109 protein-coding genes and 4 pseudogenes (2 of these 113 only partly in view) are annotated in these 113,746 nt (G+C 60.2%); 71 read left to right on the plus strand and 42 right to left on the minus strand.

Annotated elements, in window-relative coordinates; translation table 11 throughout:
- The 10 genes from ACK3EW_RS06220 to ACK3EW_RS06265 all read right to left on the minus strand — a co-directional run.
- On the minus strand, positions 1-2,212 hold the 5' portion of the coding sequence (locus tag ACK3EW_RS06220) for a type I restriction endonuclease subunit R (RefSeq protein ID WP_493808890.1). Its footprint begins 1,055 nt before the window's first position; 2,212 of the gene's 3,267 nt are visible here — the first part of the coding sequence; it begins with the start codon at positions 2,210-2,212; the stop codon falls past the left edge of the window.
- A 15-nt stretch (positions 2,213-2,227) separates the two neighbouring features.
- Positions 2,228-3,508 (minus strand): restriction endonuclease subunit S, encoded by a 1,281-nt coding sequence (locus ACK3EW_RS06225; protein WP_493808891.1) that lies wholly within the window; start codon positions 3,506-3,508, stop codon positions 2,228-2,230.
- Positions 3,501-5,966 (minus strand): type I restriction-modification system subunit M, encoded by a 2,466-nt coding sequence (locus ACK3EW_RS06230; protein ID WP_493808892.1) that lies wholly within the window; start codon positions 5,964-5,966, stop codon positions 3,501-3,503. Before ACK3EW_RS06230 ends, ACK3EW_RS06225 begins: the two co-directional genes overlap by 8 nt.
- Before the next feature lie 103 nt (positions 5,967-6,069).
- Entirely contained in the window at positions 6,070-6,258 is a 189-nt protein-coding gene (locus ACK3EW_RS06235) for a hypothetical protein (protein ID WP_493808893.1), read from the minus strand.
- Complete coding sequence (locus tag ACK3EW_RS06240; protein WP_493808894.1) at positions 6,251-6,436, minus strand: hypothetical protein; 186 nt, start codon at positions 6,434-6,436, stop codon at positions 6,251-6,253. Before ACK3EW_RS06240 ends, ACK3EW_RS06235 begins: the two co-directional genes overlap by 8 nt.
- Before the next feature lie 178 nt (positions 6,437-6,614).
- On the minus strand, positions 6,615-7,844 hold the full coding sequence (locus tag ACK3EW_RS06245; protein WP_493808895.1) for a hypothetical protein: 1,230 nt from the start codon (positions 7,842-7,844) through the stop codon (positions 6,615-6,617).
- Positions 7,844-8,137 (minus strand): type II toxin-antitoxin system HigB family toxin, encoded by a 294-nt coding sequence (locus ACK3EW_RS06250; protein WP_493808896.1) that lies wholly within the window; start codon positions 8,135-8,137, stop codon positions 7,844-7,846. Before ACK3EW_RS06250 ends, ACK3EW_RS06245 begins: the two co-directional genes overlap by 1 nt.
- Before the next feature lie 128 nt (positions 8,138-8,265).
- Positions 8,266-8,709 (minus strand): hypothetical protein, encoded by a 444-nt coding sequence (locus ACK3EW_RS06255; RefSeq protein ID WP_493808897.1) that lies wholly within the window; start codon positions 8,707-8,709, stop codon positions 8,266-8,268.
- Positions 8,706-10,028, minus strand: coding sequence for a recombinase family protein (locus ACK3EW_RS06260; RefSeq protein WP_493808898.1), 1,323 nt, complete (start codon positions 10,026-10,028; stop codon positions 8,706-8,708). The genes ACK3EW_RS06255 and ACK3EW_RS06260 overlap by 4 nt, the downstream gene beginning before the upstream one ends.
- Positions 10,025-10,477, minus strand: coding sequence for a DUF2924 domain-containing protein (locus ACK3EW_RS06265; protein ID WP_493808899.1), 453 nt, complete (start codon positions 10,475-10,477; stop codon positions 10,025-10,027). The genes ACK3EW_RS06260 and ACK3EW_RS06265 overlap by 4 nt, the downstream gene beginning before the upstream one ends.
- Before the next feature lie 334 nt (positions 10,478-10,811).
- Between ACK3EW_RS06265 and ACK3EW_RS06270 the strand changes: the two genes are divergently transcribed.
- The 3 genes and pseudogenes from ACK3EW_RS06270 to ACK3EW_RS06280 all read left to right on the plus strand — a co-directional run.
- Positions 10,812-12,047: a hypothetical protein gene (locus ACK3EW_RS06270; RefSeq protein WP_493808900.1), complete on the plus strand. Its 1,236-nt coding sequence runs from the start codon at positions 10,812-10,814 to the stop codon at positions 12,045-12,047.
- Positions 12,013-12,954 (plus strand): hypothetical protein, encoded by a 942-nt coding sequence (locus ACK3EW_RS06275; protein ID WP_493808901.1) that lies wholly within the window; start codon positions 12,013-12,015, stop codon positions 12,952-12,954. The genes ACK3EW_RS06270 and ACK3EW_RS06275 overlap by 35 nt, the downstream gene beginning before the upstream one ends.
- Before the next feature lie 98 nt (positions 12,955-13,052).
- Positions 13,053-13,235 (plus strand): annotated as a pseudogene (locus ACK3EW_RS06280) (sigma factor); the annotation flags it as partial.
- A gap of 237 nt (positions 13,236-13,472) precedes the next feature.
- On the opposite strand, the gene ACK3EW_RS06285 reads toward ACK3EW_RS06280, so the two are convergent.
- A complete protein-coding gene (locus ACK3EW_RS06285; protein ID WP_493809792.1) occupies positions 13,473-13,691 on the minus strand; it encodes a hypothetical protein in 219 nt (72 codons plus the stop codon).
- Between ACK3EW_RS06285 and ACK3EW_RS06290 the strand changes: the two genes are divergently transcribed.
- The 13 genes from ACK3EW_RS06290 to ACK3EW_RS06350 all read left to right on the plus strand — a co-directional run bounded on the left by ACK3EW_RS06290 (position 13,675) and on the right by ACK3EW_RS06350 (position 23,748).
- Positions 13,675-14,010, plus strand: coding sequence for a hypothetical protein (locus tag ACK3EW_RS06290; protein ID WP_493808902.1), 336 nt, complete (start codon positions 13,675-13,677; stop codon positions 14,008-14,010). The genes ACK3EW_RS06285 and ACK3EW_RS06290 overlap by 17 nt on opposite strands.
- A gap of 25 nt (positions 14,011-14,035) precedes the next feature.
- Positions 14,036-14,524 carry a hypothetical protein gene (locus ACK3EW_RS06295; protein ID WP_493808903.1) on the plus strand — a complete coding sequence of 163 codons (489 nt, stop codon included), beginning with the start codon at positions 14,036-14,038 and terminating at the stop codon, positions 14,522-14,524.
- Positions 14,521-14,961 (plus strand): hypothetical protein, encoded by a 441-nt coding sequence (locus tag ACK3EW_RS06300; RefSeq protein WP_493808904.1) that lies wholly within the window; start codon positions 14,521-14,523, stop codon positions 14,959-14,961. Before ACK3EW_RS06295 ends, ACK3EW_RS06300 begins: the two co-directional genes overlap by 4 nt.
- Positions 14,958-15,851: an ATP-binding protein gene (locus ACK3EW_RS06305; RefSeq protein WP_493808905.1), complete on the plus strand. Its 894-nt coding sequence runs from the start codon at positions 14,958-14,960 to the stop codon at positions 15,849-15,851. The genes ACK3EW_RS06300 and ACK3EW_RS06305 overlap by 4 nt, the downstream gene beginning before the upstream one ends.
- Before the next feature lie 13 nt (positions 15,852-15,864).
- Entirely contained in the window at positions 15,865-16,581 is a 717-nt protein-coding gene (locus ACK3EW_RS06310) for a hypothetical protein (protein WP_493808906.1), read from the plus strand.
- Positions 16,582-16,591: 10 nt separating this feature from the next.
- On the plus strand, positions 16,592-18,286 hold the full coding sequence (locus tag ACK3EW_RS06315; protein ID WP_493808907.1) for a DEAD/DEAH box helicase: 1,695 nt from the start codon (positions 16,592-16,594) through the stop codon (positions 18,284-18,286).
- A 224-nt stretch (positions 18,287-18,510) separates the two neighbouring features.
- The gene (locus tag ACK3EW_RS06320; protein ID WP_493808908.1) at positions 18,511-18,717 is read left to right on the plus strand and encodes a DUF6511 domain-containing protein; all 207 of its coding nucleotides are present in this window, start codon (positions 18,511-18,513) and stop codon (positions 18,715-18,717) included.
- Positions 18,714-19,484, plus strand: coding sequence for a hypothetical protein (locus ACK3EW_RS06325; protein WP_493808909.1), 771 nt, complete (start codon positions 18,714-18,716; stop codon positions 19,482-19,484). Before ACK3EW_RS06320 ends, ACK3EW_RS06325 begins: the two co-directional genes overlap by 4 nt.
- Complete coding sequence (locus ACK3EW_RS06330; RefSeq protein ID WP_493808910.1) at positions 19,481-21,877, plus strand: AAA family ATPase; 2,397 nt, start codon at positions 19,481-19,483, stop codon at positions 21,875-21,877. The genes ACK3EW_RS06325 and ACK3EW_RS06330 overlap by 4 nt, the downstream gene beginning before the upstream one ends.
- A 355-nt stretch (positions 21,878-22,232) precedes the next feature.
- Positions 22,233-22,772: a crossover junction endodeoxyribonuclease RuvC gene (locus ACK3EW_RS06335; RefSeq protein WP_493808911.1), complete on the plus strand. Its 540-nt coding sequence runs from the start codon at positions 22,233-22,235 to the stop codon at positions 22,770-22,772.
- On the plus strand, positions 22,772-22,981 hold the full coding sequence (locus tag ACK3EW_RS06340; RefSeq protein ID WP_493809697.1) for a hypothetical protein: 210 nt from the start codon (positions 22,772-22,774) through the stop codon (positions 22,979-22,981). The genes ACK3EW_RS06335 and ACK3EW_RS06340 overlap by 1 nt, the downstream gene beginning before the upstream one ends.
- Positions 22,971-23,396 (plus strand): DUF6362 family protein, encoded by a 426-nt coding sequence (locus ACK3EW_RS06345; RefSeq protein ID WP_493808912.1) that lies wholly within the window; start codon positions 22,971-22,973, stop codon positions 23,394-23,396. The genes ACK3EW_RS06340 and ACK3EW_RS06345 overlap by 11 nt, the downstream gene beginning before the upstream one ends.
- 61 nt (positions 23,397-23,457) lie before the next feature.
- Complete coding sequence (locus ACK3EW_RS06350) at positions 23,458-23,748, plus strand: HU family DNA-binding protein (protein WP_493808913.1); 291 nt, start codon at positions 23,458-23,460, stop codon at positions 23,746-23,748.
- A gap of 125 nt (positions 23,749-23,873) precedes the next feature.
- On the opposite strand, the gene ACK3EW_RS06355 is transcribed toward ACK3EW_RS06350, so the two are convergent.
- Complete coding sequence (locus ACK3EW_RS06355; protein ID WP_493808914.1) at positions 23,874-24,686, minus strand: HEAT repeat domain-containing protein; 813 nt, start codon at positions 24,684-24,686, stop codon at positions 23,874-23,876.
- A 154-nt stretch (positions 24,687-24,840) separates the two neighbouring features.
- On the opposite strand from ACK3EW_RS06355, the gene ACK3EW_RS06360 reads away from it, so the two are divergent.
- The 4 genes from ACK3EW_RS06360 (at position 24,841) to ACK3EW_RS06375 (ending at position 28,066) form a co-directional block, all read left to right on the plus strand.
- Entirely contained in the window at positions 24,841-25,374 is a 534-nt protein-coding gene (locus tag ACK3EW_RS06360; RefSeq protein ID WP_493808915.1) for a hypothetical protein, read from the plus strand.
- A 102-nt stretch (positions 25,375-25,476) separates the two neighbouring features.
- Positions 25,477-25,695 (plus strand): WGR domain-containing protein, encoded by a 219-nt coding sequence (locus tag ACK3EW_RS06365; protein ID WP_493808916.1) that lies wholly within the window; start codon positions 25,477-25,479, stop codon positions 25,693-25,695.
- A 647-nt stretch (positions 25,696-26,342) separates the two neighbouring features.
- Positions 26,343-27,629 carry a site-specific DNA-methyltransferase gene (locus ACK3EW_RS06370; protein WP_493808917.1) on the plus strand — a complete coding sequence of 429 codons (1,287 nt, stop codon included), beginning with the start codon at positions 26,343-26,345 and terminating at the stop codon, positions 27,627-27,629.
- A gap of 38 nt (positions 27,630-27,667) precedes the next feature.
- The gene (locus tag ACK3EW_RS06375) at positions 27,668-28,066 is read left to right on the plus strand and encodes a hypothetical protein (protein ID WP_493808918.1); all 399 of its coding nucleotides are present in this window, start codon (positions 27,668-27,670) and stop codon (positions 28,064-28,066) included.
- 208 nt (positions 28,067-28,274) lie between these two features.
- On the opposite strand, the gene ACK3EW_RS06380 is transcribed toward ACK3EW_RS06375, so the two are convergent.
- The 6 genes from ACK3EW_RS06380 to ACK3EW_RS06405 all read right to left on the minus strand — a co-directional run bounded on the left by ACK3EW_RS06380 (position 28,275) and on the right by ACK3EW_RS06405 (position 30,649).
- Positions 28,275-28,850, minus strand: a complete 576-nt coding sequence (locus tag ACK3EW_RS06380) for a DUF3489 domain-containing protein (RefSeq protein WP_493808919.1) — start codon at positions 28,848-28,850, stop codon at positions 28,275-28,277.
- A gap of 95 nt (positions 28,851-28,945) precedes the next feature.
- Entirely contained in the window at positions 28,946-29,347 is a 402-nt protein-coding gene (locus tag ACK3EW_RS06385; RefSeq protein ID WP_493808920.1) for a hypothetical protein, read from the minus strand.
- A gap of 92 nt (positions 29,348-29,439) precedes the next feature.
- Positions 29,440-29,661, minus strand: a complete 222-nt coding sequence (locus ACK3EW_RS06390; protein ID WP_493808921.1) for a hypothetical protein — start codon at positions 29,659-29,661, stop codon at positions 29,440-29,442.
- A gap of 83 nt (positions 29,662-29,744) precedes the next feature.
- Positions 29,745-29,945, minus strand: coding sequence for a hypothetical protein (locus ACK3EW_RS06395; protein WP_493808922.1), 201 nt, complete (start codon positions 29,943-29,945; stop codon positions 29,745-29,747).
- A gap of 137 nt (positions 29,946-30,082) precedes the next feature.
- Positions 30,083-30,283, minus strand: a complete 201-nt coding sequence (locus ACK3EW_RS06400; protein ID WP_493808923.1) for a hypothetical protein — start codon at positions 30,281-30,283, stop codon at positions 30,083-30,085.
- 93 nt (positions 30,284-30,376) lie between these two features.
- Positions 30,377-30,649, minus strand: coding sequence for a hypothetical protein (locus ACK3EW_RS06405; protein WP_300583510.1), 273 nt, complete (start codon positions 30,647-30,649; stop codon positions 30,377-30,379).
- A gap of 98 nt (positions 30,650-30,747) precedes the next feature.
- On the opposite strand from ACK3EW_RS06405, the gene ACK3EW_RS06410 reads away from it, so the two are divergent.
- From ACK3EW_RS06410 to ACK3EW_RS06440, 7 genes are all read left to right on the plus strand, one after another.
- A complete protein-coding gene (locus ACK3EW_RS06410) occupies positions 30,748-30,966 on the plus strand; it encodes a DUF7220 family protein (RefSeq protein ID WP_493808924.1) in 219 nt (72 codons plus the stop codon).
- A 3-nt stretch (positions 30,967-30,969) separates the two neighbouring features.
- Positions 30,970-31,470 (plus strand): hypothetical protein, encoded by a 501-nt coding sequence (locus ACK3EW_RS06415; RefSeq protein WP_493808925.1) that lies wholly within the window; start codon positions 30,970-30,972, stop codon positions 31,468-31,470.
- Complete coding sequence (locus ACK3EW_RS06420) at positions 31,376-33,430, plus strand: terminase gpA endonuclease subunit (protein ID WP_493808926.1); 2,055 nt, start codon at positions 31,376-31,378, stop codon at positions 33,428-33,430. The genes ACK3EW_RS06415 and ACK3EW_RS06420 overlap by 95 nt, the downstream gene beginning before the upstream one ends.
- A gap of 873 nt (positions 33,431-34,303) precedes the next feature.
- On the plus strand, positions 34,304-35,812 hold the full coding sequence (locus tag ACK3EW_RS06425) for a phage portal protein (RefSeq protein WP_493808927.1): 1,509 nt from the start codon (positions 34,304-34,306) through the stop codon (positions 35,810-35,812).
- Positions 35,809-36,069 carry a hypothetical protein gene (locus ACK3EW_RS06430; protein ID WP_493808928.1) on the plus strand — a complete coding sequence of 87 codons (261 nt, stop codon included), beginning with the start codon at positions 35,809-35,811 and terminating at the stop codon, positions 36,067-36,069. Before ACK3EW_RS06425 ends, ACK3EW_RS06430 begins: the two co-directional genes overlap by 4 nt.
- Complete coding sequence (locus ACK3EW_RS06435) at positions 36,066-37,442, plus strand: S49 family peptidase (RefSeq protein ID WP_493808929.1); 1,377 nt, start codon at positions 36,066-36,068, stop codon at positions 37,440-37,442. The genes ACK3EW_RS06430 and ACK3EW_RS06435 overlap by 4 nt, the downstream gene beginning before the upstream one ends.
- A 16-nt stretch (positions 37,443-37,458) precedes the next feature.
- Positions 37,459-37,830 carry a head decoration protein gene (locus ACK3EW_RS06440; RefSeq protein WP_493808930.1) on the plus strand — a complete coding sequence of 124 codons (372 nt, stop codon included), beginning with the start codon at positions 37,459-37,461 and terminating at the stop codon, positions 37,828-37,830.
- Here ACK3EW_RS06440 and ACK3EW_RS06445 read toward each other — a convergent pair whose 3' ends face one another.
- Positions 37,831-38,163, minus strand: a complete 333-nt coding sequence (locus ACK3EW_RS06445; protein WP_493808931.1) for a type II toxin-antitoxin system HicB family antitoxin — start codon at positions 38,161-38,163, stop codon at positions 37,831-37,833.
- Positions 38,160-38,414 carry a type II toxin-antitoxin system HicA family toxin gene (locus tag ACK3EW_RS06450; RefSeq protein ID WP_493808932.1) on the minus strand — a complete coding sequence of 85 codons (255 nt, stop codon included), beginning with the start codon at positions 38,412-38,414 and terminating at the stop codon, positions 38,160-38,162. Before ACK3EW_RS06450 ends, ACK3EW_RS06445 begins: the two co-directional genes overlap by 4 nt.
- A gap of 87 nt (positions 38,415-38,501) precedes the next feature.
- Here ACK3EW_RS06450 and ACK3EW_RS06455 point away from each other — a divergent pair, with 87 nt between their 5' ends.
- From ACK3EW_RS06455 to ACK3EW_RS06585, 27 genes and pseudogenes are all read left to right on the plus strand, one after another.
- The gene (locus ACK3EW_RS06455) at positions 38,502-39,533 is read left to right on the plus strand and encodes a major capsid protein (RefSeq protein ID WP_229747937.1); all 1,032 of its coding nucleotides are present in this window, start codon (positions 38,502-38,504) and stop codon (positions 39,531-39,533) included.
- 27 nt (positions 39,534-39,560) lie between these two features.
- On the plus strand, positions 39,561-39,977 hold the full coding sequence (locus ACK3EW_RS06460) for a hypothetical protein (protein WP_493808933.1): 417 nt from the start codon (positions 39,561-39,563) through the stop codon (positions 39,975-39,977).
- Positions 39,974-40,768 carry a hypothetical protein gene (locus ACK3EW_RS06465; protein WP_493808934.1) on the plus strand — a complete coding sequence of 265 codons (795 nt, stop codon included), beginning with the start codon at positions 39,974-39,976 and terminating at the stop codon, positions 40,766-40,768. The genes ACK3EW_RS06460 and ACK3EW_RS06465 overlap by 4 nt, the downstream gene beginning before the upstream one ends.
- Positions 40,769-40,773: 5 nt before the next feature.
- A complete protein-coding gene (locus tag ACK3EW_RS06470; protein ID WP_493808935.1) occupies positions 40,774-41,280 on the plus strand; it encodes a phage baseplate assembly protein V in 507 nt (168 codons plus the stop codon).
- A gap of 11 nt (positions 41,281-41,291) precedes the next feature.
- Positions 41,292-41,591 (plus strand): PAAR domain-containing protein, encoded by a 300-nt coding sequence (locus ACK3EW_RS06475; protein WP_493808936.1) that lies wholly within the window; start codon positions 41,292-41,294, stop codon positions 41,589-41,591.
- 90 nt (positions 41,592-41,681) lie between these two features.
- On the plus strand, positions 41,682-41,930 hold the full coding sequence (locus ACK3EW_RS06480; protein WP_493808937.1) for a hypothetical protein: 249 nt from the start codon (positions 41,682-41,684) through the stop codon (positions 41,928-41,930).
- Between the two features lie 14 nt (positions 41,931-41,944).
- Entirely contained in the window at positions 41,945-42,367 is a 423-nt protein-coding gene (locus tag ACK3EW_RS06485) for a GPW/gp25 family protein (protein ID WP_493807966.1), read from the plus strand.
- Positions 42,364-43,218, plus strand: coding sequence for a baseplate assembly protein (locus ACK3EW_RS06490; RefSeq protein ID WP_493808938.1), 855 nt, complete (start codon positions 42,364-42,366; stop codon positions 43,216-43,218). Before ACK3EW_RS06485 ends, ACK3EW_RS06490 begins: the two co-directional genes overlap by 4 nt.
- Positions 43,215-44,684 carry a phage tail protein gene (locus ACK3EW_RS06495; RefSeq protein WP_493808939.1) on the plus strand — a complete coding sequence of 490 codons (1,470 nt, stop codon included), beginning with the start codon at positions 43,215-43,217 and terminating at the stop codon, positions 44,682-44,684. The genes ACK3EW_RS06490 and ACK3EW_RS06495 overlap by 4 nt, the downstream gene beginning before the upstream one ends.
- Before the next feature lie 12 nt (positions 44,685-44,696).
- Entirely contained in the window at positions 44,697-45,392 is a 696-nt protein-coding gene (locus ACK3EW_RS06500; RefSeq protein ID WP_493808940.1) for a BW3TFN family phage tail fiber component, read from the plus strand.
- A gap of 15 nt (positions 45,393-45,407) precedes the next feature.
- Positions 45,408-48,611 carry a DUF4815 domain-containing protein gene (locus ACK3EW_RS06505; protein WP_493808941.1) on the plus strand — a complete coding sequence of 1,068 codons (3,204 nt, stop codon included), beginning with the start codon at positions 45,408-45,410 and terminating at the stop codon, positions 48,609-48,611.
- Positions 48,612-48,622: 11 nt separating this feature from the next.
- Entirely contained in the window at positions 48,623-48,829 is a 207-nt protein-coding gene (locus tag ACK3EW_RS06510) for a hypothetical protein (RefSeq protein WP_493808942.1), read from the plus strand.
- A gap of 104 nt (positions 48,830-48,933) precedes the next feature.
- Complete coding sequence (locus tag ACK3EW_RS06515; protein ID WP_292270881.1) at positions 48,934-49,422, plus strand: hypothetical protein; 489 nt, start codon at positions 48,934-48,936, stop codon at positions 49,420-49,422.
- Positions 49,423-49,433: 11 nt separating this feature from the next.
- A complete protein-coding gene (locus tag ACK3EW_RS06520) occupies positions 49,434-50,198 on the plus strand; it encodes a hypothetical protein (protein WP_493808943.1) in 765 nt (254 codons plus the stop codon).
- A gap of 23 nt (positions 50,199-50,221) precedes the next feature.
- Positions 50,222-51,346, plus strand: coding sequence for a hypothetical protein (locus ACK3EW_RS06525; RefSeq protein WP_493808944.1), 1,125 nt, complete (start codon positions 50,222-50,224; stop codon positions 51,344-51,346).
- 11 nt (positions 51,347-51,357) lie between these two features.
- A complete protein-coding gene (locus ACK3EW_RS06530) occupies positions 51,358-51,780 on the plus strand; it encodes a hypothetical protein (RefSeq protein ID WP_493808945.1) in 423 nt (140 codons plus the stop codon).
- A gap of 210 nt (positions 51,781-51,990) precedes the next feature.
- Positions 51,991-53,247, plus strand: a complete 1,257-nt coding sequence (locus tag ACK3EW_RS06535) for a phage tail sheath family protein (protein WP_493808946.1) — start codon at positions 51,991-51,993, stop codon at positions 53,245-53,247.
- A 188-nt stretch (positions 53,248-53,435) separates the two neighbouring features.
- Positions 53,436-53,972, plus strand: coding sequence for a phage major tail tube protein (locus tag ACK3EW_RS06540; RefSeq protein WP_493807700.1), 537 nt, complete (start codon positions 53,436-53,438; stop codon positions 53,970-53,972).
- Between the two features lie 135 nt (positions 53,973-54,107).
- Positions 54,108-54,425, plus strand: coding sequence for a phage tail assembly protein (locus ACK3EW_RS06545; protein WP_493808947.1), 318 nt, complete (start codon positions 54,108-54,110; stop codon positions 54,423-54,425).
- A 98-nt stretch (positions 54,426-54,523) separates the two neighbouring features.
- On the plus strand, positions 54,524-58,021 hold the full coding sequence (locus ACK3EW_RS06550; RefSeq protein ID WP_493808948.1) for a phage tail tape measure protein: 3,498 nt from the start codon (positions 54,524-54,526) through the stop codon (positions 58,019-58,021).
- Complete coding sequence (locus ACK3EW_RS06555; RefSeq protein ID WP_493808949.1) at positions 58,021-58,455, plus strand: phage tail protein; 435 nt, start codon at positions 58,021-58,023, stop codon at positions 58,453-58,455. The genes ACK3EW_RS06550 and ACK3EW_RS06555 overlap by 1 nt, the downstream gene beginning before the upstream one ends.
- Positions 58,452-58,691, plus strand: a complete 240-nt coding sequence (locus ACK3EW_RS06560; RefSeq protein WP_493808950.1) for a tail protein X — start codon at positions 58,452-58,454, stop codon at positions 58,689-58,691. The genes ACK3EW_RS06555 and ACK3EW_RS06560 overlap by 4 nt, the downstream gene beginning before the upstream one ends.
- Before the next feature lie 14 nt (positions 58,692-58,705).
- Entirely contained in the window at positions 58,706-59,794 is a 1,089-nt protein-coding gene (locus ACK3EW_RS06565; protein WP_493808951.1) for a phage late control D family protein, read from the plus strand.
- Positions 59,795-59,810: 16 nt separating this feature from the next.
- Positions 59,811-60,134, plus strand: a complete 324-nt coding sequence (locus ACK3EW_RS06570; protein ID WP_493808952.1) for a hypothetical protein — start codon at positions 59,811-59,813, stop codon at positions 60,132-60,134.
- Between the two features lie 80 nt (positions 60,135-60,214).
- The gene (locus tag ACK3EW_RS06575) at positions 60,215-61,150 is read left to right on the plus strand and encodes a C40 family peptidase (RefSeq protein WP_493808953.1); all 936 of its coding nucleotides are present in this window, start codon (positions 60,215-60,217) and stop codon (positions 61,148-61,150) included.
- Positions 61,151-61,342: 192 nt separating this feature from the next.
- Entirely contained in the window at positions 61,343-61,561 is a 219-nt protein-coding gene (locus ACK3EW_RS06580; RefSeq protein WP_493808954.1) for a hypothetical protein, read from the plus strand.
- A gap of 57 nt (positions 61,562-61,618) precedes the next feature.
- Positions 61,619-61,897, plus strand: a pseudogene (locus ACK3EW_RS06585) (transposase); the annotation flags it as partial.
- A gap of 64 nt (positions 61,898-61,961) precedes the next feature.
- Here ACK3EW_RS06585 and ACK3EW_RS06590 read toward each other — a convergent pair.
- Complete coding sequence (locus ACK3EW_RS06590) at positions 61,962-62,147, minus strand: hypothetical protein (RefSeq protein WP_493808955.1); 186 nt, start codon at positions 62,145-62,147, stop codon at positions 61,962-61,964.
- Positions 62,148-62,573: 426 nt separating this feature from the next.
- Here ACK3EW_RS06590 and ACK3EW_RS06595 point away from each other — a divergent pair, with 426 nt between their 5' ends.
- A complete protein-coding gene (locus ACK3EW_RS06595) occupies positions 62,574-72,182 on the plus strand; it encodes a VCBS domain-containing protein (protein WP_493808956.1) in 9,609 nt (3,202 codons plus the stop codon).
- Positions 72,183-72,188: 6 nt separating this feature from the next.
- On the opposite strand, the gene ACK3EW_RS06600 is transcribed toward ACK3EW_RS06595, so the two are convergent.
- On the minus strand, positions 72,189-73,217 hold the full coding sequence (locus ACK3EW_RS06600) for a helix-turn-helix domain-containing protein (protein ID WP_493808957.1): 1,029 nt from the start codon (positions 73,215-73,217) through the stop codon (positions 72,189-72,191).
- 165 nt (positions 73,218-73,382) lie between these two features.
- Between ACK3EW_RS06600 and tnpA (ACK3EW_RS06605) the strand changes: the two genes are divergently transcribed.
- The 3 genes from tnpA (ACK3EW_RS06605) to tnpC (ACK3EW_RS06615) are packed head-to-tail and all read left to right on the plus strand — an operon-like array spanning position 73,383 to position 75,761.
- Positions 73,383-73,787: an IS66-like element accessory protein TnpA gene (gene tnpA / locus ACK3EW_RS06605; protein ID WP_301070753.1), complete on the plus strand. Its 405-nt coding sequence runs from the start codon at positions 73,383-73,385 to the stop codon at positions 73,785-73,787.
- Complete coding sequence (tnpB, locus tag ACK3EW_RS06610) at positions 73,784-74,137, plus strand: IS66 family insertion sequence element accessory protein TnpB (protein ID WP_301070749.1); 354 nt, start codon at positions 73,784-73,786, stop codon at positions 74,135-74,137. The genes tnpA (ACK3EW_RS06605) and tnpB (ACK3EW_RS06610) overlap by 4 nt, the downstream gene beginning before the upstream one ends.
- Before the next feature lie 55 nt (positions 74,138-74,192).
- Positions 74,193-75,761 (plus strand): IS66 family transposase, encoded by a 1,569-nt coding sequence (tnpC, locus tag ACK3EW_RS06615; RefSeq protein ID WP_301070747.1) that lies wholly within the window; start codon positions 74,193-74,195, stop codon positions 75,759-75,761.
- A gap of 231 nt (positions 75,762-75,992) precedes the next feature.
- On the opposite strand, the pseudogene ACK3EW_RS06620 reads toward tnpC (ACK3EW_RS06615), so the two are convergent.
- The 20 genes and pseudogenes from ACK3EW_RS06620 to ACK3EW_RS06715 all read right to left on the minus strand — a co-directional run.
- Positions 75,993-76,154, minus strand: a pseudogene (locus tag ACK3EW_RS06620) (IS3 family transposase); the annotation flags it as partial.
- Between the two features lie 253 nt (positions 76,155-76,407).
- Positions 76,408-77,430, minus strand: a complete 1,023-nt coding sequence (locus tag ACK3EW_RS06625; protein WP_493808958.1) for a TRAP transporter substrate-binding protein — start codon at positions 77,428-77,430, stop codon at positions 76,408-76,410.
- 25 nt (positions 77,431-77,455) lie between these two features.
- On the minus strand, positions 77,456-78,775 hold the full coding sequence (locus ACK3EW_RS06630; RefSeq protein WP_493808959.1) for a TRAP transporter large permease: 1,320 nt from the start codon (positions 78,773-78,775) through the stop codon (positions 77,456-77,458).
- Entirely contained in the window at positions 78,772-79,317 is a 546-nt protein-coding gene (locus ACK3EW_RS06635; protein ID WP_493808960.1) for a TRAP transporter small permease subunit, read from the minus strand. Before ACK3EW_RS06635 ends, ACK3EW_RS06630 begins: the two co-directional genes overlap by 4 nt.
- Positions 79,318-80,009: 692 nt before the next feature.
- On the minus strand, positions 80,010-81,077 hold the full coding sequence (locus ACK3EW_RS06640; RefSeq protein ID WP_493808961.1) for an integrase core domain-containing protein: 1,068 nt from the start codon (positions 81,075-81,077) through the stop codon (positions 80,010-80,012).
- A 396-nt stretch (positions 81,078-81,473) separates the two neighbouring features.
- On the minus strand, positions 81,474-85,016 hold the full coding sequence (locus tag ACK3EW_RS06645; RefSeq protein ID WP_493809698.1) for a S8 family serine peptidase: 3,543 nt from the start codon (positions 85,014-85,016) through the stop codon (positions 81,474-81,476).
- A gap of 21 nt (positions 85,017-85,037) precedes the next feature.
- Positions 85,038-85,325, minus strand: a pseudogene (locus tag ACK3EW_RS06650) (DUF4214 domain-containing protein); the annotation flags it as partial.
- Between the two features lie 275 nt (positions 85,326-85,600).
- Positions 85,601-88,162, minus strand: coding sequence for a trypsin-like peptidase domain-containing protein (locus ACK3EW_RS06655; RefSeq protein WP_493808962.1), 2,562 nt, complete (start codon positions 88,160-88,162; stop codon positions 85,601-85,603).
- A gap of 691 nt (positions 88,163-88,853) precedes the next feature.
- The gene (locus ACK3EW_RS06660) at positions 88,854-91,889 is read right to left on the minus strand and encodes a type I restriction endonuclease subunit R (protein WP_493808963.1); all 3,036 of its coding nucleotides are present in this window, start codon (positions 91,887-91,889) and stop codon (positions 88,854-88,856) included.
- Positions 91,890-91,899: 10 nt separating this feature from the next.
- Complete coding sequence (locus tag ACK3EW_RS06665) at positions 91,900-92,286, minus strand: restriction endonuclease subunit S (RefSeq protein ID WP_493808964.1); 387 nt, start codon at positions 92,284-92,286, stop codon at positions 91,900-91,902.
- Between the two features lie 45 nt (positions 92,287-92,331).
- Complete coding sequence (tnpC, locus tag ACK3EW_RS06670) at positions 92,332-93,900, minus strand: IS66 family transposase (protein WP_301070747.1); 1,569 nt, start codon at positions 93,898-93,900, stop codon at positions 92,332-92,334.
- A gap of 55 nt (positions 93,901-93,955) precedes the next feature.
- A complete protein-coding gene (gene tnpB, locus ACK3EW_RS06675) occupies positions 93,956-94,309 on the minus strand; it encodes an IS66 family insertion sequence element accessory protein TnpB (protein ID WP_301070749.1) in 354 nt (117 codons plus the stop codon).
- Positions 94,306-94,710: an IS66-like element accessory protein TnpA gene (tnpA, locus tag ACK3EW_RS06680; RefSeq protein ID WP_301070753.1), complete on the minus strand. Its 405-nt coding sequence runs from the start codon at positions 94,708-94,710 to the stop codon at positions 94,306-94,308. Before tnpA (ACK3EW_RS06680) ends, tnpB (ACK3EW_RS06675) begins: the two co-directional genes overlap by 4 nt.
- A gap of 53 nt (positions 94,711-94,763) precedes the next feature.
- Positions 94,764-95,681 (minus strand): restriction endonuclease subunit S domain-containing protein, encoded by a 918-nt coding sequence (locus ACK3EW_RS06685; RefSeq protein ID WP_493808965.1) that lies wholly within the window; start codon positions 95,679-95,681, stop codon positions 94,764-94,766.
- On the minus strand, positions 95,678-98,071 hold the full coding sequence (locus tag ACK3EW_RS06690; RefSeq protein WP_300581080.1) for a type I restriction-modification system subunit M: 2,394 nt from the start codon (positions 98,069-98,071) through the stop codon (positions 95,678-95,680). The genes ACK3EW_RS06685 and ACK3EW_RS06690 overlap by 4 nt, the downstream gene beginning before the upstream one ends.
- 146 nt (positions 98,072-98,217) lie before the next feature.
- Positions 98,218-99,942, minus strand: coding sequence for a type I restriction-modification system subunit M/S (locus tag ACK3EW_RS06695; protein ID WP_300581077.1), 1,725 nt, complete (start codon positions 99,940-99,942; stop codon positions 98,218-98,220).
- Positions 99,943-100,227, minus strand: coding sequence for a hypothetical protein (locus tag ACK3EW_RS06700; RefSeq protein WP_493808966.1), 285 nt, complete (start codon positions 100,225-100,227; stop codon positions 99,943-99,945).
- 56 nt (positions 100,228-100,283) lie between these two features.
- Positions 100,284-100,709: a hypothetical protein gene (locus ACK3EW_RS06705; RefSeq protein WP_300581072.1), complete on the minus strand. Its 426-nt coding sequence runs from the start codon at positions 100,707-100,709 to the stop codon at positions 100,284-100,286.
- Positions 100,706-102,016, minus strand: a complete 1,311-nt coding sequence (locus tag ACK3EW_RS06710; protein WP_300581069.1) for a recombinase family protein — start codon at positions 102,014-102,016, stop codon at positions 100,706-100,708. The genes ACK3EW_RS06705 and ACK3EW_RS06710 overlap by 4 nt, the downstream gene beginning before the upstream one ends.
- Entirely contained in the window at positions 102,013-102,462 is a 450-nt protein-coding gene (locus ACK3EW_RS06715; protein ID WP_493808967.1) for a DUF2924 domain-containing protein, read from the minus strand. The genes ACK3EW_RS06710 and ACK3EW_RS06715 overlap by 4 nt, the downstream gene beginning before the upstream one ends.
- A gap of 378 nt (positions 102,463-102,840) precedes the next feature.
- Between ACK3EW_RS06715 and ACK3EW_RS06720 the strand changes: the two genes are divergently transcribed.
- The 13 genes from ACK3EW_RS06720 to ACK3EW_RS06780 all read left to right on the plus strand — a co-directional run.
- Complete coding sequence (locus tag ACK3EW_RS06720) at positions 102,841-105,087, plus strand: hypothetical protein (protein ID WP_493808968.1); 2,247 nt, start codon at positions 102,841-102,843, stop codon at positions 105,085-105,087.
- A gap of 81 nt (positions 105,088-105,168) precedes the next feature.
- Positions 105,169-105,414, plus strand: a complete 246-nt coding sequence (locus ACK3EW_RS06725; protein WP_493808969.1) for a hypothetical protein — start codon at positions 105,169-105,171, stop codon at positions 105,412-105,414.
- A 99-nt stretch (positions 105,415-105,513) separates the two neighbouring features.
- Complete coding sequence (locus ACK3EW_RS06730; protein ID WP_493808970.1) at positions 105,514-106,227, plus strand: RNA polymerase sigma factor; 714 nt, start codon at positions 105,514-105,516, stop codon at positions 106,225-106,227.
- A gap of 85 nt (positions 106,228-106,312) precedes the next feature.
- The gene (locus tag ACK3EW_RS06735; protein WP_493808655.1) at positions 106,313-106,567 is read left to right on the plus strand and encodes a hypothetical protein; all 255 of its coding nucleotides are present in this window, start codon (positions 106,313-106,315) and stop codon (positions 106,565-106,567) included.
- Positions 106,568-106,582: 15 nt separating this feature from the next.
- Positions 106,583-106,924 (plus strand): hypothetical protein, encoded by a 342-nt coding sequence (locus tag ACK3EW_RS06740; RefSeq protein ID WP_493808971.1) that lies wholly within the window; start codon positions 106,583-106,585, stop codon positions 106,922-106,924.
- A 26-nt stretch (positions 106,925-106,950) separates the two neighbouring features.
- Positions 106,951-107,439, plus strand: coding sequence for a hypothetical protein (locus ACK3EW_RS06745; protein WP_493808972.1), 489 nt, complete (start codon positions 106,951-106,953; stop codon positions 107,437-107,439).
- On the plus strand, positions 107,436-107,774 hold the full coding sequence (locus tag ACK3EW_RS06750; protein WP_493808658.1) for a hypothetical protein: 339 nt from the start codon (positions 107,436-107,438) through the stop codon (positions 107,772-107,774). The genes ACK3EW_RS06745 and ACK3EW_RS06750 overlap by 4 nt, the downstream gene beginning before the upstream one ends.
- Positions 107,771-108,664, plus strand: a complete 894-nt coding sequence (locus ACK3EW_RS06755; RefSeq protein ID WP_493808973.1) for an ATP-binding protein — start codon at positions 107,771-107,773, stop codon at positions 108,662-108,664. The genes ACK3EW_RS06750 and ACK3EW_RS06755 overlap by 4 nt, the downstream gene beginning before the upstream one ends.
- A gap of 13 nt (positions 108,665-108,677) precedes the next feature.
- Positions 108,678-109,394, plus strand: a complete 717-nt coding sequence (locus ACK3EW_RS06760; RefSeq protein ID WP_493808974.1) for a hypothetical protein — start codon at positions 108,678-108,680, stop codon at positions 109,392-109,394.
- 10 nt (positions 109,395-109,404) lie between these two features.
- The gene (locus ACK3EW_RS06765) at positions 109,405-111,099 is read left to right on the plus strand and encodes a DEAD/DEAH box helicase (RefSeq protein WP_493808975.1); all 1,695 of its coding nucleotides are present in this window, start codon (positions 109,405-109,407) and stop codon (positions 111,097-111,099) included.
- Between the two features lie 224 nt (positions 111,100-111,323).
- Entirely contained in the window at positions 111,324-111,530 is a 207-nt protein-coding gene (locus tag ACK3EW_RS06770) for a DUF6511 domain-containing protein (RefSeq protein WP_493808908.1), read from the plus strand.
- Positions 111,527-112,297: a hypothetical protein gene (locus ACK3EW_RS06775; protein ID WP_493808976.1), complete on the plus strand. Its 771-nt coding sequence runs from the start codon at positions 111,527-111,529 to the stop codon at positions 112,295-112,297. The genes ACK3EW_RS06770 and ACK3EW_RS06775 overlap by 4 nt, the downstream gene beginning before the upstream one ends.
- Positions 112,294-113,746 carry the 5' portion of an AAA family ATPase gene (locus ACK3EW_RS06780; protein ID WP_493808977.1) on the plus strand. It continues 956 nt past the right edge of the window, so 1,453 of the gene's 2,409 nt are visible here — the first part of the coding sequence; the start codon lies at positions 112,294-112,296; its stop codon lies beyond the right edge, outside the window. Before ACK3EW_RS06775 ends, ACK3EW_RS06780 begins: the two co-directional genes overlap by 4 nt.

Here is a 113,746-nt window from a genome sequence, read left to right on the forward strand (position 1 = left end):
CGGTACGGTTCACACGTGCAATCGCCTGCAGAAGCTCGGCTTCGCGGATGGATCGATCCAGATACATAACGCCCTCAATCGGGGCGTCGAAGCCAGTCAGGAGCATCGATTTGACAATCAAGAAGGCCAGCGGATCGGCCTTGGTAGGGTCTTTATGAAATAGTGGTTTCTTGAACCGCTTGATCCGCATTTCCTGTGCGGAGCCTTCGGTCCATTGCTTCCAGCTAGCATCGTCGTTGTTGCTGCTGGACATGACTGCGGCAAATTCGATCTTTTCCAGAGTTTCGCGATAGCGCCAAGCTTGCACCAATGCCTGCAATCTTGCGGGCTTCGTGCAGAGCAACTCGTCATCCATCGCCTTGTCATGATCCGAGAGTCCGGCGGCCTGGGCCATAAGCTCGTCGCGTGCCGCGAGAAAGGCTGCATGGTACCGGACCACCGCGGTGCGGCTGTAGCAAACCACTTGGGCTTTGTAGCCGTTGGGCAGGAGGTTGGTTACGTAGTGCCTCAGCATGTCGCGGGCTTTTTCTGCGATCAGCGCAGGCGCTTCCAGAATGTTGCCCTTGGTCGCGTATTTCTTGCGGATCGCCTCCAGCTCCTCGTCGGTGCGCCCGCGGAACATGTCCTCGAACAGCCCGTCCAAGGTTGTGCCATCCTTCACCGCGCCCTCGGCCGTGCGGCCTTCATAGAGTACCGGCACCGTGGCGCCATCCGCCTCGGATTCCTTGATCGTGTACTTGTCGATGAACTCGCCGAAGATCTGCGTTGTCCGCTTCCTCTCGCCCATGATGATCGGCGTGCCGGTAAAGCCTATACGTGCGCAGTTCGGCAGTGCGGCCAGCAGGTTCGCATGCAGATCGCCAGCCTGAGTTCGGTGCGCCTCGTCTACCACCACGACGATCGTCTCGTCCTCGTTCAGCACCTCGAAGGCCGGCCCCTTCGTGACCTCTGCCACATCCTCGTCGGTGCGGTATTTCTGGATCGTAGCGAAGACCAGGCCTGGCCCCTTGCGCCTGGCCAGCTTTTTTAGCGATCCGTTGCTCGTCGCCAATTCCACAACGTCGCCCGACATGGTTGCTGTCTCGGAAAGCTGCCGCTGCAGGTCGCGCCGGTCGGTCACCATGATGACTTTGAACTTACGCAAGCCCATATCCGTCCGCATCTTGCGGATCATGAACACCATGGTGAGGCTCTTGCCCGAGCCCTGCGTGTGCCAGACGATGCCGCCCCGCCGGTCGTACTCGCCATCCTGAACTCGCGTCTTTCCAGTCCGCAGGCGTTCCAGGGCGCGGTTCACCGCACGGTATTGCTGATATCGGCAGACAATCTTGATGGACTGGCCGCCCACATTCATGAACAGCAGGAAGTGTCGCAGGATGTCCAGCAGATGCGCAGGGCGCAGCATTCCGGCGACAAGGCGCTCCTGTTCGGACAGCCCCTTCTTGCCCAGAGCCTTCGCAACATCATCCTCGGAGCCGGTTCCATCGGGCCCGGCCACCGTCTTCCACTGACCATAATGCTCCAGCCCCGCACCTATGCAGCCGACGCGGGCCTGATCGAAGCTTGTGGCGATCAGCAACTGGACCGAGGCAAAGAGCGCGGGTGTGCCCTCGTTCTCTTCGACCTCAAGTGCTGCCTTGCGGGCGTTGTGATAGCGGCGGAGCTGCTTGACCGCCTCGGCCAGCGGCTCGGGGATGCCGGGGCTTTTCGCCTCGACCACCACCATGGGGATGCCGTTCACCAGCATCACGATGTCGGGGATGATGAAGCCCTTGCCCACGTCATGACCGGGCGGGCAGTCGATGCGGAACTGGTTCGCGACGGTGAAGCTGTTGGCACCCACTTCGTCCCAGGCGATGTAGCGGATGGTCTGGCCGCGCCCGCCGTCCCAACTGGGCAGGCCCTCGACCGTCAGGCCCTTGAGCAGCAGTTCGGTGACCGCCTGGTTCGCCTCCATCAGCCCGCGCTGGCCGTGACGGGTCAGGGCACTGACGGCCTCGGACAGGCGCGCATCGTCGAGCCAGGGCTCGCCATCGGGCCCGGGGTTGATGGCGCGCAGACGCTCGCGCAGCGTCGCCTCACTGATGACCTGTTTGAAGCTGTCGCGCCCTGTCTGGGCGGGGTCATCCATGTTGCCCGTCTGCGCCTGCCAGCCCATGGCGACGCATTGGTCGATGAAGGGCTTTTCGACATCGGTATATTCGTGACCCATGACCGGCCCCTTCGGCTACAACAGCGGCGTGACGGGAACTCGACCGGTGAGCAGGTCGTCCATCAGGCCGGATTTTTGGAGGCGGAGCTTTTCGAGCATGGCGATGTTCTTTCCAATTTCAGCGTCGACGGCTTTGGTACGCTCCAGAATAGAAAACTGCTCGTCAAGAAGAGGAAGCGCGATCTTCAATTCGCGAACATCTCTCAATGTAACTTTCGGCCGGGTTACGCCTGCCGTGATTTGATCCACCTGCCGCTGAACGCGGGGTGAATTCATCGAAATAGAAAGCCATTCTGGCCGCACCACGTTGAGGTTTGGACGAATACACACAACGTCGGCCGTGATGATGCCATCGGGCAAACCATCAGCATAGACCGCAGCAATACAAGGAGGAAACCCCATTTTCGTGGCGACAACATCACCCGATGTAACCTTGTGTGCAGCAAGAGACTGCGCTTTTCGCTCATCAAGAAATACGTTGCTTTTCCAGAAAAATGCATCTGGCTTGATGTCTCGAACGAAGACGACAGGAATCCCTTCTGCGCGATAGTCCGAGGCAACAAGGTCACTTCCAAAGGGTCCAATCGCGGATGACCGAGCGAGATCCTTGATCGTCACGATATCCCACTCCTTCGGCAGCCAGCCGAGCGGGGTTTGTTTGTAGAGGTGGGGGGCCTCGGGGTGTGGGGGGCGGAGGTCTCCGTTCGCGTCGATGCCGCGGGTGAGCAGGTCATGCAGCAGCCCCTGCTTCATCGCCCGCAACTTCGCCACCACCGCCTCGGTCCCCCGTATCGCCGCGTCCAGCGTATCGAGGATCTCGGCGATTTTGGATTGATGATCTGGGGGAGCCAACGGGACTTCGATATTCAGATAGTCCGCAACTTTGATGCCCTTAACCGTTGAACCGACAGAAACCGCCTCTGCCTTTGGCTTGGCGTAATCGGCAAGGCGCAACAGGTATCGAGTCTCAACGCTTCGTGCAGGGAAGATTGCCTTGAGGTCTTGGTTGATCGCGACTTCCATAGGGGCGACAGCTACTCGGCCAACTGCCATACGTGTGCAAACGATCGGGGTGTTCGCGGGTATCAGGTGCGTAGCACTGGCTTGCAGACCTTGAACCGAAATCTGCTCTTCGGTCGAAAGCAGTTCAATCTGACCTTCCGCGAAGTCCTTGACCGAAGCCCAAGGGATCGGACCCGTCCAATACATAGGGTTTTGTCGCGATGGCGTGCCCCCGCCTGTCTGGCTGGCTATCAGAGTGCCAATCGGTCCGTTGGGGAAACCGTTCTCAGACATAACCCAACCCCTTCAGGAACCCGGCCAGGTTTTCGGTCACCTCGGCCCTCGCGCCCTCGATCTCGGTCAGGGTCACGCGATACTTGTCCCACCAATTTTCAAATGCCGCCACGATCTGCCCGCGCTGCGCCGCGATGTAGCGGGTCAGGATCTTTTCCATATCGTCATGCAGGATCTTCAGCAGCAGATCGGCGGCCTCGTCGGGCGACAGTCCGTCGACGCCCCTGTTGATCTCGTCGGTGAACTGCGCCTGCTTGGCTTTCAGGGTTTTCTTGACCTCGGTCAGTTCCTTCTTCCAGCGCTTGATCTGCGCCTCGTCCACCGGCTCGGCGTCATCCTCTTCTTCCTCGCCGTCCTCGGATGTGGCGGTCGCGGCCTTGATCTGGGCATCAAGCTCGGCCTTGCGCGCCTCCAGCTCGGCAATCTCGCGCACGAAATCGCCCATCAGGAAGGCGACGAGCTTGTGATCCAGTGGGTTTTCCTTGTTCCCCTTGTCCTCGAGCGCCGTGACGATGGAGGTGCGCCAGGCATCGACCACGCCCCTCGTGTCGCGCGCCATGAGGGTGAGAAAATCGAAGCGCGACTGGTTCCAGAACTGAGCAATGATCCCGCGCACGGTGAACGGATCCAGCACGGCCAGGCTTTCGAGCGTATCGGAGAAGCTGGAGAGCAGTTCATCGCGCAAGGCAATGAGGGCGGCTGGGTCCTCATGCCCGGCAAGCGCGGTGATGTTGTCGGTGTGAGATTCCCACCAGGCGTTGAAATTGTCCCAGATCTCGGCCTCGCGCGCCACGAGGCGCGCGTTGGTCTCAATGGCAGGCTTGATGTCGGCTTTGGTGGTCACCTGGGCGATGAAATCCAGATAGCCGCCATCGCGCGGGGTAAGCAGGTCCATCGGGTCCAATCCGTGGGACTGGAATAGCTCGGATTTCGTCGCGACCTCGGCCTTGGGGATACCGCCGACAAGGTGCGCGCGCACGTCATGCGGCTCGGGCGGCGGAGCGTTGTCGGCATAGCGACGGATGTTCAGGTTCCAGTCGTTCTCCCTTAGCGTGTCGATATCGACAATGGCCGAGAAGCCGAGGATCTCGCGGTATTCCTCGAAGGTGGTGACGATCTTCTCGATATGCTCAGGCAGCAGGTGGTTCTGCGCCCGGCCTTCGAAATACTCGCGGTCGGCGTTGATGAAGAGCACCTTCCCCTGGCGCTCCTTCGGCTTGCCAGAAACAAGGTTCGCGCCGTGATGGACGCGCTGGCGCAGGACGATAATGCAAGCTGGAATGCCGGTACCGTAGAAGAGCTGCGGCCCGAGGCCGATCACCGCCTCGATCTGGTCGCTTTCGATAATCTTCTGGCGAATTTTGCCTTCGTCCCCGCCGCGGAAGAGGACGCCATGAGGCATGACGGTCGCGATCATGCCGCCGTCACGGGTGACATGCAGCATGTGCTGAAGGAACATGAGGTCGGCCTTTTTCGAGCCGAGCGGTACCTCATGGAAGAAGCGCTCGCGGAACTTCGGCTGCCATGCGTATTCGCCAGACCGGTCCTTGTCCTTCGAACCCCAGTTGATCGAAAAAGGCGGATTGGTGAGGATCCGGTCGAAGCGACGAAGCTCACCGTTTTCGACGTGCTGAGGCTCCCCCAGTGTGTCGTCGTTACGAAGATCGGCACTACTTATGCCGTGGAGCAGCATGTTCATCTTGGCGATGGACCAGACGGTGCCTGAGTTCTCCTGCCCGAACAGGTTGGCCTTGCGTCCATCCTTACCATGCTCATCGATGTATTCTTTGGCTGCGATCAGCATGCCGCCAGAACCACAGCACGGGTCATAGATGTCGTGTTCGAGTGTCGGTTTCAGCAGACGGACCATCATTCGGACGACAGAACGGGGTGTGTAGAATTCCCCGCCCTTCTTGCCTGCCGAATCCGCGAATTCCCCGATCAGGTATTCATAAGCGGCACCTAGAAGGTCTGGAAATTCGAAATCCGCATTTCGAAGGCGGATTTCACCAAAATGATTGATTAGTTGGCGCAACTTCTGGTCGCTGATCTTGCTCTGACCGACCTTCCGCGTGAAATCGATGTGGTCCAGGACACCTTCAAGGGCGATATTTTCCGATTCCAAGCCCCCGAGCGCTTTGTTGAGCTTGTCCCCAATATTCTCATGGGCTTCATCAACGAGAAACGTGAACCGGGACTGAGGTGGAACCCAGAAAGTACCGCTGCGACCGTACCAGATCTTGTTCTCAGCCTCCTCGGCAGCTTGCTGTGGCGAGGCGCCGGACTCTACACGTTTCTCAATAACTGCCAGACGGGCCTGCTCGAAGACATCGGAACACCGTTTCAGGAACAGCATCCCAAAGATGTATTCTTTAAATTCTGAGGCATCCATTTTGCCACGAAGAATGTCGGCAGCGCTGAATAGGTGGCGCTCGAGTTGGGCCAGAGTCAAAGGCATTCTTATTGCTCGCTCGATAAGTAATTACAGTCTGCGTCAAGTCGATGGTGAGAGCAACATGACCTGACACGGCCCGGCGCCTGCCGGGCCGTGTCGTTGATTTTCAGGGTTTGCGCCGGTGCTTCGTCTGGTCGACGAGACGGTACCGCTGACCCTTCTGCTCTGGCGGAGGCAGAGGCTCGTTCCGCGTCACGGTGCGTTCCACGCCGGTGCTTCCCCCGCGAGGGCCAGTGATCTCGTACTGGCCGGATTTAGGGGCCTTCTGGCCCGGCTTGTAGAGCCTGTCAGACATGCTCAGCCTCCATGGAAGCGAGCGGCGCGTCTGCAAAGCGCTTGCCATTCGCGATCTCGCTGATGCGCCCCTGGTTGAGGTCGAAGTCAGCAGCGATCCGGTGCTGGTAGTCTCCCCGGGCAAGCCGGGACTTGATGATCGACACCTGCTCAGGTGTCAGCTCGGTGATTGTAGCCACGATGGCATACTCCTAGGCGCAGGTGAAAAGATTTGCCCTGGAGTCCCGAAGCGTCTATCCCTCGAGTACCACCACGAGAGTGCTTCGGTCTCCGGAGCCACGCTGTGAGGGTTGCGCCTAAGCCCTCCCAACGTACTCGTTAAGCGGGGCCGCCTGATCGGTTGCCCCGCTTAATTTTTCATGCCGTATCCTCCATCAGCAGCGGGCGAACCGCGTCGGCACCGACAAACTGCGAAAGTAGACGATAGTTGTGCCTCTCGTGCCGGATGCGTCCTGCGACAATGGCAGGGTGAACATCGGCCTGGCGAGCGAGCGAAAGCACGTTCTGAACGCTCGGGCGATCGCGTGCTGGATGCTCATGCCAGAGATCCGAAGGTATCAGCGCGTCTTGTGCCCACTCGTCCGCCTCGCGTTCGCGATCGTCGTCGCGCTCGTGGTTTCTCTCGCGCAGCTGGAGATCGTCAATGAAGACCTCGCCGTTTCCGTCCGGGAAATGCCGCCCAATGTGAGCCAGCTCGTGCAGGAGGCAGAACCAGAAATTGTCGAGGCGGTCGTATCGGATCGTCATTCCGACCACAGGCACCTTATCCACAGTCCAAAGCGCGGCCCCATCGAGATACGTTTTCGGCAGATGTGCCGCGACCACTAGTGCAATGCCATGTTGGGCAAGTTTCTCCTTCGCCAGCTTCGGCCCCTCATCGAAGCTGCTTAGGCGCGCGAGTGTGCGAAGGAATTCCTGATCCACAGTCCCCAGCTTGTATTTGCCTTCGAGGCCAGCTCGACGAGCTTTGCAGAGAATGTGAAGGCACCACGCCTGCAACGCGTTCACCTCGGTTTTTGCATTTGCACGTGCACCTCCGCCCTGGCGAAACAGCGCCTTTGGCAATGCATCGGGCCCTCCTGCGCAGGTGATTAGTTCCCGGACAATTTCCTCCGTGCGGTCTTTGAGGTCCGCCGACTTCTTAATCCAACCGCGCTTCGCCATCTCAGCGACAGGGAAACGGTCGAGCTCAATTCCCGTAGGAGACTTCGGAAGGCCGCCGGCGTCGCCAATGAGAACCGCGGCTGGAATTGCAAGATGCTCATGAAGAGCGCGGATCATTTTCAGTGTCAGATCACGCTTCCCACTGAGCACCTCAGAGGCCTTAGCGCGGCTGCCAAAGATCGGAGACAGGTCGCTCTGATTGATGCCCAGCTGCTGCATCCTGAATTTAATTGCCTCGATAGGGTCAGGCGCGTCCATGGGAAAGTGCCGATCCTCGTACACCTCGACGAGGGTCGTCAGAACATCGAGTTCGTCGTCCTCTGAAGGAGAGCGCTCCATATCCATGAGCGCCTCAACGCGAGCAAGAGCGTGGGCGTAATCCTGTCCAGAATGAATTGGCCGAATTCGATAGTCGCTCATCATCACACTTCCTCCACGTTGATTTGGTCATACTCCTTGTGGGTCCCTAGAAATCGAACAAACCCTATCCCTTTTTCGTAGTCGAACTTCACAATCAGTCGGTACTTGTTGCCACTGATGTTGAACACCACACGTCCCCCCTTCAGGATGCTCGCACTGCGGTACTGCGCCTTGATGTCCGCTGGCATCTTCCAATCGGCTTGCTTCGCCTCAGCCCACCAGGCGTCGAGTTGCGCCTTCGCATCTGGAAAGCGGTTCCCAAAAGCTATGAGCTTGGGGCGGGCAATGATTCTCATGCATCTTACTAATACTGCGCTTCCCTTAATTGTCAATGTAGGTCGATCCCTGACAGGGAGCATATGTGGATTCACTTCGCTTGACCGCATGTTTGGAGGATGGAGCTGCGCGCCCTACGAGGTGCCGGTCAGCTGGAGGGCGTGCGCTTCGGCGCGGCCTGCTCTTCGTTTGCCGTGGGACGTGTTGAATTAGCCCACGCGAACCTCTGCGCGTTCCACTCCGGCGGGAAAGGCCCCATCAACTGCGCCAGCGACACCCCCGGCTCCTGCTTGCCGTCCAGGATCGCCTCGACGATATCGGGCGCGAGCAGCGTAAGCCTGATGATGCGGGTCATGTAGGACGGCGCGATGCCCTCGCTTTCGGCCAGCTCGGCGATGGTCGTGAATTCGCCGGATTCGAGCATACGCTTCCAGCGAAATGCCCGAGCCAGTGCTTTGACCAAGGTATTGTCTATCTTGCGCTGGCTGGATGCCCCGTCCGGCAGCTGCATCTCCTTGCGGCCGCCGCGCTTCACGAGGCGGAAGGGGATGTGCACTGTCACCGTTTCCGGTGCTGGCGTCGCGCGGGTCATGCCGCCGTTCCGAGATCAGCCAGCATTTCTCGTGCCAGCCCGGTCAAACCGTCCATCCGAAGGCGAACATTGACGCTGTCGACGGTGATATCAACGCGTTCAATGGCCAGTCCGACAATGCGTGCCTGCTCGGCCGGGAACAATTCGTCCCACAGCGGATCGATCTGCTGCAGGGCAGCGCGGGCGTCGGCCTCGGTGATGGTGTGGGCGTGGGCACGCGCCGCCTTCCACGTCCCCGCAACGATCTCCGGCTGGCGGAGCACGGCGCGGAGTTGGTCTATGACAGCGCACTCGATCGCGGCCGCGGGCACGCGGCCGACCGGACACGCACCAGCACCATGCTTCAGCACGGTCTGGCTGACATAGTAGCGGTACAATCGCCCGCCCTTGCGGGTATGCGTCGGCGAGAAGGCCGCGCCATCCGGGCCGAACAGCAGCCCTTTCAGCAGTGCGGGCGTCTCAGCGCGGGTGCGCGCGGCGCGCTTGCGCGGGCTCTCCTGCAGGATGGCGTGGACGCGGTCCCACGTCTCGCGGTCGATGATGGCGTCGTGCTCGCCGGGGTAGCTGTCGCCCTTGTGGACGGCCTCACCGATGTAGGCGCGGTTGCTCAGCATCCGGTAGATGTATTTCTTGTCGATCCGGTTGCCGCGCGGCGTCTGAATGCCGCGTTTCGTGATCTCTCTCGCCAGCTCCGTGCCCGACCCGATCTCGAGGAAGTGGGCGAAGATCCAGTGGACGTGCGCCGCGGCTTCCTCGTCCACGACCAGCTTCCGGTTCTCGACACGGTAGCCGTAGGGCGGCACCCCGCCCATCCACATGCCCTTCTTCCGGCTGGCGGCGACCTTGTCGCGGATGCGTTCAGCCGTGACCTCACGCTCGAACTGGGCAAAGGACAGCAGGATGTTCAACGTCAGCCGCCCCATGGACGTGGTGGTGTTGAACGACTGGGTGACGGAGACGAAGGTCACGCCGTTACGGTCGAACACCTCGACCAGCTTGGCGAAGTCGGCCAGCGAGCGGCTGAGGCGGTCGATCTTGTAGACTACGACCACGTCGACCAGCCCGTCCTCGATATCCTCCAGCAGCCGTTTCAATCCAGGCCGCTCCAGCGTGCCGCCCGAAATGCCGCCGTCGTCATACTGATCGCGGACCAGCACCCAGCCCTCGGAGCGCTGGCTGGCGATGTAGGCCTCGCAGGCCTCTCGCTGGGCGTGCAGGCTGTTGAACTCCTGCTCCAGCCCTTCCTCGGAGGACTTCCGGGTGTAGACGGCACACCGCAGCTTGCGGACGACCTTCGATTTTTCCGGCGGCTTCGTCATGTCCGCCCCCTGTGGCTTTTGAGCCCGAAGAACACCCAGCCGTTCCAGCGCGTACCGGTGATCGCGCGGGCGATGGCGGACAGCGACTTGTAGGGGCGTCCCTGCCATTCGAAGCCGTCGGCGGTGACGGTGACGATCTGCTCAACACCCTGCCATTCACGAAGCAACCGCGTGCCTGCAATCGGGTGGAAATCTGCACGGATACGGCTTTTCTTGCGGTCACCGCCGTCGAGTTCCTCACCAAGCCGTTCCAACCGCCGGATCGTCTCCGGCTTGAGCCCGCCATAGGCGAGTTCCTGGATGCGGTACGCCAGCCGGCTTTCGAGGTAGCGCCGGTTGAAGGGTGGCGGTTCGCTGTCGAACAGCTCGCGCCATTGATCTTTCAGGTCCTTGGTGGGGGTGGATTTCAGCGCGGCGAGGCGCGCAGGAATAGGATTGTGGTTTGTCATGCGGTTCTCCGGTGAGTCGGAGTTGCATGAACGCTCTGGTTGGCTGAGTTGTGTAGCGAACTTTCTCCATATGGGTCAGAGAGTTGGGGTATTTCGCGCTGGTGCAGACGGATCAGGCCGATGGCCAGAAGGGCGCAGAGTTCAGCCCTGCGCTCGGTGGGTGACATCAAGTCGGCGGGCAGGGGATTGGGGCGTTTCATGTGGGCCTCGGATTATTCTCTCGCCCAGCTTCTACTCACCACCTTCGGAAACCGTCCCACGCCCAACGCGGTGATTGACCTGTGACGATGAGAACATAGGATGAACATCATTTTCCAAACAGAAAGGACTCGCCATGGCAGGCAACCTGAAGAAATTCGTGAATCCACGTTTCCTGAAGACCATTGATCCCAAGCTGATGTGCCAGCTTTTCGAGCGCCATTTTGTGGGTGGGGCACTGCCCATAGCTTTTGATGATGCAGATGCAGACCAGCGTCGACTGCTGGCAGAGTATTTTGACCAGCCCGTTAACGACTGGTCAGAGGGCCTTGTGGCCGACCTGCATCGCATTGCAGAACTGGGCACGTCACATGGGCTGGACACAGTCCTGTCGGCGGCGCGGCGCCAACAGATCACGCTGTTCGAGAAATCCGACGTGGAACAAGCGGGCGATGCCCCCATCGCGCATGACCCGAAACACGTCGCGCTCCTTGTTTACCTTCACCATCATGAGCTTTTCGAGGTTGCGGCCGATCAGATGGCACTGCGCGCGCCGACCGCGATGGCGGAGTATCGCGGACCGAAACGAGATGTGCCTGTGGATTTTACCGACGATGTTGGCACGGCATTTGAGGCTGTGGCTGCTGAGCTCTTCGCAAAGGATCTCCAGGGCGGCTACTGCCGTTTGGCACCATATGTAGAGGACAACGAATTCAACCTTGTCCTGAGCCATGGTGCGCCGGTCAAAACCACACCCGTGGTGGCTGGCGACCGCGAAGAAATCATCACGGTGCGCGCGGTCAAATACGCCGCCCTGCGCTATGATGCGACCGAAGGGCGCCTTCTCATCGGTGGCGTGCTGAAATCCCAGCAGACCGAGTTGGCTGAACTCTTCGCCACCCATGTGTTGGGACGCCCCGGTTTCTTTGCCGGAGATCATGCGCGTGACCTCTACACACTGGAGCCGATTTCCGAAGCCGGGTCGGATTTTTCCTTCGAGCACCGCCATGATGAATCCATCCATAGTGTGACCATCGTGTCGGCAGCAGCCGATCTTTTCGAATGGGATGAGGACGCGCAGGCGTCGCGGCATCTGCGCAGCTGGTTGACCAAGGATCTCAATGGAGCGCTGCGCAACTTCGCAAATAGCGAGGTGGATTTTCGGCAAGGCTGGCGGCTGGGCGAGATCACATTCCGTGTGTTCTTCCATGTGGGCAAGAAAAAACCTGCGCAATCCACAGTGCGCCTGAAACCGCCCGGAACTCTGGCGTTCCGCCGTACACGGTTCGAGAAATCGATCCACACACTTATTGCACGCAACGGGCTGGAGAAAGACCATGATTTTGATCTGGTTGTGGAAGCGGCTGAATAGGACAGGCGCGCGCCCTGAGGTTTCCGGCCGGCTGTTGCGATGTTTCCCTGAAACCGAAATCAACAAGCTGCTCAGGGCCCGCATTCTGATCGAAGACCGCAAGATCGACAGCTGGGGCACCTGCGCGCATTGCGATTGCGGCTATGATGCAAGGGTGATCCGGGAAATCGACGGCAAGATCGTCGCCTGCTGTCCGCTTGACCCCAGTCGGGACGTGATCCTCGAACCAAACGACCTGAGGCGCTTCCGGATCCACGGGGAACACTTGATCGCGGCAATTGCCGCAGCGGGTAAGTTGACGGGCGTACCGGCGGTGATTTCCTCTGGGCTATGGTCAATGGGGAAGTCGGCGACAGGGCGCAGCATCTTTCTGTGTCGATCGCCTAGGGACGTGTTCACGCCTGGCGCCTCGCTGCTGCTGAAATCATTGGCCGGAGGCACGCCGCCGATCTTGGTGTTCGATGACATCGATCAAGCCAGCAGTATCCAACTGCGCAACATGGAAATCGACGTTCACGAAGTCGATGAGGTCCTCGGCAATGATGGCAAAGGCGGTGAAGCGATTTCCTTCGATGCCTTACTGCCTTCTGGCAACCGTGTTCGCCTGACTGTCCATCGTAGTCGGCAAGCTGTGACGCTGGATGGCCGGGTCCTGGACCTACCCTCCCACATGCTCGCCTTGGTTCGTCTGTTCGTCGAGCAGGCAGTTGGACCCGACCCGAGGCTGAAGAAACAGGAAATTGAGATCAACACGGGCCGTGAAGCAAAAGAGATCATTCGGGATCTGCGCAACGCGCTGATCGGCTGCGGCCTTACGCGTGCACAGGTCGATGAATTATTCGTTTTGGTTCGCGGTATTGGCTATCGCCTGGCGCTGAACCGTGAGGAGATCGAAATCCTGGGCTGAGTCCGCGACACACCAAACACACACCACAAACACACCAAAGGCAGGCCGGGGTCGGCGAAGTTTGGAGCAAGAGAAATCAAGCTTCGAGGACCCCGACCATGCCCCCCAGATTATCTACCGCTGACGTTGTCACACTGATCGACGAGGCCGATCGCGCCGCACGTCGCCTGCACCGCAAATTGAATCTGCCGCCAGCTGACCTCGAGGATCTGTCCCAGGATCTGCTGCTCGATCTCATCTGTCGTTTGCCCGGATTTGACGCCCGCCGCGGCAGCATTGGCGCCTTTGCGAATATTATTCTGCGCAATCAGTCGTCGCGGATCGCAATGCGCATCCAGCGTCAGCGCCGAGAGCAGGACGGGTGGATGTTTTCGCTTGATGCGCCGATGGCCGGTAGTCGCGAGCCTCTGAAAAACTTGCTGCTTGAAGAGGATGGCCTCGCCAACTGGTACGGCCAGCGCCCTTTTGACATCGACATGCAGCATGCACGGCTCGCTACGGAATGTGCTCTGGCCCGTTTACGCGACGATGACCGTCAGCTCTGCCGTGTCCTGTCCCGGCTCACCGTTTCTGACCTGGTCGCCCAAGGCGCCGTCAAACGCTCCACCCTCTATCGCCGGATCGCCGCCCTTCGACCCTTGCTCACCGCCTACGGTCTCGGCCCCTGCTGGGACGGTTTTGAGATCGCGTGAGTAGAAGCAGGGCGAGGAGAGCAACAACATGATCACAGCAACCATCACCACGATCCGGCCGAAGGCCCCGCTGACGGAAATCCAGTTCTGCGCCTGGGTGGCGCAGGCGATACCAGGCGACCGTCTGGAATATCACCGCGGCTATCTCGCGGTGGATGCCGACAAGGTCACGTCAGATTTGGACCCGAATGCCCGCGCCGAGTTGGCGTGTCTACGCGACCGTGCCTTCTGGAGCGAAGCGGTGGGACTTGCCCATCTGGTTCAGCAACGGCTGGGGCCAGACCGCTTTGCCTATCTGGCCATCGCCCGACCCAAGACATCCCGCACGGAAAGAGCCGTCACGCAGCTGGCGGAAGCTGCCTGACCCATACCCCCAGAAAGGAGACCCAATGACCTATCCTCAAAACACCCCGAGCGTGGATGACATGCTCAACATGCCGACCGGCGAGTTGGCGCAGATGCCGGTCGCGTTGCTGGCCGCCCTTCAAGGCGAACTTGACCATGCTGGCAAGCAGCTGAAGGCCGCCACCGCGCGCTTCAACACAGCCCTTGAGGTCCGCTACGCCACGCGCGCCGCGGAGGCCCGTCGTGCCTGCGGCAAGGACACTGGCACCGTCCGCCTCGCTGATGGCGATTACACCGTCGTGGCCGATCTGCCCAAGCGCATCGACTGGGACCAGGAGAAGCTGGCGCAGATTGCCCGGAGCATCTCCGACAGCGGCGACGACCCGGCCGAATTCATCGGCATCAAGCTGACCGTCTCGGAGCGCAAATACACCGCGCTGCCCGAGGCTTGGCGCAAAGGCTTCGAGCCCGCGCGCACCGTGAAGGTGGGTGCGCTCAAGGTGACGCTGGAGCGCGAGGAGGGCGGACAATGACTGCTCTCACTCCCATTCCCCTTGCTGGTGACAATCTTCCCGGCCTGATCGATCGCGCCGCCACGATGTTGGCCAGTGCCAAGACAGCCGCTGAGGTGCTCGAAGCTCGTGAGGCAGCTGGACTTGCCTATGATGTCGCTAAACGGGCTGCACGGCTCAAAAGCGCAAAAGCCGCCCATGACGAACTTGTCGCTGCCGCCCATCGGGCTCAGGCCGATGCCCTCGAAATCGAGGCTGCCGCCAAGCGACGGCTTGCTGACGAGTATGATGCAGCGCAAGCGCGGGGCGAGGTGGCAAAGCGTGGATGGGAAAGTGGTGTTGAAAAGCGCAACACCACTACCGCAGCCCATCTTGGTCTTCGCCGCGATCAAATCCACGATGCACGCCTGATCCGAATCGCCAAAACTGCGGATGAGATCGGCGAGGTGCTGTCATGACCGGCGCACTCCCCATCATCACGGCCGATCAACGCATGGCCGAGCCCCGCGGGATCAAGGGTGTGATCTTCGGTCCATCCGGGATTGGCAAAACCAGCCTTCTCTGGACATTGCGGAATTCCACCACGCTGTTCTTCGACCTTGAAGCTGGTGATCTTGCCATCGAAGGGCTGGCTATTGATGCCATTCGGCCGCGGACCTGGACGGAATGTCGGGATTTCGCGGTGTTCATCGGTGGCCCGAACCCGGCGCTGCGCGACGACCAGGCGTACAGCGCGGCCCATTATGCCGCTGTTTGCCAGAAGTTCGGCGATCCTGCTGCGCTCGATACCTACGACACGGTGTTCATTGACTCGATTACCGTGGCGGGACGGCTGTGCTTTCAGTGGTGCAAGGGCCAGCCTGAGGCGCATTCGGAAAAGACCGGCAAAGCGGATGTGCGGGGCGCGTATGGCCTGCACGGTCGCGAGATGATTGCCTGGCTGACCCACCTGCAGCACACGCGCGGCAAGAACATTTGGTTCGTGGGCATCCTCGATCAGAAGCTCGACGACTTCAATCGCAAGGTCTTCGTGCCACAGATCGACGGCAGCAAGACCGGGTTGGAGCTGCCCGGGATCGTCGATCAGGTCATCACCATGGCCGAGATCAAAGGCGAGGGTGACATCCTTCAGCGTGGTTTTGTCTGCCAGACACTGAACCCTTGGGGCTACCCCGCCAAGGATCGCTCCGGCCGTCTCGACCTGATTGAGCCGCCGCATCTGGGTCAGCTGATGGACAAGATCCGCGGTCCCCTCGTGCCCGCCGAACGCCGGCTGACCTACCAGCCGCCTCAGCTTGCGCAGCCGTCCCCCGCGACGGCTGACACCTCCAACGCTTCCACCAACTAAAAGGACCCGAGCCATGTCTCTCTGGAACGATTTCAATGATGCCCAATCAAACAGCAATGTCATCCCCAAAGGCACGCTGGCCAAGGTGCGCCTGACCATCCGGCCGGGCGGGTTTGACGACCCTGCCCAGGGTTGGACCGGCGGCTATGCCAAACGTGGCAGCACTGGGTCGGTTTATCTCGATGCCGAATATACGGTCCTCGAAGGGCAGTATGCCAAGCGCAAGATCTGGTCGATGATCGGGCTTTACAGCCCCAATGGCCCGAACTGGGCCAATATGGGCCGCAGCCTCGTGCGGGGTATCCTCAACTCGGCAAGGGGGATTTCCGACAAGGACCACTCGCCCGAAGCGCAGGCCCGGCGCCGCATTAGCGGTTTTGCTGATCTGGATGGCCTCGAATTCGTCGCACGGATCGATGTCGGCACCGACACCAACGGCGAGGACAAGAACGAGATCAAGAGCGCGGTCATGCCGGACCACCGCGATTATGCGCAGGTCATGGGACTTGTCGCAGCCCCTGGCATGGCACCGCAGATGCAGCTGCCCGCGTCCGCGCCTCAGTATCAGGCACCGGTCGCGCCCGCTTCACCTGCACATGGTTATCCGGCACCGGCCACCTCTGCGCCAGTGCAAGGTCATCCGTCCCAAGCGCCACAGTCGCACCAGACGTCTGAGCAGCAGACACCAGCTGCACCGGGCTTCCCGGGCCGGCCCAGCTGGGCTGAGTAAGGGTACAGCCATGCGTTTGCGTCCCCGCCAGAAAACCTTCGTCGAGCGCAGCCTTGCTGCGCTTGGCACCCGCACGAACACGCTCGGCATCGCGCCGACCGGGGCAGGTAAATCGATTATGCTGTCGGCGGTCACCGGCGACAGTATTGGCGAGACCGACGCCAAGGCCTGCGTGCTCGCCCACCGCGACGAGTTGACCGAGCAGAACCGCGCGAAGTTTGGGCGGGTCAATCCGGCGATCACCACCTCCGTTGTGGATGCCACGACCAAGTCCTGGGGCGGGCAGGTGACCTTCGCCATGGTTCCGACGCTCACGCGGGAGCGCAATCTGGCGTCCATGCCGAAGCTCGACCTCTTGGTGATCGATGAGGCGCATCATGCCGTGGCTGACAGCTATCGCAGGATCATCGACCATGTGCGCGATACCAACCCCGACGCCCGCATCTTCGGGGTGACGGCCACGCCCAATCGCGGCGACAAAAAGGGCCTGCGCGCGGTCTTCGACAATGTCGCGGACCAGATTCGCCTGGGAGAGCTGATCGCCTCTGGGCACCTTGTGCCTCCTCGCACCTTTGTCATCGACGTGGGCGTGCAGGACAAGCTCAAGGACGTGCGCAAAACCATGTCAGATTTTGACATGGCAGAGGTGGCTGAGATCATGGACCGTGCTCCGATCACCGAGGAGGTGATCCGGCATTGGCAGGAAAAGGCCATGGACCGCCCCACGGTCGTCTTCTGCTCCACCGTGGCGCATGCCGCGCATGTGGCCGAGGCCTTCAACGCCGCGGGAATTCCGGCCGGCCTGATCCATGGTGATCTGCCCGGGGAGGAACGGCGCGCCATTCTGGCCGCCTTCGCCCGCGGCGAAATCCGCGTCATTACCAATGTGGCGGTACTCACAGAGGGCTGGGATCATCCGCCCACCTCCTGCGTGGTTCTCCTGCGCCCCAGCTCTTACAAATCGACCATGATCCAGATGGTGGGCCGCGGGCTGCGTATCGTGGATCCCGCCGAGTTCCCCGGCGTTGTGAAAACCGACTGCATTGTTCTGGACTTTGGCACATCCAGCCTCACGCATGGCACACTTGAGCAGGATGTCGATCTCGACGGCACCTCCGGAACTGGGGAAGCCCCGACCAAGACATGTCCTGAATGCGAAGCCGAAATCCCCCTGGCCTGTCGTGAATGTCCGATTTGCGGCGAGGCGCTGATCGATACAGAGGAGGATCTCAAAAGCCAGGAGGGACCTGACGGTGATCTGTCCGGCTTCCTGATGACGGAAATCGACCTTCTGAAACGTTCGAGCTTTGAATGGGTCGATCTCTTCGGGACCGAAGACGCGTTGATGGCCACGGGCTTCACAGCCTGGGGTGGGGTCTTCTGGTTGGAGGGGGTCTGGTACGCCGTTGGGGGCGCCAAGGGTGAGGTGACCCAACTTCTGGGAGTTGGTGAGCGTGCCATCTGCCTGGCGCAGGCCGACGATTGGCTGAACGCTCATGAAACTGATGAAAGCGCCTTCAAGACCCGCGGCTGGCTGAAGCAACCGGCCACCGAAAAACAGCTGCAGTACCTCACGCCCGCGGCGCGCGGCGACTTTGGCCTGACCCGCTACAAGGCCTCGGCGTTGATGACGTTCGGGTTCAACAAGCGGGTGATCCGAAAGCTGATCCTGAGTGCAGCACCGGCTGCCCGGGAGGCCGCGTGAGCCATGTCGCGCAAATCGTATCCCCGCCCACAGTGGCTCCGGATCGCCCAGGCTTTGATCGCCTCTGGCATCCGCGCAGCACGCTCTGCGCCGTCTGCACATCTCGCACCCGTGGCTTCGGCTGGTTCGATCCGAAAAAGCCCCGCAGCAAACGCACATACCGCTGGTTTTGCTCTTTGCAATGCCAGTCGGCCTTCACCCGAAAAGCAAAGAAAGGACTGAAAATGGCAGAGATTACCGAAGAAGAAGCAATGGCGATGCCTGCCGTCATGCGCGCAGTTGGCCGTAAACTGGACGATATCGGTTGGGACCGGACCTTTGCGGATCTGACCGAGTATCAGATGCACGCTCTGCTGGTGGTCGCAATCGACACCTTCCGCAACGAGATGTTCGAAATCAACGCCGAATTTGGTGGGGGAGTGCCGTTTTGACCCTCGATTTCAACCATACGCCAAGCTTTGCCGACCGCGTCAATGAAGCTGTCGACGCGGCTATCACCGCCGAAAACGTCGCCCGGACAACCCGTGACTATCTCGGTGGCTCGCGGCTTGGCCATGCCTGTGAGCGCGCACTCCAGTTCGAGTTCACGGCCACGCCGAAAGATGAGGGCCAGGACTTCTCAGGTCAGGTTCTGCGCATCTTCGCCATTGGTCACGAGCTGGAAGAGCTTGCGATCCGCTGGCTGCGCGGCGCGGGGTTCGATCTCTACACGCAGAAAGGCAACCGCCCTGATGGGGGCCAGTTCGGGTTCTCTGTCGCGGGCGGGCGCATCCGCGGTCATGTCGATGGCATCATTGCAGCGGGGCCCGAGGGCTTTGGTCTCGCCGTTCCCGCGCTCTGGGAATGCAAGACCATGAACGCGAAGAACTGGCGCGCCTGCGTCAAGGATGGCGTGGCAAAGTCAAAGCCGGTCTACGCCGCGCAGATCGCTGTCTATCAGGCCTACATGGAAGCGCAGGTGCCGGGGATTTCCGCGAACCCGGCCATGTTCACCGCGATCAACAAGGACACGGCCGAACTGTACCATGAGCAGGTCCCGTTCGGCGCTGAACTGGCGCAGCGCATGTCGGATCGCGGTGTGCGCGTCCTGCGCGCCACGGATGCAGGCGAATTGCTGCCGCGCGTCGCGGCCAATCGTGACTTTTTCGAATGCCGGTTCTGCGCCTGGGCAGAGCGCTGTTGGAAGCTGCCGGCATGACGGATGCCCCAAAGGACCCGCCTGACACAGACCATCAGAAAGAGGAGGCCGACATGGCCCATGATGATCGTACAGAAGGAAACGATAACGCGCCGGACGCGCCCAAGGAAAACCTTGTCCATTTCAATCCGTGGCGCGACTTCAACGATGCAGCGCCGCAGATCGATGTGTTTGGGGATGAACCAGACCCCGAGCAGATCGCCCAATTCATGGAGGTGGTGTTCGGCTATTGCGACGGGCTGATCCCGGTCCGCAGTTTTATCGACAAGGGGCAGGGCTTTGATGGCCGCCCGCATAACATCTGGATCGAGGCGAATGACACCGTCACGGAGAAGATGACCACCTTTTCCAATTGGGCGGCACACGAAGGCGCTGCGGTCTATGTCATCCCCGGTACCGTCGCCGAGCAAGGACAGGCAAAGGCGGCCGACATTCTGCAGATGCAGGCTGTGGTCGTCGATATCGACACTGGCGACATCGCCGCCAAGCGGGCGCATCTCGAGCGCCATCTCGGCCCACCCACGATGGTGGTCGAAAGCGGTGGTGTGACGCCAGAGGGCCAGCGCAAGGCCCATGTCTGGTGGAAACTCACCGAGCCCGCCGAGGGCAGCGATATCGCCCGCGTGACCCGTATCCGCGGTGACATTGCCGCAAAGGTCGGCGGAGACATGCACTTCCGCTCGGCGCATCAGCCGATCCGGGTGGCAGGTTCTGTCTATTACAAGAACAGCCTCAAGACCCAGGTCCAGATCGTGGAACTGAAGGCCAAGCGCGAACGCGATCTCTCGGAGTTCACGGAAGCCGTAACCGATATGCCGCCCGCCCCAGGTGTGTCGTTGCAGCCGGACTTCGCCGCGTCTGACAAGCCTGCTGTCGATGATGTGCTGGTCACCCCGGTGCGCGAGAGCGCGCAGGATGACTGGTCGCGCTTCGAGGGGGCGTCTGCGGCCATCGGATACTTTATCCGCATGGTGCATGAGGGCCGGATGTCGAAGGGCGAGGGTTGGGAGGGCATCTGCGGCTACAACGCCGCCATGCTGCGGCCCCAATGGCCCGTGGAACGGCTCAAGCGTGAATCCGAACGGCTCTGGGCCCGACATGTGGAAAAATACGGACCGCCGCTCATCCGCCTCGACAGTGCCGCGCCAGCACCCGATGACATGCCCGCCTTCACGCTTGGCGCGCTGCTTGACGACGACAGCCCTATGCCTGCGGACATCATCGCACCGCGTGTGCTGACGCCCGGCGGGCTGCTGGTACTGGGCGGTGCGCCCAAGGTCGGCAAGAGCGATCTTCTGATCTCCTGGCTCGTGCACATGGCCGCAGGCGTGCCGTTCCTCGACTTCACACCACCGCGGCCTTTGCGCGTGTTCTATCTGCAGGCGGAAATCCAGTATCACTATCTGCGCGAGCGGATGAAGCAGATCAGCCTGCCGCCAGAGGTCCTGACCGGCGCGCGGGACAACCTCTTGGCCACGCCCAAGCTGAACCTGCTTCTTGATACGGAGGGCAGCGTCCGTGTCGCAGGGTCTATTCGGCGGGCCTTCCCGGCCGAGCCGGTGGACATCATCTGCATCGACCCGATCCGGAACCTCTTCGATGGCGGTCCCGAGGGCGGTGGCGAAAACGACAACACCGCGATGATGTTCTTCTTGAAGGACCGGGTCGAGGTGCTGCGGGATCACATCAATCCCGACTGTGGCGTGATCCTCGCGCACCATACCAAGAAACTCAGCAAGCAGCAGGTGAAGGACGACCCGTTTCTGGCCCTCTCCGGCGCCAGCGCGCTGCGGGGCTTCTATACCTCAGGCCTGATCCTGCACCGCCCGGACGAAGAAAGCCCGCAGCGCAAGCTGGAAATCGAACTGCGCAACGGTCCCGCGTTGGAGCCCAAACTGATCGACAAGGTCAAGGGAGAATGGGTTGAGATCAATCCGATGAATGAGCGGATAATAGGGGGCGAAATGGGTGCCAAACATGACGCCGAGCGGGACCGGAAACGTGACGTGATCCTCCGCCTGCTCTTCGATGAAGCCGCCGAGGGGCGCATCTACACGTCAACGCAGTTCGGCGCGGGCTTCGAAAATCAGCATGGGCTTGGCAGCGAATTCACCATTCGGCAGCGGATCAATGTTCTGGCTACAAAAGGCTTCGTGAAGTTTCGCCGCGATCTTGCCGAACATGGTTTCCCCGCGACCAAGTCGCACTTCGGCTATCTCTGCGTTGAAGGCATGCGGTTCGGACGTGACCCGGTGATCGATCCCGAGACTGGTGAGGTGCTGGCCGTGGGCGAACTGGTCCTGCCGAGCCACTTCAAATGCCCCCATTCCGGACGCGCGAGGGCGGTCGAAAACCCGGCCGTCTGGGTCTTTCCGGAGGGCGGCGATGACTGACTTTGTCATATGACAGAGGCCACTGTCATCCTCATGCCTCTGTCATAAATCCAGTTAAATCAACAGCTTGCCAATGACGATGACAGAGGCCTCTGTCATGCTCCTCTGTCATCAAAAATGGGATAAAACATAATGAAAACAGACGCTTGTAAGGGTTTTATGAGAGAGAGTGTGACCCCCCTATACTACGTATTAGGGGGCAACCCTTGGGGCCTGCCCCCTAAACGATGCGAAGTTCAAAGTTCAGGAGCCTGACAAACAGTCTCGTTCCTATCCGACGACGGCGGCCGGTACCGCCAAGCATCAACCGCCGTCGTCTTCTACCCGAGCAGCCAACCAGAAGAGGAGACCACTCATGGCTGACACGACTCTCGCCGACGCCCATCTCGGCGCAACCCCGAAAACGCCCATGCCGCCTGCGCAGGGCCATCGCACAATTCTGGCGCTGGACCTCGGCACCATCACCGGCTGGGCGCTACGCGGCTATGACGGGCTGATCACCAGCGGCGCTGTCAGCTTCAAGCCCGGCCGCTACGACGGTGGCGGCATGCGCTACCTGCGCTTCACCAACTGGCTGTCCGAGATCAACCGGCTGTCCGGGCCGATCGAAGCGATTTATTTCGAAGAAGTCCGCCGGCATGCAGGCACTGACGCGGCTCATGTCCACGGCGGCCTGCTGGCTGTTCTGACCAGCTGGGGGGAATTGCGCGGTGTTCCATACCAGGGCGTCCCGGTCGGCACGATCAAGCGCCACGCCACCGGCCACGGCAATGCGAACAAGCAGGCCATGATCGATGCTGCCCGCAAGCGTGGCTTCAGCCCCGCCGATGACAATGAGGCGGACGCCATCGCGATCCTGCTCTGGGCGATCGAGACGCAGGGAGGGCTGGCGTGATGGGCATGCGGTTCACTCCGAAGGGCTACGGCGGTCATCGCCGTGACCCTGACCAGGTCAAGCGCGATGGCTGGCAAGAGCAGGGTCTGCTCGCGGTCAGCGTGGATGATCACCGACTGACATGGCCCGAGCGCGCATTGGTCGAGCAGCTTGGTACGAAACTCTATGGCAAACGCCCGCAGGGCAGGGAGGTGCGTCATGGGCGGTGACTGGACCCGGGCCATGGTGGCTGATCGTTTGGACCTTGCTGCAGACGTGATGCACAGCCTGCCACCGGTGGGCCCGCAGGGCTATGTCAGCGCGTGGCCCGAGTACGTCTTGAGCTTCGCCGATCAGGTGGAGCAAGAGCCCCGGATGAAAAAGCCGCTGCCGTCGCCACGGATGATCACGCAAGCCGATGAGGCGATGCTGTGGCTCCGGTGGCTGGACAAGGACATCGGCGAGATCCTGTGGGCGCGGGCCAACCGCAAACCGTGGAAGCGGATCACCTGGCGCCACGGCATCAGCCGGGCGACCGCGCATCGGCGGTACGAGTACGGGCTTGCGGTCATTGTCTGGCGGCTCAACGGCAGAGCCGTGCCGCGAAAGCGCTCGATGGCGTTCGTGATCGGCCAGACGGCTTGATTGTGTCAGGGGCGCGTGCAACCGTTCCCCTGACCTATCCCATTGATTCAAGGGCAGATACATGACGCGCGCAGAGCTGATCGAAAAACTGGTTACGGATTACCCGGGCTTGACGAAGGCGGACCTTAAGCGTGTCGTTGAGGCGATCTTTGAAGCCATCACGGCCGGTTTGGAAAACGGCGACCGTGTTGAGTTGCGTGGCTTTGGCAGTTTTGAGGTCCGCGCACGGAACGCGCGCATTGGGCGTAACCCGCGCACCGGCGGTATCGTACCGGTGGCAGCGAAGCGGCATGTCCTCTTCAGGGGGAGTAAGCAATTGCAAAGGACGATGACCGCGGCGCGGCCAGAATGATCCAAACGCGTGTCAAGTTGTTTTGTCGCGGTGAGACAGTTTTTGGTGAGACACCGTTGGTTGTGACATTCAAAGACCGAGAGGCTAAATAAATCATATTCTCGGGGTCGTGCGCGCCGCAGGCATCACCCCATCAGCCCTCCCGCAACTTTAGCCGCCACAGGACCCCCGATGGCCTCCAATACTCCCAGAACGGTCGGAGTCCAGTCAGGATGCTGACGCGCAATCTGACCGAGCCTGATGACAACATCTTCATTGGCGACAAACGCCAAAGCGTCCAGCCCTTCTTGGTCTGGCTGCTGGCGCATCTCGTAAATCAGGAGGTCCCGCGCTGCCGCATCGCCCGTCGATGCGATTTCGATGGCAGCGGTTCGGCGCACATCGTGGGATGCGTCTGACAAACAAGGCAGCAGGTCCGCGCTTTCCACACCGGACTGCAAAGCGATTTGGGTCGCAGCGCGCCGAACCTTTGCTGCCGGATGCGAGAGGCCGCGCAGGACCACCTCTCGTGCGAGGGGTTCATGACAAGCCGCGGCCGCACAGAGCAGTTCTGCATCGAGGCTTTCGCCAATGGGCCCGCGGGCGATAACCTCTTTGAGCAAGGCCCTGCTTTGTGTCTGACAGATCAGGTCCAGAACGGCGGCTTGCTCCAGCATGGGTTTTTGGAAGCCAAAGCCGAGGTATCTGACCCACAGCCGCAACGCCGCGCCTTCCCATCCGCGAGGGCGTCTGAGAACAACCTGTGCAGAAATTGCCTGCACATCCCGTAACGAAGCGGCGGCCAAGGCATCTACCAATCTGGCGTCATCAAACGTGGTAGGATCGATGGGTGGCGCTTTGACAGGCGCCTGCACTTGATCGTCGGGAACCGGTATCACGACAGGTGCATCGAACAGATCAAGCTGTCGTTCGTCTTTTTTTCGGGAGCCTCTTGCCATTTGCAGTCAGCCTCGGGTCCAGCCGGATGGCAAGATGTGTTGCGACACGGCGCTATGTACATGCAAACATTCTGCCTCGTGCTGGCATGTTGATGATGAGACCATGAGAGCGCCTTCCATGAGAGCTTCGTCGCTACCACGACTGGAACGTAAAGTGAACATCATCCTCCGCGACCTTGACCAGACCCGCGTTCATTTCGAGGCCGCAGTCCAGAGCGTCGGGGAACAAGCTGCCGTGCGCGCCTTCAGCTGGGCGCTGAACTCGGAGGGCAACAAGGTCCGCACACAAGTGCGGCGGGCGCTGAGACAGCAGACCGGCGCGAAGGCGGGGCTGATCAACAGCGAGACGCGTACGATTCGATCCAGCTTCGCGAACCTGTCCTACACGATCGAGGCCCGCGGCGACTATCTGGGCCTGTCGCATTTCAGCCCGAGGCAGTTTGGTTACGGTGTCCGCGCCAAGCCATGGGGACGCTGGCAGCGGTTCGAGAGTGCTTTCCTCGTTGGGTCGCTGGCGAACAACGCCTTCGTGCGTGAAGGCAGGGCGCGACTGCCGATCAAGAAGATGTTCGGCCCGGCAATCCCGAAGGAGATGGTGCGAGACGCAACCCGCGACGCGTTCGAGGCGGCGCAGCCGGAAGTGTTGGCCGAGGCGACGCGGCAGATTGGGAGGATGCTGAATTTGTGAGCGTGCTGGTGCGCGTGGCGATTTCCAAAGCGAGGCTTGCGGAGGATCATGTTGCCGGGATAGGTGGAACGCCCTGACGTCCCTGATCCCGCCGAGACCCGTATGATTAATCTGATATGGCGCAACAAAATCGGTCGTGCCACGAAGTTTTACCGGCTGGACATTGTGCCGGGCCTCTTTGGCGATTGGTCTCTGGTCCACGACTGGGGAACCATCGGGGAAGAGGCGCTGACCCGCGTGGATTGGTTTCAAACGGAAGCAGAAGCCAAGGATGCACGGTTTGCCGTCCATATGGAAAAGGCCATGGCGGGGTACGAATAACCACTGCGCGGGACAAGAAAACCGCGCAGGATCAATCGGGTGAAAGAAAAATCACATTGGGCGATTTTTTTGTTGGACAGCGATTCGCGAGGTGTGTAGAAAGCTTGCAATAGGGCAAATCACCGCATCGAGGCGCCCACGCAGAAACCGACAGGGACCCCCTTGGGTCCCTTCTGACGCGCTGTCTTACGCGGGGCCGCCGCCTCGCAAAATACGCGCGTTTTTTCTTTTCTCAAAAACCCGATAGAGTTGGCTGGGATCGGCTTTTGGTGCTCTGTGCGAAATTGCTGGAAACCCCCTAAATTACTGTAATTGCGCGATAATCCTGCGTTGCACCAGTCAGTCGGTTTGCGCAGAAATACCGTTTCCACTCTATTGGACCCCCATTGGGCTCGATAGAGTTGGGCTGGGCTTGCGGGTCGGCGCGTAACTTCCGCTAAGCCTCTGTGAATGAATAAAAAACCAATCCAACGGCGTCGAGCCTCATGGTTCAAAAATGCCATTCCCACTCCATTGGCCCCCCGCTGGGGTCAACAGAGTGGGGCGGGCCTTGAGGCCCACGCCACTTGGCTGGGCCCGGGTCGCAGCATTGGCGTACCGTGCCGGCTGCATGCTGTTAAACACGACAAGACGAAGGCAGGACTTCCATGAAAGACGAAGCAGTCCAAACGCCCCGGGCCTGGCCCGCGGCGCAGGTGGAGATGTGGCAGGCGGCTGATCTTGTGCCTTATGCCAAGAACGCCCGTCAGCATCCGCCGGAGCAGATAGATCAGATTGCCGCGTCGATAGAGCGGTTTGGCTTCACGATCCCGATGCTGGTGGCCGAGGACGGCACGATCATTGCGGGACACGGCCGGTTGATGGCGGCGGTGCAGCTGGGACTGGCCGAGGTCCCGGTGATGGTGGCGCGGGGCTGGTCGGAGGAAGATCGAAGGCTCTACACGCTGGCCGACAACCGTCTGGCGGAAATCGCCGAGTGGGACCCGGAGATGCTGCGCATCGAGATCGGGGAGTTGCGGGAAGATTTCGGGATCGAGGAGTTTGACCTGGTTGGGTTTAGCGCCGAGGACCTTGCCGACATTCTGCCCGATGCGCTGATCGATACCACCGGCGGCCTGACGGACCCGGACGATGTTCCTGAGGTTCCGGAGACCCCGATCACCCGGCCGGGCGATGTCTGGGTGCTGGGCCCGCACCGTCTGCTCTGTGGCGACAGCACGGTGGCCACGGATGTTCAGAAAGTGCTCGGCGATGTCAAAGCTGATCTTTGCTTTTGCGATCCACCCTACAACGTTGACTACGCTGGCGGCGTTGGTGCCGAGAAGGCCGGCAAGGGGCGGCGGATCAAGAACGACGCTTTGGGCGATGGCTTTGGGCAGTTCCTCTACGATGCTTGCGTGCTGATCAATGCGCATACCGATGGTGCGGTTTATATCTGCATGTCGTCCAGCGAGTTGCGCACGCTGCAGGCAGCGTTCAAATCCGCCGGTGGGCATTGGTCGACCTTCATCATCTGGGCCAAAGATCGGTTCACGCTTGGTCGGTCAGACTACCAGCGACAATACGAACCAATCCTTTATGGTTGGCCCGAGGGCGTAAAGCGCCACTGGTGCGGGGATCGTGACCAAGGTGATGTGTGGAACATCGAGCGGCCGCATAAGAATGATCTGCACCCGACGATGAAGCCGGTGGTGTTGGTGGAACGGGCGATCCGGAACTCCAGCCGCAAGGGGGATCTTGTGTTTGACCCGTTTGGCGGCAGCGGCACCACGCTGATTGCGGCGGAAAAAACAGGTCGACATGCGTCGCTGATCGAGCTCGATCCCAAATACGTCGATGTCATCGTGCGCCGTTGGCAGGACTTCACGGGCAAGAGCGCAATGCTGGAAACGAGCGGGCAGAGCTTTGACGATGTGAAATCCAAAGACGGGTGACCTCAGGACTATCGCGCATTTGCCGCTTCTTCGGAGCGATGTATATTCGGTTCATGTCATCGGATGCGGACCAGCAGGGCGATCTTTGGTTGCGAGCAGAACAGCGGGACGCGCCAAGGCGCGATCCTCGCCCACGGCTGTTGCCGCATGATCTTGATGTCGCGCTCAAATACCTGACAGATGGCGAGTTGAAGGCGCTGGCCGCAGCGGTTTGCAGGGAACAGGCGCGCCGTGGTCACGTCAGTGAGCCGGAAAAGGTGGCGGCATCTGAACCCGCCCAAGCCGCTCGGGCGTCTTCGGAGCTTCCGGACGTGGAAGGGCTGACGCGCTCGCAGGTGAGCCTGATCCGCGCGTCGATCAAGGCGGGCGTGAAGCCCGGCGCGCTGTCACGTCAATTCGGGATCACCCAGACGCAAATCCGTGCCGCGTTGAAGTAAAAAAAGGGGCCAGCACAAGGCTGGCCCAAGTCTGAGGCGGTAAGAGCCGACCGGTGGAGCCACTCTTACCGTTGAGGCAGGGAAGTGGGGCAGTGTATCCAGCTTCCCTGAGATGAGGTCCATTACAGGCGAAACCTCACGGTAAGTGCTGCCAAACTGGACGGATTCTGCAAGAGAAAACCCCATATGAGGGGGAATTTTGGCGCGTTTACACCGGATTTGGTGCGTCGATCTGGTATACACGCCCTCTGCCGTCAACTTTTTGCGAGGTGATGACGAGCCCGAGACGTTTCTTGAGGGCGCCGGACATGGCCCCTCGGCAGGTGTGGGGTGCCCATTCGAGGGCAGTTGCCAACTCGTCAAGCGTGGCTCCCTCCGGTCTGGACAGCATGTCGATGAGGGCTGCTTGTTTCGTGCCCTCGCGCGGCGCACGCGATGTGGGTGCTGCCCCCGTCACCGCAGCCTGCGCCGCAGGTTCATCGGTCAGCGCGTCCAGAGCTACGGCGTTTGCGGGTCCTGCCTCGTGCTCAATCCCGATGGCGTCGAGCCCTGCGTCGGTGGCTACCAGTGTGACGCCGTTACCATCGCCGGTTTCGCGCCAGATGAGCTCGCGCTTGCGCAGGTCCGCATCGACCTCTTCAAGCAGGCCTTTGGCGAGCATCGTGCCAACCACCTTGGTGGCGGCACCACCGCGCAGGTTGGTGGGTAAGGGCAGGGCGATGTGGTCCGCCCGTTGTGCGGCTGCGCTGAGGATGATGGATTGTGTGTCAGTCAATGTGGTCATGCTGGACCTCCGGTTTTGGCCCCCGCAATGTGCGGCGGCTTCTACCGGGTGAAGCCCGCCAGAAAGGCGGGCCTGCTGTTTGTGATGCCCTCCGATCAGGAGGCGTCGTCGGTTTCTGCCAGAATGGCGTAATGGGTGACCCAGCCTTCGAGGTGCGGGAGGCCTTCGGGGATGCCGTGGCTGGCCTCGGTCTGGGCGGAGATGCCGCGGCGCTGCCATTTGTCGATCGTGGTCTTGAGGGCCGACTTGGTGTTGGTCTCGCCAGAGCGCAGGGCGTCGATAACCTCATCGGCGAAGTGACGTCCCATCTTGCTGTCGAGGAAGTCGCGGATGCCGATCATCTCGGCCTCGCCTTGGGCGTTGATCGCCTCGGCAACGAGGGTGCTGGCAAGTGTCCAGAGGGTGTGGCTGGTGCAGTCGCGCAGCGGGCAGGTCGTGACGGTGCCGAAAAAGCCGTAGGCGGTGTTCTGGCTGGGCAGAATGGTGCGGTTGGTCATTTTGGGTGTCTCCCCATGTTCATGGCACGCGTGATGGCGCGCCTTCTACCGCCGCAAGCCCGGACCAGCCGGGCAGGGGGCAGGCTGCGCGATCAGGACCATGCAAACTCGATGCTTGCGAAGTCCTCTTTCTCGAACCCGTCTGTCGCGAAGTCGTCAAAGATGTCCTGCGGGGTGCGTTCGGTGTCGAAGTAAAAGCCCCCGATCAAGCGGTTAGCGGTCTTGGCTTCGGTCTCCAGAAGGATGCTGCCAAGGGCACGCTCGATGCTGTCGTGTGCGGTGCGCGGGTTTGCAAAGCGGATGGTGACTTGCATGTCGGTGTCTCCTGTGTGGCTGCCGCGCGGGTTGCGGCGTGTCTCACTCCTTGAGCCCGGAGGTCCCGGGCTGTTGGGGTGTGTTAGGCTGCAGCGCGGTCCCGCAGGTCGGCGACGCGCTTTTTTGCTGCCTTCATGGTGTCGGCGATTTCTATGGTGCCCTGCGTGTCGCCGATGGCGATGAAGGTGCCGCCCCAGCGGTCGGTGCGCTCCGTCAAGCTCAGCGTGCCGTGCGCGTCGGCGAGGGCAATCGCGAGGCAGGTCGCGGAAAGTGTGTGGGCCATGTCTGCTCCTCCTGTTGGTGTGCCGCGGTGGGCAGGTGCCCAGTTCGGCTGTCAGGAGGTAGAATCGCTCATAATCGAAGGAAAGCGTAGGAAAATCAGCATCATAAGATTGCTCTTAGTGATGCTGATCTGTTCATTTATTGGACGTCAAACCAGTGGATTGCGGTTTGCAGCAGGTGGTCGTAATCGCCCGATGTGGCCTCCTCGATGAAGGCGTCGACCTCGGTCTTTTCGAGCCCGTATTCCTGAGCGGCTTGCTTGCAAAGGCCAAGGATGACAAAGGCGTTTCCGTTCTGGCCTGTCAGCTCGACTGTGACGTTCGGGTGTTTGGGGGTCATGTTCGTGTCTCCTTGTCGGTGGGCTCGCGGTGGCGAGGCCTCCTACCACCGCGAGCCCGGGCATGCCGGGCTGTTGGTGGTGCGCGTTGAGGATTACTGCGCTTCGTTTTTCCACATCGGGCTGTGGCCGCGGTCTTTCGCGTGGGCGATGGCCGCCTCCACTGTCTCGAAGGTGGGGGCTTTCCACATCATGGGCTCGTTTGTTTCAGGGTCGCTGAATGCCCGCTGGCCGAGGACGGCAGCGCGGTCTGCTAGAACCGGTTCGCAGATGTCTGTGGGGATGGAACCGACATAGCCAAAGCGACCGGACGGGAATTCAATGATGTGCAGGCTGACGTTTGCGTCGCTGATGCCAAGCATGGACATGGTAAACCTCCTGGTTCCATTTTCGGTCCACAGAATTGATCGTTCAGCGGTGTGTATCCACTGAATTCCGAGCAATTCCATTGCTTTATGGGGTGCCAATGGCGCAATCAAAACGTCTGTCACTGATCGAGGCGATCACCAACACGGCGGTGGGCTATACGCTGGCTGTTGCGACGCAGTTTGCGGTGTTCCCACATTTTGGCCTGCAGGTCGGCATCCTTGAAAATCTCTGGCTTGGCCTGATTTTCACCGGCGTCTCGGTGCTGCGGGGTTATGCGCTGCGGCGTGTGTTTGACCGGCTGACATCGAAGAGGTGAGACATGTCCGAGGGGACGCAGAGAGGGACCAATACGCTGACAGTCAACCAGGTGGCGGCCCTGTGTGGGCGCAGCACACAATGGGTGCATCAACTGGCTAAGGCCGGGTTTGTGCAGAAACAGGGCAAGAATGAATACGCGCTGGTTGCGGTGATCCGGGGTGTGATCGCCTATTACGAAGACCTGCAGTCGAAAAACAGCAAAACCGCGGCTGCAAGCCGGGCGACGGAAGCCCGCACCCGCGAGATCGAGTTGCGCATTCAGGAACGCATGCGGGACTTGATCCCGTTGGAAGACGCGCGGGCGGTTGTGAGCGAGATGGCGGCGCTGGTGCGGGCGGAGTTCCAGGGTCTGCCTGCCCGCTTTACCCGGGACATGCAGGACCGCCGCAAGCTTGAGCAGGAAATCGATGGCGCATTCGATCGATTATCGAGACGCGCAGAAGAAGCGGCGCGGTCTCTGGAAACTGGCCGACCTGATCTGGAGGCCGAGCGAGAAGCGTGACCCTGCGGCCTGGGCGGCAGCCCACCGGGTGTATCCCGAGACGGCCGGCATTCCCGGACCCAGGGACCCGGGACTGACGCCCTACATGATCCCGTGGTCCTCGGCGGTGCATCGCGGCGGCTACCGCCGGGTGGTGGCGGTGACCTCGGCGCAGTCGGGCAAGACCGACAGCATGCTGGACATCATCGGGGCGCGGCTCGATCAGAAGCCGGCACCGATCCTCTATGTCGGGCCGACGAAAGAGTTTCTGACCGACCAGTTCGAGCCACGGCTGATGAGCCTGCTGGATGAGGCGGAAACTCTGGCGGGCAAGGTGGTGCGCGGCCGGCGGATGAAGAAGACGTTGAAGCATGTGGCCGGTGTGCGGCTGCGCCTTGCGCATGCGGGCTCGTCCACGGCGCTGAAGTCCGACCCGGCGGCACTGGCGCTGATCGATGAATACGACGAGATGATGGCCAATGTGAAAGGCCAAGGGGATGTGCTGGGTCTGGTGGAGGCCCGGGGCGAGACCTACGCCGATTTTGTCACCGCAATCACAAGCACACCGGCGCGCGGCCTTGTGGAGATCGAACCGGATGACGCCAGCGGTCTGGAGTTCTGGGCGCGGTCCAGCCCGGAGGATTTGGAAAGCCCGATATGGAAGCTCTGGCAGGAGGGCACGCGTCACCATTGGGCCTGGCCCTGCCGGTCCTGCGCGGACTACTTCATCCCGCGCTTCAAGCAGCTGCGCTGGCCGAAGACGGTCAGCCCCGCGCAGGCCAAGCAGGCCGCAACGCTGGAATGTCCGCGCTGCGGCGCGCAGCATGTGGAGACCGACAAGGTCTGGATGAATGCCCGCGGCGCGATGGTCGCACCAGGGCAGCAGGTGACGCTCAAGGACGACGCGGCGCATGTCACGGGCGCGCCGGCCGACAGCGCCACGCTGTCGATGTGGACCTCTGGGCTTTGCTCACCCTTCGTGACCTGGGGCCAGCGGGCGGAGACCTATCTGACGGCGCTGCACTCCGGGGATCATGGCCGCATCCAGACGGCGATGAATGCAGGCTTTGGCGAATGCCATGCCATGACCGCCTCGGGGGATGCGCCGGACTGGCAGGAGATCCTGGAGCGGCGGCAGCCCTACCGGCCCGGGGATGTGCCCGCGGGTGGGCTGCGGCTCGTGATGGGTGTGGATGTGCAGAAGTTCAGCCTCGTCTATGTGATCCGGGCCTTTGGCGCGCGGGGGACATCGTGGCTGATCGACAATGGCCAGCTCTACGGCCCAACAGAGGACGATGACGTCTGGTCGGCCCTGGCCGATCTGATGCTGACACAGGTGGGTGGGCTGCAGATCGAGAAGGTGTTCATCGACTCAGGCTTCCGGCCCGACAAGCCGGAGCTGGGCAATGAGCACAAGGTCTACGAGTTCTGCCGCCGCTACAGCTGGCTCTGTTCGCCCACCAAGGGGCGGGATCAGCAGAGCCCGCCCTACCGGGTCTCGAAGATCGAGGTGAAGCCGGATGGTAGACGCGCGCTCTATTCGATCGATCTGGTGACACTGTCGACCGACTTCTTCAAGTCGCTGGTGATGTCGCGCATCCGCACACCGGCGGATCAGCCGGGGGCGTTTCATGTGCATGAGGCGATCACGGAGGAGTATTGCAAGCAGCTGACCTCGGAGGCCCGGGTGGTGATCGAGGGCAAGCCAGTTTGGGTGAAACGGTCGCGTCACAACCACTTTCTCGACTGCGAGGCGCTCTGCGCGGCCATCGGTTACACGATGAATGTGCAGCGCATACCGGAGGGGGTGGAGCGGGTCCCGAAGCGCGAGGCGGCGGTGCCAGGGGGACATGATGGGACCCAGGTTGGTGACGGGGATGCTGAAACGCCGCCGCCAACATCGCATGGTACCCCAGGTCGCGGAGGCGGCGGCGCGCTGCGGGCGCGATTTGCGCGCCACGGCAGCAGGCTGAACAAATAGCGGCAGCACCGGCTCAAGTGAAGCCGGAATGCACATAGCGCAGCGCGGCAGGCCACCGCGCAGGGTGGCAGCGCCCTCTAACGAGGTGAGCGAACGACTGGAAGGAGGGCGCTGCCGTTACCCTTGTTGATGCGAGTTCCTTCGAACAACACAGCAACCAGGGCGGATGCAGTTCGGTATCGTCACGAATCCCCACTGCGGGGCAAGGTAAACCGCAAAAATCTCAGCATGTCCAATGTGGGCGCATTTGAAGACGACCGCTCCTCTTGAAAAAAAGGGGCGATTTGGCAGCGCCCTCTGTCGGGATCAACGAGACCAACATGGAGTGTGTGAGGACGCTGCCGGTGCCTTCCGTCATGCGCCAATGTCCGGGGAACGCACCACAAAAAGCACATGCAGCCTCTCATCGGCAAAACCTAAAGCTGCAAGAGCAGGTAAAAAACGAAACTCTCAAAACACAAGAGCGAATTGCATCTGAGTGCGCCGCCGCCGATCCACGTTTTGCCCACCGAACGCGGAGGCAGCGGCGCGCTGCCATTGCGGACATGACGCCTTGGCAGCGCAGCAACCGTAGGACACGCCACTGATTTAACAAAACCCGGCGATACCATGATCAAAGCTGAGGAGGCGTTCTCTTTTGATAGTGATCAAAATATCGCTTTTGAGACTGCGTCGCTGCCTGCAGCACAGTCCTCCCAAACCTGCGGCGGCAGCGACGCCCTGCAGTGACGCTTGGTGTTCGCGCGCTACAGCAGAGTGAGAAAGGTAGTTCACATGTTCGTGAAGTCAAAGCTTCGTGGCCTGTTGTCAAAGACCCTGCCACCTGCTCTACCACAAGGATCCGCGCCACTCCCCCGACCCTCGGGCAAATACATGCGCGGCGGTCGGGGTGTGACCTTTGCGGGGTGGAAGCCTGCGCTGCGGGAGGCGCAGGACGATATCGGCGAGGCCTGGGATGATGCGGCGGCACGGGTCAAGGATCTGCTGTACAACAGTGGCTGGCTGGCCGGTGCCATGGAGCAATGTGTGGCCAATACCGTGGGCACGGGGCTGCAGCTGAAGGCCTTGCCGGAGAATGAGACCTTCGGCATGACGCCTACGGAGGCGTCCGATTGGGCCAAGACGGTGGAGCGGCGGTTCGAGCTCTGGGCCCGCAGCGCACAGGAGTGCGACATTCAGGGCCTGCGCACGTTCGGCCAGATGCAAGCGGCGGCTTTTCGGTCTTGGTTGGTGACCGGGGAAATCCTCGCGGAGCTGCCCTGGCGCAAACGCCCGTGGAACCGCTACGGCACGAAAGTACGCCTGTTGCCGCCACAGCGGCTGTCGCGCAAGACCGAAAGCCTGCGACGGCTGATCAACGGGGTCTACACGGATGCCGACGGCATGCCGGTGGGCTACCGGGCGATCCGCAAGGACCTGTTTCGTCATGATGTGGCATATGACGTGCGGGCGCGGGACCAGGCGGGACGCCCGCGGGTGATCCATGTCTTCGAGGGTGCGCCGGGCACGCATCGGGGCATCTCGCCGCTGGTTCCGGCGCTGCAGGTGGCGCGGCAGTTCGACCAGTTGGCGGATGCCACGCTGATGGCGGCGATCGTGCAGACGCTCTTTGCGGTGACGATCACCTCGGACGAGCCGACAGAGCAGGTGCTGGCGGGTCTGCTGACGCCTCAGGAGCAGGCGCAGATGCTGGCTCAGGGTGTGTCGCCGATGGAGGCCTATATCGAGATGGTGGCGGGGTATTATGACGACAGCACGCTGGATGTCGGGATCAATGGCCGGCTGGCGCATCTGTTCCCGGGTCAGGAGCTGAAGTTCCACACGGCCAACCAGCCGTCTTCGGAATATGCCGCCTTCTCGATGCATCTGCTGCGGGAACTCGCGCGGTGCCTTGGCCTGACCTATGAAAGCGCCACAGGCGACAATGTGGGGGCGACCTATTCGTCGCTGCAGGCGGCGACGACGGAGATCTTCGCGATCACGAAAGCGCGGCGCCGGAACATCATGGCGCCGTTCTGCCAGCCGATCTACGAGGCCTGGCTCGAGGAAGAGATCGAAGCGGGCGGCGTGCCGTTTCCGGGGGGTGTGGCAGGGTTCATGGCCAATCGCACGGCGGCGTGCCGGGCGGAGTGGCGCGGCGATCCGCGGCCGCAGGCGGATGATCTGAAGAAAGCCAAGGCGCATGAGGTCTGGAAGCGGCTCGGCGTGATGTCGGATGCGATGATCTGCACCGATCTCGGGGCCGATGTGGACGATGTCTACCAGCAGCTGGCGCAGGAACGGGCCTTGCGGGCCGAATACGGCCTGCCCGAGCCACAGATGATGGGGGCGCAGGGCGGTGGTCCGGGTGTGGCAGACGACGGCGATGAGGCTGAGACATGACGATCCACATTGATGAGGCTGACCCCTGCGCGGCGGCGGCCAGCTTGCGGCAGGTCTATGTCCGGCTTGTGGCGGGCCAAGGCGCCATGGAGGTGCGGTTCCGGGCCGGATCGAATGGGGTGGAACGCTCGGTGCGATATCACAGCGCGCATCCCGACCGGCTCCTGGCGGTCATTCGGGGCTTTGAAGAGCAGTGTGCCAAGCTGCAGGGCCACGGCCCGCGCCGATTTGCACTTTCTGCAGGAGGGATGAGATGACCGAACCACCGGACATCCTTCAAAGCCAGGCAGCACCTTCGCTTGCCCAGATCGCGAGCCGGGTGTTGAACCGGCCGCTGCTGCTGCATCCGGACAAGGTCGATCTGATCCTGCATGTGCTGCAGGGGCGGATTGGCATCGCGCCTTTGGCGGCGCCAGACCCGCAGTCGAACCGCTTCGTTGGCACATATCGCCGTGACAATGGCAGCATTGGATCGCTGCGCGTGGAAAACGGCGTTGCGATCCTGCCGATCGTCGGCAGTCTGGTGAACCGCGGCGCGTGGATCGGGGCCAGTTCGGGGCTCGTGTCTTACGAGGGCATTGCAGCGCAACTGAGGGAAGCACGAGCTGATCCGGAAGTTCGGGCGATCCTGCTCGACATCGACAGCCCCGGTGGCGAGGCAACGGGCATGTTCGCGACAGCCAGACTGGTGAGTGCGATCAACCAGACCAAACCGGTCATGGCCTTCGTCAATGATGTCGCTGCTTCTGCAGCCTATGGCATCGCCAGCGCGGCATCGGAAATCATCGTCTCGCCGACCTCGATGGTCGGATCGATCGGCGTGGTGCTGACCCATTTTGATCGCTCGGGGGAACTTGAGGATCGCGGCATCAAGCCGACGCTCATTCACGCGGGCGCCCACAAGGTGGACGGCCATCCGTTTGGACCGCTCTCGGACGCCGTGCGCGCTGACCTGCAGGCGGAGGTGATGAAGATCTACGACCAGTTCGTCGGTCTCGTGGCCGAAGGGCGTGCAGGACAGATCAGCGCCGACGCGATCCGGGCGACGGAAGCTCGCACCTATCTCGGCACCGATGCCATTGCCCAAGGCCTCGCCGACCGTGTGGCGAGCCTCGACGAGGTGATCGCCACCTCTGCACAACCGCCCTCCGGGGCAAGCCCCCAGAGAAAGGGAGGACCCATGACCAAGACTTCACAAAACACAGCGCCAAGCGGCGGAATACCCCTGTCAGACACCACCACCGGTGCACAAAATACTCCCGCCACCATCAGTCCCGCTGATCTGCAATCTGCCGTGGATACGGCGCGGACGGACGCCCATGCCGCTGGTGTCACCGCTGGCAAAGCGGAGGCCACGGCGCGCATTGCCGCGATCCTGACATCACCCGAGGCCGAAGGCCGGGAGGCGCAAGCCCGCGTTCTTGCGCTCGAGACGGAGATGAGCGTCGCGGATGCGGCGAAGGTCCTCGCGGCGTCGCCGAAGGCCAGTATGTCAGCGTCGATCGCGGATCGCGCTGCACAGGAAGCTGAGCTCGGGGCGGAAACCCCGGCAGAGTTCCACAATCGCGCCGAGCGCAGCATCGCCGGCTGGGCCAAAGCCGTCACCAATGCCAATGCCCGGTTTGGCTGAATAGGAGATCAAGACCATGACAGTTCTGACCGAAGGCCGGCATCCCGGCGAATTCCTGATGACCGAGGCCAATGGCCAGCGCTCGCGAGACAGCATCACAATCGCAAGTGGCGCGGGCATCATCGCTCCCGGCACTGTGCTGGGTAAAATCACGGCAAGCGGCAAATACCTCGCCAGCGCTGCTGGAGCCACCGATGGCAGCCAGGCCGCAGTGGCCATTGCGCTCTATGGCTGTGATGCCACCACGCGTGATGTTGCGATTGCCGCCATCACTCGGGATGCCGAGGTGAACGGTAAAATCCTGACCTGGCACCCCGACCGTGATCAGGCCGCCGAAAAGGCCGCAGCCCAAGCTAACCTCGCCTCGGTCGGCATCATCGTGCGCTGATCAACCAGTCGCCCGTGACAAGACATCTTCTGCCCACTGGTTCAGGCTTTTGCCTTCAAGCTCGGCCGCAAGAACGGCTTTGCGGTGCACGTCCGGGCTGACGCGGAACATCATCTTGCCCGAATAGGCTTTCTGCGGATCTTTCCCGATCTTCCGGCAGGTTTCCAGATAATCATCTACAGCTTCGTGAAACGCATTCCGCAGGTCTTCGACGGTGTCGGCATGAAAGCCGATCCGGTCTGTGATCCCCGCAATATGGCCTACGAAGATTTGGTCATCATCGTCGTAAACGATGCGGGCCGCATAGCCTTTGTACGTCATGCTGTTGGTCATGGTGTCACCTTGATGCGCTCCAGAAACTCACGGGCGTCTCGTACCTGATACCGTTTCGCTTCTTTGCCCGGATGCGGACGGTGAAACGTGGCGATCTCGCCATCTTTCTCAAACCTGACGCGCGAACCACGCCCCTCAATCCGCTGCGCACCTGCCGCAAGCAGCAACCCCTCAACCGCCATCCACTCGATCGTGCCCGACACCGGGTCTGTAAAAACGGCAGCCAGGGTTTTGCGGTGCTTGCTATTCATGGCCGGATTATATGCGTGCTAGCATAAACTGCAAGCATTTTGCCGATTGCAGCGACGGATTACGCCACAAAAAGTAAAGGACCCCCCATGTCGATCCTCAACATCTTCAGTCAGGACGCCTTCAGCGTCATGCGCCTCACGGACGCGCTTCGTGAGATCAAGTACACCCCGTCCCGCATCGGACAGATGGGGCTGTTTCAGACCACCAGCATCGACACGCTGGATATTGCCATCGAGAAGGACAAGGAACAGAACCGCATGCTGGTCTCCGCCAGCCCAAGGGGCGGTCCCGGCCAGACCTTCGACAAATCAAAACGCGCCATGCGCATGCTCAAGGTGCCCCACTTCCAGGTGGACGATGCCATCTATGCCGACGAGGTCCAGCAGGTGCGCGCCTTTGGTCAGGAAGTCGCCGTCGAGCGGCTGCAGCAGAAGATCGCCGACCGCGCCGCAGAGGCCAGTCAGTTCTTCGCGCTGACCGAGGAATACCACCGGCTCAACATCCTCAAGACCGGTCAGCTGCTGGACGCAGACGGCTCCGTCCTTTTTGACTACTTCACCGAATTCGGCGAAAGCCAGCAGGCGGTGGTGGACTTCGACCTCGACAATGCCAGTGCCACCGACGGCGCGCTGCGCAAGAGATGCGCCGGGGTCATCCGCCAGATGGCCGCCATTCTGGACGGTCTGCCCTATACGGGCATCATGGCCCTGTGCGGGGATGCCTTCTTCGATGACCTGATCGCCCACCCGGAAGTGCGCGAGACCTACAAGGGCTATGCCGACGCGGCGAGCTTGCGCAACGCGTATATCAATTCGGGGTCGTCCGGCATCTACGGCGCGTTCGAGTTCGGCGGCATTACCTGGATGAACTATCGCGGCGGTCAGAATGTCGGCATCGAGACCGACAAGTGCCACCTCGTACCCATGGGCGTCCCTGGCCTCTTCCGCACGGTCTATGCCCCGGCCGATTACATCGAGACCGTGAACACCCCGGGTCAGCGCCTCTACGGCAAGCAATGGGAGATGCAGAACGGCAAAGGCGTGAACCTCGAGTTCCAGATGAACGCGCTGCAATACTGCACCCGCCCGCGGGTGCTGATCCCGGGCAAGCGGACGTGATCCAGCGTGCATTGAAAGGATGACGGGATGTCCAACCTCTTTGACGATCTGGACGCGCAGGTCTCCGGTACGATTGACGCGGCCTTTGGAGAGGTCGCTGTCCTGCGACCGCGCGCATCACTGCCCTATGCCGAACGCGCAGAGGATCCGTCCCGCGAGGTTGCCACCTTGACGGGTGTGTTCTCGGCGGGGCCCGCAGAGGCCCCTCTCAAGGGCAGCTCTGCGGGGGCTGCGTTTTCCGGCGGCACGCGCATCGTGTCGCAGAGCGCCGCGTTCTGGCTTTCAGCAGAGACGGTTCAGTCACTCGTGGCGCGCCCCCAAAAGGGTGACGCGCTGACGCTGACCGGGCGCGAGGGCCCACCGATCTATGCACTCTCCGAGGTCCACCCGTCGGACATGGGGGACCTGTCCCTGATCCTCGTTCTGGAGGACGAGACGCCATGAGCTTGACGCGACTGGCCATGCGCCTTGCGGCGGCGCGCGCAGTGCGGGACAGGACACTGGCGGGCGCGCGGGTCTTTGACAGCGCGGTGGACCCGATTGACCAGACGATCGCCGAGCAGCGCCAGCCGCTGCTGGTGCTGACCACGGATGAGCATGCGCTGGAGGTGAGCGGGCGCGATCTCGGCAGCGGCACGCATCGCTGTGATCTGGTGATCGAGCTTGCCATTGCCGCCCGGGTCGAGGTTCCAGCCGAGGACGGAGACGGCGGAGCTATTACCATCGCCATTCCGCACACAGACGAGGGGATGGAGCTGACGCTGGACCTGATGGAGCATCAGGTGGTCTCGGCGTTGACGCGGGACGACACGCCGTGGGCGCGCGTATGGATGACACTGGTGCCGCGGGTCCATCAGCGTCTCTCGCGCCGGGGCGCCTCGTCTGAGAACGGTGTGCGCTTTGCGGCCCGCCAGCTTGTGCTCACATGCGATCTGATCGACGCGCCGGTTGGCGGCGCGCCGCTGCCTCACTCCGGGGTGTGGGCAGAGGTGGTCTCAATGATGGAGGCTGATCCGGCAATGACCGGGCTGGCGCGCCTGATCCGCGCGGAGATCGAGGGCACGCTTGTCCCCGAGTGGCGTCACGCGGCGCACGCACTGGGTGTCCCGCTCGAGGTCTCGGACGGCCTCGGGCTTGGCGCGGGGGACGTGCCTTTGGTGGACCCGGTGGAATTTATCATGGGCGCAATCAGCGGCAGCGCCGGCGTGGTCACCGTGACCGAGGACGCGCCCTGATGGCGGTGCGCGAATTGGTCGAGCTGGTCTCCCGCGTGGCCGAGCTGGAGCGGCGGTTTGCGGGAGTTCTGCGCCACGGCACGGTGGCGGAGGTGGATCCCGAGCGCCAGCGCGTCCGGCTGGACCTCGGCCCGGCCCATGGGGCTGAGGGGCGGTTCCTGTCGCCTTGGGTGCCCTATGCGCAATTCTCGGGGGCGCTGCGCGTGCACACGCCCCCCACGGTGGGTCAACAGCTCACGGCACTGTCCCCCAGCGGGGATTTCCAGCAGGCGGTGGCGCTGGCTCTGACCCATCACAGCGGCAACCCGAGCCCGTCCAAGGCGGGCGACGAGAATGTCGTGACCTATGGCAATGTCCGGATGACGCTGGCGGATGATCTGGTGCGGGTCGATGTGGGCGGCACGCGGTTTGAGCTGAGCTCCGCGAAGATCACGCTCTCCACGGGCGGCAGCAGCATCGAGATGACAGATGCGGGCGTGAAGATGACAGGCGCGCGCATCGATCTCAACTGACGGAGGCGCAGATGCCAGCAGTGGCGCGGATCGGGGACCCGTTTGCAACGGGCCATCCTTGTGACGGGGCGAGCACGATTGCGGGCGGGAGCGGAAACGTCTTTGCCAACGGCATCCGGGTGTCCCGCCGCGGCGCCCCCTCCGCGTCGCACACGCGCCTCGTCGGGAAACTGTGCCTCCCGCACACGGTCCCGATCACCGGCGGCAGTGCCACCGTGTTCGTCAACGGAATTTCAATTGCCCGCGTCGGTGACGCCATCGACGCAGGCGCCATCACCGGCGGATCGCCGGACGTGTTTGCAGGTGGATGACAGGTCACGGGGTCTAGGTTGGTAACCACAAGCGTACAACGACAACGACAACGACAACGAAACACTACACCGACGAGGAACATCACTCACATGCCACGCTACGCAATCACCGAGACAGCCGGGCGTTTCGTCGCCGGAACCAACAATACCGGCGTCGGGACGGTCCTGACGCTGACGGAAAAGCAGGCCGAGCACGAGGTTCGGCTTGGCACGCTAAGGCTGCTGGACGGCGCGAAGCGCGAGCCCAAGGAGGCGACCGAGCAATCGTCCGCGCCGCCGACCGACGGCGAGCCCGACAAGGACCCGCAGCAAACCGTCCCTAAGGACGCGAAGAAGTAACCGGACGCCGACCAATGGACCCCACCTACAACACCCCCTCGGTTGGCCTGAACGCGGCCACGGGGGGCACGCTCATGGGCTGGTCGCATGTGGTGCAGTCCCTGCAGGACATCTTCACGACGCGGTTTGGCGCGCGCGTCATGCGCGAATGGTACGGGTCGTTTGTGCCCACTCTGCTCGGGCGGCAGATCAACAGGTCGGAGGTACCGCTGTTTCTTGCGGCCTTCACCTCGGCGATCGAGCAATGGGAGCCCCGGTTCAAGGTGACGGAGATTGGACTGAAGGATGTCACCCGGGACGGGGTTGTGCGCCTGTCGATCTCTGGCGAGTATCGCCCCCGAGCCCTGCTGGGCGATCCCACCTCCGCCGGTTTGCGCAGCCTGGTCATTGACGCCGACGAGGTCGGTCTCGCGATTGCAGACAAGGGAACGGCATGAGCACCATCAGCACGATCGACCTGTCCTCACTCCCGGCTCCGGGCGTCATCGAGGAGCTGGATTTTGAGGTCATCCTGCGGGCGATGCGCGACGATCTGGTGGCGCGCTTTCCGCCGATTGTGCCGGTGATCGACCTGCAAAGCGAGCCCGCGCGCAAGCTGCTCGAGGTCTGCGCCTATCGCGAACTCTTGCTGCGGCAACGGGTCAATGACGCGGCGCGTGCCAACCTGCTGGCCTTTGCGGGGACCACCGACCTTGATCATCTCGCCAGCTTCTATGGCGTCACCCGCCTGACGGACGAGACCGACACCGCGCTGCGCCTGCGGGTGCAACAGCGGATCCAGGGCTGGTCCAACGCGGGAGGTGCCGCGCATTACCGGTACTGGGCCCTGACGGCGGACGAGCGGATCTCCGACGCGGCGGTCTCCTCCCCAAGCGCGGGCATCGTGCGGATTGCCGTGCTCTCGGCCGAGGGCGACGGGGCGTCGTCCGAGGACCTGCTCACGACTGTGCGGGCAATTGTGCTGCGCGACGACGTGCGCGTGTTGACCGACACGGTCGAGGTGGTCTCGGCCAGCATCGTGCCCGTGGATGTGGCCGCCACGGTCTTTCTCTATCCCGACACCCCCGCTCAGGTGATCGAGCAGCTGCGCGTCGACTTCCCCGCGCGCTTTGCGGCGGCCCGCGGGCTTGGCTGGGATTTGACCAGGTCCTGGATCAACGCGCAACTCCACCCTTCGGGGGTGCAGCGGGTCGAGCTGGCCTTTCCATCTGGTGATACGATCATTACCGAGGAGCAGTGTGCGGCGTTGAGATCGGTCGAGATCACGTTCGGCGGGCGTGACCGATGACAGAGCCACCTGTGGGTCTGGCTGTAGACCCATCTTTACTCCCACCGGGGGCGACCACATTTGAGCGCGCGATGGAGGCCGCGACGGCGCTGGATGCCCGCGCCCCGGCCATCCGGCCCAACGCCCGGGCCAAGCTCGACGGCTTTGATCCGTTTGTGCCCTGGCTGATCTGGGAATACGGCCTGGGAGACATCCTCCCCTATCTGAGTGACCCGCAACGGGCACTGCGGGAGGGTATTCGCTGGCAGCGCTTGCGCGGGACGCCCGAGGCCTTGCGCCTTGCCTTCTCGTGGCGCGATCTGGACGGGGTTCAGGTCTTCCAGGAGGAGCCCGGGCAGCACTTCGCCGCGTTTCAGATCGACACGAATGCAGTGCCACCGCTTGAGGATATCGACGATCTGATCGCGCTCGCGCGCCTGTCGGCACCGGCGCGATCACGACTGGCGCGCATCTTTCACGGCTACGACCTGCGGCGGATCAAGCTGGACGACACGCGGCTCGGTGACGGGCTGCTCAGCGATTACAGCGGCGTGCGTCACACAGACGGGCAGACGCGCCTGTCGTTTGGGCGCGTGTTTCCCGCGACTGTGCCCGCGCCGGAGGTGCCGACACATGCAGGGATCTTCGTCGACCATGTCGGGCGCGCGTTCCTGCCGGGTCGGTTTGTTCTGTCGGACAGCAGGCTCGACGACGACCGGGCGACGCCCAACCCGTTCATCTATCACGCGCACCTGTTCACGCTGGCCAACACGGACGGGGTTCCGGACGTGCCTGCCGACTTCGAGCCTGTGCGCAGGTTCCAGCGGGCGCAGATGGTGCTTTCGGAGGGAATGCGCCTCGGGGATACCAACAGCCGAACACCCCCGGTGGATTGGGTGTTCTACGCGGGGCGCAGGCGGCTCTCCGAGGAGGCTGCGGTCTCCGGCGCTCCGGCAGAGGTGCGGCGCATCCAGCGCACGGAGATGTTCGAGCGACGCTCCGCAGGGTCCGCCCTAGCGCCTGCGACCATGGTCGTTGCGCGCTGGAGCCATGTGCTGCGCACCCACGCCTTCGGCGGCCGGTCACAGGTTTACCGCCTTTCCGAGACTGTTCGCCAGCTCCCGCCGGTCTGGGACGCGCAGCCCGCGCGGGCGCTTGCTGCCAAGAGCTACGAGGTGGCGGTCCGCGTACGCGATGTGCTGCGTGCAGACGCGCGGGTCGCCGACCTAGACCGGTTCACACCGGGTCAAGTGAAGCGCGCTGATGCGCGGGCGGTGGGCGACGGTCTCGCTCTGATGCCAACGTGCCCGGCTCGGGCACTGCTGCCTGGTCTCTACGACCCAACCGCATCACCGACACGGGTCACCGATGTTACCAGCGACGCGGCTTACGCCGGGCAGTTCTGGCTGCCGCTCTACCATGTGAACCAACCCTGGTCCGAGGTGCAGGTGCTCGTCGGGGCCATGCACAAAACCGAAAACACCTAACAGGAGGCCTGAATGGCTATCATGACGCGCTCGGGGCGCGCAGCCCTGGCGGACGCAATCCGCCAGCGCCCGCTCCACCTTGCCTGGGGCACAGGCAACAGCGAATGGGACAGCACCGCCCCGCAAGTGACCCTGACGTTTGGCGCAAACGATGTGCTGCAGCTGCCTCACGCCTACGTCTCAGGCGTGGCGCTTGCCTCTGCGGATGGAACCACAACCTATGCGGCCGGGACAGAGTATACCGTGGACAGCTCGACCGGCCGGATCGCACGGATCGTGACAGGGGGCATCCCCGCCGAGGCGGCTGTCCACGTGGACTATACCATCGACACACCCCCGCCGGACGTCACTCAGACTTCCCTGCTGGGCGAGCTCGGCCGCCGCGCGGTGGACGAAGTGGCATTTGTCGTCGCGGATGATGCAGGCGCCATTGTCGCCCCCACCGGCCGCTTCACGCTGTCGGCCACACCCACCAATCACCTCTTCGTGCGGGTGCGCTTCGAGTTCGGGGATGCCCCCGATGCGGTGATCCGCGAGCAAGGCCTGTTTGTCGGCACCACCACCGATGCCGCCCTGCCGGCGGGGCTGCGGTATTTTGAGCCCGCCGCCATCACCGATCCCGGGATCCTGCTGATCGTGCAGAACACCGTCCCGATCATCCGCCAACCCTCGACCCGCGAGACTTTCGAGTTCGTGGTCACGTTCTGATCAGGAGGCCCACCCGTGGCGCTTGACCGCTATTACAATCTCTACAACTCGGCCTCCGGCTATGCAGAGCTGATGTTCCGCGCCGGCGACGGCCTGCAAAGCCGCGAGCTGAACGAGGTCCAGACCTGGCTCGCGGACCGCCTCGCCAGGATCGGCGACGCCATCTTCAAGGAAGGCGACCTGATCCGCGATGGCGACGTCTCCGTCGATCCCGCCACAGGTGAGGTCAACCTGGCCTCCGGCATCGTCTACCTGCGCGGCGCAGCCCGCCCTGTTGGTGCGGCCACGTTCGTGATCCCGGTTGACCGGACGGTCGCCCTCGGCGTGCGCTTTGTCGAGACCATCGTCACCCAGCTCGAGGACCCAGCCCTGCGCGATCCGGCCCTGGGCACCCGCAACTATCAGGAACCCGGCGCCGCACGTCGCAAGGAGCAGATCCTCTGGGGCTGGGACAGCGGCAATCAGAACGACGGCGGCACCGGGGCCTTCCATGCAATCTATACCGTCACCAATGGCACACTCGACAGCAAGATCCAGCCCCCCGAGCTCGACGCGGTGCTGCAAACCGTGGCGCGCTATGACCGCGAGGCCAATGGCTCCTATGTCGCCAATGGCCTGGAGCTCACCTATCTGACCCGCGACGATGCGGCGGCGGAGTACGTCTTCTCGCTGGCCGAAGGTGTCGGCAATGTCGGCGGGCTCAAGGTGGAGCGCCCGCAATCCACCCGTCTCCGCTGGACCGTCGATCCGGACCTGCGGGCGGTAAATGCCGAGCCGCATGGCTTTGCCGATGGCGGCACCGGCACCGCGGTGATCCCGGTCAATCTCGCCCCCATCGCCGAGGTCACGGACGTCACGATCACGCGCGAGACCCCCGAGACCGTCACCCATGGCGCCTTCACCGGAGCATCGGACCCGCTTGCGAACAGCACGGTGGTTGCGGTCCTCAGCGTGTCGCAAGGCGGCACCGCCTATACGCAAGGGGTGGATTACGTGGTCTCGGCTGGGCGCATCGACTGGTCCCCGGGCGGCGCAGAACCTGCGCCGGGCTCAACCTATTCTGTGACCTATCGCTACATCGATAGCATCCAGCCGGACGCTGTCACGGATGAGACCGTGACCGTCTCGGGCGCTGTCACCGGCACCACGGTGTTCATCGACTATGCCTACAAGCTGCCGCGCGTCGATGCGCTGGTGATGAGCGCGGGTGGTCAGCTCTCGCGGGTGCGCGGCGTGTCGCAGACGCTCAACCCGCAGCCTCCGCAGGTGCCGGGCGGCGTGCTGCCTCTGGCGGAGGTGGCGCTGGATTGGTTTGCCGACCGGGTGCCGCTGGTGCGCAACACCGCGACCCGGGCCGTGCCCTTTGCGGACCTTGCCGCGATGCAACGCCAGATCAGCAGCCTGTTCCAGCTCGTCGCCATCGAACGGCTGCGCAATGACGCCAACATCACCGATCCCACCTCAAAGCTCGGGGTGTTTGTCGACCCGTTCCTCGACGACGACCTGCGCGATCAGGGCATCCCGCAGAGCGCGGCGGTGCTGTGGGGCGAGCTGACCCTGCCGATCACGGCGGCGGTTCAGGAACCGCCAGAGGGAGCTTCGGCGACGTGGACGCTCGCCTATGAGCTGACGCCGGTGCTTGAGCAGCTGGCCAGCACGCGGGCGATGAAAATCAACCCCTACATGAACTTCGAGCCGGTGCCGGCGGCGGTCACCCTGGTGCCGTCGGTGGACAACTGGACCCGTGTCGAGACGCAATGGACCTCCGCCATCACCCGGGCCTTCACCTCGGGCTCGGGGCGCTTGTCCCGCACCTCGGTCTCCACCAGCACCGAGCTTGTGTCCTCCACCTCGCGCGCCGCGCTGGACATCCGCCAGCGCTCCGTTGGCTTCACGCTGCGCGGCATGGACCCGAACGAGGCGCTGCTGCGGGTGGCATTCGACGGGCTCGACGTGACGCCAGACCCTGCACCGGTGGCAGACGCGGCCGGTGTGCTCACCTCCGCCTTCACGATCCCGCCCGGCGTGCCCACCGGGTCCAAGAGCGTGACCTTTCTTGGCGAGGCCGGATCGTTCGGCGAAAGCACGTATACCGCCAACGGGACGATCATCACCAACACCTTCCGCAGTGTCACGACGCGGCGGACGGTGCGCTGGAGCCCGCCGCCACCTCCTCCGCCACCGCGGCCTCCCCGCCGGTGGGACCCGCTGGCGCAGACGCTTGTGCTGGATGTGGACACGGTGGTGGCGGGGCTCGACGTCTGGTTCGACGCGATCGGCCGCGCAGATGCGCCGACGATCGTGCAAATCCGCGAGACCACGGTCGGGTTTCCGAACGACACTGTCGTGACCTCGAGCGAGGTCGACATGGCGACAGTGACGCTGGGTGGTCCAACCCGTGTGGCGTTTGATCCGACCTTGCTGCGGGCGGGGCGCGAATACGCGCTGGTGTTTCTGACCGATGATCCGGACCACGCGCTGCGGGTGGCGGAGCTGGGCAAATATGACGCCGAGACAGAAACCTGGGTAACAGCGCAACCCTACCGGATCGGCGTGCTGCTGTCCTCCTCCAACGCCTCGACCTGGACTCCGCATCAGGAGCGGGACCTGAAGTTCCGGCTGCTGGCGGCACGGTTCACCGAGACGACGCGGGCGGTGGCGCTTGGGGAGATCACGGTCTCGCAGAGCACCGACTTCATCGCGCTGGCGGGTGTGGAGCGCATGTCGTCCGAGACCGATGTGACCTTCGTGCTGCGCGACAGCGGGGGCCAGGTGTTCCGCATGACGGAAGGCGCTGCGCTCAATCTGGCGGCGCGCGTGTCGGACAGGCTGAGCGTGGAGGCGGTGCTCTCGGGCTCGGAGCGGTTCACACCGGTTCTCTTCCCCGGCGTGCAGGTGCTGAACGGCGCGCTGGCCACGGAGGCAGAGTATGTCAGCCGGGCGATCCCGGCGGCGGCGTCCTTCGACGTTTCGGTCTATCTCGACACGCTGATCCCGCCCGGGGCTGGCGTGGCGGTATTTGCCGAGACGGATGCGGGGTGGTCGCAGCTGACGCTGGAGAGCGGGCAGCCGATCGAGAATGGGGCCGAGGAGCGGCACTATGTCGGCGCAGGACTTTCCGGTGTCGGGGCCGCCAACGTGACCCGCATCAAGATCGCGCTGTCGGGCACCCCGGCGGCGCGGCCCTTTGCCAGCGCCCTGCGCGCCATCCTCAAGTGAGGCGGTGACCCATGAGCAATGCGGCAACCACACAAGGCGTGACCCGGGACGAGCGCACCTCCGGGCGGGGCTACCCGCTCCCCCATCCTGACAACACGATGCAGGCGGACATCGAGCGGCTGCGCACCACGCTGGTCGCAGCTGACGCGGACGTCACGGCTCAGATCGCCGAGACCCGGCGGCGCTGGGTGCACGACTTCATAGGACTGAAACTGTGACGGCGCGGACGTGGATACCTGCGTACCCCGCCATCCCCTTGAACGACACGCAGCACCGCCCAAGCGCAACATCGGACATTTGATACGACACTCAAGAGGACCCCATGACGGACATCCTGCTGCGGGGCGCGCTGAGCGCCCTCAAGACCAAGATCGAGGCGCTGGCGTCCTCGGAGACGGCAACGGCCGAAGACCTCGCGATGCTGGGCACGGCCCTTGAGCGCATCGCGGGCAAGACCACCGCCATCGAAGTGGAGATGCTCGGCGAGGAACAGCGCGCTGCGGTCTCTGTTGAGGTCGCGACGTCTCGGGACAACGCCTTGCAGGCCATCGCGGATGCGCTGGCAGCGGCGGATGCGGCGATGGCCAACCACTTCAGCAGCATCAACGCGGCGGGGACGGCAGCCTTGCCACCGATCGCGGAGGCGCAAGGTGCTGCGCTTGTGGCGATCGTAACCGAGCGGGACGCGGTTCTGGCAGCGGTCGCCGAAACCACCGAGGGCGCTGTGGCCGAGGTCACCGAGACGGCGCTGGCAGCGGTGGCGACCGCCTCCGGCCTGACCGCCACCTCCTTCTTCTTCAATCAACTCTGAGGACCAGGCCCATGAGCATCCTTGCAAACCAGATGAGTGCCGCGGACACGGCGGTGGAGGTCCTGACCATCCCCACCGGGCGGCGGACCACCTTCAACATCAACGCGGTCAACACCGGCTCGGAAGTGTCCACCGTGACACTTTATGCGGCCTCGCGTGATGCTGTGCGTGTGACTTCGATTGCCTTGACCGACGGTGGTACAAATTATGTCGCCATCCCGGACGTGACACTCGAGGGCGGTGGCGGCACCGGGGCCACGGCCACAGCCCGCATGACGGCAGACAGCATCACCCTCACCGACGCGGGCACCGGCTACGCCGTTGGCGACGCACTTTCGGTGGCCGTGGAAGATCAGACGGCAGCGGTGATCACTGTCACCGACGTGGACGGCGCGGGCGCCATTCAGGCGGCTGAGCTGACCTCCGGGGGAGATTACGGAGTTCTCCCAGAGAGCCCTGCACCGGTGAGCAGCGGGTCAGGCTCTGGCGCGACCTTCGTGCTGACCTTTGCCGTGCTGAGCCTGACTCTGACCAACCCGGGCACAGGCTTTTCGGAACCCCCAACGGTGTCGTTCAGCTCGGGCACAGCCACCGGCGAGACTGGGATCGATATCGTGCTCGAGCCCAAACACACTTTCGAGCACGCCGTCGCGCTGAACCCGGGCGGCATCCTCTACCGCACCGCGCTGATCCTCGGACCGGGCGACCGGCTCTACGCGCAGGCCGACACCGACACGGTCGCCCTGACCGCTTGGGGCGTCTCAGCGCTGATCTAACCTGAACATGAAAGGAAGCAAAAATGCGCACGGTCTTTAACCCGGCGAACATGACGGCGGGCGGTGGCGGTGGCCCCCGCAACCAGATCAAGATCTTCAACGCAGCCGGAAGCTACGGTTGGAAAATCCCCGAGACCATCGACCCCGAGGTGCCGCTGATTGTGCGCGTCTGGGGGGCCGGGGGTGCATGCGGTGTCAATAGCGGCGGGACCGGCAATGGATATGGCGGTGGCGGCGGTGGCCTTGCACTGTCGGAAGTTCCCGTAGCCGAGCTGACCATCGGGGGGACCATCACCGTGACTGTTGGGGCTGGGTCCCAAGGATATAACGGCGTCGGCGGCACCTCGTCCTTCGGAGCGTTGCTCTCCGCAACGGGCGGCAATAGCGGTTCTCGGAGCAGTGGCTCCGGGGGCAACGGTGTTGGTGGTGACATCAACCGGCGTGGCGGCAATGGAGGAACGGGCTCTTACAGCTCGTCGAGCGGTGCTGGAGGCGGTGGTGGCGCGGCCCCACATCCTGATGGTGACAGGAACGGTCATCCTGGCGGGGCTGGCACAACCTATACCGGCGGCAGCGGTGCCTCCATCTCATTCCCCGGCACACGTCCTTACACATCGAACATCAGCGCCGGTGGAGCTGGAACGGCAGGGCTGGGCATGAGCGCCGCTCAGAGCAGCACCTATTACTCCTATGGCGGCCAAGGCGGCGCAGGCTTGCTCGGCAGTGGCGGACGCGGCGCAGGCGCCAACAGTTATTCCAACAATTCCATCGATGTGTCTGCAGCCGAAAGCGGCGGCGGCTTTGCCATCTTTGATCCCAACCTGATCCTGCTCGGCGGCGGAGGTGGCGGCGGCAATGCCGCAACGAAGCAATCCTCTGAAATGGCGGGCACCAATGCCGGGAATGGCGGACCCGGTGCCGGGGGCGGCAGCGCGATGTCCTACAGCTCTTCTGCCAGCCATGCCTACATGGTCGCCGGAAACGGCGGCATTCTCGGCGGTGGCGGCGGCGCTGGCCAGTATTCCGCAGGCGGTCACGGCGGCAACGCAGGTGGTGGTGGTGGGTCTGGCTATCAGTTTGGTACCGGGACCGGCCACGGCTTTGGCGGCGACGGGCTGATCATCCTTCAATACGCGCTGATCCTGTAAAGGGGAGTTTCATGAGCAAGTTTGCAAAAGTCGTGAACGACACCGTCATCGAGGTGCTGGACACCCTGAAGGGCCGCATCCACCCCGCGCTGCACGGAGACTATGTGCAGGTGTCGGACGCGGTCGAACCGGGCTTTGTCAAAACCGGTCGCAAGTTCGAGGCCGCAGCCCCTGTTGCAGCCGCAGCACCCCCGCCGCCCGAGCCCGTCACGGTGGTCTCGCGCCTCGACTTCCTGCGCCGCTTCACCCGAGCCGAGCGCATCGCGCTGCGTGCCGCCGAGGCTACAGACCCGGTGGTCGCCGACTTCCTGCTGATGCTGACCCTCGCGGAGGACGTGGACCTGACCAGCGCGGATGTCACCGAAGGGCTCGCCTATCTCGAAGCCAATGGCTTTGTCACCGCAGAGCGCAACACTGCCATTCGCAGCGGCTGATCCGCAGCGCGACAAACTTGAAGAGGTTCTCACGCGGTTTGTCGCGCGGCACTGATCCGTCTGCGGACCTCTGAGTGTCGATTTTTGTGTGTCGGTTTTTCGACGGCGTGTCGGTTCTTCGACACGCAGAAGCAGCCAAGCCTATCTGCAAACCCCATTCCAACCTTCCATGGCGCCTGTCCGGTTCCATAAATGCAAAGGACATCCCCCATGTCTGACCCTACCTTTGGCCTGTCGATCCAGCGGATCGACAATGAGCCTCGGCCGCCTGTCGCCAGCGACATGTCCGTCGTCGGTATCATCGGCACCGCGGCTGACGCGGACGCCTCAGCATTCCCGCTGAACACGCCCGTGTTTCTCTATTCCGACGACGCCACCAAGCTCACCGCCCTCGGCGCGGCAGGCACCCTGCGCGATGCGATTATGCTTGTGAACGCCCAGCTTGGGGCCTTTCAGGCGGCCGCCAAGATTATCGTGGTGCGTGTCGCCGACGGCGAGGGAGCGAGCGCCATCGACGAAACCCTCGCCAACATCGTCGGTGACGGTGTCACCACCGGCCTCAGCGCGTTCCTGAACGCACCTGCTGAGCTGGGCGTCACGCCCCGCCTGATCTGTGCCCCGGGCTTTACCAGCCAGCGCATGGGGGGTGATGCAAACCCCGTCTGCGCGGCGCTGCCCCCGATCTGCGAAAAGCTGCTGGCTCATGCGGTGGTCGATGGCCCCGCCACCACTATGCAGGACGCGCTCGACTGGCGTGAGACGATCTCGCATTATCGCCTGATCCCGGTGGACCCTGCGGTGCGCGTGCTGGACGGCGGCGTGACCGTGGTCCAGCCGCTCTCCCCGGCGGTCATTGGTGTAGGCGTACGGCGGGATCACGCCTTCGAGGGCCGGCCTTTCCACAGCTGGGCCAACCAGCCGGTGCAGGGCATCGTCGGACCCTCGCGCCCGATTGCCTTCTCGCTCACCGATGGCGCCACCGAGGGCCAGAGCCTGCTCGCGGCCAATATCGGCATCCTGCTGCGCGGCGAGATGGGCGTCGAGAGCGCCATCGGTCAGGGCGGCTTCATCTTTGTCGGCACCGACAACGCGGGCGAAGATGACCTCTGGCGGTTCTACAACGTCACCCGCGGGCGCGATTACATCCACCTGATGCTGCTGCGCACGCTGCGGTTCTACCTCGGCCGCTTCAACATCACCGGCCAGACCATCCAGGCCGTTCTGAACACGATGGAAACGGCGCTGCGCAACCTCAAGGCCGATGGCGACATTCTGGGCTTCGAGGTCAAGTTCCTACCCGCACAGAACAGCCCAGAAGAGCTGCGCCAGGGCCGCTTCACCGTCACTTTCGCGGCAGAGGAAGCCCCGGTCCTGCGCTACCTCGGCATCCAGTCCGCCCGCTATCGCCCGGCGCTCGACACCATGCTCGACGAGCTGCTGGCACAGGTCGGCACCATCTCCGGCTGACCCGGCAGTCAGCAAGCAGACGTCCAAATGTAGAATATATGCCTCATGCGGGCAGCAAATCCCTACTGCCGTGGTGATGATACCACCGCCTTCAAGCATCCCACCCTGACAGGCTGACCCGGCACACCTCTGGCGACGAGACTGCCCCGCCCGGATGATCGCTCCCCCAACACAAAGGACAGGCTCAGATGAGCACGATATACCTGATGGAGGCCGCAAACCTCTTTTGCGGCGATGACGACCCCACCGCCTCCAAGCACCTCACCCTGACCGAGTTGCAGCTGCCCAACCTGCAGGAAGCCTATCAGGACCACCAGCCGGGCGGCTCGCGCGTCCAGATCGAGGTGGCGGTCGGCATCCAGAAGCTCGAGGCCAGCTTCAAGCTGGCAGGCTGGGACCCGGACCTGCTGGCCCAGTTCGGCCTTGGCGCCAGCGCGCGCAAGAAGTTCACAGCCTACGGCGTGATCCGCAACAAGCGCAGCGGTGCTGCCATCGAGGCCAAGGCGGTGCTTGAAGGTCGCCTCGGTGCCGCCAGCCCCGAAGCGTTCCAGCGCGGCGAGATGCAGGGCTTTGACTACACGATCTCGGAGATCCTGCATTACGAGCTGCACTTCGAAGGCACGGAGACCTATTACTGGGACTTCTTCACATCGGATTGGCGCGTCAACGGCGTGTCGCAAAACGCGGATGAGCGCGCGATCCTGCGCATCCCCGGCGGCCTGTGATGACCCCGATGACCCCAGAGGTCACGCCCTTGGGCCCGGGGCAATAAGCCAAACAAACTCAAAGACCGTAACCAACATGTGATGCGTGGTGTCAGCACTGCGCCACACCTGCACACCCAGACCACAAGGTGACCCATGACATCCCCCAAGACCAAAACGCTTCGCCTGCACTACCCCGTCACCGTCGAGGACCGCGAGATCTCCGAGGTCACGATCACCCGCCCCAAGGTCAAGGACCTCAAGGCGATGGACGCCGCACTGGACGGCATCAAAGACAAGCTCGATCAGGGCATTGTCATGGCCGCCACCCTGACGGGATTGCCGCCCGAGGTGATCGAGGAGCTCGATGCCGAGGACTTCACCAAGCTCTCGGAGGAGGTCGCCGGTTTTTTCCCCCAGGCCAAGGCGCACGGGACTGGCGCTCCGTCATTGCCGAAACCGCCCATTGGCTGAACACCCCCATCACCGCCTTCGAGCACATGGACTGGTCCGAGGTCGTGCTCTGGCACAACGAAGCCCGGCGTCTGGCCGGCGCACAGCGCAGGTAAGCCATGTCGGTTCTGACGTCGCAGCTGATCATTTCCCTGATCGACCGGGTGACCGAACCCGCCCGGCGGGCCGCAGGCTCCCTGGCCGGGATCACGCACCGGATACGAGAGGCAAATGGCCAGCGCCTCGGTCTGTCGGACCGGCTTGATCTGGCGCTCTCGCGCAATGCAGATGCACTGGACAGGGCCCGCCTGGGGGTGATCGACGTCGCGGGCAGCTACGCCACGCTGCACGCGGCCATCGCAGGTCCGATCCAGACCGCGGCAGAGTTCGAGGCGGCCATGGCCAGCGTGGCAAAGGTTGTCGACTTTCCGACACCCGAAGCCTTTGAGGCGTTTCAAAACGAGCTGTTCCGGCTCTCACGGGAGATCCCGTTTGCCGTCAATGGGCTGGCGGAGATCGCAGCCGCCGCGGGCCAAGCCGGCATCGCAGGAGCGGACCTGACGCGGTTTACGGCTGCGGCCGCCAAGATCGGCGTCGCCTTCGATATCAGCTCCGAGCAATCCGGCACCGCGATGGCCAACATGATGACAGCACTCGGTCTTTCCGTCGACGAGGCCATCCTGCTCGCGGACGCGATGAACCACCTGTCCAACAGCCAGGCCTCAAGTGCTGCAGACATTCTCAGCGTGGTGCAGAGCGTGAGCGCGCAGGCCACCATGTTCGGCTTTACCGCCGAGCAGACCGCCGCCTTTGCCTCGGCGATGCTGGCTGCAGGCGCGCAGTCCGATGTGGCCGCCACCTCCTTCCGGAACATGGGGGCGGCCCTGACGCGCGGAGCATCCGCCACCGGGTCGCAACGGGACGCGCTGCAGGCGCTCGGCCTTGATGCCGAGCAGGTCGCCCGGTCCATGCAGGAGAACGCCGTCGAGACGACAACGGATGTCCTGCGCCGGATTGCGCAGCTGCCCGCGGAACAGCAGGCGGCCATCTCCACGGACCTTTTTGGCAGCGAGGCCCGGGCGCTTGGCCCGCTGTTGACAAACCTTGATCTGATCGAGGGCACCTTGGCGATGGTGGGGGACCAATCCCAGTATGCGGGCTCGGCCTTTGCGGAGTTCGCCGCACAGAACGACACGTTCAATTCCCACCTTCAGCGGTTCTTGAGCCTGCTGGACGAGTTCAAAATCCGCATCGGCAACGCGCTTATCCCGGCCCTCGTCCGCCTCGGACAGGCGATTGCGCCGATCATCGTTGCGGCCTCCGAGTTTGCTGCCAGCTATCCGGAAGTGACCACGGCGATTGTCGGATCGATTGCGGGGTTCATCGCGCTCAAGGGCGCCCTCGCTGGCCTGACCTTTGTCGGGCTGCTGGGCCGGGGCGGCGCTCTGAACCTGCTGGCTGCAGGCTTCCGCAGCCTGTTCCTGGTTGCACGCGCCGGACCCCTTCTTGCGGTTGGCGCGGCCCTGTCGTTCCTGAGCAACAATTGGGAGGGCGTCAAAGCGGGCATCGATGCGTTCAAGACGTCCTTCTCGGAGGCCATGAGCGCGGCCAGCCCTGCCATCGAGAGGTTCAACGACCTCGTGGGCGACGCTCTATCGTGGTTCAATCGGCTGACGGGGCCGATCGATCCCGATCTTTGGCTGCGCTGGGGGTCGGCTGCAGGGACTGCGACGGCCGGTGCGGTGGCGGGTCTTGCGAGAGCTGCATCTGGCCTGCGCGACTTCCTGTCCAATCTGGTTGTTGATCCGCAGGCGGCGCTGGCGCAGGCGCGCAGCGCGGGCAGGCAAATCGTCGACAGTTTGGTGAATGGGCTGTCGGAAGCCTGGTCACGTGTCACATCTTGGAGTGCGGGTCTGGACCTGGACCTCCGGGGTTTGGCGGCTGATGCGGGCACGTCTGTCGGCGCGTTATCAGCGGATTTGGCGCATGCGGCCATTGCGGCGCTCCGGTCCGGTTGGGCATCGATCACGTCTTATGCGGGTGATCTGGATTGGGGCCGCGTTGGTGCTGCTGTGGCCAGCGGCATGCTTGCGGTTTTGAGCGGCCTTGGGGAACTGGTGATCAGTTCGATTGGTGGCGCGTGGGCGGCGGTCTCGACGTTCGCGAGCGGCCTCGACATTGACTGGTCGCAGGTCGCGGCGAACATCGTGCTTGGGGTGCCGCAGGTTGCTTACGGCCTTGGCGCGGCCTTGGTGCAGGCGATGGCCGGTGCGTATGGGGCTGTCCATGACTGGGCCTCGACCGTGACGGTGGATTGGGGCGCGGTGGGCGAGACGATTGGCGCCGGTGTCGGTCGCTTGATCGGTGTGGTGGGCGGGCTTCTTTACGAGACCTTCACCGAGATCTGGACAGGTGTTGCGGCCTGGCTTGCCAGCGATGGTCCGGGTGTGGATTGGGGCCGTGTGGCAAGCTCTATCGTCGACGCAGTTTTTGACGGCATCGGTGCTGCCTGGCATGCCTATTCCGACGTCGTCATGGGGCTGCTGCGCGGTCTCTTTGGGGAAATCCCGCCAGAGGTGCTCGAGGCAGGCGCCACCCTGATCCAGCGGCTCAAGGACGGGGCGGTGCAGGCATTTGATGACTTTCTGGCCTGGGTCACGGGGATCCCGGGGCGCATCCTCTCGGCCATCGGCAGGATCGACCTGTCCAGCCTGATCGACTTTGGCGAGCCCCCAGGCTGGCTCAAGTGGTTGATCGGAGAGGACGAGGGAAATGTGCAAACCCAGGCCGTCCCGGCGCCGCCCTCTCAAGGCGCGCTCGGCGCGCTGGATGATAACCGTCGTGCCGCTGCCGAAGCCCTGATGGCCGCGCGGTCGGCGGGTGACGTGCCGACGCAGCAATATCTTGATGATCTCTCCACCTACGCAGGTCAGCTCCAAGAGGAGATGGCTGGAGTGCAGGCGCAGATCGCACAGATCGATCAAAATGGCCCGATGGGGCCAACGCTGGCGGCACCGCTGCAACGGGACCTGTCGCTGCTGCAGGAGGATCTTGCGGCCGTAGAAGCAGACCTGACCGAAGGCCGATCCCGTGCAGCCGAGATCACCAATGCTCTGCGCGTCTTGGGCGACACCAGCGCGACCCCTGAGGTCAGCACAGCATCGATCGATGCAGCACTGGCCCGTGCGCGTGCCCTATCGTTGGAGCTTGGCGGGCTCAATCGCCCCGGCACGACACCGGGTGCAGCCCTGCCTGCAGCCCCGGCTGCCGCGGTGCCAGAACTGGACGGCCAGCGCGCCAAGGGGGGCCCGATCAGCCGGGGTGGGACCTATCTCGTGGGCGAAGATGGCCCCGAGCTGATCACGGCCAGTCGAAACGGCTATGTGCATCCGACCGGCGAGGAGCCGATGGCTCCGACTGCATCATCTGCTTCGGCAGCATCCAGCCCTGCGTCGATCACTGTGACGGTCGGCGACATCGTGATCTCGCCCACCATCAGCACCACCGAGCGGATCGATCCCGCCCTGCTCTCGCGGGAGATCGGGCGGCAGATGCGCGACGAGGTGCGCGAGGCCTTCCGCGGTGTGTTTGCCGACACAGGCATGAGGTTTGCGTGATGCTGATGATGCTGGGACCGCTGCGCTTCGAAGTCGTGCCGTTCAATGCGGGCAGCTATGACCACGGCCACGCCGCCGGCTTTGCCGAAAAGCCGGTGCTGGGCGCTCGCCCCCCGCTCGAGTTCGTGGGCGAGGGTCCGGAGACCTGGACGATCAAGGCCAGGCTCTTTCCCGAGACATTCGGCGGGCTGTCGGAGCTGGACATGCTCTACACCCTCCGGGCCTCCGGCGCGCCGCACTACATGATGCGCGGTGACGGCGCCGTCATGGGCTGGGTGGTGATCCGCACCGTGACGGAGCGCTCCAGCCATCTGGGCGCAGGCGGGGTCGGCCGCGTGATCGACGTCGATATCGAGGTTGCGCGCAGCGCGCCGCCCGCTGCCACCACCTTCTTCGCGCGCCTGGCGCGGGTCTTTCTGCCGGAGCTGACATGACAGACATCACCGAACGCATCACCGTAGAGGGTGATGGCCTCACAATCTCCCTGATCGTCTGGCGGCGCTTCCACCGCGCCATGCCAGGTCTCGTCGAGCGGATTTACGAGATGAACCCCGGGCTTGCCGCGCATGGCGCAATCCTGCCCCTAGGCACGTCGGTCCTGCTGCCGGTCCCGGCCCCCGACCCGTCGCCCGATCCGGCGCAGGTCCTCGCGCCGATCCGGCTCTGGTAACAGCGGAGGGGGACATGCGCGCAGCGTTCAACGTCACGGTCGCCGGGACAAACATCACGACAGCGCTGCTCCCGGTGCTGCTGAGCCTGCGGGTCGCGGACAAGGTCGGCACCCACACCGACAGTGCCGATCTCGAGATCGATGACACCTCTGGCCAGATCGTCCTGCCCCGCAAGGGGGCGAAGGTCGCCATCAGCCTCGGCTGGCAGGGCCAAGGCCTGCGCGAGGTGTTTCGCGGCACGGTGGACGAGGTGAAGTCCTCGGGGAGCCGCGGTGCGGGTCGCCGCCTGCGGATCAGTGCGAAAGGCATGGACACCACCGGTCCCGCAAAGGAGGGCCAGCAGCGCCACTGGGACGAGGCCACGGTCGAGACGATCCTGCGCGATGCCGCCCGTTTTGCCGAGGTGGCGAATGTGCAGATTGATCCCGCGCTGCGGACCCTGTCCCGCAGCTACTTCGAGATGCGCGACGAGAGCTTCGCCGCCATGGGTGAGCGATTGGCGCGCGAGATCGGGGCCAACTTCCGCATCGTCGACGACACGGTCATTCTCTCCCGGCGCAACGCTGATTACACCGCGGCCGTCCGCGCAGCATGGGGTGACAACCTGCACAGCTGGGACATTGCCCCGCAGCTCGGGCGGCCGCAGTTCAGCGGCGTCCGGGCGCGCTGGTATGATGTCGAGAAGACCGGCTGGCAGGTGGTCGAGCGCGCCACAGGGCTGGATGTCCGCGCGGTCCATTCCGGGCGCCTGTCGCTGGCGGGGCCAACCGAGGCCATCCAGCAGACCGACAGCGATGCGGCCACGGCCGAGCGCGACGCGGGCGAAGGCTCTGTCGTGATCGAGGGCAATACCGCCGCCATCCCCGATGGACTGTGCATCGTCTCGGGCACCCGGCCGGGTGTTGACGGGGCGTACCGGATCGAGGCCGTAACCCATACGCTCAGCCGCGCAGGTGGCTTTGTCACCGCACTTGACCTCAAGCAGCCTCGTGGCGGCGCGGGGGCTGACCCGCGCGAAGCCACAACCCCGACGGTTGCGAGGGCCGAGGCCGCGCCAAGCACCCCACCCATAGTCGACCCGGATGTCTCCGGGCCGCAGTAACAGGACAGGACAGCACATGGCGCAGGATTGGGTCGCAGGGATCCCCACACTGGTTTACTTCATCATCGGCATGGGCGGTGTCGCAGGCGCCATGCTCGCCATCATCAAGCTCTGGCACACCATCCGGCCCCGGCCGGACACCACCGAGCGCGACATCGAGACGATCCGCGACGACGTGCACGACATTCGCGCCCGTGTCGCCACCTTGGAGATCGAGATCGCCAAGATCGACCAGCCCTCCATCGCAAAGCGCTTTGACGGCCTCGAGGGCAAGATCGACCGGCTCTACGAGTTCCTCCTCGACCGTTTCTCAGACGGAGCACCCGACCGCAGGCGGTGACGGTGAGGCTCACGCTCAAAGACCAACGCATCACATCACACAGCCGTCCTTCGGGGCGGCTTTTTTTATCGGAGACCGAAATGACCCCCTACGAGATTGCCAAAACCTATATCGGGACCACCGAAGGCTCCGGACCGCAGAACAATCCGGTGATCGTGCAGATGTACGCCACCGTGGGTCATGATTGGGTCGAGCATGACAGCGTGGCCTGGTGCGCCGCCTTTGTCGGCCATTGCGTCGAACGCGCCGGCCTGCGCTCGACCCGCAAGCTCAACGCCCGGTCCTATCTGGGTTGGGGCGTGCCGATCGATCTGGCCGACGCGCAGGAAGGCGACATCGCGATCTTTACCCGTGGCGACCCGAGCGGCTGGCAGGGCCATGTCGGCTTCTTCGTGCGCAAGACCGCCGCCTCGATCGAGGTGCTCGGCGGCAATCAGGCCGATGCGGTCAACATCAAGCGCTATTCAAAAACCCGGCTCCTCGGTATCCGTCGGGCAGGCAGCGTCGCTCCTGCGGTGACCTTGTCGGTGCGCGACGTCCAGCAGCGGTTGCGCGCCCTCGGCTATCATGAGGTCGGGACTGCCGATGGCATCCTGGGGCCGCGCACACGAGGTGCAATTCTGGCCTTTCGGCAAGACAACGCACTCACACTGGCCCCGATTATCGACACTGCTCTGATCGACGCTCTGGACACCGCCCCGCCGCGCGAGATTGCGGCCGAGCGGGCCTCCGGCATGCCGCGCAACAGCCGGATTGTCACTGCCGCCAATACCCAGATCGGGCTGGGCACTCTCGGCGCGCTTGGAACGCTGAGCAGTCAGATCGCGCCTGCCTTGGCGGAGGCCGAAGGCGCGCAAGGGCTGGCGCATCGTTTGATTATCCTTCTGGGGCTGGACGGATGGCTCCCCGCGCTCTTGCCCTGGATCGGGGCAGCTGTCTTTCTTGCGGTGGTCTACGCCGCCTGGCGCGCCCGGGCCGCACGTATCGAAGACCACCGCTCGGGGAAAACGCCATGATTGGTGCGGTCCTCACCGCAGCGGTGGTGAGGGTCGGTCGCACGCTGGCGCGCGTGGCCACCCTCGCCGCGGGCATCGCAGTTCTCGTCTAGGTGGCCTTGCGCCGCGGCCGTCGCGACGCTCAGGCCATAGAGGCCCTCCGTCGCGCCAACGCCCGCATCACCGCCTTGAAAACCGCACGGGATATCCACCATGACCTGCAAGACGCGGATCGCGATGATCTTCAGCGCCGCGCTGACCGCTGGATGCGCGACTGAGCCAACCAGCCCGTCCGACGCATGCGACTGGGTGCAGCCCATTCGACCGTCGCGCGCGGATGTGTTGACCGAGGGCACGCTGGCGCAGATCGTCGCGCATAATGAGACAGGGGAAGTGCTGTGTGGGTGGGTGCCGCGAGGATTTGCATTTTGAGCGAAGGCCCAGCCGTGTTCATCTGCTATGTTTGATGGCTTCAGATCGAAGCCCCGCTATGAAAAACCGGCCGCGAACACGCATGAGGGCAGGGCCGTGACCGGTGACGTGCGCACGGCATCCTGCATTGGATTCACCGTGTGTTCTCCGACATGAAACGATGTGCTAAGGGGAGCTCCACAGCCACCGGAAAGGCCACCTGCAACGTTATCCCGATGAGTTCGTGTTCCGCTGGAACCGCGACGGCACATGCGCGGCGCTGTCAGCACGCGACCCGGGATCGGCGTCTGTCTTGTACCGGCGAAATATCGTGGTTTCGTTGATCAACGCGCCTGAAGAGCGTTACCGGCCAATTGCCGAAATGGCTGCACACGCCTGAGCAAAGGCTGCCGAAAGTCATTCAAAGCTGAACATCACACCAACCACGTCGGTGCGAGCGAAACCAAATGTCGTGCTTACCGGAAGGAAAGGGATAAGCCGCTTGCGGTGTCATTTGCAGCGGCAATGCACGTCCACGCTTTTCGCGGAACACATCCCAGTCGAGAGCGCTGACCATAGTTTCCGTCTGATCGACGGCTTCGTCCATGACCGCTCTCATATGTGGATCGTTGCAGACCCACCTTGGCACAATGATGCCGTCGGGGGGCGGTTACATCATCAGAGCCGGGACGTTCTGTAAATGGTTTGGGATGAATTGCATGGAAAAACTGCACCAAAACAGAAGGAAATGAGCAATATACACCCTGTCTGCGTGTGGAGAACAAAAAAGGACTGCACTCAATAGGCATGTGTTCTGTTTGGGGTTGTAATGGCTGATGAATGATTTTGACAGTGCTGTTGTGATGAGTGAATTCATCCCAACTCTATTTAATTTATTTGTCTAAAAAGTGATTCAAATTATAGGCGTTTTTTAATGTCTGACTGAATTCCTCCTGGTTCGACTTGTAACTGATTTGTGAAGTCAGTGCTGCCTTTAAAGATCGATCTCTCGGAAAAAGTGGGAAACGGCGATATGAGTTTCAATCTCAGCGCATTGACTGCAAGACAGCAGGCTGCCGCGATCTATATCGGTTATTATGATCGTGCTCCGGATCCGTATGGTATGGACTTTTGGGAAGCGGCCGTTGCCAATCCCGTCGTCCCGCTTGTGGATATCGCGACATATTTCGCAGCCCAGAAAGAAACCTATGCGGTGCATCCTTTCTTTGTTGAACCGTCGGCTGCTGCTGCAAACGCGTTCATTTCCGAACTGTACTTGAACCTGTTCAACCGTACGCCCGACGCGGCCGGCCTGGAGTTCTGGAGCACGGTTCTTCAGGGATCGATCGCCGGCACAAACGGTTTTTCGGTTGGTGAAATCATCCTCGAGATCATCCGGGGTGCGCAGAACACGATTGCTGGTCAGGACATCACGACGCTTCTGAACAAAATCGAAGTTGCAAATGCGTGGACAGTTGGTGCCAGCGAAGCCGGTCTGACCGAGCCGAATTCCTATGACGACAGCGAAATCGCTCAGAACAGTGCCAAGTCGATCATCAAAGGCGTGACTTCTGATGCATCCTCTGTCGCTGCTGCAAAGGCCGTGATCGTCACAGCATTTGATGGGCTCCTCCCGGGCTTGACTGTTGATCTTACGCCTCAGGCAGACAATATTGAATTGACCGTTGGTAGCGACACCGTGACCGGTGTGGTTCTCGAGCTCAGTATTGGCGACACGATCGTCGATCCGTCGACAACCGACGCTGACGTGCTGAATGTCGAACTGATTGAAGACATCGCGTCCAATGTGACTGTTCGAAACATTGAGACCGTTATTCTGAACGCATTGTCTGGTGATCGTACAATTAATGTCACCAACTGGGACGGTGTGCAGACCTACCAGGTCATCGGCGAAGGTGACATCAGCCTGACCGACGTGCAGACAACTGATCCGTCCTACGAGTTCAACGGCACCGTCGGCACGAACATGACCGTGAGCATCAACAATCTGGCAACATCAGGCCTTTCTGATGAAATCAGCGTTGAACTCACAGATGGCGTTGTAGGTGGTGTGTTCACGCTGACACCGGCAACAACCGTTGAAACCATCCGTGTGGTCTCGAACGGCACTGCTGAAAACGTGATCACCGATATTGTAGGCGCAAACGTCCGTACTCTGATCGTCGAAGGCGATGCGGCGTTCGAAAACGCAAACGCATTTGCAAGCACAATGACCACAATCGATGCACGTTACGTGTCGACCGCAGACATCCACTCTGCTGGTGCAACGACCATCCTGACCGGTGCGGGCAACGACCTGATTACACTGGACAGCGCGCTGGTCAACAACTCCGCAATCGTGATGGGCGCGGGGACAGACAGCTTCCACATGATGAACTCCACCGGCGGTGCTCAGGCAGAACTGCTCGGCATGGAAACCATCAAGACGCTCGACGCGGCCGACACGAACATCGACATGGCAAAAGCAACAGCCACGCCCGAGTTCAACGTCGCCGGTGGCTCGACCAGCATCACGCTGTCGAACCTGATCAACGGCAGCTCGGTCCGTACATCTGACCTGTCCACAAGCGGCAACATCAACATTGCGTACCGCAACTCGGCGACAGACGCTGCCCTCGTGGTGGATCTGGCGACACAGCACAATGGTGCTGACGATGCGATCACGCTCACAAACGTCTCCGACGTCACACTGAACGTGCAGAACGGTCTCTATGCAGTTGGCGGTGGCGTTGCTCCGACAGTGACACTGGACGACACGTCGCTGGCGGCTGGCATTGTGTCCGACGTTGTGAAATCGGTGACCATCAACAACACCGGTGTTGCGACAAACGGCACGGACAACGTTGTCCTGGGCAACGTTGCCTTTTCCTCGCGTCTGGAGACACTGACCCTCAACGCAACCGGCGCAGCCGTGACCGTTGGTACGATTGCCGAAGCAGAATCGTTCACAAACCTGAACATCGACGCTGCAGGTGGTGAAGTCACAGTCGGCGCCATCGGTGGCACTGCTGCGTCGACCGGTCTGTCCTCGATCAACGTGACCGCAACCGAGGACGTGTTCCTGGGTGCAGTCGCTGCAAACAACGTTGGTGGTGTGACCGATGTCACGCTGGCCGCTGCAAATGGCGACATCACAGGTCTCGTTCTGACCAACGATGCCGGCAGCATCGACACGGTCACCCTGTCGGGTGGTGGTGCGATTGCAGCAACCTTCAACACCGTTCTGCTGGGCTCCGGCACTGCAGGCTACACGAAGGCCATCAACTCGACCAACACAGGCTCGGTCAACCTGACCGTCAGCAACGCGGCGGCAAGCGGCGCGGGCACAGTGATGACACTGGGCGACGGCTCCAACACCGTCACCATGCTCTCGAGCATGAATGACGTCATCACCGGTGGCGCTGGCAGCGATACCCTTGTCCTGGGCGGCGGCGCAAGCAGCAGCCGTGGAAGCAACACCGTCGATCTGGGTGCAGGTACGGACGTGCTGAGCTTTGATGTTGCAGGCGCTGCAGAAGCAAACGGCATCATCATCAACGTCGGGTCCAGCGATGCATTCCTGAACGGTGCAAGCGGTGGTACAGCTGCTTCGAACGAGCTGGTCGCAACACTGACCGCCTATTCTCGTTCGAACGATGACGGAAACACGGCAGGTGCGATCGCAACCTTCACAGGCGTCGAACGCTACGTGGGGACCGATCAGGCCGACATCATGATCTCCGGTGCAACCGGTGCGAACATGAACGGTGCGGCGGGTGATGACGTCATCAACGGTGGCACAGGCGGCGACACGATCACTGGTGGCGAAGGTCAGGATACGATCCTTGCTGGTGGCGGTGACGATATCATCAACCTGACCAGCCAGGCAGCTGATGGCACCGATGACATTGACGGAGGCTCGGGCATTGATACGATTGTACTCGGTGGCGGTTCGATCTTCGTGTTCTCTACAGCAGACAGCAAACTGAAGAACGTTGAAAACGTCCAATTAGGTGCAAACGCATCTTTTACGCTGACCGGTCAAAACGAGAACTTTAACGTGATCGGCGGCGGTGGCAACGAAACCGTTATTTCCGGTTCCGGCGATGACACGATCAATGGTCGCTTCGGCGACGATTTCATCCAAGCAGCAGCGGGTGCCGATGTCATCAATGGTGGCGCAGGTCAGGATACCGTGTCTTATGCAGACGTGACAGGGGCGACATCCCATGGAGCGACAGCAACGACCGGGATGGCAATCAACCTGTCTGGTACTGCAATAATTGAAGCAAATGTCACTCTTGCAATGGGCGGCGCGACTGTTCTTGGTACCGAAGGGGCCGCCGCCCTCGCGGCGAATTCAGTGCAGTACATTGTGACGGCTGCAGCAGACGAGAATGACGATGTTTACCTCGTTGACACCGTAACAAGTATCGAAAGTGTCGTTGGTTCTGCTCTGGCCGACTTCATCGTCCTGGGTGCTGGTGGCATGAATGCAGCCGGTGGCGCGGGCAATGACGTTATTATTGGTGGGACTGGCAATGACACCATCGATGGTGGCGCTGGGGCAGATATTTTGATTGGTGGTGTGGGCCAAGACAAATTTATTTTGATGCGCGATGCACCCAGCGTTGAATTTGATACGATCAACGATTTTGCAATTGGGGACAATACCTCACCAAGCAGTGATAGCGACACGCTTGTCTTTTCAAGAATAGCAGTGGCTCAGGAAAGCGATCGTGTGAATTTTCAAGAAGGACCAGTCAGTTTATCTTCGACGGCAACAATAGAATCTTACAGTGTGAATGAGAATGGATTCGTAACTCTTTTTGATCGGCCGGTTGGCGCTGGAATCACGATTTTGCATCCAGAAACAACAAGTGACATGATTGCGGTTGCCAATGCAATTTTTGAAGACCTCGGCTCAGGAGAAACAAGCACTTTTGTCTTTGGAGTAGATGCCGATCGTGACGGTTCTGTGGATAGCATGTTTGTTGCATCGAGGAATGCATCGGGTCAGGGTGAGTTTGCTCATCTTCTTGACCTTGTGGATGTTGATGGTGTTGGAACTGGCGAAGCTCTCATCAAGCTGGAGACTGGTTCTCAGATCGTTGGTGATGCGACAGGATTGGTAATCGAAGACACAGCCGAAATGCTTTCAACATTTGGAGTCTTGAGTCTTTCTGGTGTTCACAGTGTAGATGATAATTTTGTTCCACAGCTTAATGTTGCGGGTGAAAATGGATATGGAACATTTACCGTTACAGAAGATGGTCGTTGGACTTATATTGCAGATAACCAACAATCTGCAGTGCAGTCGTTAGGTCCAGATGATACTCTGATCGACAGCTTTGAAGTTGTGGCCACAAATGGAGCCTCGCTGGAGGTGACAGTAACGCTGAAAGGCGCAGTGGGGTATGTCGTTGATGGCTATCTATCTGGAGCAACTGTCTTTCGGGATGCAAATGGAGATGGCTTATTAACCTTTGGTGAGTTTTCAACCATCACTGATGCTCTTGGTCGATACGACCCAGACGATCTTCCTGGCGTTGGAGACCTTAAATCATTTTTGGGCGTCGATTTGCTTACGGGTTTACCTTTTATCGGGCGGCTGACCGCTCCAGAAGCGTCAAACATCATCAGCCCTCTGACCACGCTCGTGCAAAGTCTTCTGAATATTTCTTCTAATTTGACTACTGCTGAGGCAGAGGCACTTGTGCGCGAAACACTGAACCTTGGTGAGGGTGATCTCCTTTCTGATGATCCCGTGCTATTGGCAGAAAATGGACGCACTCAACAATTCGCTGCTGCTGCCCAGATTGCAAACATCATTGCTCTTACAGAGGCCGCTGGTGGAGATGCAGGCTCAGTATTGTCTGTGGTGGCTCAAAGTTTATTGGATAATGAGTCTAACAACAGCACAGTAGATCAACTTGAAGACTACGATATTCTCAAGAATTCGTTCGAAAATTCTGGACTTTCTACTGAGCTGAGCGATGCTCTCGCGAATGCAGTACAGAACGCAAACGCAGCCATCACAGAAAACTCGAACTCTATTGATGGGATTGCACTCGTTCAGACTGTCGTCTTTGGCCAAGTTGCGCAATCGTTTCAGGATGGATCAGACGTATCGAACATTGATGTTGATCGTCTTATGGGAGAAACACAACAATTTAAGCCAACCCTGAATTCTTTCCCGAATGAAATAAGCGAAGCGATCAGAGAAACTGGAATAACGTTCAGCGGTCAGGGACGCGACGGAACAGAGATTGTTGTCAATTTCGGCGAGGTGACTAAAGTCACATCTGTCGTAAGTGGGGCTTGGTCGATCACTTTTGAAGCTGATGAATTTCCAAGTGAAGATGCGACGACTTTGCGTGTGGTAGCCCGCGCTATAATTGAGTCAGACGGTCAGCAGCAAGTTGTGACCAGCAGTCCACAAATAGTAAGCTTTGTGTTCACAACGTCGACGGCCGACAATCAAATCACCACTCCTGTCGGCAACACGTTATTTCTTACAGCCCTTGAAGCGGATGGTCTAAGTGTGACCGGGGAGGGGGATGTTGTCATTACCGATTTGAACGGATCGGATGCTGACCTGTTGGGGATCGACATAAGTGGCGACATCTCGTTTGATCTGGGTTCTGCTGATGCGAGCTTGGGCGCGGCGTTTTCCTTTGCTGGAACCACGTACGCAGTCTCTTCTGATGGTGCGCGGACGCTGGATATTACAGCGGTAGGCGCCCTTCCAGAGGGTGCTGGTTTTGTGGTTGGTGCTGACGCTACGCTGCGCCTGACCTCGGCGCAGGTTAACAGCCTCAGCGTGAGCGGAGCGGGGAGTGTCGTTATTACTGATTTGAACGGATCGGATGCTGACCTGTTGGGGATCGACGTAAGTGGCGACATCTCGTTTGATCTGGGTTCTGCTGATGCGAGCTTGGGCGCGGCGTTTTCGTTCGTTGGAACCACGTACGCAGTCTCTTCTGATGGTGCGCGGACGCTGGATATTACAGCGGTAGGTACCCTTCCAGGGGGTGCTGGTTTTGTGGTTGGTGCTGATGCGACGCTGCGCCTGACCTCGGCGCAGGCTGACAGCCTTAGCGTGAGCGGAGCGGGGAGTATTATTGTCGATGGTTTCGAAGCAACGACTAATCTTGAAGGCTTCGACGAGGGACTTGAAATTACCGGTGTCGTCACAGCAAACAATGTAAATCTTCGCAATAACCTATCAGTTGAACGCTTGGATACAATAGAAATGGTCGGCAATGACCTCATGTTGACTGGGGATCAAGCGTCTGGTCGATCGATTACAGCACCACCCAATTTTAGTCTTTGGCTTAAGGATTTGTCGAGCACGGCTGACCTATCCAGGGTATCAGACAATATTTTCGTTCGTGTGTCGCTTTCGAGGGATTCGGACGTTTCTAACGCAGTAGATGTATCCGCAGTTCGCGAATACTTTCTATTTGGGCAAACAATTATCATCGCAGCTAGCAGTCTTTATCAAGTAGGCAATCAGCCGACGATTGCAGCAGGGGGTGAGGCGTTTCATCATGCCTATATGGACTGGAGCACCGCGTCGACCGGTAGTGAAGTGGTGGTTACAGGCGTCCAGAATAACACTAATCTTTCAAGCTTTCTTGTCACGAATTATGGCGATCCAAACTTAACAGTTCGGGTGGATGAAAATAATACAATTGATCTGTCCTCCAACAACACTTTGGGCGCAGTGACGGGCTTTGAGATTGGAATGGGTGCAACCCTAACAATCAGAGCTGGGCAGGTGAGTGGTGACACTGCTACCGGGGATGGTTCGATTGTTGTCTCAGAGCTTAATGGATCGGAAGCTGATCTTTCCGACATAAAGCCACTTGGAGGCGTGACCCTCGCACTTGGCGCCGCTGATGCGAGCTTGGACGCGGCGTTTTCGTTTGCTGGAACCACGTACGCAGTCTCTTCTGATGGTGCGCGGACGCTGGATATTACAGCGGTAGGTACCCTTCCAGAGGGTGCTGGTTTTGTGGTTGGTGCTGATGCGACGCTGCGCCTGACCTCGGCGCAGGCTGACAGCCTTAGCGTGAGCGGAGCGGGGAATGTCGTTATTACCGATTTGAACGGATCGGATGCTGACCTGTTGGGGATCGACGTAAGTGGCGACATCTCGTTTGATCTGGGTTCTGCTGATGCAAGCTTGGGTGCGGCGTTTTCCTTTGCTGGAACCACGTACGCAGTCTCTTCTGATGGTGCGCGGACGCTGGATATTACAGCGGTAGGTACCCTTCCAGGGGGTGCTGGTTTTGTGGTTGGTGCTGATGCGACGCTGCGCCTGACCTCGGCGCAGGCTGACAGCCTTAGCGTGAGCGGAGCGGGAAGTGTTATTGTGGAAGATGTAACCGCTACGACCAATCTGTCCCAGATTGTTACAGAGTACTTTGAGGTTTCCCTCGAGTACTCAGGTACATATGTCGATCTTCGTTCGAACAATACTCTAAGTACGGTAGACCGATACGAGATAATGGGAACAGGGTCAATTTCATTCGTCGTGAACGGAAATCAAGCATCTGGGCGGGAGATTGTTGCTGATCTCGTAGGTGGCCATGAGCCGTTTATTGTGGGTCTTCCATCCGATGCTGATTTTTCAAAAATAATAGCTCGATCTGCCTATATTATCTTAGACAGCGATACGTCTTTAAGTTCTTCGGCAAATCTGTCTGGCATTACTTCTATTTTCCTGGCTGGACGTACGCTCACAGTTGATGCCGACTTTTTACCCGTCGAGGTAATACGGTTCCAGCCAGGCGGTGAAGCAGGCTTTTGGTACTTTCACTTCAACCCTGATGACGATAGCATCGGCTCTCTCATCGTTGCTGGGGTGAAAAGTAATTCTGATCTTTTTACTTTTATAGATACGCGATACGGAATACCATCTATTAGTGCACGTATCGACGCGGGAGACGCGATTGATCTGTCCTCCAACAACACTTTGGGCGCAGTGACGGGCTTTGAGATTGGAATGGGTGCAACCCTAACAATCAGAGCTGGGCAGGTGAGTGGTGACACTGCTACCGGGGATGGTTCGATTGTTGTCTCAGAGCTTAATGGATCGGAAGCTGATCTTTCCGACATAAAGCCACTTGGAGGCGTGACCCTCGCACTTGGCGCCGCTGATGCGAGCTTGGGCGCGGCGTTTTCCTTGGCTGGAACCACGTACGCAGTCTCTTCTGATGGTGCGCGGACGCTGGATATTACAGCGGTAGGTACCCTTCCAGGGGGTGCTGGTTTTGTGGTTGGTGCTGATGCGACGCTGCGCCTGACCTCGGCGCAGGCTGACAGCCTTAGCGTGAGCGGAGCGGGGAATGTCGTTATTACCGATTTGAACGGATCGGATGCTGACCTGTTGGGGATCGACGTAAGTGGCGACATCTCGTTTGATCTGGGTTCTGCTGATGCAAGCTTGGGTGCGGCGTTTTCCTTTGCTGGAACCACGTACGCAGTCTCTTCTGATGGTGCGCGGACGCTGGATATTACAGCGGTAGGTACCCTTCCAGGGGGTGCTGGTTTTGTGGTTGGTGCTGATGCGACGCTGCGCCTGACCTCGGCGCAGGCTGACAGCCTTAGTGTGACCGGAGCGGGGGATGTTGTCATTACCGATTTGAACGGATCGGATGCTGACCTGTTGGGGATCGACGTAAGTGGCGACATCTCGTTTGATCTGGGTTCTGCTGATGCGAGTCTAGAATCGGGTTTCAGTTTCGATGCCAAGAATTACGACGTCATCGGGGCTGGAACTCTAGATTTGTCTCAAATAACGCAGCCCCTTGGCATTGTCACAGGATTTACCGTATCTGGCGGTTCTGTGTTGGCCCTTTCGGCAGGTCAGTTGACGCAATTAGGGCTCGATAGTATCGCAGGAGCTGGAACATTGTATGTTGTCGCCTCGTCGGATGGTGGCGTGCTGGACGCGAGTGACGCTAGCATCACTAGTGTTATCCTAGCCGGGGGAACGGGTGTGGATACTTTCGTGTTCGATGATGGTGTGTCCATTGAAAATTTTGACACTTCAGCTGACAAGTTAGATGTGTCCAGTATTACTAAATCTATTTTGCGAGAAGACTTAACCCTTACACTTGCACTAGGTGGTTCTGTAACCACAACTACCACAGAAACTGCGTTTGTTGTGTCAGGTTCAGTTCCATCGGGAAATACGGAAAACAGATATTTTATATTAGGAGATCTGCCTACTTCTGGTGAATATCAATTTGGATGGAGTGTGGAAATGCTGAGCAATTTGCAAACTTTTCTCCAATACCAGGTAAATGGACCTGTTGGCGGAAACCTTTCAAATACCCTTTTTTTTCAGACATTTGGTGGAAATGTGGATCGAAGTGGTTCTTTTGTAGTAAATTTTTCCGAGCAAGAGGATGCACTTGTGTTCCGTTTGCAATCGAGAGCTAATGGATCGCCCCAAGAAATAGAATTCGCCCTCGAAATTCTTCAAGCACCAGAAATTCCTGTGATTTTTGAGGATGTACAAGTATCCTCCATGAATGGTAATGTGGTTTTTGATCTTGTTGGCAACTCGTTGACTTTGTTTGGAAATGATTCTGGAGAAGTTAACTCGGACTGGTTTATATTTCTTTGACCTTGTCTATGGCGCTAGGCTGACAATCCACCTTTCGTATTCGTGCGTGAGCTTTTCACTTGATGAAGGCAAATTTGTTCTTGCCGCACGTGCTTCGCTGGGGGATCGTTGGTAATGCCGCTTAAAAGCTCGGCTGTAGTCACTTTCAGATTTAAAACCCCAGCGAAAGGCTATTTGGCCAATATTCGTTTGACAGTGATTTGGATTCAACAGGTCCTGGAGGCTACGACGCAAGCGTCGACGTCTGATTTCAGATGCTACACCGTTCAATGTGTCAAATAGGCGGTATAATTGTGTTCGAGATAGTCCAAATGCATTCATTATAAGTGATGGATCCAAGTTTGGATCGTGCAGATTATCTTCTATAAAGTCAATTATTTTTGACCGTATGGCTAGATCGACCGCCTGAGCATCATAGTCACCCGTAGCATTGGCGCTCTTTGAATTCAGCAAACTTTGAGTGAGGCTAAGTAAAGCGGTTGAAGCAGCCGCACCGTCATCATGTGACATCCCGCCGCGATTAGAGTGCAAACTTAAAATATATTCGTACAACAACTTTGCCAGTGGAATATCACCAGAAATCACATGCCGATGGTGTGCATCAGGTTGATTGAGAAATGGGCTCAAAAAGTGACGAGGGATCATTGCTGTCAAGTGGCTAAAGTCATAATCAATGGCATCAAGTGGCGCGCTCGCATCGATAATATATATGTCTCCAGGTTTCACTTTCTGCACTGATTGTCCTTTTTCAACCTCACAATATCCTCTCTTGAAAATTTGCAGGAGATAACAGTCTAAGCCGTCTGCAAGGATTTTTTCTTTTGGCCTGCTGAAGCGTTGAGTTTGGGAAACAACTTCACCTAATAAAATTTGGCCAAAATTTGCTGCTTCTACTCTTGCCTGAAATGAATATGGGTTAACTCTATCATCAAGAGTTGCATCAAAAATAACACTTATGCTTTTTTGCCAAATATTAAAACGATCATGGGCGCAAAAGTTTTTTGTGTCAAATATTGTGTTTTCGATATCAGGCATATGTTTCCTCCATTTTGTAAAGATTAAAGTTCCACAGGTAAATTTAGCGGGAATTTTTTAATCGCATAGAAGGAAATTCTGTAAGCGCTGTGTGGCGCCCACCTTCTCTTGATCCTTGTGATTTGAGACTCACGCCCTGTTGGATAACAGGAGGTGAGTTTCGCCATGGAGACTACGAACGAGTTTCTCACGCGTTTGGGCGTTGAGGTCTCACGGACCGGGAGCCGACGGTGGCCAGATCGTGTGAAAGCGCGGATCGTGGCAGAAACGCTGGTGCCTGGAGCAACGGTGAATGACGTTGCGCGCAAGTATAACCTTCGCCCGAACCACCTGTCGGGATGGCGGCGGCTGGCCAAGGATGGTGAACTTGTTTTGCCCGCGCCAGAGGCTGACACGGACTTCGCCCCGTTGGTGATGTTCGATGTCGAAAGTTCGCCATCGGCGGAAGATACGGGTTCGGCGAGTAGGGCAATCGAGATCGTAGCTGGATCGGTTTCTGTCCGGCTGGACGGTGCCACGCCTGCAGCCCGGATTGGGGACATCGTGCGTGCGCTTGGGGGTGGCGCATGATCTTCCCTTCGAACCGTGTGCGCATTTTGGTGGCAACGCAGCCGGTTGACTTCAGAAAAGGACACGACGGGCTGACAGCCATGGTGCAGACCGTGCTCCGCAAAGATCCGTTCACCGGGACAGTGTTCCTGTTTCGGGCCAAGCGCTTGGACCGGCTGAAGCTTCTCTATTGGGACGGCAGCGGTCTGGTCATGGCCTACAAACGGCTCGAGGACACGACCTTCACCTGGCCCACGATCAAGGACGGAATGATGGCGCTGAACCACGCACAGTTCGAGGCGCTTTTTTCCGGGCTGGACTGGCGCAAGGTCAAGGCGCTGGAGACCCGCCCACCAGCTGCGGCGGAGTGACTCGGGGCGACGAATGCAGGGATCATGGCTTTGATCCCAGTGTATAATACTGATCATGAGCGCCGCTGCCAAAGACCTCGATCTGTCCGTCCTGCCACCGGAATACCGCGTAGCTTTTGAGGCCTTGAAGGCAAAAGCTGCGCGGGCCGCGGAGCTGGAGGACATCGTCAAACGTCTTGAGCATCTGGTGGCCGAGCTGAACCAGGTGGTCCACGGCAAGAAGTCCGAGAAGCTCAGCGAAGATGATCGCCAGCTGACCTTCGAGGATCTTGAAGCTGCCGTCGCCGAGGCCCGTGAACAAAAGAAGGTGCAGACGCCCGGAGACGACAAGCCCAAGCGAAAGCGAGTGGCCAGGCGCAACCGCGGCAACCTGCCCGCCGGTTTGCCACGCATCGAGCAGGTAGTCGAACCCGACAGCCTGATGTGCCCCTGTGGTTGCGGGCAGATGCACAGGATCGGCGAGGACCGCAACGAGCGGCTCGACATCGTCCCGGCACAGTGCCGTGTGATCGTGACGGTCCGCCCAAAATATGCCTGCCGCACCTGCACCGATGGGGTCACACAAGCACCGACGCCCGCATGGCTGATCGAGGGCGGGCTCCCAACCGAAGGCGCCATCGCGCATGTTCTGGTCAGCAAATATGCGGACCATGCCCCGCTCTACCGACAATCACAGATCCTCGCCCGCTCTGGCATCGACATTCACCGCTCGACGCTGGCTGATTGGGTCGGTGTGGCAGCTTTCCACCTTGGACCCATCGTGGACCGGCTGGCCGAGCACCTGAAGACATCCACGAAGCTGTTCATGGACGAAACCACGGCGCCGGTCCTCGATCCGGGCCGCGGGCGGACAAAAACAGGCTACCTCTGGGCTCTGGCGCGCGATGATCGGTCATGGGGCGGCGATGATCCCCCCGGGGTCGTCTTTTTCTATGCTCCCGATCGCCGCGGGGAGAATGCCGAGAAATTCCTGACCGGCTTCAACGGCACGCTGCAACTCGATGGCTACCAGGGCTACAACCGGCTGACGCGCCCTGACCGCAAGGGCGGTGATCCGATCGTTGTCGCCCATTGCTGGGCGCATGCGCGTCGCAAGCTCAAGGAAATCTTCGATCGCGATGGTTCCGAGATCGCCGCCGAGGGCCTGCGCCAGATCGCAGGAATCTATGCCGTCGAGAAAGACATCCGCGACACGTCCCCGGGCCAGCGCCTGTCAGCGCGCCAGGCACGATCCGCGCCACTGGTCGAAGCCTTCGGCATCTGGCTACAAGCGCAGCGCCTGCGCATCTCGGCCAAATCGCGCCTCGGAGAGAAGCTTGCCTACATCCACCGACACTGGGATGGTTTGCAGACCTTCCTGACGGACGGACGCGTCGAGATCGACTCCAACAAGGTCGAAAATCTGGTCAGGCCGATTGCTTTGAACAGGAAAAACGCATTGTTCGCCGGTCATGACGAGGGGGGCAAGGCATGGGGCCGCATCGCATCCCTGATCGAGACCGCCAAGATCAACGCCATCGAGCCTTTCGCCTATCTCAAGGCTACGCTCGAAGCCATTGCGGCCGGACATCCGCAACACCGCATCGACGAGTTGCTTCCTTGGAACTTCCAGCCGTCAAGCTGAAACCCAAGTGCCCTTCAGACACCGCTTACGAAATTCTTGATTTCCGAAAAACAATTTTCTTTCTGTTGATCGTTTCGTGCGAAAAGCCGAGACCGTTCAGGCTTTATAGCGCCATGGCATAAGCGCGCCGATTTCGGCGCGTGGCAATTGGTTGGCGAGGCGTTCCAAGGTCTGTGTTAAACCGTGCCGGTTTTGCGGGAGGCTAGTTTTCGTTAGCCACGCGGCCATCGCTCAAGTTTCCAGAGCGGCGTAGAAGTTGACCTCGGCTTCTCTCGGCGGGATGTTCTCGATCGGCTCGAGCAGGCGGCAGTTGTTGAGCCAGTCCACGCATTCCATGGTTGCATATTTGACGGCCTCGAAGCTGCGCCACGGCCCTCGGCGGTGGATGACCTCCTGCGTCGCTTCTATCGTGAAACTTAGAAGCCTTACCGCTTCACGCTAAGGACGTGGCACGGCCTCCGGAAAAGTCTTCCGCAACGCTATCTCGATGAGTTCGTGTTACTCTTGTGCCGCGAAGGCGGCACATGCGTGGCGCCCTCGGCACGCTTCTCGGGATCGGCGTCAGTCTTGTACCGGCAACATTTCGTTGGTCATCGCGCCCTAAGAGAGAGGTGGCCTGGCGCATTACGGCACCGAGGCCGTTATCCTAGTCGAGCCTGTTCAGGGCCTCGTACTGGTCGTAGGCGGCACTGAAGGTGCGATAGCTGTCCATGACGCGGGCAAACATTGGATCAGCGGCTGATTGCTCGTCATAAACCTCTTGCGTGGTAGCGCGCAGGGCGTCGATCACCGGATCGGGGAAGCGCTTGATGTCCACGCCGTTGGTGGCGAAAGCGTCGAGATACTGCTGCTGGCCGACCACGGCGGTGCCAATGGTCCATAGGTTCAGGTCCATGCAAGCTGTCTCGATGGCGATGCGGTGCTGGTCGGACAGGCCATCCCACATGTCCTTATTCATGTAGAACTCGATAAAGCCCGAGGGTTGGTGCCAGCCGGGGAAATAATAATGTTTGGCCACCTTGTCGAAACCCAAGAGACGGTCAACCATTGGAAAGCTGAGCTCGGTTGCATCAAGACGCCCTGTCTCCAGCGCGGTCGATATTTCGCCCGTGGGTAGGCTCATGGCATTGGCACCCAGTTTTGCAAGAATTGCTCCGCCCAAGCCGCCAATGCGGATGTTCAGGCCCTTCAGGTCTTCGACTGTGTTGATTTCCTTGGTGTACCAACCGCCCGCTTCCGAGATGATAACGCCGCAAGGCATCGGCACAACGTTGAAGGGCTCGTAAATTTCTCGCCACAAGTCTAGCCCGCCGCCATGATGGACCCAGGAGACATATTTGATGGCGTCGGGTCCAAAGGGCATTGACCCGAACAGCGCCGCCGCTGGGGCTTTGCCAGCGGCATAGGCAGCAAAACTCATGCCTGCCGGAATCGCTCCAGCGCCGACGTTGTCAAAGATCTCGAATGCGGGTGACAGCTCGCCATCGCCAAGATGGATGAAATTGATTGCGCCATTCGTCAGCGTCGACACTGTTGCGGTAAAGCGGTCAATGCCCGGCCCAAGCACTGGCAATTGCTTGGCGAAGGCCGATTGCAGGTTGTAATCTTCGGCCTGCGCGCCGGTTGTTACCGAGGCCGCCATCGCTGCCCCAAGGATATGCTTTTTCATTCTCTTTCCTTTCAGAAATGGCCTGTCAGACAAGGCCGGTTATCAGCCAAGGGAAGGTCATCAGCAGTCCCAAGGTAAGAAGTTGCAACACGATGAACGGTATGACGCCTTTGTAGATCTCAGCCGTGTGGACTTGATCACCCGCAGCCCCACGCAAATAGAACAGGGCAAATCCAAACGGCGGCGTCAGGAACGAGGTTTGGAGGTTCACCGCGACAAGGATGCCAAACCAGATGAGCAGCTCTTGGTCGCTCAGCCCATTGCCGAAATCAAGACCCGCGATGATGGGTGCGAAGATCGGGATCAAGATCAGCGTAATTTCAAGCCAATCCAGCACGAAGCCAAGGATGAAGATCGCGCCCATCACCACCAGTAGCACGACCCAGGGACTTTGCCCGAACAGGCCCAGCCCGTCGCGGATCATTGCGTCGCCGCCGATGCCTTTGAAGACGGCGGAAAAGCAGGTGGCCCCCACGATGACCGTCATCACCATAGCGGTGGCCAGAACCGTGTCTCGGGCCGCTTCCATGATGATCGTGGCATCGAACTTTCGATAAAGAACGGTGACAAAGATGGCACCCAGAGCGCCCAGCCCGCTGGCTTCGGTTGGGGTGGCAATCCCCGCGATGATTGAGCCCAGCACCGACAGGACGAGCAAGAGCAGGGGGGCGACGTCCAGAAGCGTGCGCCGCAGTCCGCGCATCAGGTTGTTTGCCGGGCTCTTGATTGGGCGCGGCAGGCCGCGTGCGCGAAGAATGATATAGGTCCCGTAAAGCCCCACCAGCAATAAGCCTGGTCCAATGGCACCGGCGAACATATCGGGCACTGGAGTTTGCAACTGGTCACCCAAGATGATTAGCATCACCGATGGCGGGATCAGGATCGCCAGTGTGCCACTGGCCGCAATCAAACCGGCGGAAGTCGCCTTGTCGTAACCGACCTCGGTCATCCTCGGCAGCGCCAACAGGGCCAACAAGACCACGCTGGCCCCTACCACGCCGGAGGAGGCCGCCAGCAACACACCTATGACCAGCACAGCTACGCCCATGCCGGCTGGCGTGCCGCCAAGCACGCGCTGCGCGCCTTTAAGAGTGCGTTCCGCGACACCGGATTTTTCCAATATCAGGCCCATGAAGATGAACATCGGGATCGCTACCAGCAGCCAATTGGTCAATACATTGGCATAGATGCGGCTAACGATCAGGTTGAAGAACGCCGTTGGAAGACCTGAAACAATAATGAAAATAGCTGACGCACCTGCCAATACGAAGGCGACGCGATAGCCCGCAAGAATGCCCCCAAGCGTCAGGGCGGCCATCGCCAACGGCAAGACGACGTCGCTCATCGGCGCGCCAAGGCGCGAATAAGGTGCAGGCTTTCGATCAGCACTGCCAAGGCCAGCAGCAAAAGGCCAAATGGCAGCACCAGCTTAATCAGCCATAGATCGTTCAGCCCGCCATTAGCCGATCCTTCGCCCGAACGCCACGAGCGTTCCCAGAATCGGTAGGCACCAGGGATCGCCATGACAAAGAATGGTGCAGCGAAAATCAGGTTACCCGCCAGATCCAGCGCGCGACGAGCTTGGGGCGGGTAGCGTTCATAAAGGAAATCGACCCGCACATGCACGTCGCGCAGCCACACCAGCCCTGCGGGCAGGAGGGCTATGATCGCCAGCAGATGCCATTGAAGGTCCAGAAGCGAGTTCAGGGTAACGGCCTTGCCCAGCCAGAACTTGGACTGGGAAAAACTCATCAAAGGATTGATGTCAAAAAGACTGGCAAAGACCTGCAGGGCGATGCACAGCATCAACATAATGAGCAGTACGGCAAATCCGTTCAGCATAGCACGTTCGATCTGCGCTGCCCGTGTCGGTACTGGTGTGACCATCGGTTTCTCCAATCTGAGCGGCTTTGATGGCCATTTGCTTGGGAATCCTAGCAATTACTGGCTGCACGGGAAACTATTATCTCAGTCTAGAGGGTCGAGGAAACCGATCGACACTCTCTACAGCAAGCCTCGGTCGGATCGGTTATCCCATGATGTTCTTGATTTTGTGGATGCAGAGATTGTCGTAGATGCTGCAGGATGACCAAACAGCTGCCTGTTGAGATCCCTTGCCGTTGCAGTCAACGGTGCAAGGCCGACCGCGTCAGATGCGGGATCGTCGGTTGCAGCGCACAGAGGCAGTCATCGAGCGGCAGCAGCGTGTGACGCCGTACTGAGGCAATCACCCGGAAGGTGCCAACGGGGCGATCAGCATGTCATGCCCAAAACTGCGCCGTAACGCTGTTGTAAACAGGAGCACCGCGGCGTTTGCACGTCATGATCTCGGGGGTGTATCTTGCGGCTGCAGGGTTGGTCAGGTTGGCGCAATCAGGCGGTTCAAACTGATCACTTCGGCTCTGGGGTTCCGCCCGTCTCGGTCGCGTGCTGTGCTGAGCGTCTTTGGCCTAATCTGAGAAGGGTACCAAAATGTATACGTTGCGCCATCACGTTGACTTGGAAAAATTTTTAAAAGGGTGTGACGAAACTTGGCAAGATGAATCTGACGTTATCAATCCTTGTGTTGGCTCGGATGTTCAGGCAGCGTCGCGGGTGTAGGATGTGACAATTCCACCGAGCTGACGCTTGCGGCGGATCGGGCCGTCCCGGACGGGCTGGAAATCGACTTGCAGCACGTTGTTCCCGATGTCGCGACCACGATGTGGGCGCTCGGTGTTGTAGTGGCGCACCCAGGTCCGCAGGATGTAATCCAGTTGGGAACGGCTGAAGCAGATGAAGAAATCGAGGCATTCGCGCTTGATCGTCGCGATGAAGGACTCTGCGAAGGCATTGGCGTCGGGCGCTCTGTGTGGGATTTGGATGACCCGCGCGGTCTCCGACTCCCAGACGGTATCGAAGCTGGTGCTGAATTTGGTGTCGGCATCGCGGATCAAGAATTTCGGCATGATCCCTTGCTCCGTGCACCACATCAAAGTGTTGCGGGCCTGCTGGGTCACCCAAGCTGAGTCAGGGGCGTAGGTCGGAGCGCTGCAGAAGACACGCCGGCTGCCGAGATGGATGAACATCAGCACGTAGGCCGTCCTCGGACCGCGTAGCGTCAACACAGTCTTTGAGAAGAAGTCGCAGGCAACCATGGTTTCCATGTGTGCCTGGATGAATGTGGTCCATGGCAGGGCGGGCTGCTTTTTGCGCCTTTCAGGGCTCGGGTGGATGCCCGCCTCGGTCAGGATGCGTTTGACAGAATTGGCGCCAGTGTAGAGCCCCAGCTTTTTCAACTCGCCTGCGATCCGCTTGTAGCCCCAGAGGAGATTTTCTGATCCGATGCGGATGACGACGTCGCGCAGTTCCTGCGTTAGGCGCGGCCTCCCGACCGCTTTGAAGGGGCGCCCGCTGCGCATCTGGGTCAGCCAGCGCTTGTAGCTTGCGGGCTTGGCGACCTCCAGAAGCCCGTCGACATCATGCCCGCATTCTTCTCCGATCCGCAGCAGTTCGGCCTTCTCGGCCGGCGACAGGATGATCCGTTGGGTCGGAATGCGTGACCGCAAAATTGTGATCTGAGCCTTTAGCAGTCTCAGTTGCGGGTTGTGCCGCGGGATGAAGAACTGGCTCAGGAAAACCAGAAGGAGGGAAAAGGTCGAATTCATCTTGCCGGGCTCCAGTGCGGCGTTTAAAAAATGCCGCTATGTCAACGTGATGGGCCTCGCTTACATTTTGGCACCCCGCTCACGGAAGCCAAAAAAGCGCAGATCAGAAGACGCGGGCATAATGTCGGGGCAGGGGACATGATAGGGGCCGCGACGTCAGCACCTGATCCCCGTGAGTACTTCGTGGCACAGTGCTGAGCGCAGCAATGATGCACTTCAGAGGTAATTAAGTGCGTTTGGATTCCAGACCCTTTTCGTACCAGTTGGGATTAGAACTCGCAGTTCAATTAAGCAAAATCAATGGGTTAGGTGGTGGAGAACGTTAGATTTCAGACCCACCCCCTCCGCTAATTTTGCACCGCCGTTTCCATTCCACGGAGACATTTCTTGTATTTCTTATCCGTGCCCCAATTCAAATTCGCTAAAGCTCGGCAGTGTGGCTACGAGGCCAATCGTATAGCTGCCGCTGTCAGCGCTAGAGTCGAAGGCTTCGGCGGATATGTAAACATGCTGATCTGACGATGGCGTGAATTCGATCATGGCGTTTAAATTGCCAAACGAGTCGTCATCTTCGGCTATTGAATTGCCCGAACTGTCATACAAAACGAGATAGGGGTCAGCTAAAGAATTAGGTGTGCCTGTCGCAGTCATGATAAATAAGTAAGTCTGGCCGCCAGCGAGGTTCGCCCAAAACCAATCTGTGTCACCTGGGACGTCAATCAGGCCGTTTGCGATCTGGTCAAGTGTCAGCGAAGCCGGCGTCGAAGGATCGGAAGGAGTATCTCCGACGGGCCCGGACCCGCTTATTGAGACACCCACTTCGTACGTGCCTGCGTCGAAGTTTGGATCATAGGCCTCGGCCGCGAGATAGACGGTTTCGTTACCAACAGCCTGATACTGCAGCAGGGAATTCCTGCCGCCACCGCTGTCGTCGTCGAATGTGATCAGAGAACCAGAGCCGTCGTAAAGAGACAGCCAAGCGTCATCCATTGGATCACTGCCGGCCGAGTTCATAGAGAACTCATAGGTCCGGCCATCGTCAAGCTGGACACGAAACCAGTCGACGTCACCGGGACCATCGATTACGCCCACTGCAACTTGTCCGGGGGACAACGTAGCCTGCGTGCTTTGATTGCCTGGAATGTCAGATGGCCGGACTTCCGGACTAGTTAGACCCAGTTCGTACGTTCCGACATCTGTTGCTAGATCGTAAGCCTCCGCCGAAATGAACACGCGCCCGCCTGTTACCGCCACATATTCCAGATAGGAATCCGTTCCGGACTGGCCGTCATCGTTGAAGTCGATGAAGTTGCCAGCACCGTCATACAGCGTAAGCCATGGGTCCGACATGGGAGCGTCACCCGCTGATACGAGTGAGAACTGATAAACCTGGCCAGCAACGGTGTTGACCCCGTACCAGTCGAAATCCCCGGGGCCATCTATGGCCCCAGAAATTGTCTGGCCAACAGCAAGCGTAGCCGTAGTGGAAGGGTTTCCCGGAACGTCGTTCTGCCCCTCAGCGACACGCGCGGAACTGAGGATGTAATCGCCTGTTCCGTTGTCGCCATACGCACCCGCAACTAGGAAATAGCTTCCACCAGACTGTGCATTGAAGGTCAGCAAGGAATCGAGGCCTTCGGATGAATCGTCATTCGAACCCACGACATTCCCACCAGCATCGAAGAGGTACAAAAACGGATCGGACAGCCCTTGTCCGCTGTGTGTCCCGCGCAATTGGAATTCGTAAGTGCTGCCAGCTACAAGATCGACGAGGAACCAGTCCCGATCGCCGGTAGTTTCCAGACGGCCAGTGATTGCTCCCGCGACAGCATCGATCGCACCGGTCGTGTTGGGGCCTTCCGCAAAGTCGTCATCCGCGCTGCTCACTTGAGCCGCGCTGAGGGAATACGAGCCGGTCTGAGACGGTGAGAAGCCTTCAGCTGACAGATAGAACATACCCGTCCGGTTCGCCACGAACTCGAGACGCGCATTCAAACCCTCACCGCCGTCGTCGTTCGCGGCGACAACCGTGCCATTTTCGTTATAAAGCGCAAGATACGGGTCCGAGAGTGTGTTGCCGACAAGATCGAACGTGTAACGAGTGCCATTGAAGAGGTGTATCGCAAACCAGTCGCGGTCACCTCCAAAGTTGATCTCGCTTGTCGTGGTTTCTCCAACATCAAGGCGTCCAGCAGTTCCTATTGCATCGCCGACATCCCCGTTTTCACTACTGAGTTGCGTGACACCCAATTCATAGCTTCCTGTCGCGCTGCCGAACGCGCCAGCGCCTAGAAAGAACATGGCTGGACTCGTGACAGTGAAACTCAATAGGGAGTCGAGGCCCGCTCCGCTGTCATCGTCGCTTGAGATGAACGCGCCCGTCGAAGACAGGACGGTCAGGAGCGGATCGCTGAGCGAACCGGCGCCCGATGAAGACGCCCTTAGCGAGAATTCATATTCGCCGGGTGTCAGAGAGATTTTAAAGTAGTCCAGATCGCCGTCGAAATCGATCGTGCTGGTTCGAGTGCTGTTCACCGAAATCACCGCGTCGGTCGAAATCGAGCCATCAATGTTATCCACTGGCGTGGGATTGGGCGTGGGTGTCGGGCCCGGGGTCGGCGCAGGCGCCCCGGTTTGTGACAGCGCGAGCACAGCCTCGCCGAAGTTGAAAGCATCAACCCGCAGATACGTGCTGCCGGTATTGACCACGCGGTCGTCCAGATTTTCGTCATCAACAAAGCTTCTGCTTGATTGCGTTAGCAGACTGAACATCTCGTCAGGTGTAAGGGATCGGCCCAGCTCTCGCTGTGCAAGTTGCTGTGCAAGGGCGATCATCCCCGCAACATGAGGCGCAGCTTGACTGGTGCCTGAAGATGCGCTTGTTCCTCCGCCCGGAGCAGCACCTATGACGGCTTGGCCTGGCGCAAAGAATGTTGGAATGTCATCCGACCGTTGAGAAAAGAAGGCAACCTCACTCCCGGTCGCCAAGGTGCCGCCCACAGCACCAATCGCAATCGCATGCGGGTCGACTGCCAAAGAGCTGGCACCTTCGGCTTGGTAAAAATCGTAGTCGTTCCCTGCGGCTGCAACGACCGTGACGTTAAGGTTGTCATGAAGGATCCGAAGTTCGTCACCATAAGCGGGATGGCTTCTTGAGAAGTTAAAATTGCTCCCGTCCCCCAAGGACATGTTGACAGCAACAATGTTCATCGCCTCTGCGTTCTGCACCACCCATTGCAGTGCATCTTCGATCCCGGCAACCGTGCCCGAACCGGTCGCATCCAAGGCCTGTAGCGCCACGAAGTTCACACCGGGGGCCACACCGAGCGTATTGTTGGACGACGATCCGATGATTGACGCGACATGGGTGCCATGACCTTCGATGTCGTTGGCGGTCCCGTCTCCTTCTGACGTGAAGTCGCGCGAAAAGATGATCCGGTCTGCGATCCCGTCATTGTTGGAATCCGGTCCGAAGGCCGGATTATCGAGGTCCATCCCCGTGTCGATTACAACAACAGTTTGTCCCCGACCGTCGATATCCGCAAAACGCAAATCATTGCGGAAGTTCTCCATATTGATAACTGAGCCGGACTGCACGCTGAGCACCGAGACCGCCCCGTGATCTCCCCGTGCGGATGTCGCGATCCCAACCTTGTCGTTTTCTGACCCGTCATCGGTGAAGCCACCGCCCAGATAACCTTTTTCAAGGTCTAGAGACGCGAAGTAGACATTGGACTCATCACGAGAAGAGGCAACGCTCGCCAGATCGTCCGTGACACCGCTTAGAGCGGCCGCTGCCGCTGCTGCGGCCGTTGCATCATAAGGAAAACCGCTGAAATTGTTCGCCTGGTCTTCCCAATATAAAGCGCTCGCGACTTTGTTCTGAACAACGGCCAAATCCGGGTTGGTCCGTGCGCCGCCAATGATCTCTTCGATCATCTGACCGATGTTGACGTTCCCGCTGGTCAGCGCCTCGATCCAGAACGCAAGACCCGCTGCGTCAGGCTCACGGTTGAACAGGTTGTTGTAAATCGACGTGATGAACTGCTCGGGCGAGTTGCGTGCGGGGGCAGAAAAATAGGGATAGAGTACGCGAGTCTCAGGCTGATCGGAAAAGAAGGTTGCAATCTCGAGTCTGGACACACCGTTTGCGTAGGCGTTCACCCAAAAGTCAAAGCCCTCAGGGTCGGGTGCCCGATTGTAGTAACCGATGTAGTATCGAGCGATAATTTCTTCGAAGCTAAGCATTTGGGACCTCACGACATCAGATTAGAATATGATACAACCGTTCGACTATGCGAAGCTACGCCGACGTTTACCAAGATGCGCACTTTTTGACTTTCAGATCGCCTTACTTTGCCTTTTGGCCAAGCTTTTTTGCTTGCGATCGGCGTCTGCGCCCGATCTCGCTTCTTTGAAGGGGTGCCCGCTGCGGGCTATAGTTCTTTTGTCAAGTTCGGTATGCAGGCCACAAACAGTCGCTGTCATACAGGATAGAGGCATTGGTTCATCGCGCATTTGGATCACTCCCAGCAATTGACGACAACAGTCATCGCGGTGGCTTTCCGCGTCAGGTCCTCCGGATGTATCCGATCATCGTCATCGGACAATTGCGGGAGCATAGACAAGTTCGAGAGCACCTGTTGGATCGTTCTGGCGTTTAGCGCGAAGTTTACATTGTCAGGTAGCTGACGCTCTTGTGTGGCATCTGCCACGAGCATGCCGATGACAGCGCCGCTTTCGTCCATCACTGGACCACCGGCATCTCCTTGGAGCGTTCTGATTTCAAGTCGAAACAGGGTGTCTTCATCATTGAGGCCGCGGAGGTTAGCGATGTGACCAAAGGTCATTGCGGCCGACGGAAGTATGCCGCCAAAGGAATAGCCGGCGACGGCAACCTCGGAGCGTAGGCGGGGCGTACCGTTGTTCAAATGCGCTACGGCAGTTTGGTCAATCGTTAAGGATGTCCGCAGCACTGCGACCCCGAGGGTGGGGTCGGACAGGACTACCTCAGCCTCATCATCTTTGTTAAGAGTAATGCGGTCACAGTCGGCGATGACGCTCTGGGTCGTCAGGACTACGCCTTGACTATTGACGAAAAAACCCGAAGCGGAGCCCTTGGGCTTATCCAGGGTAATCCCCGAAACCAAGTCAATATTCGGTGTGTCCTCAGGGAGGGCAGTCGGAGCTAGAACACCATCGATCGGGGCAAAGCTGGATTGCATCGCGGCTAGAATGCGAATGCGGCGCTCCTCGTCACCTACGGGCCAGATCAGGGTGAACCCCTTGATTATATCATCGTCCAGCCACGCCTGAGTATGGGATACAATACTGCCGTTCTGCCCGGTGAGGGTAAAGCTGTCGCTATTACGGACGCGTGGGCCATCCAGCGGCACAATGTCTAGAGTTTGCATGATTTCATATAGCCCGGCCAAGCGTTTGCTATCACCAGGCTGGCTAACCAGCAGCACGCGCGCTCCTTCGACGGTGCCAGTAGGTTTGAAATGCACAAGCGGGCTCTCGTAGCGATCGAAAGCTACGACCCCGAGCGGCAGATCGATGGAGATACCTGCGCTGGTGTCACGGACGGTTTGTATGTCCATGCCGTCAAGTATGGCGTTGTACTGGCTGAGCAGCTCGGCCCGCTGCGCTGTTGTGAGAATTCCGGTAGCTTCGAACCCATTAGATTGCTGCCAGGCGGCCATAGCGTACCGGGTGCTTGGTCCGAAGGCTCCGTCGATGGCGGCATTATAGAAGCCCGACCACTCTAGAGCCAATTGTAACGCCATACGTTCTTGACGGACCAGCTGTAACTCGGATTTTTGCGCTTGGCGTCTTGTTTCGCGGGCAGGTCGTTGATCAGGTTCTGTTCTGGCTACGTCCTCTGTTTCACTTACCGGCAGAGTGGTCTTGGCGTCTTGTCCTGTGATCGAGATACGCCGACCGTAACGATCGGCTCCCTTGATATAGCTGTCGCGTGGAACGAGGCGTTCTGCCCGCAATTTCCGCAGAACGCGCGCAGCCTCTTCGCGTTGATAGGGTCCTAGCGCGATGCCGTACCAGCCACGACCGAGCTCAAAGCCATTCACATCGGGAAGTGCGCTCGCGTAATCGCGCAAGCGGTCTTGGGCAGTAGCGAGGTTTGGTTGTGCTTCGATCTGTACATAGAACCCAGCCTGCATGACCGCGGACATGTCATTCTGTTGGGCTTGTAGGTCGTCGGTTGTCGCCACGCTTTCCGGGTAAGGCGTTTCAAGGTCGGTATTCTGGGTTACGCGCAGAATTGTGGAAGAATCTGAGGCTTCAGCTTCAGTAATCGGCATAGTGGTGTTGGCGTCTTGTCCTGTGATCGAGATACGCCGACCATAACGATCGGCTCCCTTGATATAGCTGTCGCGTGGAACGAGGCGTTCTGCCCGCAATTTCCGCAGAACGCGCGCAGCCTCTTCGCGTTGATAGGGTCCTAGCGCGATGCCGTACCAGCCACGACCGAGCTCAAAGCCATTCACATCGGGAAGTGCGCTCGCGTAATCGCGCAAGCGGTCTTGGGCAGTAGCGAGGTTTGGTTGTGCTTCGATCTGTACATAGAACCCAGCCTGCATGACCGCGGACATGTCATTCTGTTGGGCTTGTAGGTCGTCGGTTGTCGCCACGCTTTCCGGGTAAGGCGTTTCAAGGTCGGTATTCTGGGTTGCGCGCAGAATTGTGGAAGAATCTGAGGCTTCAGCTTCAGTAATCGGCATAGTGGTGTTGGCGTCTTGTCCTGTGATCGAGATACGCCGACCGTAACGATCGGCTGCCTTGATATAACTGTCGCGTGGAACGAGGCGTTCGGCCCGCAATTTCCGCAGAACGCGCGCAGCCTCTTCGCGTTGATAGGGTCCTAGCGCGATGCCGTACCAGCCACGACCGAGCTCAAAGCCATTCACATCGGGAAGTGCGCTCGCGTAGTCGCGCAAGCGGTCTTGGGCAGTAGCGAGGTTTGGTTGTGCTTCGATCTGTACGTAGGCGGTTTCCTGCGCCAGTGCCTCGGGCGCAGGACCCATTATCACGGTTGCTATGGCAATAAAAATGAAACGCGACATAGCATTAAACTCCACAGAACTGGTTCTTTGAAAAATATCATACTTTGATCGCTCCAAAAGCGGCAACTTGTATCTGACATCCCTGTGATGGATTCCTACAACCCATTAGCACCGCGCTCACGGAAGCCAAAAAAACGCAGACCAGAAGATGCGAGCATCAAATCGGGGCAGGGGACATCATAGGGGCCGCGACGTCAGCACCTGATCCCCGTGAGTACTTCGTGGCACAGTGCTGAGCGCATCAAAGATCCACTTCAGAGGTAATTAAGTTCGTTTGGATTCCAGACCCTTTTCGTACCAGTTGGGATTAGAACTCGCAGTTCAATTACGCAAAATCAATGGGTTAGGTGGTGGAGAACGTTAGATTTCAGACCCACCCCCTCCGCCACTTGCCCCCGCGAAAGCGTTCTCCCGATCCGGCTCCGGCCGGATTTTCTCGTTGTATTCGAGGGTTATGCGGGAGGGGCTATTCACCAACCTCCCTGGCCGGACGACCTAAAGTGTTCTCTTTCTGCCGATATTCTCTGAACCTGTTGCCTGCGGTGACTTGGTGAAGTTTATGTAAGCGACTGAAAACGCGAATACTTTGCGTACTCTCCGTTGTGCACTTCGCCGCCAGTGGCGTTCGCCCAAAAGGGACTGAAGTCGAACCGGCTCAATCCTATTCCCTGAATGCTTGTCGACCTGCTGACTAGCCGCGCTGAGTGCTGTTTCGCAGCATTTCCTTGATGCTCTGGTACAAAGAGGCTTTAAAGGACGGGTCTTGGGAGTGGAGTTTATACAGCTCGAGCTCTTCCTTGCGTCGCCGCAACATGACATCTTTCATGATTTTCTCGAATGCTAGATCGCGCGAGAATGGATCCGGGTTGTCGCTAAACTTCTCGTCGTAATCTGGATGCGCCTGCACGCTGTCGACGATGTTGAGAAACTTCACGCGTTGCTCTTCCGGTGTCGCGCTCCAACCTTGAAACCAGCGTTCATTGAAGCTTCGAATGATCTCCTCAAGCGGGTCTTCCTGGACCTCGCCTTCACGATACCCTCGCGGATTGGGGTTTTGTGGCTCGAGTTCTGACTCGGACGCGTCCAGCCCGATTGTGTGGTTCAATTTTGTTCGCTCGAGGCCGTACGAGGAAAGGTCGACGGCTTCGAGCAGTTCGTCGAGTGCATCTTGGTTCGGATCCTGAATCTTCAGTTTCGGGATGAGGAACTTAAGGAACCAGAACAGCTTCTCCCAAGCCAGCACCTCAAATGGCATGATGGATGCCATCTGGCCATAGACCTTCACGAACTGCTTGGCTTTGATCTTGTAGTCGATCTTGTCCTTGTCCTCGAGATCCAACTCAGCGTTGAACCGCTCTGCCGCGGCGTCGATCAGGGGGCTGAGCTTCTGGGCATCTTCCCGATCAAAAAAGCGAGTACAGAACTCCTCAACTTCGGACCACTCGTAGACGCCTGCCTCGTCGAGCGTAGCCTTCAATTCGTGCAAAACGTTTACGTCGGTTGCCTCTGATAGCGTTGTGACGGTGAAGAATGGATCGAAGGCGGCCTTGATGTCGTCGGTAGAGTTGAAAAAATCGAGCACGAACAAATCTTCAGTGCGCTTACCCAATTTTGGCGCCGACCGGTTGAGGCGAGACAATGCCTGAACAGCCAGAACTGATTGCAGCTTCTTGTCCACATACATGGCGCAGAGCTTAGGCTGGTCGAAGCCGGTCAGATATTTGTTCGCCACGACCAAAAGACGGAATTCGTCCTTGTCAAATTCCTTCCGCGTTTTGTCTTCAGGGAAGCCGTTCATTTCGGCCTCGGTGTACTTGATCCCGTCGACCTCTTTCTCGCCAGAGAACGCGATCAGGGCTTTGAACGGGTTGCCACGCTTTGCCAGCTCCGCCTGCACGGCCTTGTAGTAGCGGATCGCCATCTCGATGTTTTGAGTGACGATCATGCCCTTCGCCTTGCCGCGTAGCTTCTTGGCATTCACGACGTTGTCCATGAAATCCTCGACCATAATCTCGGCCTTGGTATTGATCGTCTGCTGGCTGCTCTCCACGTAAGCCCGCAGCTTCTTTTGCGCCTTTGCCGTGTCGAAAAGCGGGTTGTCTTCGATAGACTTCTGGATCTCGTAGTAGCCCTTGTAGGTCGTGTAATTGGCCAGAACGTCGAGGATGAAGCCCTCTTCGATTGCTTGCTTCATGCTGTAAAGATGGAATGGCTTGAAGCTGCCGTCCGGCTGCTTGGTCCCAAACTTTTCCAGCGTCGTGTTCTTCGGCGTTGCAGTGAACGCGAAGTATGAGGCATTGCCGCGCATCTTCCGCGCCTGCATCGCCGCTAGGATCTTGTCCTGTGGGTCGTCCTCATCCGGGTCCGCGTTGCCGCCCATGGCCTGGTTCATCTTGTCGTGCGCAAGGCCGCTCTGGCCGCTGTGAGCTTCGTCGATGATCACGGCAAAGCGCTTGTCGCTCATGTCCGCGATGCCGTCGATGATGAAGGGGAACTTCTGGATTGTCGTGATGATGATCTTCTTGCCATTCTCCAGCGCCGCTTTCAGATCAGCGGATCGCATCGCCGGTGCGACGATGTTCTTAACTTCCGAGAAGTCGCTGATGTTATCGCGCAACTGCTTGTCCAGCAGGCGGCGGTCCGTCACCACGATCACGCTGTCAAACAGAGGGGCGTCCAGCGCCCGCGCGCCGGGCAGGTCCGCACTCGTGGGATAGCTCTCGATCAGCTGATAGGCGGCCCATGTGATGCTGTTCGACTTACCCGATCCGGCCGAGTGCTGGATCAGGTAGCTCTGCCCAACACCATGGTTGGCGGTGTGATCCAGCACCTTCCGAACGACATCGAGCTGCTGGTACCGCGGAAAGATCAGGGTCTTCTTCGCAAGCGGATCCGTCTTGCCACCCTCCAGCAATACGAAATGCTGGATGATCCCGGCCAGGCTGGCGGGTTGCAACACCTCTTCCCAGAGATAGGCGGTCTTGTGGCCGCCCGGGTTCGGCGGATTGCCCGCGCCCTCGTTGTGGCCCTTGTTGAACGGCAGAAACCACGTTGACGCGTCTGAAAGCTTGGTTGCCATCCAGACCTCGTCGGTATCGGCGGTCATATTGACCAGCGCGCGGCCGAACTGCATCAGCGGCTGCGAGGCGTCGCGTTCGCGGTACTGCTTTTGCCCGTGATAGCGTGCGGTCTGCGGGGCGGAGGTTGAGGTGACTTTCAACTCCAGCGTCACAATCGGCAGACCGTTCAGGAACAGCACCATATCGACGGATTCAGCGGGGTTCGCGAGGCTCTGGTGCACCTGCCGCGTGACGCTCCAGATATTGGCGGCAAAGTTGTCGTGGACCTTTTGCGCGGAGCTTGCCAGCGGCGCGGGATACATCAGCGTGAAATGCGTGTCATCGACGGGCAGGCCCTTTTTCAGCACATGCAGCACGCCCTTGCGCTTGATCAGCTTGTCGAGCTGGCCGGTGATCTTGGCCTGCCAATCGGCGGGATTGCGGGTTTTCAGTTTTTCGAGCGCTTTGCCTTGGGTGGCCTCGAGGAATTCCCAGAACAGCTTGGTATCGAGCGCGAGGATCGCGTCGAAATCGGTGCGGTGGCCGATCCGATAGGGGCCGGTCTCCGCGCCGCCGCCCTTGAGGTCTTCTGTCGTCGTGCCGGTCAGGTGCCGTTCAATGGCCTGTTCCAGCGCGATTTCCTTGGTATTGCTGACTGTGTAATTCATGACCGCCCCCTCAAATGACCTTAATCTTGCCTGTGACCGCCGCGTTGATCAGGCTTGTTTTGTATTCCTTGAGCGCGGTGATCTGATCTTGCTTGATTGAAACTGCGCTTCCAATTCGATCTTTCGTTCTCTCAACAAACTCAACGATTTGCTCTTGCTCTTCGGTCGGCGGAACAACCATGAAACGGTGCGCAAGGTTATTAAAGCGGATGCGGACCGCGCGTTGACGCACTGCATTGCAAATAACCTGAATGTAGCGCGCCAATGCCATTTCACGCAGAAGGTACGCAAAGTAATTTTGGCTGAGGCCATCCAAGACTGGATCGCAGATCACGTACTCAGGAGTGCATTTCCCATCGGACTCCGAAACACCGATTGCGCCTTCGAAGGCGTCCATTGAGTTCAGGACAAGCGTAAGCGGTGTCTGAAGGGCACTTGGGTTTCAGCTTGACGGCTGGAAGTTCCAAGGAAGCAACTCGTCGATGCGGTGTTGCGGATGTCCGGCCGCAATGGCTTCGAGCGTAGCCTTGAGATAGGCGAAAGGCTCGATGGCGTTGATCTTGGCGGTCTCGATCAGGGATGCGATGCGGCCCCATGCCTTGCCCCCCTCGTCATGACCGGCGAACAATGCGTTTTTCCTGTTCAAAGCAATCGGCCTGACCAGATTTTCGACCTTGTTGGAGTCGATCTCGACGCGTCCGTCCGTCAGGAAGGTCTGCAAACCATCCCAGTGTCGGTGGATGTAGGCAAGCTTCTCTCCGAGGCGCGATTTGGCCGAGATGCGCAGGCGCTGCGCTTGTAGCCAGATGCCGAAGGCTTCGACCAGTGGCGCGGATCGTGCCTGGCGCGCTGACAGGCGCTGGCCCGGGGACGTGTCGCGGATGTCTTTCTCGACGGCATAGATTCCTGCGATCTGGCGCAGGCCCTCGGCGGCGATCTCGGAACCATCGCGATCGAAGATTTCCTTGAGCTTGCGACGCGCATGCGCCCAGCAATGGGCGACAACGATCGGATCACCGCCCTTGCGGTCAGGGCGCGTCAGCCGGTTGTAGCCCTGGTAGCCATCGAGTTGCAGCGTGCCGTTGAAGCCGGTCAGGAATTTCTCGGCATTCTCCCCGCGGCGATCGGGAGCATAGAAAAAGACGACCCCGGGGGGATCATCGCCGCCCCATGACCGATCATCGCGCGCCAGAGCCCAGAGGTAGCCTGTTTTTGTCCGCCCGCGGCCCGGATCGAGGACCGGCGCCGTGGTTTCGTCCATGAACAGCTTCGTGGATGTCTTCAGGTGCTCGGCCAGCCGGTCCACGATGGGTCCAAGGTGGAAAGCTGCCACACCGACCCAATCAGCCAGCGTCGAGCGGTGAATGTCGATGCCAGAGCGGGCGAGGATCTGTGATTGTCGGTAGAGCGGGGCATGGTCCGCATATTTGCTGACCAGAACATGCGCGATGGCGCCTTCGGTTGGGAGCCCGCCCTCGATCAGCCATGCGGGCGTCGGTGCTTGTGTGACCCCATCGGTGCAGGTGCGGCAGGCATATTTTGGGCGGACCGTCACGATCACACGGCACTGTGCCGGGACGATGTCGAGCCGCTCGTTGCGGTCCTCGCCGATCCTGTGCATCTGCCCGCAACCACAGGGGCACATCAGGCTGTCGGGTTCGACTACCTGCTCGATGCGTGGCAAACCGGCGGGCAGGTTGCCGCGGTTGCGCCTGGCCACTCGCTTTCGCTTGGGCTTGTCGTCTCCGGGCGTCTGCACCTTCTTTTGTTCACGGGCCTCGGCGACGGCAGCTTCAAGATCCTCGAAGGTCAGCTGGCGATCATCTTCGCTGAGCTTCTCGGACTTCTTGCCGTGGACCACCTGGTTCAGCTCGGCCACCAGATGCTCAAGACGTTTGACGATGTCCTCCAGCTCCGCGGCCCGCGCAGCTTTTGCCTTCAAGGCCTCAAAAGCTACGCGGTATTCCGGTGGCAGGACGGACAGATCGAGGTCTTTGGCAGCGGCGCTCATGATCAGTATTATACACTGGGATCAAAGCCATGATCCCTGCATTCGTCGCCCCGAGTCACTCCGCCGCAGCTGGTGGGCGGGTCTCCAGCGCCTTGACCTTGCGCCAGTCCAGCCCGGAAAAAAGCGCCTCGAACTGTGCGTGGTTCAGCGCCATCATTCCGTCCTTGATCGTGGGCCAGGTGAAGGTCGTGTCCTCGAGCCGTTTGTAGGCCATGACCAGACCGCTGCCGTCCCAATAGAGAAGCTTCAGCCGGTCCAAGCGCTTGGCCCGAAACAGGAACACTGTCCCGGTGAACGGATCTTTGCGGAGCACGGTCTGCACCATGGCTGTCAGCCCGTCGTGTCCTTTTCTGAAGTCAACCGGCTGCGTTGCCACCAAAATGCGCACACGGTTCGAAGGGAAGATCATGCGCCACCCCCAAGCGCACGCACGATGTCCCCAATCCGGGCTGCAGGCGTGGCACCGTCCAGCCGGACAGAAACCGATCCAGCTACGATCTCGATTGCCCTACTCGCCGAACCCGTATCTTCCGCCGATGGCGAACTTTCGACATCGAACATCACCAACGGGGCGAAGTCCGTGTCAGCCTCTGGCGCGGGCAAAACAAGTTCACCATCCTTGGCCAGCCGCCGCCATCCCGACAGGTGGTTCGGGCGAAGGTTATACTTGCGCGCAACGTCATTCACCGTTGCTCCAGGCACCAGCGTTTCTGCCACGATCCGCGCTTTCACACGATCTGGCCACCGTCGGCTCCCGGTCCGTGAGACCTCAACGCCCAAACGCGTGAGAAACTCGTTCGTAGTCTCCATGGCGAAACTCACCTCCTGTTATCCAACAGGGCGTGAGTCTCAAATCACAAGGATCAAGAGAAGGTGGGCGCCACACAGCGCTTACGGACAAGCTGCCCGACCCTAATGCCCTGGTAGCCACCTTCGATAATTGCTTCGGTGTAACCATCCAGCCGACGATTGGAACGGAGAGTAACTTGTCCATCGCGGAAAGACGTCACCACTTCATCGTCAGGTCGGACTGGTAGGCGACTTTGTTCGAACAAATACTTGAAACGCTTCACATCCCAATGGGCGGGGATTTGGCCGATCCAGTCGATGCCGCTGTCTTTCATGGGGGCGGCGGGTTTGAGGCCGCGGGTGACGGCCTCTTGGATCAGGATCTGCCTGCGCTCCGCGAGCAGCTTGATCTGCGCCTCCTTGATCCGCACCGCCTCATCAATCTTCGCACATTTTTCGTCGAGCAAGCGAACGATCTTGTCTTGGGTGTCTCGGGCAATAACCGGTATGGGCAGTTCAAGCAGGTCGCTTTGGCCGAGTGTCGATCGCACGCCGGACCCGATCTTGTTGAAGACCTCTGCTTCATACAAGTGAAAATAGTAGTAGTGCAGGAAGCGTGCATTCCATTCACAGGACGGCACAATCCGGATGTACGCAGAACTCATGATGCCTTGCTCATGAACAAGACCAACCCGGCTTGTGCGAATATTTTCAAGGTCGATCAGCTTGAAGACAAGGTCGTCGGCTTCAAATATCTGATAGGTGCGGTAATCCTTGGGCACCAAGCCTTCTGGATTGTTCGGATCGTTGTTCACCACTCCGCGCAAGGTCAGGGAAAGGACATTGTCAATCCTGCCCTCGATGTTCAGTTGCTTGCGATGAGACAGGAACCACTTTGCCTTCTCAAAGGGCCAATCTGTGGGAACATCGCCCAGCCAAGGCGCAATGTCACCCTTGTAGCTGTCATACTTGGGATACGTCGCGATATTCATTCCGCTGTCTCCAATTTGGTCGCGACCTCAACTCCCAGTATATCGGCGATCAGCCCGTCGGCCTTCTCCTCCAGTTTCAGGATGTCATGGGTCACCGCCTCAAGGCTGCGCAGCGGTTTGTGGCGGTAGAAATACTTGTTGAAGCTGATCTCGTAGCCGATTTTCACAGAGTCGAGGTTGATCCAGGCTTCCTCCACATGCGGTTTCACCTCGGCCCGGAAATAGCGGTGGATACTGTCCTTAAGCGGTACGCTTTCACTGTCGCGCAGGTCGGTCGCGGTCTCATAGGTCAGGTAGCTGCCGTCCTCCTGTGCGTACCATCCGAAATCCGCCAGATCACCGGCGGCGCAGCCCAGATGGGTGGTCAGGTCTTCTAACTCGTCTCGCGACAGCTTGTGTCGCTTGGCGATGACCTTTTGCGCGGTCTCGTCATACCAGCTGACGGCGTTCAGGATCGTGTTCTTCTCGGTCGCGGTCAGCTTGATCTTGCGCGCCTTGATCGCCTTGGTCACGGCCTCGCGGAAGGCGTTGAAATCGCCCGTCTCTTCGGTGCCGATGTCGCCTATGAGCACGGTCGCGGTGTGGAGCAGATCGCGCAGCTTGATCCAGTATTTTGTATCGATCAGTTTGCCCCGCGCCTTGGCGTTGAGGGTGATCCCCTGTTCCTCGCACCATGCGGTGATGGCTTTGACCTGCGCTTTTAGGAACCCAGGGTCATAAACCTTGTCCCCATGCTCGGCCCAGAGCCATTCCATCGGCTCGCGCAGGGATTTGTCAAAGCGCAGGGGGGCGATGCGCTCGGTGCTGAAAGCCGCGCGGCGACGGTCGGGCCGTTCGATGGTGACCTTGTGGTAGCCGAAATCCTCATTGTCGAAGATCTGCACGGCGATGCCGGTGGGATCATTGTTGGCGTCCATCTCACGCTCGATGGGGGCGAATTTCAGGTAGGCGTCGGTGATCGCTTCGATATGCTCCGGCGCGAATTCACAGTTCTTGTCGCCCAGGTTCTTGCGCAGTTTGCGGAACAGCAGGTTCGCGTCGATCAGTTGGACCTTGCCGCGCCGCGCTTCGGGCTTGGCGTTGGACAGAAGCCAGATATAGGTGGTGATGCCGGTGTTGTAGAAGAGGTTGTTGGGCAGCTGGATGATGGTGTCCAGCATGTCGTTCTCGATGATGAAGCGGCGGATGTTGGACTCGCCGCTGCCCGCGTCGCCCGTGAACAGGCTGGACCCGTTGTGGACCGAGGCGATGCGAGAGCCGAGCGGGCTGGCCGCTGCAGGCTTCATCTTGTTCACCATCTCCATGAGGAACAGAAGCTGGCCGTCCGAGGAGCGCGGGGTCGCATCCATGGTGTCGGATTTGCCCCAGTAGTCTGTCAGTTCGACCTGAAAGCGGGGATCGATGACGTCCTTGCCGTCCTTGATGTATTTGACCTCGCTGTTCCAGCTTTTGCCATAGGGAGGGTTGGACAACATAAAATCGAAGCGATTGGCCGAGAATTCATCGGTCGAAAGGGTGGAGCCGACACGGATGTTCTCGGGATTGTCGCCCTTGATCATCATGTCCGATTTGCAGATCGCGTAGGTCTCGTCGTTGATCTCCTTGCCGTAGAGATAGACGTCGCCGCGCGCCTGGATCGGGCCGCCGGGTTCCTTGATGTAGTTCTGCGCCTCAGTAAGCATGCCTCCCGACCCGCAGGCGGGATCGTAGATCGTCATGACCGGGGGCAGCTGGTCCTTGATCGGGTCAAACATGAGGTGGGTCATGAGGTGGATCACCTCGCGCGGGGTAAAGTGCTCCCCGGCTTCCTCGTTGTTCTCTTCGTTGAACTTGCGGATCAGTTCCTCGAATACATAGCCCATGCCCAGGTTTGACAGGCCCGGCAGCGTGTTGCCCTCGGGGTCTTCAACATCATGCGGCGTCAGGTTGATGTACGGCGATACGAACTTCTCGATGACGTCGAGCAGGACCTGCTTGTCCGCCATGTGGCGCATCTGTTCGAGCAGTTTGAAGCGGGTGACGATTTCCTTGACGTTGTCACTGAAGCCATCGAGGTAGTCCTCGATATTGGCCAGCAGGATCTGCTGGTTGTTCGTCGCGGTCCCGTGCAATTTCTTCAGTGTCCACTGGCTGGTATTGAAAAACACATAGCCGGAAGCGTCTTTGAGGGGCTCGTCATCAAGCTCGAGCGCGCCGACCTCGTCTTTCTGGTATCGAACTTCCTCGAGGACTGCCTCCTTGGTCGGTTCGAGCAGCGTATCGAGGCGGCGCAAAACCACCATCGGCAGGATGACATCACGGTACTTGCCGCGGACGTAAACGTCGCGAAGGCAGTCGTCTGCGATGCGCCAAATGAAAGAGACAAGGGAATTGTGGGAGGTCTGGTTCATAGTGTTTCGAGCAGCCTTGTTATTGAAATTTTGAATTTTTCGCTGTCGCCCGGAGCCATGGAGCTCCTCTGCGAAGGTTTGGTGTTGTTTTTCCTGTAACCAGTGATCGCAGGCGATATGTCGGTTCTGTTTGATGCCATGATGTTTCACGCACCAACTTCATGAAGTTCGTCGTGAGGCCAAGAGGACTTCCGGCTTTTCTCAATCTCCGCAACACGTGCTCGAACTTGCGCAAGCTGATTTTGGCGGTCCCAGAAGTTCGCTTCAATCTCAGCTTCCTCGACGGGTGTGAGAATTGGGACTTTGAACTGCCTTAGATCCTTGATCGAGACTGTTGGAATCCCAGCGCCACCGGCGAGAGAACGCAGAGTTTCTCGTACTGCATTGTTGGAAAGGTATTCAAAGAGCGCAATGCTGGAACATCCTCCCTTTCGCGGGCGCAAGACCATAAATGACTGCCCGGCAGTCCAGAATCCACTATCGCCGTCGACGGCAGCATCATCGGGAACCAATGCTACTGCGCCGATGGTGCCCTTAATCGAGAGGAGGAGGTCTCCGGGCATCAGGCGCTGATTTCGGGCTTTTCGGAGTTGTGCTCGCTCTATCAGGGTCTCTTTTTTCGGCTCTGTCAAAAGGTCATCGTTCCCGATATCTGCCGGTACGGCTTCGCGGATCATGAACTCCCCGTCGTCTTCATTTCCCATAGATAGCGGTCGGATCATCTCCACAACGTCTTCCAGTGGACGGACTTGCTTCTCGGCGAGGAAGGCCTCCACGGCCATGACCGCAGGCGGTAGTAAGTATCGCTCCAAGCTCAAGTTGTAGTCTTTCTCCCGTATTTCTGGGATGGTTACGTCCGCCGCGAAACGATCATCATCGGAAAGTTCCAAATGCATTGCATCCAGCCAGGAGCTTTCAGGCCTGACTTCAGGCCGCCCGCGCACGGTCTTTCCGGCAAAGCGACTGTCCGAGAGGTTTACGAAGCGGACGCCGTGTCGCTTTCGCCCATGCGGGCCAAGGACGATAAGGTTGGTGGCGACTCCGGTATGAGGGAAAATCATGCCGCCCGGGACGGAGAGAATTGCTTCAAGGCGCCCGGATTCAACCAAGGCTTCCCGAGCGATCGGCTCAACGCCGACACCGCGGAACATCATCCCTTCGACCACCGAGATCACAATGCGTTTGCTAGGCGATTGCAGTCCATCGGCAATCGCCACCGGATCACTGCTGAGGCGCCTGGAGCGTTCGCTCTCACCGAGAATTGACAGAGTCGACTTTGGGGTATCTGCGCCAGAGGGGATCTTTAGACCAAAGGGGGACATGATTATCTCGGCATCAAACTGCCCATCGTCCGTTCGGCTGAAAGGATTGGCCGGAACGACATCCAACTGAGTTTCGACAATTGTCGCCAGCATCGTGGCGAGTTGGCAGGTTGTATGGTCATGGGCTGTAAAACGGACAAATCTCTCCTGCATGCTCAGAAGGAGCGCGGGATGGAGGGAGGCATCAAAAGCGCACCTGACCCTAGCAGCATTGCCGGCAAATTCGGCTAAACGTCTTGCTGGAAGCTGCGAGATCCACACGACACCACGATCGGCGCGCGCGGAGCGCGCCAGCATTTCGTCGATGGAGTGAAGTCTTTCGTTTGGGGATGCCGAGAGAAGTCGCATCCTAGCATCTGTGAGGGCTGCATATGCGTCTGTAGCTTTCAGAGAGGCCCATTCCAGATGAGTGCGATTGGCCGCATCCTCTGGCATCCCCAAGTGGTGGGCGGCATCGTAAAGGAGAACCTCGATGGAGTGAGGAGCGGACAGGGCTCCACGCAAGTCATCAAGTGCTCTCCAGATTTCAGCCGAGAGTTCTTTCATCATTTATAAGCCTCTTATTTTTTTTGCTGCTAGCGACAAAAAACTGTCGGTTCGGTAGGTGGTAATCAGGACCTCTCCGTCAGACACCACGGTAATCCCACCCTTGCTCATGGCTCGTTCAAGAGCCTTCAGCTCGCGGCGCAACTGCTGCATTGCGTGCTGGCATTCCCTGCGTCCGAGAACGGTCTTGTCGCCTTTGGGCTCACCATACTCCAGCGCAAGGTTGATTAGTTCCTTGTTGATGCCCCGTTGGTTCATCCGGGTGCCCATGTGTGTCGTCATCTGCATGTGATTCCCCTTGTCTTGGACACATAGATATCACCTCGGAATCCAAATTCAATTCCTTATTTTAATTTTTCACCCTTCCACCTGGTGTGTTCCGCCTGCGGTGGCGCAGCCAACAGCTGCTCCTCCCATTTAATTGGAAAAGGCTCGAGGAGGCGTCCTAGCGTCACCTCTGCCCCCTGTGCCCCGTCGAGAACTGTCTCGACGATGTAGGGAGCGAGCAGCGTGAGCCGCAGGACGCGGGTCATGTATGACGGCGCAATCCCTTCGTGTTCTGCCAGTTCGGCGATGGTCGCAAAATCACCTGATTCCAGCATCCGCTTCCACCGGAACGCACGCGCGAGTGCCTTGACCAGCGTGTTATCAGTTCTTCGCGCCTGCGCTGCGCCCTCGGGCAGCTGCATTTCCTTCCGCCCTCCGCGCTTCACGACGCGGAACGGGACGTGGAGCGTCACAGTCTCTGGAGTGGGCGACCCACGATTCATGCGGCCTCTCCGATATTGCCAGACTGCATCTCGCGCGCGAGGCCGCTGAGGCCGTCAACACGCAGTCTGACATTCAGGCCGTCAGAGCCAATATCAATGCGCTCGATCAGCAGCGCCACGATGCGTGCTTGCTCGGCGGGAAAGAGTTCGTCCCACAGCGGATCGAACTGCTGCAAGGCGGCGCGGGCGTCGGCCTCGGTGATGTCGTCGGCGTGGGCGCGAGCGGCCTTCCATGTCCCCGCCACGATCTCTGGCTGGCGGAACACGGTACGCAATTGGTCGATCACCGTGGCTTCGATTTCACCAGCGGGCACACGACCGACGGGGCATGACCCGGCACCATGTTTCAGCACGGTCTGGCTGACATAGTAGCGATAGAGCCTTCCACCCTTGCGGGTATGCGTTGGAGAAAACGCCGCGCCATCGGGACCAAAGAGCAAACCCTTCAGCAGCGCGGGCGTCTCGGAGCGGGTACGCGCGGCGCGCTTGCGGGGGCTCTCCTGCAGGATTGCATGGACACGGGCCCAAGTCTCGCGGTCGATGATCGCGTCGTGCTCGCCGGGATAGCTGTCGCCCTTGTGCACCGCCTCGCCGATGTACGCGCGGTTGTTCAGCATCCGGTAGAGGTACTTCTTGTCGATCCGGTTGCCGCGCGGCGTGCGGATGCCACGCTTCGTCACCTCCCGCGCCAGTTCCGTTCCCGAGCCGACCTCGAGGAATCGGGCGAAGATCCAGCGCACATGGTCGGCGGCGTCCTCATCGATCACCAGTTTGCGATTCTCGACGCGGTAGCCATAAGGCGGCACGCCGCCCATCCACATCCCCTTCTTGCGGCTCGCGGCGACCTTGTCGCGGATGCGCTCGGCTGTGACCTCCCGCTCGAACTGGGCGAAGGACAGCAGGATGTTCAGCGTCAGCCGCCCCATGGACGTAGTCGTGTTGAATTGCTGGGTGACGGAGACGAAGGTCACGCCATGCTGATCAAAAACCTCGACCAGCTTGGCGAAGTCCGCCAGCGAACGGCTGAGCCGATCGATTTTGTAGACAACGATCACGTCGACCAAACCGTCCTCAACATCTTGCATAAGGCGCTTCAGGCCGGGCCGCTCCAGCGTGCCGCCGGAAATGCCGCCATCATCATATTGATCGCGGACCAGAACCCAACCCTCTGATTTCTGGCTGGCAATGTAAGCCTCGCAGGCTTCGCGCTGCGCATGCAGGCTGTTGAATTCCTGCTCTAGCCCGGCCTCATTGCTTTTGCGCGTGTAAATGGCACAGCGCATTTTCCTGGTGATAGGTTTGGTCATGTCTGCCTCCGTGATTTCAAGCCGAAGAACACCCAGCCGTTCCAGCGTGTGCCGGTGATGGCGCGTGCGATGGCGGACAACGACTTGTAAGGCCGCCCCTGCCATTCGAACCCGTCCACGGTCACCGTGACGACGTGCTCAACGCCCTGCCATTCACGAATCAACCGCGTGCCTGCAATCGGGTGGAAATCTGCACGGATACGGCTTTTCTTGCGGTCACCGCCGTCGAGTTCCTCACCGAGCCGTTCAAGCCGTCGCACCGTCTCCGGCTTCAGCCCGCCATAGGCGAGTTCCTGGATGCGATACGCGAGACGGCTTTCGAGGTAACGCCGGTTAAAAGGGGGCGGTTCGCTGTCGAACAGCTCGCGCCATTGGTCTTTCAGGTCCTTGGTGGGGGTGGATTTCAGCGCCGCGAGGCGCGCGGGGATGGGATCGTGGTTTGTCATGCGTGTCTCCGGTGAGTCGGAGTTGCATGAACGCTCTGGTTGGCTGAGTTGTGTAGCGAACTTTCTCCATATTGGTCAGAGAGTTGGGGCATTTCGCGCTGGTGTAGACGGATCAGGCCGAGGGCCAGAAGGGCACAAAGTTCAGCCCTGCGCTCGGTAAGCGACATCAAGTCGGCGGGTAAGGGATTGGGGCGTTTCATGGCAGCGGCCTCCGGCGTTGCGTGATCAATTACTGACCAAAAGCCAATCTGAGGACGCGAATGGGACAGGCGATCTGCATTTAGAACATTTTGTGAACAAAATGCTTGCTCTGGGCGGAGGTGAAGACAATCATCGCAACACTTGCCCCCTTGCACATATCTTGCCCGAGGAGCGTCGATGGCACGTAGATCCTTTCCCTTTGGCCCTGATACTATGCGTCTGATCGAGGATGCGCGTGTCGAATTGCTGCGAGCGCTTCTTGGTGTGCGCGAGGACGATGGTGAGCCTGTTTTTGACTGGCCAGCGTCGGTGCCGGACCTTGATGATGCGGATGCCGTTCTGGACTATCGCGGCCAGCTTGTTGAAATCCTGAACGGCTATGGGTCCGATGAGTTGAGCCCGCTGGAGCAGCGAGCACGACGTGTTTGCGGGCTTGCAACCGGCAAGGGGCCGGTCTCGCTGCGAACCATTGTCGAACAGCAACTCGATCACGAGAGCATTGTGACATTCGAGGCGCAGCCCGATGCCATGTGCCGGAGCCTGTGGATATTTCTGAACAAGCGCAGCACGTTCGAGGATGCCGAAAGTTTTCATGCCGTGCGTCAGGTCCGCGAGCATCGCAAGCTCTACGACGCGTTCGAAGTAGACCTTGAGACAGACGCCCCGTTTGACGCTGCCGCCGTTGATGAAGACGTGTTCTCCGGGCACTTGAAGCTCCGCCTTGACCTGCGGCCGGACGTTGCCTGCACGGTCAGGGCGTTCAACCTACCTGCGACGATCACCCATCCAGCTTCCGTGCTGGTGATCATCCGTCACGGGGGCCCTCTGTCGAGCGTGTTCAATCATCGCAACGATGGCCGTCGTGCGCCGATTTACTACCGCCCACCTAATGAGGCTACACTGATCTACACACCGTCCTTGCGCCAGATCGAAGTTTGCGCGGATAGCCCGGTTGTGCGCCAAAAGGTCGGCGATGCCTTCGCCGAGGTCGCGCTGTCCCACGATATTTCGCAAAAGCCACTGACATGGAAACGCTATAATCTTTCACGGTTCCGGTCGTCTCTGTCGCTCGATGTGCCGAAAATTGCGGGATATCAGATTTCCAAGGTCCGGGTGCTCGAGGCCGAAGTGCGGCTGGGCCAGTGGCGACGCAAGCTGTCGCTCAAGGTGGCCATGGAAGATGACATTGCCGAGGTGGCAGACCGGTATCTTGGAGCGCGGAATGTATTTCGCCGGGCAGAAAAGTTGAGCCGCATCGGTATCGGAGTGGTTTACAGCCTTGACGGTGAAGCAACGGAACGAACGCTCAACATCACGATTTCCGGTACCAAAAGCTGCAACCTGCAAAGTCACCGCGATCCTGAACAGCGCAGCCTGGGATTCGCCCTGTTGCAGCATTGGGGCATATTGAGCGCCTTTCAGCAGATCGATCCATCAGACCTGCGCGGTATGTTTGCGGCATTGGTTCAATTGCACGATCGCATCGAGGACAAGGTGAGCGGCTCGTATTTGCAGGAGCTGGGTCTCGATCCCGATCAACTGATCGCAGGTGGGCTCCTTGAGCGCTGTGACCGGCAGGATGTGATCTTGATCGACGATGGCGATATCGAAGGCGAGGCCGTTGTCCAACCATCCGCTGGGCGTGGTCTGGTTCGCATGATCGGCCCATTTGGAGAGGATGTGGGGAATAGCCCCCTCGCGGATTTCGAGATGTTTGCAATCAATGCGCAGTGGCTCCATGAGACGCTGCTGCAATTGCTGAAACCTTTGCTGAGCAAGCGCTCGGGTCAAATTCTCGACCCCGACCTCACCCTGCTTGGTGCCATGCGAATCGATGGTGCCGATGTGCCGGTCTATTTTGCGCGGCGCTTGAATGACCTGAAGACTGCCGAAAGACTGGATCTGGCATTGCGTGCCCGGAACATGGCTGGCGTTGGGATCATTCTGGCTGCCAGCGAGGCTATGCTGTCCCATCTTGGCCCAAACGTGGTGGTGCCACTCCTTTCCCATCTCGCATCTGCGGACGATGAAGCCCTGTTTTCCCGAGACGGGGTGGAACTGGCCTACAGGAACGGTCTTTCACTTGCTCGCGGGGGTGTATCGCCGCGCGTTGTTCGGACAGGTGTGCAGTCTGGCACCCTGTTCATTCCGGGCAAAGAGCCACTGCATCTCACTGGCCATGATCAATTGACCATCTTTGAACGCCTCGTCGTTGCTGCCGTCAAAGGCAGTCCCGATTTGCAGGTCCAGGCTTTGATGGAAGGCTTCGAAGCGCGGAGCCCGCAGCAATCGTTTCGAAAGGCGACGTGGGACAGCATCCGCGACGTTTATATCGGCAAAGGTACCAAGAATGGCTACTGGCGTCTTGTCCTTGCCATGCACCCGAATGACGCCAGCGACGCCCTGGTAGAAGGCCCCGTCTAACGTTGGTCTAACATCTGCCGGGGAGACGGTCTAACGAATCGCTGATTATTGGAAAGGCTCACTCATCAGAGGAGCACTTCCATGCCGACTCCCTTCCCCTTGCGCCAGGCCGCCCAGACGAGCTGGTCCGGTGCCGCGAATAGCAAGTTCACCACCTCCCATACGGAATGGCGCTGCACGCGCTGTGACAAGCTGCTCGGCGTTTGCCGGGACAGCCGCATGCACCTGCGTTTTGCACGGGGCCACGAGTATTTCGTGGGCTTCCCGGTGCAGGCCACCTGTCGGGGCTGCGGGACACTGAACCAAGCGACCGCAGCCGCGCGCTGACGCGCGCATTCATCCAATCCCCCGAAACACTAGAGACGCGCGACGTCCTGACCTGGCCACAAGAAGGCGCTGGACGCCTGGCCGCAAGGCAGGCGTCCAATGTCCTACGCATGGCACGAGATCCGTGATCATCTCATGACTGTTTCCTCCACTCTCGACTTTCACCACCGGTTCGGCCGGTTGCGCGTCACCGAACCGGAACTTGCGGATTTTTCCGATCCGTCGGCGCTGCTGGATCATCTGCATCAGGTTCAGGGCGACCCAGAGGGCAAGAACCAGCTGCTCCGCGCTTTGATCCGCGCGGCGCAATCGGATGGTCCGTGCGCCGATCATGCGTTGACGCTGCTGCTGCTCGCGCTCTGGCCCGGGCTTGATGCTGTGCGTCAGCGTTCGGTTCGCCGGAGGTTGGGTGCGCCGGAGGATATTGCAGCCGACGTTTTGGCACGTGCGACAGAGGCGTTTCGGGGCCTCGCGCTCGACCGCGTCAACAGGATTGCAGCGACGGTTCTGCGCAACATCGAGCGCGACATGATCAGGGCAAAGCGCCGTGCACGGATTTTCAAAGGCAATCCCGACAGCAATGACCTGGCCGCTCAACAGGCGCCCGATGAGAAAGTCTTCGCGAACCTTTTGTTGAGGCACGACATGCCGCGCCTTGTCGGCGAGGACGCCCGCCTTGTTCGGGCTGTCGCTCTTCATGGCTTCACGCAGGCGGAGGTCGGAGCGGTGCTTGGGCTCTCCGCTGACGCTGCACGCAAGCGCCATCAGCGCGCACTCCGCCGGCTTCGCAAATGTTTTGCAGAAAATGTCTGACCGGCTGTCCCACCCGGACCGCCCGACTGGCTTTTGTTTTTTTGTTTGGCCCGGTTCTGGGCCTCGCACAGGAGGCACACAAGGAATGCATGAGATTGATCAAGACAGCGATATGGTCCGGATCCCGGGTCTGTATCGTCATTGGGAATTGCCGCAGATCCTGCGGATGCACGAGGCGTTTCGGATCGAGGCTGCGGGCGCGCACGAAGATGGCACACCGCTGCTGGCGGTGTTTTCCAGCGGTGACGGGCCTGACTTTCAGGCCGTCGCGCAGCTCTGGAGTAAGGCTCCCGACAGCACCGGCACGATGAGCGCACCGCGCCCGTTCACGGCGGCGTGACGGGAGGGCCTTGCCATGAAGCAGCGCAAGTCCGCAGCCAACGCCATCCGCCAGTGGGCGCCGATCTCGGAAATCCAGTTTTGCGCCTGGGTGGCGCAGGCAGAGCCGGGCGACCGTCTGGACTATCACCGCGGCTATCTCGCGGTGGATGCCGACAAGGTCACGTCAGATTTGGACCCGAATGCCCGCGCCGAGCTGGCATGTCTGCGCGACCGTGCATTCTGGAGCGAAACGGCGGGCCTCGTTCACCTCGTCCAGCAACGGCTGGAGCCAGACCGCTTTGCCTATCTGGCCATCGCCCGACCCAAGACATCTCGCACGGCAAGAGCTGTCGCGCAGCTGGCGGAAGCTGCCTGACCCAGACCCCCCAGAAAGGAGACCCAATGACCTATCCTCAAAACACCCCGAGCGTGGATGACATGCTCAAGATGCCGACGGGCGAGTTGGCGCAGATGCCAGTGGAACTACTGGCCGCCCTGCAAGGCGAACTCGATCATGCCGGCAAGCAGCTGAAGGCTGCCACCGCGCGGTTCAACACAGCCCTTGAGGTCCGCTACGCCACCTGCGCGGCCGAGGCCCGTCGTGCCTGCGGCAAGGACACTGGCACCGTCCGCCTCGTTGATGGCGATTACACCGTCGTGGCCGACCTGCCCAAGCGCATCGACTGGGACCAGGCCAAGCTGGCGCAGATTGCCCGGAGCATTTCCGACAGCGGCGTCGACCCGGCCGAATTCATCGACACCAAGCTGACGGTCTCGGAGCGCAAGTACACCGCGCTGCCCGAGGCCTGGCGCAAGGGTTTCGAGCCCGCGCGCACCGTGAAGGTGGGCGCGCTCAAGGTGACGCTGGAGCGCGAGGAGGGCGGACAATGACTGCGCTCGTTCCAATTGCGGTGGCTGGCGAGAACCTACCGGGCCTGATTGACCGTGCAGCGTCCATGCTGGCCAGCGCCAAGACCTCGGCGGATGTTCTGGAAGCTCGCGAGGCCGCTGGCCTTGCCTATGACATCGCCAAACGACTTCGCGCGGACGAATATGATGCAGCGCAAGCGTGGGGGGAGGTGGCAAAGCGCGGATGGGATAGTGGTGTTGACAAGCGCAACACCACTACCGCAGCCGATCTTGGTCTCCGCCACGATCAAATCCACGATGCACGCCTGATCCGAAACGCCAAAACTGCGGATGAGATCGGCGAGGTGCTGTCATGACCGGCGCACTCCCCATCATCACGGCCGATCAGCGCATGGCGGAGCCCCGCGGTATCAAAGGCGTCATCTTCGGTCCCTCGGGCATCGGCAAAACCAGCCTTCTCTGGACATTGCGGAATTCCACGACGCTGTTTTTCGATCTCGAAGCCGGTGATCTGGCCATTGAAGGGCTGGCCATCGATGCGATCCGGCCGCGCACCTGGACCGAATGCCGTGATTTCGCGGTGTTTATCGGCGGCCCGAACCCGGCGCTGCGCGACGATCAGGCGTATAGCGCGGCCCATTATGCCGCTGTTTGCCAGAAGTTCGGCAATCCTGCTACGCTCGAAACTTACGACACGGTGTTCATCGACTCGATTACCGTGGCGGGACGGCTCTGCTTTCAGTGGTGCAAAGGCCAGCCTGAGGCGCATTCGGAAAAGACCGGCAAAGCGGATGTGCGGGGCGCGTATGGCCTGCACGGGCGCGAGATGATTGCCTGGCTGACCCACCTGCAGCACACGCGCGGCAAGAACATCTGGTTCGTGGGCATCCTCGATCAGAAGCTCGACGATTTCAATCGCAAGGTCTTCGTGCCGCAGATCGACGGCAGCAAGACCGGGTTGGAGCTGCCCGGGATCGTCGATCAGGTCCTCACCATGGCCGAGATCAAAGGCGAGGGTGACATCCTTCAGCGTGGTTTTGTCTGCCAGACACTGAACCCTTGGGGCTACCCCGCCAAGGATCGCTCCGGCCGTCTTGATCTGATCGAGCCGCCGCATCTGGGTCAGTTGATGGACAAGATCCGCGGCCCCCTCGTGCCCGCCGAACGCCGGCTGACCTACCAGCCGCCTCAAATCCCAAAGCCGTCCCCAGCGACGGCTGACACCTCCAACGCTTCCACCAACTGAAAGGACCCGAGCCATGTCTCTCTGGAACGATTTCAATGATGCCCAATCAAACAGCAATGTCATCCCCAAAGGCACACTGGCCAAGGTGCGCCTGACCATCCGGTCAGGCGGGTTTGACGACCCTGCCCAGGGTTGGACCGGCGGGTATGCGAAACGTGGCAGCACCGGGTCGGTTTATCTCGATGCCGAATACACGGTCCTCGAAGGGCAGTATGCCAAGCGCAAGATTTGGTCGATGATCGGGCTTTACAGCCCCAATGGCCCGAACTGGGCCAATATGGGCCGCAGCCTTGTGCGGGGTATCCTCAACTCGGCACGCGGGATTTCCGACAAGGATACCTCGCCCGAAGCGCAGGCCCGGCGCCGCATTAGTGGTTTTGCTGATCTGGATGGCCTCGAATTCGTCGCACGGATCGATGTCGGCACCGACACCAACGGCGAGGACAAGAACGAGATCAAGAGCGCAGTCATGCCGGACCACCGCGATTATGCGCAGATCATGGGACTTGTGGCGGCTCCTGTCATGGCACCGCAGATGCAGATGCCCGCGTCCGCGCCTCAGTATCAGCCAGCGGTCGCGCCCGCTTTACCTGCACACGGTTATCCGGCACCGGCCACCTCTGCGCCAGTGCAAGGTCATCCGTCCCAAGCGCCACAGTCGCACCAGACGTCTGAGCAGCAGACACCAGCTGCACCGGGCTTCCCGGGCCGGCCCAGCTGGGCTGAGTAAGGGTACAGCCATGCGTTTGCGTCCCCGTCAGAAAACCTTCGTCGAGCGCAGCCTTGCTGCGCTTGGCACCCGCACGAACACGCTCGGCATCGCGCCGACCGGGGCAGGTAAATCGATTATGCTGTCGGCGGTCACCGGCGACAGTATTGGCGAGACCGACGCCAAGGCCTGCGTGCTCGCCCACCGCGACGAGTTGACCGAGCAGAACCGCGCGAAGTTTGGGCGGGTCAATCCGGCGATCACCACCTCCGTCGTGGATGCCACGACCAAGTCCTGGGGCGGGCAGGTGACCTTCGCCATGGTCCCGACGCTCACGCGGGAGCGCAATCTGGCGTCCATGCCGAAGCTCGACCTTTTGGTGATAGATGAAGCGCATCATGCCGTGGCTGACAGCTATCGCAGGATCATCGACCATGTGCGCGATGCCAACCCCGACGCCCGCATCTTTGGCGTGACGGCCACGCCCAATCGCGGCGACAAAAAGGGCCTGCGCGCGGTCTTCGACAATGTCGCCGACCAGATTCGCCTTGGAGAGCTGATCGCCTCTGGGCACCTTGTGCCTCCCCGCACCTTTGTCATCGACGTGGGCGTGCAGGACAAGCTCAAGGACGTGCGCAAAACCATGTCAGATTTTGACATGGCAGAGGTGGCTGAGATCATGGACCGTGCTCCGATCACCGAGGAGGTGATCCGGCATTGGCAGGAAAAGGCCACGGGCCGCCCCACGGTCGTCTTCTGCTCCACCGTGGCGCATGCGGGACATGTCGCCGAGGCCTTCAACGCCGCGGGAATTCCGGCTGGCCTGATCCACGGTGATCTGCCCGGCGAGGAACGGCGTGCCATTCTGGCCGCCTTCGCCTGCGGCGAAATCCGCGTCATTACCAATGTGGCGGTGCTCACGGAGGGATGGGATCATCCGCCCACCTCCTGCGTGGTTCTCCTGCGCCCCAGCTCTTACAAATCGACCATGATCCAGATGGTGGGTCGCGGGCTGCGTATCGTGGATCCCGCCGAGTTCCCCGGCGTTGTGAAAACCGACTGCATTGTTCTGGACTTCGGCACATCCAGCCTCACGCATGGCACACTTGAGCAGGATGTCGATCTCGACGGCACGTCCGGAACTGGGGAAGCCCCGACCAAGACCTGCCCTGAATGCGAAGCCGAAATCCCGCTGGCCTGTCGTGAATGTCCGATTTGCGGCGAGGCGCTGATCGATACAGAGGAGGATCTCAAAAGCCGGGAGGGACCTGACGGTGATCTGTCCGGTTTCCTCATGACGGAAATCGACCTTCTGAAACGTTCGAGCTTTGAATGGGTCGATCTCTTCGGAAGCGAAGACGCGTTGATGGCCACAGGCTTCACCGCCTGGGGTGGGGTCTTCTGGTTGGAAGGGGTCTGGTACGCCGTTGGCGGCGCCAAGGGTGAGGTGACCCAACTTCTGGGAGTTGGTGAGCGTGCCATCTGCCTTGCGCAGGCCGATGATTGGCTGAACGCGCATGAAACCGATGAAAGCGCCTTCAAGACCCGCGGCTGGCTGAAGCAACCGGCCACCGAAAAACAGCTGCAGTACCTCACGCCCGCGGTGCGCGGCGACTTTGGCCTGACCCGCTACAAGGCCTCGGCGTTGATGACGTTCGGGTTCAACAAGCGGGTGATCCGAAAGCTGATCCTGAGTGCAGCCCCGGCTGCCCGGGAGGCCGCGTGAGCCATGTCGCGCAAATCGTATCCCCATCCGCATCGCCTGCGGATCGCCCGGGCTTTGATCGCGTCTGGCATCCGCGCGGCACGCTCTGCGCCGTCTGCACATCTCGCACCCGTGGCTTCGGCTGGTTCGATCCGAAAAAGCCCCGCAGCAAACGCACATACCGCTGGTTTTGCTCTTTGCAATGCCAGTCGGCCTTCACCCGAAAAGCAAAGAAAGGACTGAAAATGGCAGAGATTACCGAAGAAGAAGCAATGGCGATGCCTGCCGTCATGCGCGCAGTTGGCCGTAAACTGGACGATATCGGTTGGGACCGGACCTTTGCGGATCTGACCGAGTATCAGATGCACGCTCTGCTGGTGGTCGCAATCGACACCTTCCGCAACGAGATGTTCGAAATCAACGCCGAATTTGGTGGGGGAGTGCCGTTTTGACCCTCGATTTCAACCATACGCACAGCTATGCCGACCGCGTCAATGAAGCTGTCGACGCGGCTATCACCGCCGAAAACGTCGCCCGGACAACCCGTGACTATCTCGGTGGCTCGCGGCTTGGCCATGCCTGTGAGCGCGCACTCCAGTTCGAGTTCACGGTCACGCCGAAAGATGAGGGCCAGGACTTCTCAGGTCAGGTTCTGCGCATCTTCGCCATTGGTCACGAGCTGGAAGAGCTTGCGATCCGCTGGCTGCGCGGCGCGGGGTTCGATCTCTACACGCAGAAAGGCAACCGCCCTGATGGGGGCCAGTTCGGGTTCTCTGTCGCGGGCGGGCGCATCCGCGGTCATGTCGATGGCATCATTGCAGCGGGGCCCGAGGGCTTTGGTCTCGCCGTTCCCGCGCTCTGGGAATGCAAGACGATGAACGCGAAGAACTGGCGCTCCTGCGTCAAGGATGGCGTGGCAAAGTCAAAGCCGGTCTATGCCGCCCAGATCGCCGTCTATCAGGCCTACATGGAAGCGCAGGTGCCTGGGATTTCCGCGAACCCGGCCATGTTCACCGCGATCAACAAGGACACGGCCGAACTGTATCATGAGCAGGTGCCGTTCGATGCCGAGTTGGCGCAGCGCATGTCGGATCGTGGCGTGCGCATCCTGCGCGCCACGGATGCGGGTGAATTGCTGCCCCGCGTCGCGGCCAATCGCGACTTTTTCGAATGCCGGTTCTGCGCCTGGGCAGAGCGCTGTTGGAAGCTGCCGGCATGACGGATGCGCCCAACGACCCGCCTGACACAGACCACAAGAAAGAGGAGGCCGACATGGCCCATGATGATCGTACAGAAGGAAACGATAAGGCGCCGGATGCGCCCAAGGAAAACCTTGTCCATTTCAATCCCTGGCGCGACTTCAACGATGCAGCGCCGCAGATCGATGTGTTTGGGGATGAACCAGACCCCGAGCAGATCGCCCAATTCATGGAGGTGGTGTTCGGCTATTGCGACGGCCTGATCCCGGTCCGCAGTTTTATCGATAAGGGGCAGGGCTTTGATGGCCGCCCGCACAATATCTGGATCAATGCCGGCGACAGCGTCACCGACAAGATGACGACCTTTGCCAACTGGGCGGCGCGCGAAGGTGCGGCGGTCTATGTGGTCCCCGGCACTGTTGGTGGGCCTGGGCAAGCCAAGGCTGGCGATATTCTGCAGATGCAGGCTGTGGTCGTTGATATCGACACGGGCGACATCGCCGCCAAGCGGGCGCATCTCGAGCGCCATCTCGGCCCACCCACCATGGTGGTGGAAAGCGGCGGCGTGACGCCTGAGGGGCAGCGCAAGGCGCATGTCTGGTGGAAACTCACTGAACCCGCCGAGGGCAGTGACATCGCGCGCGTGACCCGTATCCGCGGGGACATCGCCGCCAAGGTTGGTGGTGATATGCATTTCCGCTCGGCGCATCAGCCGATCCGGGTGGCAGGCTCGGTCTATTACAAGAACAACCTCAAGACGCAGGTACGTATCGTCACGCTGAACGCGGGTCTCGAACGCGATCTGGGCGAGTTCACGGAAGCCGTCATCGATATGCCACCTGCACCGGGCGTGTCTCTGCAACCGGACTTCACCACGCCTGACAAGCCCGCCGTCGATGATGTGCTGGTCACACCGGTGCGGGAGAGCGCGCAGGACGACTGGTCGCGCTTCGAGGGGGCCTCGGCCGCCATCGGATACTTCATCCGTATGGTGCATGAGGGCAGGATGTCGAAGGACGGGGGTTGGGAGGGTATCTGCGGCTACAACGCTGCCATGCTGCGACCACAATGGCCAGTCGAACGTCTCAAGCGTGAGTCCGAACGGCTCTGGGCCCGGCATGTCGAAAAATACGGACCGCCGCTCATCCGGCTCGACAGTGCGGCACCGGCGCCAAACGAGATGCCAGCGTTCACGTTGGGCGCGCTGCTGGACGACGACAGCCCGATGCCCGCCGACATCATTGCGCCGCGTGTGCTGACGCCCGGTGGGCTGTTGGTGCTGGGCGGTGCGCCCAAGGTGGGTAAGAGTGACCTGCTGATCTCCTGGCTCGTGCATATGGCTGCAGGTCAGCCGTTCCTCGACTTCACGCCCCCGCGGCCCTTGCGCGTGTTCTACCTGCAGGCCGAAATCCAGTATCACTACCTGCGCGAGCGGATGAAGCAGATCACGCTGCCGCCAGCGATATTGG

The sequence above is a fragment of the Marivita sp. NO-S04 genome, assembly GCF_059070475.1.

Bases quoted from the DNA above. Each gene is read 5' to 3' on its own strand.
- ACK3EW_RS06225 (WP_493808891.1), bottom strand. From the start codon at position 3,508: ATGTCTGAGAACGGTTTCCCCAACGGACCGATTGGCACTCTGATAGCC.
- ACK3EW_RS06230 (WP_493808892.1), bottom strand. From the start codon at position 5,966: ATGCCTTTGACTCTGGCCCAACTCGAGCGCCACCTATTCAGCGCTGCC.
- ACK3EW_RS06235 (WP_493808893.1), bottom strand. From the start codon at position 6,258: ATGTCTGACAGGCTCTACAAGCCGGGCCAGAAGGCCCCTAAATCCGGC.
- ACK3EW_RS06245 (WP_493808895.1), bottom strand. From the start codon at position 7,844: ATGATGAGCGACTATCGAATTCGGCCAATTCATTCTGGACAGGATTAC.
- ACK3EW_RS06250 (WP_493808896.1), bottom strand. From the start codon at position 8,137: ATGAGAATCATTGCCCGCCCCAAGCTCATAGCTTTTGGGAACCGCTTT.
- ACK3EW_RS06255 (WP_493808897.1), bottom strand. From the start codon at position 8,709: ATGACCCGCGCGACGCCAGCACCGGAAACGGTGACAGTGCACATCCCC.
- ACK3EW_RS06260 (WP_493808898.1), bottom strand. From the start codon at position 10,028: ATGACGAAGCCGCCGGAAAAATCGAAGGTCGTCCGCAAGCTGCGGTGT.
- ACK3EW_RS06265 (WP_493808899.1), bottom strand. From the start codon at position 10,477: ATGACAAACCACAATCCTATTCCTGCGCGCCTCGCCGCGCTGAAATCC.
- ACK3EW_RS06270 (WP_493808900.1), top strand. From the start codon at position 10,812: ATGGCAGGCAACCTGAAGAAATTCGTGAATCCACGTTTCCTGAAGACC.
- ACK3EW_RS06275 (WP_493808901.1), top strand. From the start codon at position 12,013: ATGATTTTGATCTGGTTGTGGAAGCGGCTGAATAGGACAGGCGCGCGC.
- ACK3EW_RS06290 (WP_493808902.1), top strand. From the start codon at position 13,675: ATGATCACAGCAACCATCACCACGATCCGGCCGAAGGCCCCGCTGACG.
- ACK3EW_RS06285 (WP_493809792.1), bottom strand. From the start codon at position 13,691: ATGGTTGCTGTGATCATGTTGTTGCTCTCCTCGCCCTGCTTCTACTCA.
- ACK3EW_RS06295 (WP_493808903.1), top strand. From the start codon at position 14,036: ATGACCTATCCTCAAAACACCCCGAGCGTGGATGACATGCTCAACATG.
- ACK3EW_RS06300 (WP_493808904.1), top strand. From the start codon at position 14,521: ATGACTGCTCTCACTCCCATTCCCCTTGCTGGTGACAATCTTCCCGGC.
- ACK3EW_RS06305 (WP_493808905.1), top strand. From the start codon at position 14,958: ATGACCGGCGCACTCCCCATCATCACGGCCGATCAACGCATGGCCGAG.
- ACK3EW_RS06310 (WP_493808906.1), top strand. From the start codon at position 15,865: ATGTCTCTCTGGAACGATTTCAATGATGCCCAATCAAACAGCAATGTC.
- ACK3EW_RS06315 (WP_493808907.1), top strand. From the start codon at position 16,592: ATGCGTTTGCGTCCCCGCCAGAAAACCTTCGTCGAGCGCAGCCTTGCT.
- ACK3EW_RS06320 (WP_493808908.1), top strand. From the start codon at position 18,511: ATGGCAGAGATTACCGAAGAAGAAGCAATGGCGATGCCTGCCGTCATG.
- ACK3EW_RS06330 (WP_493808910.1), top strand. From the start codon at position 19,481: ATGACGGATGCCCCAAAGGACCCGCCTGACACAGACCATCAGAAAGAG.
- ACK3EW_RS06335 (WP_493808911.1), top strand. From the start codon at position 22,233: ATGGCTGACACGACTCTCGCCGACGCCCATCTCGGCGCAACCCCGAAA.
- ACK3EW_RS06340 (WP_493809697.1), top strand. From the start codon at position 22,772: ATGGGCATGCGGTTCACTCCGAAGGGCTACGGCGGTCATCGCCGTGAC.
- ACK3EW_RS06345 (WP_493808912.1), top strand. From the start codon at position 22,971: ATGGGCGGTGACTGGACCCGGGCCATGGTGGCTGATCGTTTGGACCTT.
- ACK3EW_RS06350 (WP_493808913.1), top strand. From the start codon at position 23,458: ATGACGCGCGCAGAGCTGATCGAAAAACTGGTTACGGATTACCCGGGC.
- ACK3EW_RS06355 (WP_493808914.1), bottom strand. From the start codon at position 24,686: ATGGCAAGAGGCTCCCGAAAAAAAGACGAACGACAGCTTGATCTGTTC.
- ACK3EW_RS06365 (WP_493808916.1), top strand. From the start codon at position 25,477: ATGATTAATCTGATATGGCGCAACAAAATCGGTCGTGCCACGAAGTTT.
- ACK3EW_RS06370 (WP_493808917.1), top strand. From the start codon at position 26,343: ATGAAAGACGAAGCAGTCCAAACGCCCCGGGCCTGGCCCGCGGCGCAG.
- ACK3EW_RS06375 (WP_493808918.1), top strand. From the start codon at position 27,668: ATGTATATTCGGTTCATGTCATCGGATGCGGACCAGCAGGGCGATCTT.
- ACK3EW_RS06380 (WP_493808919.1), bottom strand. From the start codon at position 28,850: ATGACCACATTGACTGACACACAATCCATCATCCTCAGCGCAGCCGCA.
- ACK3EW_RS06385 (WP_493808920.1), bottom strand. From the start codon at position 29,347: ATGACCAACCGCACCATTCTGCCCAGCCAGAACACCGCCTACGGCTTT.
- ACK3EW_RS06390 (WP_493808921.1), bottom strand. From the start codon at position 29,661: ATGCAAGTCACCATCCGCTTTGCAAACCCGCGCACCGCACACGACAGC.
- ACK3EW_RS06395 (WP_493808922.1), bottom strand. From the start codon at position 29,945: ATGGCCCACACACTTTCCGCGACCTGCCTCGCGATTGCCCTCGCCGAC.
- ACK3EW_RS06400 (WP_493808923.1), bottom strand. From the start codon at position 30,283: ATGACCCCCAAACACCCGAACGTCACAGTCGAGCTGACAGGCCAGAAC.
- ACK3EW_RS06405 (WP_300583510.1), bottom strand. From the start codon at position 30,649: ATGTCCATGCTTGGCATCAGCGACGCAAACGTCAGCCTGCACATCATT.
- ACK3EW_RS06410 (WP_493808924.1), top strand. From the start codon at position 30,748: ATGGCGCAATCAAAACGTCTGTCACTGATCGAGGCGATCACCAACACG.
- ACK3EW_RS06415 (WP_493808925.1), top strand. From the start codon at position 30,970: ATGTCCGAGGGGACGCAGAGAGGGACCAATACGCTGACAGTCAACCAG.
- ACK3EW_RS06420 (WP_493808926.1), top strand. From the start codon at position 31,376: ATGGCGCATTCGATCGATTATCGAGACGCGCAGAAGAAGCGGCGCGGT.
- ACK3EW_RS06425 (WP_493808927.1), top strand. From the start codon at position 34,304: ATGCGCGGCGGTCGGGGTGTGACCTTTGCGGGGTGGAAGCCTGCGCTG.
- ACK3EW_RS06430 (WP_493808928.1), top strand. From the start codon at position 35,809: ATGACGATCCACATTGATGAGGCTGACCCCTGCGCGGCGGCGGCCAGC.
- ACK3EW_RS06435 (WP_493808929.1), top strand. From the start codon at position 36,066: ATGACCGAACCACCGGACATCCTTCAAAGCCAGGCAGCACCTTCGCTT.
- ACK3EW_RS06440 (WP_493808930.1), top strand. From the start codon at position 37,459: ATGACAGTTCTGACCGAAGGCCGGCATCCCGGCGAATTCCTGATGACC.
- ACK3EW_RS06445 (WP_493808931.1), bottom strand. From the start codon at position 38,163: ATGACCAACAGCATGACGTACAAAGGCTATGCGGCCCGCATCGTTTAC.
- ACK3EW_RS06450 (WP_493808932.1), bottom strand. From the start codon at position 38,414: ATGAATAGCAAGCACCGCAAAACCCTGGCTGCCGTTTTTACAGACCCG.
- ACK3EW_RS06455 (WP_229747937.1), top strand. From the start codon at position 38,502: ATGTCGATCCTCAACATCTTCAGTCAGGACGCCTTCAGCGTCATGCGC.
- ACK3EW_RS06460 (WP_493808933.1), top strand. From the start codon at position 39,561: ATGTCCAACCTCTTTGACGATCTGGACGCGCAGGTCTCCGGTACGATT.
- ACK3EW_RS06465 (WP_493808934.1), top strand. From the start codon at position 39,974: ATGAGCTTGACGCGACTGGCCATGCGCCTTGCGGCGGCGCGCGCAGTG.
- ACK3EW_RS06475 (WP_493808936.1), top strand. From the start codon at position 41,292: ATGCCAGCAGTGGCGCGGATCGGGGACCCGTTTGCAACGGGCCATCCT.
- ACK3EW_RS06480 (WP_493808937.1), top strand. From the start codon at position 41,682: ATGCCACGCTACGCAATCACCGAGACAGCCGGGCGTTTCGTCGCCGGA.
- ACK3EW_RS06485 (WP_493807966.1), top strand. From the start codon at position 41,945: ATGGACCCCACCTACAACACCCCCTCGGTTGGCCTGAACGCGGCCACG.
- ACK3EW_RS06490 (WP_493808938.1), top strand. From the start codon at position 42,364: ATGAGCACCATCAGCACGATCGACCTGTCCTCACTCCCGGCTCCGGGC.
- ACK3EW_RS06495 (WP_493808939.1), top strand. From the start codon at position 43,215: ATGACAGAGCCACCTGTGGGTCTGGCTGTAGACCCATCTTTACTCCCA.
- ACK3EW_RS06500 (WP_493808940.1), top strand. From the start codon at position 44,697: ATGGCTATCATGACGCGCTCGGGGCGCGCAGCCCTGGCGGACGCAATC.
- ACK3EW_RS06510 (WP_493808942.1), top strand. From the start codon at position 48,623: ATGAGCAATGCGGCAACCACACAAGGCGTGACCCGGGACGAGCGCACC.
- ACK3EW_RS06515 (WP_292270881.1), top strand. From the start codon at position 48,934: ATGACGGACATCCTGCTGCGGGGCGCGCTGAGCGCCCTCAAGACCAAG.
- ACK3EW_RS06520 (WP_493808943.1), top strand. From the start codon at position 49,434: ATGAGCATCCTTGCAAACCAGATGAGTGCCGCGGACACGGCGGTGGAG.
- ACK3EW_RS06525 (WP_493808944.1), top strand. From the start codon at position 50,222: ATGCGCACGGTCTTTAACCCGGCGAACATGACGGCGGGCGGTGGCGGT.
- ACK3EW_RS06530 (WP_493808945.1), top strand. From the start codon at position 51,358: ATGAGCAAGTTTGCAAAAGTCGTGAACGACACCGTCATCGAGGTGCTG.
- ACK3EW_RS06535 (WP_493808946.1), top strand. From the start codon at position 51,991: ATGTCTGACCCTACCTTTGGCCTGTCGATCCAGCGGATCGACAATGAG.
- ACK3EW_RS06540 (WP_493807700.1), top strand. From the start codon at position 53,436: ATGAGCACGATATACCTGATGGAGGCCGCAAACCTCTTTTGCGGCGAT.
- ACK3EW_RS06545 (WP_493808947.1), top strand. From the start codon at position 54,108: ATGACATCCCCCAAGACCAAAACGCTTCGCCTGCACTACCCCGTCACC.
- ACK3EW_RS06550 (WP_493808948.1), top strand. From the start codon at position 54,524: ATGTCGGTTCTGACGTCGCAGCTGATCATTTCCCTGATCGACCGGGTG.
- ACK3EW_RS06555 (WP_493808949.1), top strand. From the start codon at position 58,021: ATGCTGATGATGCTGGGACCGCTGCGCTTCGAAGTCGTGCCGTTCAAT.
- ACK3EW_RS06560 (WP_493808950.1), top strand. From the start codon at position 58,452: ATGACAGACATCACCGAACGCATCACCGTAGAGGGTGATGGCCTCACA.
- ACK3EW_RS06565 (WP_493808951.1), top strand. From the start codon at position 58,706: ATGCGCGCAGCGTTCAACGTCACGGTCGCCGGGACAAACATCACGACA.
- ACK3EW_RS06570 (WP_493808952.1), top strand. From the start codon at position 59,811: ATGGCGCAGGATTGGGTCGCAGGGATCCCCACACTGGTTTACTTCATC.
- ACK3EW_RS06575 (WP_493808953.1), top strand. From the start codon at position 60,215: ATGACCCCCTACGAGATTGCCAAAACCTATATCGGGACCACCGAAGGC.
- ACK3EW_RS06580 (WP_493808954.1), top strand. From the start codon at position 61,343: ATGACCTGCAAGACGCGGATCGCGATGATCTTCAGCGCCGCGCTGACC.
- ACK3EW_RS06590 (WP_493808955.1), bottom strand. From the start codon at position 62,147: ATGGACGAAGCCGTCGATCAGACGGAAACTATGGTCAGCGCTCTCGAC.
- ACK3EW_RS06595 (WP_493808956.1), top strand. From the start codon at position 62,574: ATGAGTTTCAATCTCAGCGCATTGACTGCAAGACAGCAGGCTGCCGCG.
- ACK3EW_RS06600 (WP_493808957.1), bottom strand. From the start codon at position 73,217: ATGCCTGATATCGAAAACACAATATTTGACACAAAAAACTTTTGCGCC.
- tnpA (WP_301070753.1), top strand. From the start codon at position 73,383: ATGGAGACTACGAACGAGTTTCTCACGCGTTTGGGCGTTGAGGTCTCA.
- tnpB (WP_301070749.1), top strand. From the start codon at position 73,784: ATGATCTTCCCTTCGAACCGTGTGCGCATTTTGGTGGCAACGCAGCCG.
- tnpC (WP_301070747.1), top strand. From the start codon at position 74,193: ATGAGCGCCGCTGCCAAAGACCTCGATCTGTCCGTCCTGCCACCGGAA.
- ACK3EW_RS06625 (WP_493808958.1), bottom strand. From the start codon at position 77,430: ATGAAAAAGCATATCCTTGGGGCAGCGATGGCGGCCTCGGTAACAACC.
- ACK3EW_RS06630 (WP_493808959.1), bottom strand. From the start codon at position 78,775: ATGAGCGACGTCGTCTTGCCGTTGGCGATGGCCGCCCTGACGCTTGGG.
- ACK3EW_RS06635 (WP_493808960.1), bottom strand. From the start codon at position 79,317: ATGGTCACACCAGTACCGACACGGGCAGCGCAGATCGAACGTGCTATG.
- ACK3EW_RS06640 (WP_493808961.1), bottom strand. From the start codon at position 81,077: ATGAATTCGACCTTTTCCCTCCTTCTGGTTTTCCTGAGCCAGTTCTTC.
- ACK3EW_RS06645 (WP_493809698.1), bottom strand. From the start codon at position 85,016: ATGATCGAAGAGATCATTGGCGGCGCACGGACCAACCCGGATTTGGCC.
- ACK3EW_RS06655 (WP_493808962.1), bottom strand. From the start codon at position 88,162: ATGTCGCGTTTCATTTTTATTGCCATAGCAACCGTGATAATGGGTCCT.
- ACK3EW_RS06660 (WP_493808963.1), bottom strand. From the start codon at position 91,889: ATGAATTACACAGTCAGCAATACCAAGGAAATCGCGCTGGAACAGGCC.
- ACK3EW_RS06665 (WP_493808964.1), bottom strand. From the start codon at position 92,286: ATGGACGCCTTCGAAGGCGCAATCGGTGTTTCGGAGTCCGATGGGAAA.
- tnpC (WP_301070747.1), bottom strand. From the start codon at position 93,900: ATGAGCGCCGCTGCCAAAGACCTCGATCTGTCCGTCCTGCCACCGGAA.
- tnpB (WP_301070749.1), bottom strand. From the start codon at position 94,309: ATGATCTTCCCTTCGAACCGTGTGCGCATTTTGGTGGCAACGCAGCCG.
- tnpA (WP_301070753.1), bottom strand. From the start codon at position 94,710: ATGGAGACTACGAACGAGTTTCTCACGCGTTTGGGCGTTGAGGTCTCA.
- ACK3EW_RS06685 (WP_493808965.1), bottom strand. From the start codon at position 95,681: ATGAATATCGCGACGTATCCCAAGTATGACAGCTACAAGGGTGACATT.
- ACK3EW_RS06690 (WP_300581080.1), bottom strand. From the start codon at position 98,071: ATGAACCAGACCTCCCACAATTCCCTTGTCTCTTTCATTTGGCGCATC.
- ACK3EW_RS06695 (WP_300581077.1), bottom strand. From the start codon at position 99,942: ATGATGAAAGAACTCTCGGCTGAAATCTGGAGAGCACTTGATGACTTG.
- ACK3EW_RS06700 (WP_493808966.1), bottom strand. From the start codon at position 100,227: ATGCAGATGACGACACACATGGGCACCCGGATGAACCAACGGGGCATC.
- ACK3EW_RS06705 (WP_300581072.1), bottom strand. From the start codon at position 100,709: ATGAATCGTGGGTCGCCCACTCCAGAGACTGTGACGCTCCACGTCCCG.
- ACK3EW_RS06710 (WP_300581069.1), bottom strand. From the start codon at position 102,016: ATGACCAAACCTATCACCAGGAAAATGCGCTGTGCCATTTACACGCGC.
- ACK3EW_RS06715 (WP_493808967.1), bottom strand. From the start codon at position 102,462: ATGACAAACCACGATCCCATCCCCGCGCGCCTCGCGGCGCTGAAATCC.
- ACK3EW_RS06720 (WP_493808968.1), top strand. From the start codon at position 102,841: ATGGCACGTAGATCCTTTCCCTTTGGCCCTGATACTATGCGTCTGATC.
- ACK3EW_RS06725 (WP_493808969.1), top strand. From the start codon at position 105,169: ATGCCGACTCCCTTCCCCTTGCGCCAGGCCGCCCAGACGAGCTGGTCC.
- ACK3EW_RS06730 (WP_493808970.1), top strand. From the start codon at position 105,514: ATGTCCTACGCATGGCACGAGATCCGTGATCATCTCATGACTGTTTCC.
- ACK3EW_RS06735 (WP_493808655.1), top strand. From the start codon at position 106,313: ATGCATGAGATTGATCAAGACAGCGATATGGTCCGGATCCCGGGTCTG.
- ACK3EW_RS06740 (WP_493808971.1), top strand. From the start codon at position 106,583: ATGAAGCAGCGCAAGTCCGCAGCCAACGCCATCCGCCAGTGGGCGCCG.
- ACK3EW_RS06745 (WP_493808972.1), top strand. From the start codon at position 106,951: ATGACCTATCCTCAAAACACCCCGAGCGTGGATGACATGCTCAAGATG.
- ACK3EW_RS06750 (WP_493808658.1), top strand. From the start codon at position 107,436: ATGACTGCGCTCGTTCCAATTGCGGTGGCTGGCGAGAACCTACCGGGC.
- ACK3EW_RS06755 (WP_493808973.1), top strand. From the start codon at position 107,771: ATGACCGGCGCACTCCCCATCATCACGGCCGATCAGCGCATGGCGGAG.
- ACK3EW_RS06760 (WP_493808974.1), top strand. From the start codon at position 108,678: ATGTCTCTCTGGAACGATTTCAATGATGCCCAATCAAACAGCAATGTC.
- ACK3EW_RS06765 (WP_493808975.1), top strand. From the start codon at position 109,405: ATGCGTTTGCGTCCCCGTCAGAAAACCTTCGTCGAGCGCAGCCTTGCT.
- ACK3EW_RS06770 (WP_493808908.1), top strand. From the start codon at position 111,324: ATGGCAGAGATTACCGAAGAAGAAGCAATGGCGATGCCTGCCGTCATG.